Source organism: Streptomyces pyxinae (assembly GCF_024756275.1).
Lineage (GTDB): Bacteria > Actinomycetota > Actinomycetes > Streptomycetales > Streptomycetaceae > Streptomyces > Streptomyces pyxinae.
In genome coordinates, this window is sequence record NZ_JANUGQ010000029.1 from 1 (window position 1) to 88819 (window position 88819).

Sequence of the window (88819 nt, forward strand, 5' to 3'; positions counted from 1 at the left end):
CCAACCCCCGCCCGGCAGGCGCTGGGGCGGGGGAGGACGAGGGGGCCGGGGCGGTGGCCGGGGTGGTGCGCCGGGGGCTGGTGATCGCCATGACGGGACGTTGCTCCTCGGGGGATGGGGGACTCGGCCGTTCCTTCGGCGGAACGGGGGGCCGGTCGGGCCGGCGGGCGCTCAGGTGCGGACGCGGCGGACCGGGATCCGGGCGTGGGCACTCTCCGCGAGCATCGCCCTGTCGCCCACGAAGGCCCGCACCCGCTCCTCGGCCAGCGGCCGGCCCGGGGCGGCCTCCGGCCAGGGGCGCGTCGCGCAGATCAGATAGACCGAACCGGACTCGTGCGCGGCCCGCTCCCAGTCGGACGGCACCGGGCACTGGATGCGCAGGAACGGCAGGCTGAGCACCGCCCGCTCGGCCTCCACCAGCAGGGACGACGCAATCCTGGTCTCCTCGGCCAGGTCGGTGAGCCGCTCACCGAGCGACAGTCCGGCGCCCCGCAGCATCGCCCGCATCGCGGTCGCGGTGGCCTCCGGTCCGTCCGGTCCGTCACCGAGCGAGTACACCAGCAGATAGGGGGTGCCCGGTTCGTCGGGGGAGGGCTCGCCCGCGAACGGCATGACGGAGACGGTGCCCACCGGAGAAGTCTGCTGCCCCGGCGATTCGACGCTGGAAGAGGTCATGGCGCCGGATACTAGTGGGACGATCGTGGTCTGTTCGTCCATGTTTCACCTATTCGGCGTAACGCTCGCTCGTATGGGTGTCCCGGAACGCTTTTACGATCGGAACGCTTTTCCGACCGGGGCGTTGAACCCGGTGAGCCACCCGGGCCGCCCCGGAGGGTGCCGCTTTCCGTATGTCAGCCAGCGCGGGAGCCGCCGATGACGCCCAGAACGCCCTTCACCCCGAGCACGTCCGGTCCGGTCCGGCGCGGTGTGCTGCGGGCGCTCTTCGCCCTGGTGGTCACCGGGCTCACCGGCGGGGCGCTCGCCCGGATCGCCGCCGCGCCCCCTACCGCCCGCCCGGAGGCCGGGGCCGGCCGTGCCGGGGCCGAAGGCGGCGGGCTCGCCGGCCGGGGCGGGTTCGACGAGATGTACCGGGGGCGCCGCATTCAGGGGCGGCCGGCGCCGGCTCGTACGTCCTACCACGGGCCGGCGTACGACGTCCTGATCGACGGCCGGCCGCTGCATCTCATGCGCTGCGCGGACGGCGGCTATCTCAGTGTGGTGGACCACTACCGGTCCTGTCCGACCCCGCTCGACGCGGCCCGGGCGGCCGTGGACGAGCTGGGCTCCGCGCGACTGGCCCCGGCCGCCGCCGTGCACGGTGCCGGGGTGCGGGCGGCGGCCGCGGGGGACGGCGGGGTCACCGAGGAGGACGCGGAGGAGACATGGCGTACGTCCGAAAGAACCAGCGGGACCTGACCCCGGCCGAGCGGCGGAAGTTCGTCGGCGCCGTACTGGAACTGAAGCGCGCCGGACGGTACGACGACTTCGTCCGGACGCACATCGAGTACTACAGCGCCGACGGGGACGGCGAGCTGCGGGTCGCCCATATGGCGCCCAGCTTCTTCCCCTGGCACCGGCAGTTCCTGCTGGACTTCGAACGGGCGCTGCGGCGGGTCGACCCGACCGTCACCGTGCCGTACTGGGACTGGACCCGCGACAACACACCGGCCGCCTCGCTCTGGGGCGAGGACTTCATGGGCGGCAACGGGCGGCGCGGGGACCACCAGGTGATGACCGGTCCCTTCGCGTACGCCTCCGGGAACTGGCCGGTCACCGTCGGGGTCACCGAGGACCGTTTCCTCACCCGCGACTTCGGCCGCCCCGCCGACCCCATCGCCCTGCCGACCCGGGAGGAGCTGGACACCGCCCTGGCCGATCCGGTGTACGACTCCGAGCCCTGGAACTCCACCAGCCGCAGCGGCTTCCGCAACAAGCTGGAGGGCTGGGCGCGGGGGCGCGGCAATGAGCGCTGGCGCAATCACAACCGGGTCCATCGCTGGATCGGCGGCCTGATGCTGGGCGGGGCCTCCGTCAACGACCCGGTCTTCTGGCTGCACCACTCCTTCGTCGACCTGCTCTGGTCCCGCTGGCAGAGCCGCCACCCGGACGCCCAGTACCTCCCCGAGGCCCCGCCGCCGCTCGGCTCGGCGCAGCGCGGCCGGGTCGTCGCCCGCCACCAGCGGCTGCCGCCCTGGGACGTGACCCCGGCTCAGCTGGCGAGCCACACCGCGCTGTACCGGTACGCCTGACGCGGTGTGCGGGGCGGGGCGGTGCCCGGGAGCGCGAACGACAACGGTCCCCCGGCCGGGCGGGCCGGGGGACCGTGGGGTGTCAGGAGGGCGATCAGTCGCCGTAGCCGCCCTCGTGCTTCTTCTTGCCGCCGACGATGGCGCACTGGTTGCCGAAGGTCGGGTTCAGGAGGCCGATGATGTCCACGGTGTTGCCGCAGAGGTTGAGGCCGAGCTCGATCGGCACCTGGACGGCGTTGCCCGAGAGGACACCGGGCGAGTTGGTGGCGGCGGCCGCGGCCCCCGAGTCGGCGACGGCCAGGCCGGCGCCACTCAGGGCGACAGCACCCGTGCCGGCGAGGACGACGGCAGCCTTCGCGATGCGAGACATCAGGATCTCCTTGTACGTACGTGGAAAAGGGCCCGACCGCGCTCGCGGTCGACACTCCCCGTACAACGCCGCTTCTCACGCCGGGTAACGGGCGCGCCGGGAGTGACCGGTGCCGCGCGCCCGATGTCGCCCGAACGGACGCGTGGAGGCGGGGGAGGGGAGGGGGATGCGGAAGGTGGGGAGTTGCTGCCGGATCGTTTCTGCGGTGCGGTGCGGTGCGGTGCGGGCGTGGCGTGGCTGGATGTGGTGCCGTGCGGCGTGGTGTGGCTCGGTGTGGTGCGCGGTGGTGGTGCGGGAAGGGCCGGTGGGAACGGGGGTGTTCCCACCGGCCCTCGGTGGCCGGACGACTCGGCGGCCGGGTGTGTTCCGTGGCGGGGTGCGCCTACTTGCCGAGCGGGAGGCCGCCGAGCAGCGGGGCGTCCTTGCCCTTCAGCCCGTCGGCGGTGCTCTTCACCTTCCGGACGATGCCGGTGTCGGCGGGGACCGTCTCGGTGAGACCGCGCTTGCCGAGGGTGTCCACCGCTCCGTTCAGGCTGGAGGGGGTGAGGCTGTCGGCGGCGAAAGCCGGGGCAGCGACCCCCAGCGCCAGTACGGAACCGGCAACGGCTGCGGCGACCTTCGTGGGGTTCATGGGGGTGGGTCCTTCCTCGCAAGCGTGTGCTGTGTGCTGTGCGCTGAGTGCGACTTTCTGCGACTCGCGCCCGCAGAAGATCATTTGGCCGACCCCTGCGTGACGTTCCGTCCTCTGTAACGAGCACCGCGCGCGGGGGAAACTCGGGAGAGAGTGGGAAAACGCCGGAAACACTGAAAATGCTGAAAGTGCCGGGAAAGCCTGAAGGTGTCGAGCGCACCCTGTACACCGGGTACACCGGGTACACCGGGTACACCGGGTACACCGGGTACACCGGGCGAGCCGGATGGGCCGGAGGCCTGGCGGTGCCTATTCGACGGGTGTCCCGGACCGGCGCCGGGTGGCGTGGCGGGAGCCGAGCAGAGCGTGGGCCCGGGCGCTGGGGCTGCCCGGTGCCGGCCGAGCACGAACGCCGGGGTGTGCGGGAGGCCGTCCATCAGTTGGCGCAGCGACGGGCCGGCCCGCTCGGCGGCGTGGCCAGGGGACCGGTCGCCCGGGGCGGCCCCGGCCAGCCGGTGCAGATGGGCCCGGGCGTCCGGGCCGGGGCGCGGCGCCCGGCCCAGGGAGTCGAGCACCTGCGAGGTGGGATTGCGCTCGCGCCCTTGTTCCAGCCGGGTGCGGTAGTCGGCGTTGACCCCGGCCAGGACGGCGACCCCGCGCAGGCCATGACTGGCCATGACTGGCCATGCCGGCGTTTCTCCGGCCGCAGTCCGGCGCGGCGGGCGCGCAGAAACTCTCCCAGGTGGTTGGCGTCCATGCGGTCAGGCTGGGCGGCGGCCCGGTCCGGTGCCCGGGTGTGCCGCACCCAGGCTGTGGCACCCCGGGCGCCCCGGGCGAGCGGGCGGGGACGGACGCGGAGGAGGTGCCGGGGGCGGGACACGGAGGAGGTGCCGGCCCGGGGCGGGGCCGGCACCTCGCGGGGTGTTCCGGGTCAGTGGGTCTGCTGCTGGAGCACCTGGACCAGATCGATCGGCAGCCGGGAGATGATCGCGGCCTCGACGGCCTTGGCCTCGGCCGAGTTCGCCTGGGCGGCCGGGGTGACCGGCGCGGCCGGGGCGGCGGCGGGCGTCTGAGCGGTACCGGCGGCCTGGGGCTGTGTGCCGGTGGTGTGCGTCTGCGGGCCGGTGGCGGTGGTCTGCTTGCCGCTGGCGGCCGGGGTGGTGCCGGTGGTGGTGCCCGGGATCTGCGGCGTCCGGGGGATCTCGCCGGGCTGGGGGGCGGCCGGGATCTGGGGCACCGGCACGGGCCCCGGGAAGGTCCCCGTCTGGCCGGACGGCTGGGCGGCGAGGGTCTGGCCGGCCGGGGCGGGAGTGGTCGCCGGGTCCGTCTCCGCGTCCAGCAGGTCGATCACTTCCAGCCCGGTCAGGTCGCCGACGCCGGCCAGGATCGCCTCGACCAGGTCCGACAGCTCCGACTGGAGCTGCGGCGCCGTGGCGGTGGCGTCACCCTGCTTCGCCGCGGCGACCAGCGCGTCGATCGCCTTCTGAAGATCGGCACGGGCCTGCGCCACCGAGTCCTGCTGGGGCGTGTCCGCGAGCTGCGGCGCGCGGGTGATCTCGGAGCCGTCGCGCGGTGGCGGCTGGTGGGCCGCGGCGACGGCCGCACCCGCCGTACCGAGCGAGAGAGCGGCGGCGCAGAGCGCGGCGGCCACGGCACGACCGGGGGTCAGAAGACGCATGGTGGTCCTTCCGGTGAGACATGGGACGTACGAGACGTCCCTTCACCGTGCGTGGCCCCGCGGCACCCCGCAATCGCGCCCGTGACGCGCTGTCACACGGCGGACGGGTGAGCGTACCCCCGCTGACCAGTTCCGGAAGGCAGAACGAGGGATTCTTATCTGCTTTACCGCTAATACGGCAACTGAGTGGCGGAGGAGCCGGAGAGACTTCATGAGGCCGGGGGCGGGCTCCGGGTGGGGGATCCCGTCGGGCGGCCGGGAGGAGGCCCGGCAGGGTGGTGAAACGCGCCGGTGCGCCACCCCGTCGAGGGGTGGCGCACCGGTGGGTGGGGGCGAGGTGACGTCAGTCGTTGACGCAGACGTTGCCGAACGCCGGGTTGAGGATGCCGACGATGTCGACGGTGTTGCCGCAGATGTTCACCGGGATGTGGATCGGCAGCTGGAGGATGTTGCCGGAGAGGACGCCGGGCGAACCGACGGCCGCGGCCTCCGCGCCGGAGTCGGCGAACGCGGCACCAGTGGCACCGACGACGGACGCGGCGACGGCGGAGGTCAGGACGACAACCTTCGCGATACGGGACATGGTGAAGAACTCCTCGATCGGGGTGGCACGCGGGCCGACGTCGCCGGCTGCATGCATCAAGAACGGCTTCACCATTTCCGGGGTTGCGCCACCGAACGGGTGAACCGGGTAGCGCGGTGCTGACCGTCGATAGGGGCGGGGGCGGCGGCGCGCCCGCGCGAACAGTGCTCGAAAACAAGCGAGTTGTCGTGGTCGGGCGGGAAATGCTTGGTATCGCTCCGGTGGAGAGATAACGTTCCTGCCGTCATCTTTCCCGTTGTCATATTTCCGGTGTTCCTCCCCGTTCCCGGCGTCCCGGTGCTCCGGCGTCCCAACGTTTTCAGATCTCCCGGCGAGTTCGACGTGTTCAGCGTGTTCGGTGTTTCCGGCAGGCCCGGCGCTCCCCGTGCTCTCTGTGCTCTCTCCGTTCTCTGTGTTCTCTGTGCTCTCTGGGTTTTGTGTCTTCTGTGTTCTCCTCGCTCCTCACGGCTTCCTCACCACAGCGGAGTCCTGTATGCGGAATTCAGCGGTTCGTGCCGCCCGGCGCGGTCTGATCTCCCTGCTGGCCCTCACGGCGTTCGCGACGGCGCGGCCCGCCGCCGGTGCCGCCGCCGGCGCGGGGCCGGCCGGGGAGGAGGCGGCCCGTGTTCCGTTCGCCGAGCGCTTCCGGGTGCTTCAGCACGGGGGGCTGGTACGGGCGGCGAACTCGGTGGCCGGCTGCCGTGCCGGGGCGTCGGCGTGCGCCTCGGCACGGGACGGCGGCGCCGGGGCGTCCGGCCGGACCGCCAACCAGGCGTACGACCTGGGGTACATCGACGTGGACGACGACCCCAACACGTACAACTCCAGCCGCGCCGAGGTGCGGCTGCCCGCCGGGGCGCGGGTCACCCACGCCCGGCTCTACTGGGGCGGGAACCTGCGGGTGGGCGAGCAGAAGCCGGCCCGGGACAACGGGCGGGTGCTGATCGCCGAGCCGGGCGGCCGGTACAAGGAGGTGCTCGCCGACTCGGTGACCGGCCACCGCGCGGTCGCCGGTGCCGACGCCTACCAGGCGACGGCGGACGTCACCCGGCTGGTGCGCCAGTCCAACCCGGGGGTCTGGACGGTCGCCCAGGTGAACGCGGCGGCGGGGCGGTCGGGCACCGGTGCCTGGGGCGGCTGGACCCTGGTCGTCGCCTATGAGAAGCGGGACGAGCCGCTGCGCCGGCTGGCGCTCTGGGACGGGTTCGAGACGCTCGACCGGACGGCCGGCACGGTGGACTCCTCCGGCGGTTCCGGCGGTTCCGGCGGTTCCGGCGGGTCGGGCGGGTCGGGCGGTTCCGGCGGTGGTGGTCCGGTGACGGCGGTCCGGGAGCGCGGTCCGGTGGGCGTCACCCCGGCGGCCGGTCCGTTCGGCTCGTTCAGTGCCTTCGGCGCGCCGGACGGTCCTTCCGGCACGCCGGACGCGGCCCCCGCCGACCGGGCGCGGGACGGCGCGGAATCGCTGCGTGTCGATTTCGGGGCCCTGCGGATCCCGGCGCGCGCGGCCGGCCGGCTCGGCGTCGTCGCGTACGACGGGGACCTCGGTACGGAGGGCGATGCGGTGACGGTCGAGACCGGCGCCGGGCACACCGTGCTCGGGAACTCCGCGAATCCCCCGAAGGACGCGCTGAATTCCAGCATCACCGACTTCGGCACCGTACCGGCCGGCCGGTCGCCCGCTCATCGGAACACCTTCGGCTACGACTCGGACGTGTTCGATCTGCGCGACGCGTTCCGGCGCGGGGCCGACCGGGTCGCCGTACGGATCACCGCGCGGCCGGACACGGTCTGGCTCGGCGCGCTCTTCCTCCAGGCGGATGCCGCCGACTGACCCCGCTCCGGGCGGACGCCGCCGGCCGGCTCGTCGTCAGACGGACGCCACCGGCCGACCCCGTCGCCGGACACCGCCGGCCGGGCCCCTGGCCGACCGCGCCGGCCGGCCCGCGCCGGGCCGTCCCTCCCGTGCGGCTCCCTCCGCGCCGTCCCCTCCGCGCTGTCCCCTCCGCGCAGTTCCCTCCCAGAAAGGGTCACGCGTGCGTCCCCCCTTCACCGCTCTCCATGTCGTTCAGCCGGGTGACGGCGGAGTCGCCCGTGTGGTGGCCGATCTGACCGGGGCGCAGCTCGCCCGGGGCCTGCGGGTCGCCGTCGCCTGTCCGCCCGGTACGCCGCTGGCGGGCCGGGTACGGGCGCTGGGCGCCGAGACGTACCCCTGGCGGGCGGGCCGGGACCCGGGGCGCGCGGTGGCGGCCGAGATCCGGCGGGTGGGCGAGCTGGTGGCCCTGGTCGGTCCGGACCTGGTGCACGCGCACAGCGCCAAGGCCGGGCTCGCCGCCCGGCTGGCGGTGCGCGGCCGGGTGCCCACCGTCTACCAGCCGCACGCCTGGTCCTTCGAGGCGGTGGACGGCCTGACCGGCGCCCTGGCGCGGCGCTGGGAGTGCCGGGCGGCCCGCTGGACGCACCGGATCGTCTGTGTGAGCGAGGCCGAACGGCGGCGCGGCGAGCGGGCGGGCGTCCGGGCCCGCTGGTCGATCGTGCACAACGGGGTGGACGTGGCGCGGTACGCCTCCGGGCCCGGCCGGGCACTCGCCCGTACCGCCCTCGGGGTGCCGGCCCGGGTGCCGCTGGTGGTCTGTGTGGGGCGGCTCTGCCGGCAGAAGGGCCAGGACACCCTGCTGGCGGCCTGGCCCCGGGTCGCCAGCAGGGTGCCGGACGCCCGGCTGGTGCTGGTCGGGGACGGCCCGGACGCCGCCGCCCTCCGTGCGGCCGCGCCCCCGTCGGTCACCCTCGCCGGACCGGTCACCGACCCGGCGCCCTGGTACCGGGCGGCCGACCTGGTGGTCCAGCCGTCCCGCTGGGAGGGCATGGCGCTCGCCCCGCTGGAGGCCATGGCGACCGGCCGGCCGGTACTGCTCAGCGATGTGGACGGCGCCCGGGAGAGCCTGCCGCCCGGCCAGGACGCGTACTGCCTGGTCCCGCCCGGCGACCCCACCGCCCTGGCGGACGCGCTGGTCCGGCTGCTCCAGCGGCCGATTCTGCGGCTGGCCCTGGGGCAGCGCGCCCGGGAGCACATGCGGGAGGGATTCGATGTGCGGCGCACCGGCGCGGCCCTCGCGGAGGTGTACCGCGAGGTGGCCGGTGGAGGTCGTCCCGACCTGATGAGGGAGCCGGTCGCCCAGTGACCCCGGAACGTATGCGTACGGAACGTTTGACGGAACATATGAGTGCGGCCCTGCCCGGGGCCGCCGCCCCGGCCCCCGCCGGTGTCGGTATCGGTGTGAGCGCCACTGCCGGTGCCCACGCCGGGGCCGGCCGCAGTGCCGATCTCGCCGCCCCCGCCGGCCTCTCTGTCGCCGTCCCCGCCGCTGTTCCCGCCGACGCCACCGTGCCGGAGACGGCCCGCACCGGGACGGCCCAGGACACCGGGCCCGGGTCCGGGCCCCTGCCCGTGTCCGGTGCCGTCACCCCGACGGCGCCCGCCGGGCCGGGGAAGGCCGCCGGGGCGGCGGTGCCCGCCGGAACCGGGAGGACCGCCGGGCCGGGGAAGGCCGCCGGAGTGCCGTCGCCCGCGCGGGGCGCGGACCGGCTGGCACTGCCGCCGCGCCGCCCGGCGCCCGCGCCGCCGTTTCTCTCGGCGCTGGTGGCGGTGGACTGCCTCGCCGTGCCGGCCGCCGCCGTCGCGGTGCCGGCCGGCGGAGGGCTGCCGGGCGCCGGGCTGCTGATGCAACTCACCCTGCTCGCCACGCTGCTGAGCGCCCGGGCCGGGCTGTACCGGCCGGGCGCCCTCGCCTCCGTACTCGGTGAACTCCCCGCTCTGGCCGGCCGGGCGGCCGTGGTCTGGGGCGCGGCGGCGCTGCTCGGCCACCCGCAGCTCACCCCGGCCCGGGCCGCCGCCGCCTGGGCCGTCCAGCTGGCCGTGGTCTGCTGCGGCCGGGCGGCCGTCCACCACCGGCGGCGCCGGGTCGCGCTCGCCCGGCCGCGCGCCACCCTGGTGGTCGGTCCCGCCCGGGCGGCCCAGCGGCTGGCCGCCGTGCTCGACCGGCACCCGCGCTACGGGCTGCGGCCGGTCGGCCTGTACGTCACCAGCCCCACCGGGGCGGAGATCCCGCAGCCGGGCGGCGGGCGGCCCGCGCTGCCGGTGCTCACCGCCACCGAGGAGATCCACCGGGCGGTGCTCCGCGACGGGGTACGGGACGCGGTGCTGACCGGCGGCGGCCAGGAGGACCTGGTCACCCTGCTCAGCCACTACGGCTGCGCGGTCTGGCAGCTCGGCCCGGCCGGTGCGACCGGGGCCGGACCGGTGCCCGCGGCGATGGACCAGCACCTCTGGGGGTACGGCTGCCGCCGGCTCGATCCGCCGCCCGCGCACCGGGGGCTCCCGCTCAAGCGGTTGCTCGATGTGGCCGTGGCCGCCCCGCTGTTGATCGGGCTCGCCCCGCTGCTGCTGGTCTGCGCGGCGGCGGTACGGCTCTCCGACGGGCCCGGGGTGCTGTTCCGGCAGGAGCGGGTGGGGCGGCACGGCCGGCCGTTCACCCTGCTGAAGTTCCGTACCCTGCGCCCGGCCGACGAGCGGGAGGCCGCCACCCGCTGGAGCGTCGCCCACGACGAACGGCTGGGCCCGGTTGGCTCGTTCCTCCGCCGCACCTCGCTGGACGAGCTGCCGCAGCTGTGGAACGTCCTGCGCGGGGACATGAGCCTGGTCGGGCCGCGCCCGGAACGGCCGTACTTTGTCGCCCAGTTCAGCAAGGCGCATCCCGGCTACGCGGCCCGGCACCGGATGCCGGTGGGGCTGACCGGCCTGGCCCAGGTGCACGGGCTGCGCGGGGACACCTCGATCGAGGACCGCTGCCGCTTCGACAACCACTACATCGACCACTGGTCGCTCTGGGGGGACGTGTGCATCCTGCTGCGCACCGCGCTCTCGCTGCTCCGCCCGGCGGGCAGCTGATGGCGGTCGAACCGCTCCGGACGACCGGGCCGCTCCGGACGACCGAGTCACTTCGGACGGGCGAGTCGCTCCGGACGGGCGAGTCGCTCCGGACGACCGGACCGCCGGTATCGGCCGGGTCGCCGGTGCCGGGCGGGGTACCGGGGCCGGTCGACCCGCTCCGGCCCGGGTGCGTACGGCCGCTGTCCCCGAAGAAACCGGCCCGGCTGGTGGCCCGGTTCTGGCCGCTGCTGCCGGCGCTCGCGGTGGTGGCGCTGCTGACGCTGCCGGTGGACGCCCGGGCGGGGGGCGGCACGGCCGCCGACGCCGCCTCGGCGCTGCTGGTCGGCTGGTGCGCCGTACGGCTGGTACGGCTCCGGGCCCGGCCGCTCTCCCGGGCCGCCGCCGTGCTGCTGGGGCTGCCGGTGGCCGGGATCTGCGCGGCGGCCGTCACCGCGTACGACCCGGCCGTCGCCGCGCCCGGTGCGGTGCGCCACCTCCAGGTCTTCGTGCTGGTGCCGGCCGCCGTGGTGACCCTGCTCCGGGACCGGCGGGACTTCGCGGTGCTGGCCGGGGCGGTGGTGGCGCTGGCGCTCTTCCAGGGGGCGGTCGGCACGGCGCAGTACCTCACCGGGACCGGCGCCTCCTACATGGGCGCGGACGTCCGGGCGGTCGGCACCTTCGGGCCCGGCGATGTGATGGGCATGGCCACCGTGGTGGCGTACGGCCTGGTGGTCTGTGTGGGCCTGGCGCTCACGACGCGCGGCCGCCCGCGCATGGCGGCGTACGGTTGCGCGGGGCTGCTGGCGGTGCCACTGGTGCTGTCGTTCAGCCGGGGCGCCTGGATCGCGACCGCCCTCGCCTGTGCGGTCCAACTGGTGCTGACCGGCGCCCGGCGGGCGGCCCGGCTCGCCCTGGTGGCGGCGGCGCTCGGCGTGGTGCTGGTGGCCGGTCTCGGCGTCGGCTCGGCCCAGGTGGAGGAGCGGTTCGCCAGCATCGCCCGGGTGGCGGACGCCCCGGACCGCTCGGTCACCGACCGGTACACCCTGTGGGCGGCGGCCGGGGCGATGTGGCGGGCCGAACCGGTGACCGGCGTCGGGCTCAAGGGCTTTCCGGCGTACCGGGACAGCCATGCCTCGCTGGCCCTCTCCTCCGGCAGCGACACGGCCGGCGCCGGGCAGGCGTTCCGCCGCCAGCCGCTGGAGTCGCCGCACAACATGTATCTGCTGGTGCTGGCGGAGCAGGGGCTGCTGGGCCTGATCACGGTGGCGGCCGTCTGGCCGGCGCTGCTGGTGGCCGGGGTACGACGGCTGCGGCGCCGGCGGGTGGCTCAACAGGCGGTGAGTCCGGCCGGGTTGGTGGCGGTGGGGCTGCTGGGCTGGCAGGTCGTCGACTTCGTGTACGCGGACATCGGCGGGCCCACCACGGTGCTGACCGCGCTGGTGCTGGGGCTCGCCGGATGGTGGGTGCTGGGGGCGGGCGCCGCCGCCGGGGCGGAGGCGGGGGTGCGGGGTGACCACTGACAGCGGGACGCGCGAGGTGCGCGGGACGCATGAGACGCCCGGGGCCGGGGCGCCGAGCGAAGCGGAGACCGGGACGGAGGCCGGGACCGGGACCGGGACGGAGGGCGGGAGCGGGACCGGGACCGGGGCCCGGGCGGGGGGCACCGGGCGGTACGAGCCGCTGCCCGGGCCGTCGTCCCGGAAGGCCCCCGGGCGGGCGGGCGGACCGGGGCGGGTCCTGGCCCGGGCGGCCGCGCTGACGGCCGGGTTCACGGCGGTCGGCGCCCTGCTGGGGCTGGTCCGGGACCAGTTGCTGGCCCGGTCGTTCGGGGCGGGCGGGGAGACCGACGCCTTCCTGGTCGCCTGGACGGTGCCGGAGTTCGCCGCCACCCTGCTGATCGAGGACGCCATGGCGCTGGTCCTGGTGCCCGCCTTCGCCCGGGCGCTCGCCCGCCGGTCCGCCGCCCCGGCCGCCGGGCCCGATCCGGTACGCGCCCTGGTGCGGGCCACCCTGCCGAGGGCCGCGCTCGTCACCGCCGGGGCGGCCGGGCTGCTGGTGCTCGCCGCCCCCCGGGTCGTACCGCTGCTGGCGCCGGGGCTGCCGGAGAGCGCGCTCGCGGTCGACTGCACCAGGTCCACCGCCACCTGCGTGTTCTCCTTCGCGCTGGCCGGTTACGCCAGCGCCGCGCTCCGGGCGCACGGGCGGTACGCGGCGCCCGCCGCCATCTATGTGGCGTACAACGCCGGGATCATCGCCGCCGTGCTGCTGCTCGGTCCCGCGTGGGGCGTACGGGCGGCGGCGGCCGGGGTGGCGCTCGGCGGGGCGGCGATGGTGCTGCTCCAGGCGCCGGTGCTGTGGCGGCGGCTGCGCGCGGTGGCGGACGCGCCGGGCGCGGGAGCTCCCGGGCCGGTGGCGGACGGCGGGACGGCCGTACGGGCGCTGCTGGTGGTGCTGGCGCCGGCCATCGTCTTCGCGCTGACCCGGCAGTCGCAGGTGCTGGTGGAGCGGTTCCTCGCCGCCCCGCTGCCCGCCGGGGCCATCTCGCACCTCAACTATGCCCAGAAGGTGGCGCAGTTGCCGATGGTGCTCTCGCTGATGCTCTGCACGGTCAGCTTCCCGGTGGTGGCCCGGGCGCTGGCCGCCGGGGACACCGCCGGAGCCGGGCGCCGGGCCGAACGGGATCTGCTGGCGGCGGCGGCCCTGGTCACCCTGGGCGCCGCGGCGGTGATCGCGGGAGCACCCGGAATCGTGGAACTCCTGTTCCAGCGCGGGGCGTTCGACCCGGCGGACACCGGGGCCACCGCCACCGTGATGCGGGTGTACGCGCTCGGGCTGCTCGGCCAGACCCTGGTCGGCGGACTGGTCCGCTGCTACTTCTCGGCGGCCCGCCCGCTCTGGTACCCGGCCGCCGCGATGGCCGCCGGCGTCGCCCTCACCGCCGTCGCCGGGGCTTACGGGGCGCGGAGTTGGGGTGCCCCGGGGATCGCCGCCGCCAACGCGCTCGGCATCACCCTGACCGCCACCCTGCTGCTGTGCGGCGCCCGGCGGCAGAGTGTGCCGCTCTCCGTCCGCCGGCTGGCCGGGGGGCTCGCCCGGCTCATGGCGGCGGGCGCGGTCGCCACCGCCGCCGGCTGGGCCTCGGCCACCGGCCCGGCACCGCTCGCCGTTCCGCTGGCCCTGGCCGTCACCACCGCCGTCTTCCTCGCCGCCGCCCTGCTGCTGCGCGCCCCGGCGGTGACCGAACTGGCGGCTTTCGTACCGGGGTTGGGCGGGCTCCCCGTCGTACGTCCCCGGGGTGGCCGTCCGGCGCCCGCCGCGACCCGTTCCGTTCTGCCGAAGGCCCGCCGATGAACAACACCTCCAGTGAACCGACACGGGGATCGTCCGCCGTCCGGCCGGTACGGCTCCTGATCGCCATGTACCACTCGGTGGACGGCCGCACCGGCCCCGCCGACGACCCGTACGGGGTGACGGTCGCCCCGGACCGGCTCGACCGGCAGTTGCGCGCGCTGCGCGACCGGGGGCTGCGCGGGGTCTCCGTACGGGAGTTGCTGGCCGCCGCGCGGACCGGCCGGGCGCGCGGTCTGATCGGGCTCACCTTCGACGACGGGTACGCCGACTTCCTGGACACCGCCGTGCCGTTGCTGCGCCGCCACGACTGCACCGCCACCGTCTTCGTGCTCCCGGGCCTGCCGGGCGGTACGAACGACTGGGACCCGCTGGGCCCGCGCAAGCCGCTGCTCACCGAGGCGGGCGTCCGGGCCTGTGCCGCCGCCGGGATGGAGGTCGGCTCGCACGGGCTCCGGCACCGTTCGCTGCCGGCCGCCGACGACGCCGTACTCCGCGCCGAGACCGAGGAGAGCCGGGCGCTGCTGCGGGAGATGACCGGCGCCGCGCCCGAGGGGTTCTGCTACCCGTACGGCCACCTGGACGCGCGGTCGGTGGCGGCCGTCCGGGCGGCCGGCTACGCCTACGGCTGCGCCATCGACCCGGGCGCCCTCGGCGGCGTACACGCCCTGCCCCGGGTCCATGTGGGGCAGCGGGACACCGGCCCCCGGCTGGCCGCCAAGTATCTGCTGCACCCGCTGCGCCGCCGCCCGGTCGTCCCGGCCGCCGCCCCGGTGGTGCGGGTCCCGTGAGCTCCGGCGGCCCGCTGCGGGTACTGCATGTCATCACCGGGCTCGGCATCGGCGGCGCCGAGCAGCAGTTGCGCGCCCTCCTCCGCCAACTGCCCACACAGCACCGGGTGGTGACGCTCACCAACCCGGGCCCGGTCGCGGACGGGCTGCGCGCCGACGGGGTGCCGGTCGCCCATCTCGCCATGGGCGGCAACCGCGACCTCACCGCGCTGCCCCGGCTCACCCGGCTGATCCGGGCGGGCGGCTACGACCTGGTCCACACCCATCTCTACCGGGCCTGCCTCTACGGCCGGATCGCCGCCCGGCTGGCGGGTGTCCGGACCGTCGTGGCGACCGAACACTCCCTGGGCGCCGCCCAGATCGAGGGCCGGCCGCTGACCCCCGGCACCCGCGCCCTCTATCTGGCCGGTGAGCGGCTCGGTACCGCCACGGTCGCCGTCTCCGAGGCGGTCGCCCGGCGGCTCACCGACTGGGGGGTGGCGCCGGAGCGGGTACGGGTGGTGCCCAACGGCATCGAACCGGCGCGGTTCGCCCACGACCCGGCGGCCCGGCGGGCGGTACGGGCCCGGCTGGGGCTGCCGCCCGGCGCGTATGTGATCGGCGGGGTCGGCCGGCTGGTGCCGGGCAAGCGGTTCGACGCGCTGGTCCGGGCGTTCGCCGCGGTCGCCGCCGAACGGCCGGGAATCCGGCTGCTGTTGATCGGGGACGGGCCCGAGCGTGCCCGGCTGGAGCGGCTGGCGGCCGAACGGGGCGTCGCCGACCGGGTGGTGTGGACGGGCGGCGTCCCCCAGGACCGGGAGACGGCCCCACCGGGCCGCGGGACCACCACCGTGCTCGGCGGTGCTCCGGCTCCGGACGGGCCCGGTGCGGCTCCGACTCGGGTCACGGCCGGACTCGGCGGCCCCCTGGCTCCGGTTCCGGTCCGGCCCGAGGCCCCGGCCCCGGACGGGCCTGGTACGGCTCCGGTTCCGGCCGGGCGCGAGGCCCTGGGGCCGGTTCCGGCCGGCCCCGGTGCGGCTCCGGCTCGGGCTCCGGTTCCGTCCGGTCCCGGTGGGGCCCCCGGACTGCCCGGGCTGCCCGGGCCGCTCGGACTGCCCGGACTGCTGGCGGCGATGGATCTGTTCGTCTCCGCCTCGCCGGACGAGGCGTTCGGGCTCGCCGTCGTGGAGGCGCTGGCCGCCGGGCTGCCGGTGCGGTACGTGGCCTGCCCGGCGCTGGAGGACCTGCCGCCCGGCGACGCGCCCGGGGCCCGGCGCACCGGCCCCACCGTCCCGGAGCTGGCCGCCGCGCTGCGAGAGGCGGCCGGCGCCGGGCCGGTACGGCTGCCGGTGCCCGCCGCCGTGCGCCACTACGACATCGCCCGCAGCGCCCGCCGGCTGCTCTCCCTGTACGAGGCGTGCCACGAGCGCGCCGGACACCCGGCGCGGCACGCGCGCCCGGCACACCTCATACACCAGGCACACCGCACACACCGCTCACACCACGACCCCTCACGGAGCGAGTGACCCATGAGCACCACCTCCCGACCCCTCCGATCCCGCCTCCTCCGCCCCTTCCGGCCCCTGCGCCGCCTCGCCCGGCTGCCGCGCCGGATCGCGGCCGGGGCCGGGTGGCTCAGCCGGGTGCCGCGCCGTCTCCTCGGCGGCCCGCGCTTCCGCCGGTGGCTGGTGCCGGTCGCCGTGCTGGCCGGTGCCCTGGCGGGCGGCGCCTACGGGGTGCTGCGACCACCCGAGTACGCGGCGACCAGCTATGTGGTCGTCGTCCCCCAGGAGGGCACCGACCCGGCCGCCGCGATGGGGCTGGCCCAGGCGTACGGCCGGGTGGCCACCGATGTGGCCGTCGCCGGCGACGCCCCGAAGGCCGCCGGGGTCAGCCCGGCCGCGCTGCGCGCCGGAGTGCGGGCGGCCACCTCGCCGGACGCCCCGATGGTCGCCCTCACCGCCCGTGCCCGGCGCCCGGCCGCCGCCGTGCGCCTCGCCGACAGCGTGGCCCGGTCGCTGGTCGAGAAGGGCGGCCACACGGAGACGGCCACCGGGGTGAAGGTGGTCCACTTCGCCCGCGCCGCCCGGCCGACCGGCCCGGTCTCGCCCTCCGCCCCGCTCGCCGCGCTGGTCGGCGGCTGCGGAGCCGGACTGCTCGGCGGCCTGGCCCTGCTGGTCCGCCCCCGCCGGCCGGCGAACGGCCCGGTGCCGGCCGGCCGGGTCCCGGACGGTCGGGCGTCGGACGGCCCGGCGCCCGGCGGCCCGGCGCCCGGCGGCCCGGCGCCCGGCGGCCGGGCGCCCGGTGACCCGGCCGCCGAGGGCCCGTACGGCTCCGTGCCCGGCCCGGCGAGCGCGGCGGCCCAGCCCCGGGAGACGGCCGCCCAGCCGCAGAAGCCGGCCGCCCGCCCACAGCAGACGGCGGCCCGGCCGCAGGGGGCGGCATGAGCGCCCGTACGACGGCAGCCGCCTCCGGGCCCGGGACCGGAACCCCGGCCGGCCGGGACGCGTGGGCGGTGACCGTCTGCCGGGACGGGGCCGAGTTCGGCCGGCTGGCCGGGGAGTGGGGGCGGCTCTACCGGCGGTGCCGGACCGTCACCCCGTTCCAGTCGCACTCCTGGCTGTACTCCTGGTGGCTCTCGTACGGTGTCCTCGGCACCCTCCGGGTGGTACTGGTCCGGCACGGCGGCACCCTGGTCGCCGCCGCCCCGCTGCGGCTGGTGCGCGGCCCGGTGCCGGTGCTCACCCCGCTGGGCGGGGCGATCACCGACTTCACCGACGTCCTGGTGGACGACGCCCGCCCGCAGGCGCTGGCCGTGCTGGCCCGGGCGCTGCGCGGGCTGGCCCGTACCGCCGTACTGGATCTGCGGGAGGTACGGCCCGGGGCCGCCGCCGAACGGCTCTACGCGGGCTGGGTCGGGCCGCGCGCCCGGCTCACCGACTCGACCTGCCTGGAACTGCCCGCGCGCCCCATCGAGGAGCTGATCGCCCGGCTGCCCTCGCCGCGCGCCCAGAAGGTGCGGGCCAAGCTGCGCCGGCTGGACCGGATGGAGATCGAGGAGCACGCCGTGCCCGGCGGTGAGGTCCCGGCCGCGCTGGACCGGCTGCTGGCCCTGCACCGGCGCCAGTGGGCGGGCCGGGGTGTGACCCCCGAGCACCTCAGCGCCCGGTTCGCCGAGCACCTGGGCCGGGCGGTGCGGCTGATGGTGGAGGCCGGGGAGGCCCGGGTGACCGAGTTCCGGATCGCCGGGGAGCTGGTGGCGAGCGACCTCACCCTGCTCTCGCCGCGCCTCGCCGGCGGCTATCTGTACGGGGCCGACCCGGTGCTGCGGTCGGGCAAGGCGGACGTGACCACCCTGCTGCTGCGCAGCGGCGCCCGGGAGAGCAGCGCCCGGGGCCGGTCGGTGCTCAGCCTGCTGCGCGGGCGGGAGCCGTACAAGAACCACTGGCGGCCGGAGGCGGTGACCAACCGCCGGCTGCTGCTGGCCCGGCGGCGCACCGCCGTACCGCTGCTGGTGCTGGCCGGCTGCGCGGCGCTCCGGACCCGGGCGGCGGAGCTGCTGCGGGACCGGGACCGGGGCCGGGGCAGGGGCCTGGCCCGGCGGCCGGGACGGACCCGACTGCCCGCGCGGCCCGGACACCCCGGGCGGTTCCGGGCGCTCCGGCGGCTTCGGCGGGGCGGCGGTGCGGGCTGACCACCGCCCGGGCCGGGCGCGGGGGCGCCGGGCGGCCCGGGACGGCGGGGGATCACCGGTGGTCGAGCCGCCGGCCGTCCAGCTGGACACAGACCTGGTGGCCGAGCAGTTGCTCGATCCAGGGACCGAGGTCGATCGGTGTGCAGCCCGGCTGCTGGGCCTCCGGCGGCCGGGTCGGCGCGGGGCCGGTGGGCGTCGGAGCGGGCTCAGTGGGGGTGGACTCCGTGGGCGCCGGCTCCGTGGGCTTCGGCCGGCCGGCGGAGAGCGCGGTGCGGAACACCTCGGCCGCCGCCGGGTTCCGCCCGCACTGCCAGACGCCGTGCGGACAGTAGTCGGTGATGGTCTGGTACAGCGGCCGGTGCCGCTCCATCCATTCCAGCATTCCGCGCATGTACGCGGTGTTGTCGCCGTTTCGGAACAGTCCCCACTCGGGGTAGGAGATAGCCTTCCCGTGGGCCGCGGCGAATTCCACCTGCTGGCGCAGTCCGTAAGCCTGGTCCACCTGTTCCTGGAACGTCTCGCCCGGCGGCTGGTCGTAGGAATCCATTCCGACGATGTCCACGACGTCGTCGCCGGGATAACACTCGGTCCACGGAATGGCGTCGCGTCCGCGATTGGGCGCGAAGTCGAAGCGGAACTTCTGCCCCGGCACCTTGCGCATGGCGGTGACAATGCGTTTCCAGTACGTCTTCCAGGCCGCCGGGTCGGGGCCGCAGCGATGGCTGTACGTGGTGCCGTTCATCTCCCAGCCGAGCACCACCACCGTGTCCGGCACCCCGAGCCCCACCAGCCGCTCCCCGAGCGCCCGGTAGTGCCGGTCGAAGTGGCCGGCCGCGCCCAGCCGCAGCAGCTGCCGCACCAGCGCGTCGGGCAGCCGCTCCTCGTTCCGCTCCAGCATGGGCACATTGAGGACCAGCAGCCGGTCCGGGTCGGCCCGCCGCCAGTCGGCCCAGTCGGCCAGGAAGCCGGGGCGTCCCTCGATGTTGGACCACCGGTCGCCGGGGAGGTAGGTGTGCCCGGCCCGCAGCTCGGTGCCGCCGAGCCACTTCTGGAGCTCGGCCATCCGGCTCACGCCCTCGGGCCCGAACCCCAGATACGCGCCGACGGCGGTGGTCGGCGGACCCGGGGCGGCCGGCACCGGGGTGGCCGGTCCCGCCGGGGACGCGTCCGGGGCGGAGGCCGGGGGGTCCGTGACCGGGAGCTCCGGTGCGGCCGTCGGTCCCGGTACGGCCGTGGCTTCCGCCGTGGCCGTGGCCGTGGCCGTGGTCGTGGCCGTGGTCGTCGGCTTTGGTGCCGCCGTCGCCTCCGGTACGGATGGGTCGGCGGCGGCCGGGACCGGGACGGTGGCCTCGGGCAGCGGTGCCTCCGGCGCCGGTACGGCCCCCGGTGCCGTGGCTCCGGGCTCCGGTTCCGGGGGCGGCTCGGCGGCGTGGCCGGCGGGCGCCAGGAAGCCGCCCGACAGCACCAGACCGGCGGTGACCGCCCCGAGCCAGGCCCGGCCCGGCCGCGCCCGCTCCCGGGTGCGCCGGTCCGGGCCGCCCGGGTCCGCCGGGCCTTTCCGGTCTCCCGGTCCTCCCGGGTGAAGCCGGTGTTTCCGGTGGGACATGTCCGCTCCGCTCCTTGACTTTCCCCGGAAGGGACCGGGTGTTTTCCCGCGACGGCCGGCCGGGGTCCTTTCGTCGCCCGTCGCTTCCCGTCACCTCTTGACTGCTCGCCACCTCCGAACGTAGGGCGGCCCGGCCGATCGGGATCGCGCTCCCGGATTTCCGTAGACCATCAGTGGATTTCCTCGCCCGAACGGGGCATCGAAACGAAGGACATGCCGTGCCGGACTTTGACAGTTTCGACCGCAGTGTGCCCGTGGTGCTCATGCGGCTGGACCGGAATCCGTTCCACCACGGCACCCTCGGCGCGGCGCGCTCGCTGGGCCGGGCCGGGGTGCCGGTGCACGCGGTGGTCGAGTCCCCGGCGAGCCCGGTGGTCAGCTCTCGCTATGTGCGCCGGTGCCATGTCCGCCCGGACGGCGACGATCTGACGTCCCTTCGCGCCGTCCTGCTGGCCGTCTCGGCGGAGCTGGGCGGTGCCCCCGCCGTGCTGCTGCCGATGGACGACGTGGGCGCGCTGGCGCTGGACGCGCTGCGGCCCGGGCTGACCGGCCGCTACCTGCTGCCCGGCCAGCCGCCGGGGCTCACCGCCCGGGTGGCCGACAAGGAGCGGCTGGCCGCGCTCTGCCGGGAGCTGGACGTGCCGCACCCGCGCACCCTGGTCCCGTCCGGCGCCGAGGAGGCGGCCGCGATGGCCCGGGAGCTGGGGCTGCCGGTGGTGGCCAAGTGGAGCCGCCCCTGGCTGCTGCCGGCCGGGAGCGGGCTGCGCTCCACCCTGGTCGCCCGCACCGAACGGGAGGTCCGGGCGCTGTACGGGCAGCGGGAGCGGGCGGGCAGCCGGCTGCTGCTCCAGGAGCGGCTGCCCGGCGGGCCCGGCTCGGACTGGTTCTTCCACGGCTACTGCGACAGCGCCGGCGGCTGCGGGGTGGCCGCCACCGGCCGGAAGGAGCGGTCCTGGCCGCACGGCGCCGGGCTGACCGCCGTCGGCACCTGGCAGGCCAATCCGGCGGTGGAGCGGTCGGCCCGCCGGCTGGTCGGGGAGCTGGGCTACCGGGGCGTCGTGGACCTGGACTTCCGGCGGGACCCGGCCACCGGGACGTACCACCTGCTGGACTTCAACCCCCGGCCGGGCGCGCAGTTCCGGCTGTTCTCCGACCCCCGGGGGCTGGACGTGGTCAGGGCGCTGCACCTGGACCTGACCGGCCGTCCGGTGCCCCGGCTGACCGGGGTGCCCGGGCGCCGGCTGGTGGTGGAGCAGTACGCCGCGCTCTCCCTGCTCACCGCCCCGCGCCCGCGCCGTACCGCCCCGGGTGGCGCGGGCGTTCCGGTGCTCCCGGCCGGGCAGGGCGGCACCGAGACCGCCTGGTACGCCGCCGACGACCCGGCTCCCGCGCTGGCCATGGCCCGCGCCTGGGGCGCCCACGCCCTGCGCACCGCCCGCGCCCGGCTGGCCCCCCGCCCCCGGCCGTCCACCCCCTGAGCCGCCGCCCGCGAGGCCCCGCACTGTCCCCGTAACGCCCTCGCACGGGCCCCGTACCGCCGTACGCCCTACCGCCCTACCGCCCTACCGCCCTACCGCCGTACCGCTGTCCAACGGACGGCGACCACCAGGCACTTGGAGTCCCCTTGCAGAAGAAGCACACATCGCCCGAGGTGCACGAGCTGCTGATCGTCGGCGCCGGTCCCTATGGCCTGTCGGTGGCCGCCCACGCCGCCGCGCGGGGGGTGGAGGCGCGCGTTCTCGGTCCGGTGATGAGCGCCTGGCACGCCATGCCCACCGGGATGCTGCTGAAGTCCGAGCCCTGGGCCTCGGACCTCTCCGACCCGGCGGGGGCGTACGGGCTGGCCGCCTACGCCGCCACCCGCCGCTCGCCGGTGCGCCACGGCGAGCCGGTGCCGGTCAACTTCTTCGCGGAGTACGGCGACTGGTTCGCCCGCAAGGCCGTGCCCGCCGTCGACGAGCGCCTGGTGGTGGCGGTGCGCCGGCACCCCGACGGGTTCGAGGCCGAGACGGAGGACGGCGAGACGCTGGTCGCCCGGACGGTGGTGCTGGCGGTCGGAGTGCTGCCGTTCACCGAGATCCCGGCCCCGCTGGCCGCCCTCGGCCCCGACCGGGTGACCCACAGCAGTCACCACACCGAACTGGGCCGGTTCGCCGGACGGGACGTCACCGTCGTCGGCGCCGGCCAGGCCGCGCTGGAGACCGCCGTACTGCTCACCGAGGCGGGCGCCAGGGCGCGGGTGCTGGCCCGGACGCCACGGCTGCGCTGGAACACCCTGCCGCCCGCCCTGCACCGGGGCCCCTGGGAGACCGCCCGCGCCCCGCACACCGGGCTCGGCGCCGGCTGGCAGAACTGGTTCTACGCCCGTACCCCCGGCCTCTTCCGCCGGCTGCCCGCCGAGGCCCGGGAGCGGCTCTTCGACACCGCTCTCGGCCCGGCCGGCGCCTGGTGGCTGCGGCACCGGTTCGAGGCCGTGCCGGACGTCCGCCTCGGCCGCCGGGTCCTGGCCGCCGAGCCGGCCGGGGCGGGGGTGCGGCTCACCGTGGCCGGCCCGGCGGGGCCCGCGGCGGAGGTGGAGACCGACCACGTGATCGCGGCGACCGGCTTCGCGCCCCGGCTGGACCGGGTGACGGTGCTGGATCCGGAGCTGCGCGCCGGGCTGCGCACGCTCGGCCCGGGCGGGGCTCCCGAGGTGGGCCCGCTCTTCGAGTCGTCCGAGCCCGGTCTCTTCCTGGCCGGGCTGCTGACGGCGCCCTCCTTCGGCCCGGCGATGCGGTTCGTGTACGGGGCCGGCTACACGGCCGAGCGACTGGCGCGGGGCGTCGCCCGCCGGCTGCGCACCCGCCCGGCCCCCACCCCGCCGCGCCCCCGGACCCCCGAACCGGCGCCCGCGCCGGGCCGGGCCGCGGGGACGGCGCCCGCGTCGGGGACAGCCGGAGCGCCGAGGGGCGCGGTGGCCGGCGGGGTGGCGGAGCCGCCGGCCACCACATCGGGGCCGCCGGCCACCACTTCGGGGCCGACGGCCGGGCAGCCGGCACCGACGGCCGGCCGAGCCCCGGAGACGGCGACCGGGAGCCCGGTCCCGGTCGGAGAGGTCCCGGCACCGGCCGGGGGAGCGGCGGCCCGTGAAGTCCCCGCACCGGCCGGCGAGGCGGCAGCCGGGGAAGTCCCGGCACCGGCAGGGGGAGCGGCAGCCCGGGAAGTCCCGGCACCGGGCAGGGAAGCGGCAGCCGTGAAGTCGGTGTCCGGGACGCCGGGCCCGACGGCCGGGGAGGTGCCCGGCCCTTCGACGGAGGTGGCGGAGGCGGAGGCGGCCGACGCGGGCGGCGCCCATGGCGGCCGACGCCCCTGACGCCCCGCCACCCGGACCCGCACCGACTGCGCGTACCCCGGGCCGGGCGCACACCGGACGACCCGTACACCGGACGACCCGTACACCGGGCCACCCGTACACCGGGCCGGGCGAGGGCCGGGCGAGGGGCCCGTACGGGGCCCGGACGGAGGCCCGTACGGGGGCACCCGCCCCGCCCGGCCCGGGATACGCGGGAGCCGGTCCCGGAAGGACTCCGGGACCGGCTCATGAGCACCGCGCACGCGCCTCGGCGCCGCGTCAGCGCGTCACTTGTTGGCGCAGCTGTTGCCGAACGCCGGGTTCAGCAGGGCGAGGATGTCGACGGTGTTGCCGCAGAGGTTGACCGGGACGTGGACGGGCACCTGGACGACGTTGCCGGACAGGAGGCCCGGCGAGCCGACCGCCGCGCCCTCGGCGTCCGAGTCGGCGAACGCGGGGGCGGCGGTGCCCAGGGCCAGAGCGAGACCGGCGACGAGCACCGCGGCCTTCGTGCACTTCATGCTTCGGCTTCCTTTCGCAGAGGAAGACGGCCACGGATTTCGTGACCCACGGGCCGGGGAAGAAAGCCCGCCTTCCAATGCGAATATCGCACCGCAAGGACGCCGAAAAGGGGTGTGTTGAGCCGGTCGACACCACCGGTTCACCCGAAAGCCGGGAAATTCCGCGCTTTCGGCTCAATGGCGTCCGGCGCCCGGGTGCCACCGCGCCGGGGCACTCGTGAGACGGCTCAGCCGTGCGGCCAGACCGGCCGGGACACCAGAGCGTCCCACTCCCGGTCGGGCACTCCGGGCAGTGCCCGGCCCTGGGCCCGCCATTCGCGTATCAGCGCGGCATGCACGGGCGTCGTCCGGGGCTCGGTCGGCTGCCTGCTCTGAGGGATGAGGGGGACGCGCTGCCAGTTCCCGGCGCCAGAGGCCATGCCGACCCTTCCTTCACAGCGGGACGAGGCCCTCGCATGATGGCACAGCGGCCCCGGCTCACCGGGGGAGCGCGGCGAAGCGCAACCCGAAGTGGTCCAGGGTGCGCGGCAGCGGCCGGTCGGGCCGCAGCCGGCCGGGCCGCTCGGGGAGATAGGTGTGCCGTTCGAGGAGCGCGGCGATCAGCGTGGAGGTGGCCAGCAGCACCAGGTCCTCGCCGGGGCAGCGGGCCGGCCCGGCGCTGAACGGCAGGAGCGCGGAGGTGTGGTCGGCGGTGCCGTCCAGCCAGATCTCCGGGGTGAGCCGGTCGGAGTAGGGCAGCGTGTCGTCGCGGTGGAAGAGCGGGGCGTAGATCAGGAACCCGGTACCGGCCGGGAGCTCCGCCGAGCCCCAGGCCGTCGCCCGTACCGACTCGCGCAGCAGGAACGGCGTCGTGGGCCAGAGCCGTACGGATTCCAGCACGCAGGCGCGGGTGTAGGGGAGCAGCTGGGGCGCGGTCAGGTCGGCGACGGCCATCTCGTTGCGCACCTGGGCCGTCTGGCGCGCATGGGTGGAGAGCAGCGCCAGGGTGCGGAAGGCGGCGATGCCGGCCGCGTCGAAGGCGAACAGCCAGTGCGGCACCTGGCCGGCCGGGTCGAGCTCGGGGCCGGCGGGCGCGGCGGCCAGCGCGGCGGCGAGGCTGCCGGTCTCCGCCCGGTCGAGGTGGCCGCGCAGCCGGCGGGTGAAGCGGTCCCGGAGACCGGACCGGCGCGGGGCGGCGACCGACCAGTTCCCGGCCGCGCGCAGCCGCCCGAGCTGTGCGGTGATCCGGGTGTCGTCGCGGGCCCGGTCGCCCAGGGTCAGGCGGCGGGCGGTGCGGTCCCAGGCGGCCGCGAAGGCGTCCCAGCCGATCTCGCCGTCCCCGGCGGTGGCGGCCCCCAGCAGCTTGCCGGTCTCCTCGCGCACCGTCCGGACCACCACCGGGGCCAGGCTGTGCAGCCGGTGGCCGTATTCGAGGACCGCCTCGTTGAAGGCTCGCCGCTCGTCCCGTTCCGGGCCCCGGGTGATCAGCACCCCGTGCGGCTGGAACCGCTCCAGGGCGGCCCGCTTCTCCCGGGTGGCCGGGGAGTACGGATCCGGGGTCGCGGCCAGCACGTGCGCGGCGTCCGCCGGGTCCAGCACCACCGCGAAGTGCCGGCCGGCCGCGTCCAGCCGGAGCGGTCCCGGCCCGTACCGGTCGCGCAGCGCGGTGAGCAGGTCGGTGGCACGGCGGTCCGCCGCGTACCGCTCGGCCAGCGCCATCCCGGTCCGGCGGCGCACGATCACCCCGCCCGCCAGGGTCGGGGCGATCACCCCGGCAGCGATCCGGGCCGCGTCCCGCGCGCTCGCCCGGGCCGGGGTGTGCCCGGTGGCCCGGCCCGCCTCCGGGCCCGTCGCGGTCCCGGCCTCCGGCCGCCGGTCGCTGCTCATGGCCGCCGGGTGCCCGTGCCCGGGGCGGCGAAACGGCGCCCGCCCGAGCGGTCACGGGCGGCCGCGCCTGTCCGCGCCTGTCGCGACGACGGTCCACGCCGCACGCCCTTCCGCGCCCGTCGCTGCCCGGCGCCGGGCGCGGAAGAGCGACCGGGCGACGAAGCGGCGCGCCGGACCGCCGGGCCGGGGGCTGCCGGGGCGCGCCGTCCTGCGGCCCGGCGCCGACCGCCGGACCGGACCGGTTCAGCTTGGTCCAGCTCGGCTCGGCCCAGCTCGGCTCGGTCCGGCCCGCCGCGGCCCGTGGCGGGTCAGCCGCCGGTGGTGGGGCCACCGCTGCCGAAGCCGCCGCTGTGGCTGCCGCCCCACTTGTGGTCGTTCTCGCTGCGCGGCGAGGTGTCCGGTTCGGTGTGGTCGTGCCGCAGCTCGTACGGCATCACCCGGTCCTCCCGCTCGGTCAGCTCACCCGCCCTGCGGTGGCCCTCCTGCTCGCCGGGGAGCCCGGAGTCCTCCGGCCGGTGCGGCTGCTCGTCCGCCCTGGGCGGGGCGGGCTCCCGCGACCGGATGCGCCGTCCCAGCAGGAAGGCGCCGATCAGGAACGCGACGAGGATGATCCCCGCCACCAGCGGACCGATCCCCACCAGGTAGTCCCGGTTGGCGGCGAATTCCGCGCTGAACGTCATGACAGAGTCCATGCCGCGCGACTACCCGGACTGACGCCGATCAGGCACCCATCAGGCATGGAAAAACGATTCGTGCCGGTTCCCGCGCCCGTCCTCCGGCCGGCATTCCGCGGCCGCCGGGCAAATATCTTCATAAAAAATGGTCACGCTCTCTTCGATTGCGCCCTTCGGGTGACGTCGCGGAACCTAAACAGCGCGGCGCTGTTGGTCAGAGCGGCCCGAGCACCGGGCCTCTCGACGAGAAGGATGGACCATGATCAAGAAGGTTCTGGCCACCGCCGGCGTCGCTGCGGCCGTCCTGGGCGTGACCGCGCCGATGGCTTCCGCTGTGGGTGACCGGGGTGTCGACACGCAGAACGGCAACTTCGCCTCGCAGTCGTACGGCAACACCGTCACCGGCGGCTACATGAGCCCGCAGATCGGTCTGATCCAGGGCTCGCTGAACAAGCCCTGCATCGGCCTGCCGGCCCAGGTCGACCTTCAGAACGTCGTCGGCCTGGTCAACATCGGCATCCAGGACATCCTCAACGACACGCAGAACCAGACCTGCGCCGAGAACTCCACCGCGGTCAAGGGCGACAGTGCCCTGTCGCACCTGCTGGAGAACGTCCTCTCCGAGAACGGCTCCGCCGACGTCGAGGACTGACGGTGGTTCCCGGGCCGCGCGGCCCCGAGTGCCGCGCGGTCCGGGCCGTGCTTGACCTCCCCCAGCGCCCATCGGTGGGTGCGTGCAGGACGACCCGGGAACCGGGTCTTTTCGACGAGAAGGAACAATCGTGATCAAGAAGGTTCTCGCCACCGCCGGCGTCGCCGCCGCCGTCCTGGGCGTCACCGCGCCGATGGCCTCCGCCGTGGGCGACGGTGCCGTCGACACGCAGAACGGCAACTTCAGCTCGCAGTCGTACGGCAACACCATCACCGGTGGCCACCAGAGCCCGCAGATCGGTCTGATCGAGGGCTCGCTCAACAAGCTGTGCCTGGGCGTGCCGCTGCAGGCCGACATCCAGAACGTCGTGGGTCTGGTCAACGTGGGTATCCAGGACCTCATCAACGACACCCAGAACCAGACCTGCACCGAGAACTCCACCGCGGTCAAGGGCGACAGCGCCCTGTCGCACATCCTGGGCAACGTCCTCTCGGAGAACGGCTCGGCCATCGTCGAGGACTGAGGCCGGTCGCGGGGCGCTCCGGCGCCCCGCTCGCTCCTTCCGCTCAGCGGCCGCGTGCCCGAGGCGCGCGCCGGTCGCGCCCCCGCCCGGGGTGCGCACCGGACGGGCCCGTACTTCCCCCGCGGGGATCTCCCCGCGGCGGCAGGTGCGGGCCCGTCCGCGTGCCCCGCCGCCTGCCGTCCGTCCGCGCCGCCGCCTTGGGTCCGTCTGCCCCGCCGTCTTCCGTCCGCGCCGCCGTCTTCCGTCCGGCCTGTCCGGTCGCCTTCCGTCCGTACGCCCTGCCGCTCCTCGACTGGCCTGCCCTGCCGCCTTCCGGCCGGCCTGCCTCGCCGCGTCCCGTCCGGTCTGCCCGTACGCCTTCCGTGCGCCTGCCCCGCCGCCTTCCGACCGGCTTGCACGGTCGTCTCTCGTCCGGCCTGCCCTGCCGCCTCCCGTCGGGTCTGCCTGTACGCCTTCCGCGCGCCTGGGCTTGCCGCCTGCCGCCTGCCGCCTGCCGCGGGTCATTTCGCGTCGGCGTAGCACTCCACCACGGCCGTGGTGAGGGGGAAGCGCACCGGGGTCTCGCCGAAGGCGATCCGGCCGGCGGTCTCCCCGGCCGCGCGAACGGCCTCGGCGACCGCCTCCGCCTCCTCGGCCGGGCAGTGCACGATCACCTCGTCGTGCTGGAAGAACACCAGCTCCGCCCTGGTCCCGGCGGTCGCCTGCCGCAGGGCGGCCATCATCAGCAGCGCCCACTCGGCGGCGCTGCCCTGCACCACGAAGTTACGGGTGAACCGGCCGCGCGCCCGGGAGTCGGCCGAGGCGTACCCGGGGGTGAAGCCGGCCCCGCCGCCCGGGTCCTGGTCGGCATCAGTTCCGGCCGCCGGTGCGGGCGGGTCCTGCGGAATGCCGGCCTCCTCGGCCTCGGCCGCGCCGACCGCCCGGGGGCTGGTCCGGCCGAGCCAGGTGCGGACCAGCCGGCCCTCCTCGCCCGCCCGGGCCGCGTCGTCCACATAGGCCACCGCCCGGGGGAAGCGACGGCGCAGGGCGGCGAGGTTCCGCAGCCCGTCACCGCTGGTCTGCCCGTAGATCGCGCCCAGCAGCGCCAGCTTGGCGTGCTCCCGGTCGCCGGAGAAGGCCCGGTCCGAGAGCCGGGTGTAGAGGTCGTCCGGGTGGCCCGCCACCTCCATCAGACCGGGGTCCCGGGAGATCGCCGCCAGCACCCGGGGCTCCAGCTGGTCCGCGTCCGCCACCACCAGCCGCCACCCCGGGTCGGCCACCACCGCCCGCCGGACGACCCGGGGGATCTGGAGCGCCCCGCCGCCGTTGGTGGTCCAGCGGCCGGTGACGGTGCCGCCCGGCAGGTACTCGGGGCGGAAGCGGCCGTCCCGCACCCAGTCCTGGAGCCAGCCCCAGCCGTGCGCCGTCCACAGCCGGTACAGCTTCTTGTGGGCGAGCAGCGGTTCGACGGCCGGGTGGTCCACCTTGGCCAGCTCCCACTTCCGGGTGGACTTCACCGGCGTTCCGGCGCGGGCGAAGGCGCGCAGCACCTCGGCGGGCAGCTCCGGCCGCACCCGGTGGCCGAACGCCGCCGACACCTCGTCCGCCAGCTCCGCCAGCCGGCGCGGCTCGCCCCGGCCGCCGTACCGCTCGCCCAGCAGCTCGTCGAGGACCGCCCGGTGCACATCGGCCCGCCACGGCAGCCCGGCCCGCCGCAGCTCGGCCGCGATCAGCATGCCGGCCGACTCGGCGGCCACCAGCAGCCGCATCCGCCCCGGGTGCTCGGTGGCGGCCAGCCGCCGCTGCTGGTCCGCGTAGACCTCCAGCAGCCCGTCGAACGGCAGCCCGGCCCCGGCCGAGGGCTCGAAGAGCGAGGACTGCGCGCCCGGCTCGGCCGCCCGCTGCGGAGGATCGGGCGGTACGGGCAGGCCGTGCAGCCGGGCATGGGCGGCGGCGGGGGACCGGGGCTCGCCGAGCCGGCCCTCGTGGCCCAGCAGCAACTGTTCGGCGGCCTCGATGTCGTAACACCGCTCGACCCGCACCCCGGCGGCGAGCAGCTCCGGGTACGCCTCCGGGGTGGACCGCCACACCCAGCGGCCCACCTCCGGGCGGGCCCGCACCGCCGCCACCAGGTCCGCCTCGGCACGCACCGGCCCGGCCGGGCGCCCGTCCCCGTCCAGCTCCACCAGCAGCGCCCCGCCGCCCTCGGTGGCGTCCAGGGCCCATCGTTCGTTCACCGGTGCGAGTCTGGCACCCCGCACTGACAACGGCCCGCCGCGACGCACGACGCACGACGGGCGCAGGCGTGGCCGGGACCCGAGTGCCTCTCCGGCCGGCCGGATGCCGGACCGCCGCGCGGTTGACGGCCCGGCACCGGACCGCCGCGCGGTGACCGGATGGGTGCCGGCCGGGGTCGGGCCGCCCGGACGGGGTCAGGCCGCCGCGTGGTAGACGGCCGCGGCCTCGCCCCGGGAGCCCACGCCCAGCTTGGTGAGGATGTTGGCCACATGGAACTTCACGGTCGACTCGCTGATGTGCAGCTCCGCCGCGATGGCCCGGTTGCGGTGGCCGAGCGCCAGCCGGGTCAGTACCTCAAGCTCCCGTCCACCGAGGCCGGTCAGCGGATCGGCGGCGGCCGGCTCCGGGTGCCCCGCCCGCAGCGGGAGGACGGCGGTGACGGTGGTGCCCCAGCCCGGTTCGGCGTCCACCTCCAGCCGGCCGCCCAGCACGGCCAGCCGCTCGGCCACCCGGCCGGGTGCCAGGGCGCGGGCGGACAGCTCCCCGGGCCCGTCGTCCCGGACGGTCGCGCGCAGCTCGTCGCCGGTGAGCCGCCAGCCGACCCGGACCCGGCCCACCCCGTCCTGGTCCAGCACGGTCAGCAGCACCGCCCGGACCACCGCCCGGGCGGTGTGCGCCAGATCGGCGTGGAGCGGCCGGGCGTCCCCGTCCGGTCCGGCCAGCTCCAGCCGTACCGGGCCGTAGCGGAGCAGCGGCTCCAGCGATTCGGCCAGCCGTGCGAAGGCCCGGTCGGCCGGCTCCTCCGTCACCTCCTGGTCCCGCTCCGCCCGGGCCCGCAGCTCGACCAGCTTGGCGACGGCCAGCTCCACGGCGGTCGCCCGAGCCACCGCGTCGTCCAGCCGGCGGCTGCGCAACACCCCGAGCAGCCCGGTCAGCGTGGCCGCCTGCTCCTCGCCCAGCTCCGCGAGCACCCGGGCCCGGGTGCCGGCGGCCGTCAGCGAGCGGGCCAGCACCCCGGGGACGGCCTCCGCCGCGAGCCGCTCGAAGTGGGCCGTGACCAGGTCCCACAGCGCCTGGACCAGCGCCAGTGCCTCCGCGCCGGCCGGGGCGGCGCCCTCCTCCCGTACCAGCAGCAGCACCGCGCCCCGGGGCGTGGCGTCGCTGTGGACCGCCAGCACCGGCCGCTCGGCCCCGGCCAGCGACAGGGTGCCCTGCCAGGGCCGGCCGGCCACCCCGGAGGCGAGCAGCGGCGCCAGGTCGGCCTGGGTGAGCCGGTCGGTGATCTCCTCGGGGCCGCAGGTCTTGAAGGGGGCGTAGGAGCAGTGGGTGGAGAGTTCGGCCGCCGCCAGGTGCGGGACGGCGGCGGCCAGTGTCTCGGAGAGCGCGGGCAGGACCCGGCCGAGCGGCCGGCCGATCACCCGGCGGGCGGCGGCGATCGCGGCGGCGGCGGACCCGGTCGGCTCCACGCGCTCGCCCTCCGGATTCCCGTGGTCCCGTTCCCCGCGTTCCCCCTCCGGCTTTCCGCGGTCCCGTTCCCCGCGTCCCCACTCCGGCTTCCCGTGGTCCCGTTTCATGCGCTCCAGCGTAGGTGTCCGGCGCCGGGCCGCCGCTGTCCTTCCGGCCAGGTACGACTGGCCGGAAGACCGGCCGTGGTCCGGGGAAGCCCGGCCCAGGCTGGAGACCGCCGCCGGGGTGCCTGCCCCGGCGGCGGACCCTGACGACAGCGGGAGGACGACGCATGCGCGCCATCACCTACACCGAGTTCGGCGGCCCCGAGGTGCTCACCCTCACGGAGACCGACCGGCCCGAGCCGGGGCCCGGCGAGATACGCGCCAGGGTGGTGGCCGCCGGGGTGAACCCGGTGGACCACAAGATCCGGTACGGCCGGCTGACGGAGCTGATCCCGACGACGTTCCCGGTCGTGCCCGGGCTGGAGTTCGCCGGGGTGGTGGACGCGCTGGGCGTGGGGGTGACCGGGGTCGCGGTGGGCGACGAGGTGTTCGGTATGGCGACGACCGGGGGGTACGCCGAGTACACCGTCGCCGCCGCGTACGCCGCCAAGCCGGCCGGTCTCTCCTTCGAGCAGGCCGCCGCGCTGCCGGTGGCGGGCGAGACGGCCCGGCGGGTGCTGGACCAGCTCGGTGTGACGGCCGGCGAGACCCTGCTGCTGCACGGCGCGGCCGGGGCGGTGGGGCAGCTCGCCACCCAACTGGCGGTCGCCCGGGGCGCCACGGTGATCGGCACCGCCTCGCCGGCCAACCACGAACTGCTGCGTGAGCTGGGCGCGGTGCCGGTGGCGTACGGCGAAGGGCTCGCGGACCGGGTGCGGAAGGCCGCCCCGCAGGGGGTGGACGCGGTGTTCGACGCGGCCGGCCACGACACCCTGCCCGTCTCGGTCGAGCTGCGCGGCGGTACGATCGACCGGATCATCACCATCGCCGCCGTGGACGCCGCCGACCACGGGGTGACCTTCTCCGGCGGTGGTACGCCCCCGGAGACGATCCGCGCCTGGCTGGCCGAGCAGGCCGGGCAGCTGGTCTCCGGGGAGCTGCGGCTCCCGGTCGAGCGGGCCTTCCCGCTCGCCGAGGCCGCCGAGGCGCAGCGCGCCAGCGAGCGGGGCCACCGGCGCGGCAAGCTGGTCATCCTGGTGTGAGCGCCGGGACGTACGCCGGTGTCCGCCCCGGCCGGGTCCGGCATCGGTCCCGGGACGGGGTCGCCAAAGATCCCGGGCCGGGTCCCGTGCCAGTCCCTGAACGGGCGGCCCGGCATGAGCCCCCCGAGCGGGCCCGGTGTGAGTCCCCGGGGTGGGTCCGGTGTGAGACGCCGAGCAGGTTCGGCGTGTGGTCCCGAGCGGCCCGGGTGTGAGCCCCTGCGCCGGGTCCGGTGTGAGTCACCGCGCGGGTCCGGTGTGGGATACCGGGCGGGTCCGGTGCGGGACGCCGGGCGGGTTCGGCGTGCGGCCCCGAGCGGGCCCGATGCGAGTCCCCGCGCGGGCCCGATGCGAGTCCCCGCGCGGGTCCGGTGTGAGTCCCTGCGCGGGTCCGGTGTGAGGATGGGCGGATGAGTACGGACGATTCCGCCGTCGGCCGGGCCCTGGCGGCGGCCCTCTACGGCCAGGGCGACGACACCGGTCTGGACACCGGCGCCTCGCTGCTCGCGGCCGATCCCGCCTCCGACGCCGAACTCGACCGACGGGCGCGGGAGTTCGTCCGTACGGCCTGGCGGCGCGGCTGGCAGCCGGCCGATGTGCTGCGGCTGGTCCGCCGGGAGCTGGAGGAGCACCACGCGCTGCTGGCGGCCGGGCTGATCCGGGCCGAGCTCGGCGGCTACCGGGCGCTGCCGCCGCGTTGGGCGGACCAGCTGGCGGAGCTGCCGGCCGGGGAGTGGCGGGCCGACCGGTTCGGCCGGGCCACCGCTCTGCTGGAGCTCTGCCGGCTGCTCGTCCGGCTCCCGGCCCTCGAACCGGTCGGCCCGCCGCCGGGCGCCGGGGCCGGTGCCGTCCCGGTGCCGGGCGAGCCCCGTACGCTGGCCCGGGTACGGGCGCTGCTGGCCAAGGCGGAGGCCACCGGCTACCCGGAGGAGGCGGAGGCGCTGACCGCCAAGGCCCAGGAGCTGATGGCCCGGTACAGCCTGGACGAGGCGGCCCTCGCGGCCGGCGCCCCGCGCCCCGACGAGCCGGCCGCGATCCGGATCGGCGTGGAGCCCCCGTACGAGACCAGCAAGGCGATCCTGCTGGACGCGGTGGCGCGGGCCAACCACTGCCGGGCGGTCTGGCACGAGGCGTACGGCTTCTCGGTGGTGGTCGGCTTCGCCCCGGACCTGGAACGGGCGGAGCTGCTCCATGCCTCGCTGCTGGTCCAGGGCATGGCCGCGCTCGCCAGGGCGGAGGCCGAGCAGCGGGCGGGCGGCCGTCGCCGCACCAAGACCTTCCGCCAGTCGTTCCTGCTGGCCTACGCCGACCGGCTGGGCGCCCGCCTCACCGCCACCGCCGACCGGGTCACCGCCACCGAGCCGACCCTGCTCCCGGTCCTGGCCGCGCGGGACGTGGCGGTGGGTACGCGGGCGGACCGGATGTTCCCCGAGACGACGACCACCCGGGTGCGGGGCGCCCAGGACGCGGCCGGCTGGCACCACGGCACCACCGCCGCCGACCGCGCGGCGACCGGCGGCCCCCAGGACCGGGAACAGGGCCGGAGGCGGCTGCGGGGGTGAACCGCGGGCCGCGGCTCCCCGGCCCTCGCGCCGGGCGGGTCAGGACGACGACTGGACTCGGTCGAAGAGGGCGAGGGCCTGGGCGGGGTCCGGGCTCACCAGGCGTTCCAGACCGGCCGTCGTGATCTCCGCCCATCGGCCGGCCCGGGCCCACATCCGTTCCTCGAAGGCGCGGACGATCTCGTCCAGCTCGTCCAGCTCGTCCAGCTCGTCCAGCCCGTCCGGATCTCCCGCGCCGGTGGCGGTGGCGGTGGCGGTGGCGATGGACTCGGCGAGTTCGGCGCCGTCCAGCATCGCGAGGTTCGCGCCCGCCCCCAGCGGGGGCATCAGATGGGCGGCGTCGCCCAGGAGCGTCACCCCGGGGACATGGGTCCAGGTGTGGGACACGGGCAGCACGTGCACGGGGCGGTGGACGAAAGCGGCGCCGTGGCGGAGGAGTTCGAGGAGGGGAGCGGCCCAGCCGTCGAACAGAGCCAGCAGACTCGATCGCACGGCCTCGGTGTCGGCCGGTTCCAGGTGTGTGTGCCAGTCCAGTGGCGCGCGGAACTGGGCGTACACCTTGACGTGGCCGCCGCTGTTGCGCTGGGCGACGAGCGCCCGGTTCACGCCGTACGCCGCCAGGGAACCGTCACCGATCAACCGGGCGAGGCCGGGGTGGCGGGTGTCGACGTCGTCGAGGGAGGTCTCGACCGAGGTGACGCCGGTGTAGCGCGGCGTCACCGGCGAGACCGCCGGGCGGACCCGGGACCGGGCGCCGTCCGCGCCGACCACGAGGTCGAACGTCTCCTGCCGCCCGTCCGCGAACTCGACCAGTACGCCGTCCCGGCCCCCCGGCACCACCCGCGTCACGCCTCGCCCCCACTGGATGTCGAGCGGACCGAGCAGCAGGTCACGCAGCTGCCCGCGGTCGATCTCGGGGTTGGCCCGGTCGTCCGGACGGGGCCGCCAGTCGCGCAGGACGGTCCCGTCCGGGTCCAGGATGCGCATGGCCTGCCCCTCGGGACGGCACAGCGCCTGGAACTCCGCCAGCAGCCCCGCCTTGTCCAGCGCGAGCTGGCCCAGTCCTTCACGCAGGTCCAGCGTGCCGCCCGGGGGCCGGGCGTCGGGGGCGGGATCGCGTTCCAGGACGGTGACGGGGTGGCCGTGGCGGTGCAGGACACGGGCGAAGGTTAGGCCGGCGGGGCCACTCCCGACCACCGCGATGCGATATCTCATAGCGATACACTGTATTGCGCCCTGACGCTGTATCGCAACGGTATTGTGTGGCCATGACTGTGTGGGACCGGCCGGAGCCGCCGAATCAGCCCGTGCCGCTCGACCGGGAGCGCATCGTCGCCGCCGCCGTCGCACTGGCCGACGAGGGCGGGCTGAAGGCGGTGTCCCTGCGCAAGGTCGCCGCCCGGCTGGAGGCCGGCCCGATGCGGCTGTACGGATACATCGCCACCAAGGAGGAGCTGTTCGACCTCATGGTGGACGAGGTCCACGCCGAGATACTCTCCGAGGAGTCGCCCGGTGACTGGCGGGAGGCGCTGCGCGTCCTCGCCCACCGCACCAGGCGGTCCGCCCTCCGCCACGAATGGCTGGCCGACCTGCTGGGCGGCCGCCCGTCCCTCGGCCCGAACGGCCTCGCCGTGACCGAGGCCAACCTGGCCGCCCTCGACGGCCTGGCCGACGTCGACACCGTCATGCGCGCCGTGGAGACCGTCAGCGCCTATGTCATCGGCGCGATCAGGCGGGAGACCGCCAACCTGCGGGCCGAGCGCGCCACGGGCCTGTCCAAGCACGACTGGCAGCGCGCCTCCGGCCCGCATGTGACGAGGATGCTCGCCACGGGCCGCTTCCCGGCGCTGGCCAAGGCCGTGTACGACGGCACGGACGTGGACGCCGAGACATCCTTCACGACCGGCCTGGACTGGGTCCTCGACGCCGTGGCCGCCAGACTCTCCCCGCCCCCGGCGTGACGCCCGGCTCCTGCCGCGGGCGAGCGGGGCCGGAGCCGGTATCCACGGGCCGTGCGGGTGTGGGTGCCGCCGTCAGATTCAGCGACGCATGAGCCTCGGGCGAATACTGGACCTGGTAGTGGCTCATGCCACCCCTGTCCCGGGCTCCTGAGGAACGCAACCGGTGAAGTCGCCGGCGCGGAGCCGGGCGATGACGGCATCGTCCTCCTCGTCGGCGCCCGTCGTGGAGAGCGCCCACTCGGTCAGCACCAATTGCGGTTGCTCCGCCGGAGCGTCTCCGATCTCGGCCTCGGACGCGGCCAGTCGCTCGGGTTCGTGCCCGAGGGCAACGCGGACTCCGTTGATCGTCGCCGGGACCCGGCCCTCCCTGCCGGCGACGCTGGTGGTCCATGTAGTCCCGTCGTTCCCGCTCATGAGCACCTCCTGTGACGGCTCAAACCAACCAGGCGTTCGCCGGGTTCTGCGGGGCGTGTGCCGCATCGCACCCGAATAGGGGACCCGGCAATGGCTTCCGCGCACCGTCGCGCCATGCGAACGGGCCGCACCCCGGGATCACGAAGTGCCCGCCCGCCCGCGCCGGTCGGGCCGGGTCCGGAGGCGGTGGGCATGATCTGGAGGTCGATGCCGGGCCACTGGGCCATGGCCTCCAGCTGGTCCAACTGCTCGACCACCAGGCCCGGATCGTCACCGACGGGGGGTACGGAGCACCACCCGGAGATACGAGGGGCCTCGTTGAAGAATCTCCTGACGGCGCATCCGGTTGTCCTCCTCGGCGGTGATGGCGTCAGGCTCTTTTCGGATGCGCGCCTCCTGGTGGAGCGCCAAGGCATGGGCCCGCGTCTGGAGGAGGCCGGAGATCAGCGAATTGGCCCAGCCGCGCTCATAGGTCGCGTAGTCCTCGAACGACACCAGGGAGCCGAACACTTCGGGGAGGCCCGGGTCGTCCATCCACCAGCCGCGGTCCTGGTCCGCGACGAGTCGCACCAGGGCGTCCCGCTCGGCCTCGGTCGCGTCGCAGGCGTCCGTGATGGCCCGCGGCGTCGGCAGCCGGAGGCGGCCCCGGTCCTGCGGTCAGGGGGTGGGGCCGGGCAGTGGGTGGTCCGGGGTGTCCAGCCACAGGTGCTGCCCGGCCGGATCGACGGTGAGGCCGGCGCGATCCCGGGACGGGGCGCCGAGGGCCTGCCACCGGCGGTATGCGGTCTCCGCCTCGGTCCACAGGCGGCGGGGGCCGAACTGCTCGGTCTCGTACCTCCCGGCGCCGGGCACGTACTCGACGGTCGCCCAGGAGCGGCGGTCGTCGGCCAGCAGCCAGAGGGTGGCCTCGCCGCTGTCGTCCCGGGCCTCCGCGAGGAGGTACCAGGCGTCGGGCAGGGCCAGCCCGGTGTGGAAGAGGCCGTCGGGGTCGGTGGTGAAGGCGCGGGGGTCCAGGTCCGTCCGGCCGGGTTCGCCCCGGTCGTCGCGGTGGTGGAAGTCGCTGAGGAAACCCCGGTGCGGGCGGGCGACGCGGCCGCGCATGAACGCGGGCCAGCCGGTGAAGCGGCCCGTGGCCCGGCCGTCGGCCACGTCCAGGACGGCGTACGAGTGCGAGAAGAAGCTGCCGCCCCAGGGCGCCACGATCCGGCCGCCCGGCGCCTGTTCGACCCAGGCGTACGGGATCTCCGGCACCGTGTAGGTCGCGATCAGCCGGTCGTACGGCGCCCCTTCCGGCCATCCCGCGGCCGCGTCTCCGGCGCCGAGCCGAGGCGCGTACCCGGCGGCGGCCAGCGCCTTGGCGGCCCGCTCGACCAGGCCGGCGTCGATGTCCACCGAGGTGACGTTCCGGTCCCCGAGCCGGTGGCAGAGCCAGGCCGCGTGGTACCCGGTGCCGGTGCCCGCCTCCAGCACCCGCTGCCCCGGGTGCACATCGAGCAGCTCCAGCATCTCCAGCATGACCGAGGGCATGGAACTGGACGAGGTCGGCAGCCGGTAGTCGCCCTCGGGCGCGGGCCGTCCGTCATTGACCTGGGTGATCACGGGCACGTCGGCGTAGACGGCTGCGAGCCAGCGCGCCGGATCCGAGGAGCGGTCGACCCGCCGGCCGCCCACCTCGATCTCGTCCGGCAGGAACAGGGCCCGGGGGACGGCCCGGACGGCCTCCGCCCAGGTGTCCGGGAGGGTGCCCTCGCCGGTGAGGGCGTCGACGAGGGCCTGGGGCGTGGTCACTTCTGCGGCTTCTTCGGCGGGTTCGTCACCGGCTTCGTCCACTGTCCGTCCGACTCCCGGGGAGACTGCTGCTGGTCCCCGTCGGCTCCGCCCTTGCCGTCACCGTGCTTTCCGCGCATGGCTGCTCCTGTTTCATGTCGATGTCGCGGTACGCATCCTTGCGACTTCGAAGAGTGGTCGACCAGTCGGTTTCCGGCCGCTCGATCGCCGCTCCCGCGGTCGGACGCCTGGTCACCCTGACGACCTTGTCCGGCCTCGCGGCCGAGCGGGGGCCTGGTCGGTGCAGGTGACGCGACAGGTCACGTCCGTGCCTCCCGGGTGTGCGGGTCGTAGGCGGCCCACGCTTCTTCGGAGGTGTGCATGGCGGGCTCGTGAGCCGACTCGGCGGCGTCCTAGAGGACGGGGTGGACCAGGGAGAGCCAGACCATCCGGCGGCCCCTCATCGGCTTCCACCCGATACGACGAATGAGTCGGGTACGGCTTCGCCGGCTGTGCGCCCGGCGCGCACGGCGCAGGTCCCGCGAATCGGTCGGATTACCTCCGCTGGAGCGGAGAGCACTTGTCCCTCGTGCGTTCGAGGTCACCGCTACTCGCGCAACCTCCGCTCGCGCGGAGCACGCGCCGTTCAGGTTACGGCCTCCGAGAGACCGCGTCGCGCCTCTTGCCGGAAGTCACATACCCGTCACCGGGCCGTGGTGACAGAGGAAGCCTGCCCAGAGGGTGTGACCAGGAATAATCGGTGGGGGCGCGGTTACCCTCGGTGGCATGAGCTGGCTCCGCGCGCTGAAGGCGACCGCACGGTCGGGGCTGACGGTGGAGCGGCGGCGGCTGGAGCCGCTGGTGGCGCTGCGCGGAGCGGCGGGGCTGGCGCTGGTGGTCGGGGTGAGCCTGGCCCTGTTCGGGCCGGGGGTGGCGGCGAGTTCGGCGTTCGGGGCGTTCCAGGCGGCGATCGCGACCTTTCAGCGGAGCTGGCGGCCCCGGGCGACGCTGGCGCTGGCCTCGGGGGCGAGCCTGGCGGTCTCGACGTTCCTGGGGTACCTGACCGGGGCGCATGTGGCGCTGTTCCTGGCCCTGCTGCTGGTGTGGACGTTCCTGGCGGGGCTGCTCTGGGCGGCCGGGACGACGGCGGGGATCATCGCCTCGTCCAATGTGGCGATCATGCTGGTCACGGTGACCCTGCCGACCTCGGTGGCGGACGCGGCCGCGCACGCCGGGATGATCGCGGTCGGCGGGCTGGTGCAGGCGGCGCTGATCGTGCTGGTGCCGATCCGCCGCTGGGGCGCCCAGCGGGACGCGCTCGCGGACGCGCTGGCGGCCGAGGCCGACTACGCCCGGCGGCTGCGGCACGACCCGTACGCGCCGTTCGACCCGGTGCCGCTGATGACCGCCCGTAACGCCGCCGCCGTCAGCCCCCGCCAGGCCCGGCACCGGCCCGCCGAGCTGCACGGGGCGCGCGGGCTGGCCGAGCGGATCCGGCCGGTGCTCGCCTCGCTGGCCGACCCCTCGGTGGGCGTACCGGCGGAGGGACCGGAGCGGGACCGGGTGCGGGAGTTGCTGGCCGCCGCCGCGCAGGTGCTGGATTCCGCCGCCCGGGCGGTACGGAAGGGAGTCCCCGCCACCATTCCGCCCGGCGCCCTCGCCGCCCTCCGGACGCCCGACACCGCCGCCCTCTTCTCCGGGCCGCCGCGCCGCGCCGCCGCCCGGCTCGCCTCGCTGCTGGAGGACGTGGTGGAGACGGCCGGCCCCACCGACCGGGCCGACATCGGTGACCTGCGGGAACGGCCGCCGCTGCTGAGCCTGCTCCCAGGCGTGCTGCGTACGGTGCGCCGGGAGCTGCGCGCCGACTCCCCGGTGCTGCGGCACGCGGTGCGGGTCTCGGCGGTCGCGGGGGTCGGCTATCTCATCGGGGCGGCACTGCCGCTGGGCCACGGCTACTGGGCGCCGATGGCCGCCGTGATGTCGATGCGCCCGGACTTCACCCAGACCTACGCCCGCTCGGTCGCCCGCTTCTTCGGCACCCTGCTGGGGGTGGCGCTGGCCACCGGGATCGTCCGGCTGGTCACCCCGGAGACGTACGCCTCGGCGGTGCTGGCGGTGGTCTGCGCCTTCGGGATGTATCTGCTGATGCGCACCGGATACGCCGCCGGGCAGATCTTCGTGGCGGCGTACGTCGTCTTCCTGCTCGGCATGGGCGGCGAGCAGTGGACCCAGACCGTGCCCGAGCGGGTGGTGCTCACCCTGCTGGGCGGGGTGCTGGCGATGGCGGCGTACGCGGTCTACCCGGCCTGGGAGACGCCCCGGCTGCGGACCCGGCTGGCGGACTGGCTGGCGGCGGACGGGCGGTACGCGGCCCAGGTGGTGGCGCACTACGCGGACCCGGCGGCGAGCGGGGCCACCGCTGCCGTACGGGAGTCCCTGCTCGCCACCCGGGACGCCCGGGTCGCCTGGCAGGACGCGCTGGAGCGGGCCGCCCATGAACCGGTGCGGCACCGGGGGCTCTCCCGGGCGGCGGCCGGGGACGCCGAGCACGCGCTGGCCCAGTTCGGCCGGGTGGCGATGCTGATGGAGGCCCATCTGCCGGACCGGCGGGCGACCCCGCTGCCGGCTGCCGCCGCGCTGTCCGAGGAGCTGGCCCACGCCACCCGGCAGGGCGCCCGGGAGGTGCGCGAGCGGCGGGCCCCGCGCTGGGAGAACCTGCGGGAGCTGGTGGCGGGGCCGCCGTGGACGACGGCGCCGGGGGAGGAGGCCGGGACCTCCGACGGGGGCGAGGGGACACCTGCCGGGACCCCCGGTGAGGCCGGGGCGGCGGAGACCCCCGATGGGGGCGGGGCCGGGAAGGCCGGAACCTCCGCCGGGAGCGACGCCGGGGCGGCGGCCGGGGCCGGGAGGGTGGACGATCCGGTGGTGCGGAACGGGGCGCGGATGCTGCTGGAGGCGCTGGACGCGCTGACCGAGGCGCTGGCGGACGGCACCGGCCCGGGCGGCCGGGACCGGCGGGACGGAAAGGGGACGGGGGCCGGTCGGCGCGAGGCCGGTTAGCCGAGCGGGGCGAGCCGGGGTGGTGGACCGCCGGCGGGGCCCGCCCGGCGGACGGTTGCCGCGGGTCCGGCGGCGGACCACCGGCGGGGATCCCGGTCAGCCGGCGGCCGGCAGGGAGTCCGGCAGGGCGGTCGGGAGCTCGGCCGGGATGTCGGATTCGGCGGCCTTGACCAGGGTGTCCCGGGTGCCGCCGTACCAGGTGACGACGAGGTTCGAGCCCTTGGCCGGGCGGGCGGTGCCGCTGGCGCGGGTGGTGTCGCCGTCGTTGCACTTCAGCGCCAGAGACACCGCGCCCGAGGCGGCCGTGGCCGTGCCCTGACAGACCCGGGCCTCCGCGATGACCAGCGCCTTGCCGCGCCGGATGGTCAGACTGACCGGCTTGCCGGCGGAGGAGAGACCCGCCCAGGAACCCTCCTGGGCGGGCGCCCCGGTGGGGCCGGCCGGGGCGGTGCCGGTGGGCGCGGTGGGCGCTGTCGGCGCTGTCGGTGGGGTGCTCCGGTCCGTACCACGGTCCTTGGCGTCACCGCCGTCGCCGGACGGGCCGCCGCAGCCGGTGAGGACGGTGAGCGCGGCGATCCCCAGACAGAGGGCGGTGGCCGCCCTGGCGGACCCGGTGGTGCTGCGGCTGGGCACGTCGGCCCTCCTCGTCGGTGCACGGTGACGGGACGCCGACAAGTTACCAGCGGTTCACCCGGCGCCTCCAGGGCCGGGAAGCGCCCGGGAGGACCGCCGCCCGCCGCCGGGAACGGGCCCCGCCCGGAGCGGCCTCCGCCGGGAGGGGGCCCACCATGAACGGCCCCTCCGGGAGCGGCCTCCGGCTCGGGGCCCGGGAACGGGCCCCGCCGGGTACGGTCCCGCCGGGAACGGACCCCCGCCGGGAACGGCCCCCGGCTCGGGGCCCGGGGTGGCCTTGTCGCGCCGGACGCCGGCGGCGTCCTGGTCGGGTCTCCGGCCCGGGCCGCGGGAGCGGGCCCCGCCGGGTTCGGCCCCGTCGTGAACGGGTCCCGCTGGGAGCGGGCGCCGCTGGGAACGGGCCTCGCCCGGAACGGGTCCCGCCGGGAACGGGCTCCGCCGGGTTCGGCCCCGTCGTGAACGGGTCCCGCTGGGAGCGGGCGCCGCTGGGAACGGGCCTCGCCCGGAACGGGTCCCGCCGGGAGCGGGCTCCGCCGGGTACGGCTTCCGGCTCGGGGCCCGGGGCGGCCTTGTCACGCCGACGCCGGCGGCGCCCTGGTCGGGTCTCCGGCCCGGGCCGCGGGAGCGGGCCCCGCCATGAACGGACCCCCGCCGAGAGCGGGCCCCGCCGGGTTCGGCCCCGTCGTGAACGGACCCCCGCTGGGAGCAGGCGCCGCTGGGAGCAGGCCTCGCCCGGAGCGGCCTCCGCCATGAACGGGCGCCGCCGTGAACGGGTCCCGCCATGAACGGGCGCCGCCGGGAACGGACCCCCGCCGTGAACGGCCCCCGGCTCGGGGCCCGGGGTGGCCTTGTCGCGCCGGACGCCGGCGGCGTCCTGGTCGGGTCTCCGGCCCGGGCCCCGGGCGGACCACCCCCGGCGCCCCGGAAACGCCTCCCGGGAGCGGCCTCCGGCCCGGGCCCGGGGAGGGCGACCGGCCCGCCTACCAGGAGGACTTGCGGACGCCCGGGAGGTAGCCGGCGTGGGCCTGTTCGCGGAGTCGTACCCGGGAGACGCCGAACTTCCGCAGATGGCCGCGCGGCCGGCCGTCCACGCTGTCCCGGTTGCGCACCCGGGTGGCGCTGGCGTCGCGCGGCTGGCGGCCCAGTTCGGCCCGGGCGGCGAGCCGTTCGGCCTCCGGCGTTTCCGGGCGGCGGATCAGTTCCTTCAGCTCGGCGCGGCGGGCGGCGTACCGCGCCACCACCTCCTTGCGGTGCTCATTGCGCGCGATCTTGCTCTTCTTCGCCATCAGACCTTCACCCCCCGGGCGCGGATCCGGGCGACGGCGGCCTCGACGCCGATGGTGTCGATGGTCTTCACCGCGCGGGCGCTGAGGGTGAGCCGGACGTACCGGCCCTCGCTCGGCAGCCAGTAGCGCTTCCGCTGGATGTTCGGGTCGAAGCGGCGGGAGGTGCGCCGGTGGGAGTGCGAGACGCGGTTGCCGAAGCCGGGCCGGGCGCCGGTCAGTTGGCAGTGGGCGGACAAGGGTGACCTACCTCTCCAGGGGCCTTTTGTTAATGGGAACCATTTTCAGTTACTGTACACGCCATGGCCCGCAACGAACTCCGACCGGTCATCAAGCTCCGGTCCACGGCCGGCACCGGCTACACCTACGTCACCCGCAAGAACCGCCGTAACGACCCCGACCGGCTCACGCTGCGCAAGTACGACCCCGTCGTGGGCCGGCACGTCGACTTCCGAGAGGAGCGCTGACCCATGAAGCAGGGCATCCACCCGCCGTACGGCCCCGTCGTCTTCCGCGACCGGGCCGGCGGCTTCGCCTTTCTGACCCGCTCCACCATGACCAGCGACCGGACGATCGACTGGGAGGACGGGAACACCTACCCCGTCGTGGACGTCGAGATCTCCTCCGCGAGCCACCCCTTCTACACGGGGCAGGCCCGGGTGCTGGACACCGCCGGGCGTGTGGAGCGCTTCGAGCGGCGGTACGGCCGGCGCGGAGCCCGCTGATGCTGTCCGTCGCCGTGGTCGCCGGACTGCACGCGGAGGCCCGCACCGCCACCGTGGACCGGCTGCTCGCCACCGTGCCCGGCAGTGTGGCGCTCCATCACGACCTGGCCACCGCCGCCGGCCGGCGCACCGTCACCCGTACCGTGCGGGACGCCACCGGGGTGCTGTCGAGCGGTGAGGCGCCGCTGGTCAACGACTGCGCCTGCTGCGCCCTGCGCGAGGACCTGGTGCCCGAGCTGGAGCGGCTGGCCGGGGCCGGACTGACCCGGCTCGCGGTGGTCGAGCTGTGGGACTCGGTCGAGCCCAAGGCGATGGCCGAGGTGGTGGCGGACGCCGGCCTGGAACTGGGTGCCGTGATCACCGCCGTCGATCCGGCCCTGATCCTCTCCTGCCTGGGCAACGGCGACGACCTGGCCGAGGCCGGGCTCGCCGCCGCCCCGTCCGACCGGCGGACGGTGGCCGACACCTGGGCGCGCCAGCTGGAGTACGCCCCGGTGCTCGCCGTGCTGGACAACCCGGCCGCCGACGACGAGGACCGGGCGCTGCTGGCCCAGCTCCACCCGACGGCCCGCCGGGTCCCGGTGCCGGACGGGGACGGGGCGCTGGCCGCCGCCGCGCTGGCCGGGTTCGACGTGGAGGCGGCCGCCGCCGCGCAGCACCCGGCCTGTGCGCTGCTGCCGCAGGAGGCGGAGGCGGCCGGGGTGGGGACGTACGTCTGGCACCGCCGCCGCCCCTTCCACCCCGGGCGGCTCTACGCGGCGCTGGAGGATCTGACCTGCGCGGCGGCCCGCAGCCGGGGGCGCTTCTGGCTGGCCGACCATCCGGACACCCTGCTCGCCTGGGACGCGGCCGGGGGCGCCCTGTGCGTGGAGAGCGCGGGGCCCTGGCTCGCCGCGCTGCCGGACGCCGCCTGGGAGCTGGTGCCCCCGGTGCGCCGGGCGGCGGCCGCGCTGGACTGGGACGGCGAGCACGGGGACCGCTGCCAGCACCTGGTCTTCACCTCGCCGGACCTGGACCGGGAGGGGCTCGCGGAGCTCCTCGACTCCTGTCTGCTCACCGACACCGAGTACGCCGCGGGCCGCGACGCCTGGAAGCGGTTGCCGCCCGCCTTCGACGCCCTGCTGGAGGTCTGACCCATGACGCCCCCCGCCCCCCGCCATGTCTCGCGGCCCGCTCCCGCCGCCGGGCGCGGTTCCGGCTCCGCCGGCCGCCGCGCCGCCGGTGGCCGGGCCGCCCGGAGCAAGCCCAATCCGCTGGACCGGGACCGCATCACCTACATCGACTACAAGGACACCGATCTGCTGCGGAAGTTCCTCTCCGACCGGGGCAAGATCCGCAGCCGCCGGGTGACCCGGGTCTCGGCCCAGCAGCAGCGGATGCTGGCCCGCGCGATCAAGAACGCCCGGGAGATGGCGCTGCTGCCGTACGGCTCCGCGCCCCGCTGAACCAGGAGCGGGCGGGAGGCCGTTCGCCGGCCGGGCCCCCTGACCGGGACCCGGCGGCCCCGTCGTACCGTGGAGTAGGTACGGCGGGGCTTTTCCTTGCCCGGCGCGGGAGCCGAAACGGTCTCCGGCGCGTTCTTCATAGGGAGAGACCTCGGCCGGCGCCGGCTCTGTAATCGGAGCAGCACCCCACGTGCACGTGCATATGCTCATGCAGTTGCACGGGATTGCCAGGCTATGATCCGGCTGGTTGACACCTGCATCTGTCTTTCGGGGAGCTTTCTGTGCGTGACGTGTACAACGGCATGGCGGCCACAGAGCTTCGCGGTGTCGTGTGGCAGAAGAGCCGGCACAGCAACTCGCAGGGCTCCTGCGTGGAGTTCGCCAAACTGCCGGGCGGCGACGTCGCCGTACGGAACTCGCGCCACCCGGACGGGCCCGCCCTGGTCTACACGCCGGCCGAGATCGAGGCCATGCTCGCGGGCGTCAAGGACGGGGAGTTCGACCATCTGGTCTCCGGCTGACCCCGGTCGCGGCCCGGGTGCGGTGCCGGAGGCCGAGCCGGCGCCGGGTGCCGGAACACCGCCGGGTCCGGGTCCGGTCCCGGGGTCCGGAACGGTACCCGGCACCGGCCCGGCGCCGGGTGCCGTTCCGGTCCGGCCGCTCCGGGCCGGACACCGGGCGCCCGTCCGGTCCGCCCGCACCCGGTCCTCACCCGCCCGGTCCGTGCCTGGCCGCCGCGCGACCGACCCCCGTACGCCCGCGCGGCGGCCCGGCTGTCCGGCCGCCCGGGTACGGGGCTCCCGCCCGTCCGGCGGCCGTGGGGTGGCCGGCGCCCGTCTCGCCGGCCGGGGACCGTCCGGCCGCTGCCCGGCCGGACGGAGGACGTACGGTCAGGGAACGGCCGGCTCGGCGCCGGGCGCGGGGACCGGGGCGGCCGGCAGCGCCAGGGGCTCGGACAGCAGGAAGAGCGCCCAGACCACCTTGCCGCGCAGCTTCCCGGCGAGCGGGTGCCAGCCCCAGCCGTCGCTGAACGACTCGACCAGGAGGAGCCCGCGCCCCGACTCGGCCGAGAAGTCCTCGTCGGCCGTCCGGCAGGCCGGTCCCTGCGGGCTCGGATCGCGCACCGCGCACACCAGCCGGCCGGCCAGCCGCATCAGGTGCAGCCGCACCTGCGGCTCGTGCGGAAGCTCGTGCGCGCAGTCGGTCGGCACGGCATGCCGCAGGGCATTGGTGACCAGCTCGGAGACGACCAGGGACACATCGTCGAACCGGTCCCCGAGCTGCCAGCGGTCGAGCGTGGAGCTGGTGAACCGCCGGGCGCCGCGCACCGCTTCGAACCGGGCGGGGAGCGCACAGGACGCCGAGGTGGAGACGGCGGCGGCGTCGAGCGGAGGAAGGCCCTGCCTTAACGGCGCGAGCATGGTCGATCCATTCGTCCCCATGCGAGGCACTCCCCGGGTTCCGCGGCTGTGGTGCTCCAACACGAACGAGTGCGCAGCTGCGCGAGGACCATGGTTCCGAAACCGACTGGGCGATGCAAGGGCAGATGCACGTGCACGCGCCCGACCTGTCCGCCCCCGTACTAGTAACGTGCTAAATCTTCCGCCTATATTTTTTACAGCTTCCGGCCAAGACTTCGCTCTTCCGTAATCGAACGAGTACGGGGAGGAGCGTTTGGTGGCAGAATCCGGCACTCGGGGCTCGGGGGTGCTCCGTCGTACACACCAGCGATGGGGAGGGTAGGAGACGTGACCGCAGGTGAATCGAGCGGTTCCGTGGTGCGACGCATCCTGCTGGGCTCGCAGCTGCGCCGGCTGCGCGAGTCGCGCGGCATCACGCGCGAGGCGGCCGGCTACTCGATCCGGGCGTCCGAATCGAAGATCAGCCGCATGGAGTTGGGCCGGGTGAGCTTCAAGGCGAGGGACATCGAGGATCTGCTCACCCTCTACGGAGTCACCGACGACGCCGAGCGCGGCGCGCTGCTGGCGCTCGCCCGGGAGGCCAACGTGGCCGGGTGGTGGCACAGCTTCGGCGATGTGCTGCCCGGATGGTTCCAGACGTACGTCGGCCTGGAAGGGGCCGCCTCGCTGATCCGTATCTACGAGGTGCAGTTCGTCCACGGGCTGCTCCAGACCGAGGCGTATGCCCACGCCGTGGTCGAGCGCGGCATGCCCGGGGCGCCGCGCGCCGAGATCGACCGCCGGGTGGCGCTGCGCCTGGAGCGGCAGAAGGTGCTCGTCTCCGAGCGGGCACCGCACTTTCACGCCGTTCTCGACGAGGCGGCGCTGCGCCGCCCGTACGGTGACCGAAAGGTGATGCGGGATCAGCTGCGACACCTCATCGACGTCTCCGAGCAGCCCAATGTCACCCTCCAGGTCATGCCGTTCAGCTTCGGCGGCCACGCCGGGGAGAGCGGCGCCTTCACCATGCTGCGCTTCCCGGAGTCGGACCTGTCCGACATCGTCTATCTGGAGCAGCTGACCAGCGCGCTCTACCTGGACAAGCCCGAGGAGGTCGCGCAGTACGAGCGGGTGATGGGGCGGCTCCATCAGGACAGCCCGGCGCCCGAGGAGAGCCGGGACCTGTTGCGGGGGCTCCTCCAGCTCGGCTGAGTGCCGCCGACCGCCTTCAACTTCACTGCTGCGCACGTAGGATGACGTCCCGTCACGGTGGTGCGGCCGATGCGCGGCCGGCCGGCCGTGCGACCCGCGGCCGGGGCGCCCGGCAGGCGCCCCGCCCCGCCCCGGATCCGGAAGGGATGGCATGTCCTACTTCACAGACCTGGCCCTGCAGTACATCGACGGTGAGTGGCGGGCCGGCGGTGGCTCGTGGGACATCATCGACTTCAACCCGTACAACGAGGAGAAGCTCGCCTCGATAACGATCGCCACCGTGGACGAGATCGACCAGGCGTATCGGGCGGCCGAACGGGCCCAGCCCGCCTGGGCCGAGACCAACCCGTACACCCGGCGGGCCGTCTTCGAGCGCGTCCTGCGGATCGTCGAGGACCGCGAGGAGGAGATCACCGAGGCGATCATCGCGGAGCTCGGCGGCACCCGCGGCAAGGCGGGCTTCGAGCTCCACCTGGCCAAGGAGTTCCTGCGCGAGGCGGTCCATCTGTCGCTCCGGGCTGAGGGGCGGATCCTGCCCTCCCCGGTCGACGGCAAGGAGAACCGCCTCTACCGGGTGCCGGTCGGCGTGGTCGGGGTGATCAGCCCCTTCAACTTCCCGTTCCTGCTGTCGCTGAAGTCGGTCGCCCCGGCGCTGGCGCTGGGCAACGCGGTGGTGCTCAAACCGCACCAGAACACCCCGATCCTCGGCGGCGCCCTGGTGGCGAAGATCTTCGAGGACGCCGGACTGCCGGCCGGCCTGCTCAATGTGGTGATCACCGACATCGCGGAGATCGGTGACGCGCTGATCGCGCACCCGGTGCCCAAGGTCATCTCGTTCACCGGCTCCGACCGGGTGGGCCGGCATGTCGCCACCGTCTGTGCCGCCAACTTCAAGCGCTCGGTGCTCGAACTGGGCGGCAACAGCGCCCTGATCGTGCTGGACGACGCCGACCTGGACTACGCGGTGGACGCCGCCGTCTTCAGCCGGTTCGTGCACCAGGGCCAGGTCTGCATGGCCGCCAACCGGGTGCTGGTCGACCGGTCGGTGGAGCGGGAGTTCACCGAGAAGTTCGTCGCCAAGGTGCGGACGCTCAGGACCGGCGACCCGGCCGACCCGGCCACCCACATCGGCCCGCTCATCAACGCGGGTCAGGCGGAGGCGGTCGGCGCGCTGGTGGAGCAGACGGTGGCGGCGGGCGCCACGGCCCTGCTGCGCGGCACCACCGAGGGCAATGTCGTCGGCCCGACCGTGCTCGGCGGGCTGCCGGCCGACGCCCCGGTGCTGAACCAGGAGATCTTCGGCCCGGTCGCGCTGATCGTGCCCTTCGACGGCGAGGACGAGGCGGTACGGATCGCCAACGACTCCCCGTACGGGCTGAGCGGCGCCGTCCACACGGGCGATGTCGAGCGGGGCGTCCGGCTCGCCAAGCGCGTCCACACCGGGATGATCCACATCAACGACGGCACCGTGCACGACGAGCCGATCGTGCCGTTCGGCGGCGAGAAGCACTCCGGCATCGGGCGGCTGAACGGCGAGGCCACGGTGGACGCGTTCACCACCTACAAGTGGATCTCCATCCAGCACGGCCGCAGCGGGTTCCCGTTCTGACGGCCGCCGTTCCATACCCGTGCCGCCGGCGCTTCCGGTGCCACGGGACTCTCGTGCCGGGCCCATCGCGGACAGAGGCTGACCGCATGTGGTCCTAGCGTGAGGGTGTCGCCGGGGAACGCCCCGTCGGCACGTTCGCGGAGAGGCGGTACGGACATGGTCACCCACGTTTCCCCCGAGGCGCCCGGCGACGAGCGCGGCGCGCTGCTGGCCTTCCTGGAGGCCCAGCGCGGCGCCCTCCGCCGTTCGGTGCACGGGCTCACCGAGGAGCGGGCCGCCTCCCGGCCCAGCGCCAGCGGGCTGTCACCCTCCGGGCTGCTCAAGCATGTCGCGGAGGTGGAGCTGGGCTGGCTGCGGATGGCCCAGGGGCGGCCCAACGAGCGGGAGCGCACCGAGGAGACCTGGGCGGACAGCTTCCGCCTGGTGGAGGGCGAGACGATCGCCGGGACGCTGGAGTTCTGGGACGGGGTGGCCCGGGAGACCGAGGAGTTCCTGCGCTCGGTGGACAGCCTGGACGACACCTTCGCGCTGCCGCCCGCGCCCTGGTACCCGAAGGACGAGCGGGTCTCGATGCGCTGGATGGCGCTGCATCTGCTGGAGGAGTTCGCCCGGCACGCCGGCCACGCGGACGTGGTGCGGGAGTCGCTGGACGGCAAGTCCTCGCTCGACCTGGTGGCGGACGCGAGCGGCCGGCAGGGGGACTGAGGCCGCACGGGTGACGGGGACACGGCCGCGCCCGCGCGTCTCCGGGGACCCGGCGCCCGGCTCCCCGCGTCCCCCGGGCCCGGCCCCCGGCCGCCCGAGCCCGGCCGCCGAGCCCGGCCCCCGGAGCCGTATCCCCGCCCGGGCCGGCCCGGCCCGCTGCGTACCCTTGCCCTGGTCAGCACTGACGAGACAGGGGTGCACATGTCGGCCATCCGGCTGCTGGTCCTCGGCGCCGTGCGGCAGCACGGGCGGGCGCACGGCTACCAGATCCGCAACGATCTGGAGTACTGGGGCGCCCACGAGTGGTCCAACGCCAAGCCGGGGTCGATCTACCACGCGCTCAAGCAGATGGCCAAGCAGGGGCTGCTGCACGCCTACGAGACCGCCCCGAGCACCGCGGGCGGACCACCGCGCACCGAGTACGAGATCACCGAGCGCGGCACCGAGGAGTTCCTGGCGCTGCTCCGCGCCGGGCTGGCCTCGCCGGACGCCGGGCCGGACTCCCTCGCCGGGGCGCTCGGCTTCATGGTGGAGCTGGAGCGCGCCGAGGTGCTGGAGCTGCTGGCCGAGCGGGTGGCGGCGCTGCGGCGGTGGCGGGACGCGGTCACCGAGTACTACACCCCGGCCGAGGGCCCCGAGCGGCTGGGCCACATCGGCGAGATCATGAACCTCTGGGTGCACTCCGCCGACACCGGCGCCGAGTGGACCCGGGGCCTGGTCCGGCGCGTCGAGGAGGGCGCGTACACCTTCGCCGGGGAGGGGGAGCCCTTCGTCGGCGTGCTGCCCGAGGGCGAGGAGAACCCGTACGCCACCGGGGTCCGGCACCCCGGCGACGCCCGCTGACCGGCTTCCGCCGGCCGGCCTGACGCCGGCGAGGGCGAACGCTCCGGCGCTGTGGCCCGAGCCACTGATCAAGTTTGATTAATGGCCGGGGAAGGCTTACTCTTCCGGGCTCGTAGTCAAGTTTGACTACAGAGCTCCCTCAGGGGGCCGGGGAGGAGCGGAGGAGAGGCATGACGGACACCGACGCGATCGTGGTCGAGGGTGCGGAGAAGCGGTACGGCGAGAAGCGGGCGCTCGCCGGGCTGGACCTCACCGTCGGCCGGGGCACCGTCCACGGAGTGCTGGGGCCGAACGGGGCCGGCAAGACCACCGCCGTACGGATCATGGCGACGCTGCTGCGCCCCGACGCGGGCACCGTCCGGGTCGCCGGGTACGACGTCCGCGCCCGGCCGGCCGAGGTGCGGCGCCGGATCGGGCTGCTGGGCCAGCACGCGGCGCTCGACGAGGCGCTGAGCGGCCGGCAGAACCTGGAGATGTTCGGGCGCCTGTACCGCCTGGGCGCCCGCCGGGCCGGGGCCCGCGCGGACGAGCTGCTGGCCCGGTTCGGGCTGGACGGCACCGGGCGCAAGGCGGTGAAGCAGTACAGCGGCGGTATGCGGCGCCGGCTCGACCTGGCCGCCTCGCTGATCACCGAGCCGGAGGTGCTGTTCCTGGACGAGCCGACCACCGGACTCGACCCGCGCGGCCGGACCGAGGTATGGAACGCGGTGCGCTCGCTGGTCGGCGGCGGTACGACGGTGCTGCTCACCACGCAGTACCTGGAGGAGGCCGATCAGCTCGCCGACCGGATCTCGGTGGTCGACGGAGGCCGGGTCATCGCGGACGGCACCGCCGACGCGCTGAAGAACCGGGTCGGCGGCGACCGGATCGACGTGGTGGTGCGGGACGCCGCCCGGCTCGCCGAGGCGGCCGCGCTGCTCCCGGCCGGGGCCGTGGTGGACGCGGACCGGCGGCTGGTCAGCGCCCCCGCCCCGGACCGGATGGCCGCGCTCACCGGAGCCGTCCAGGGGCTGGCGGCGGCCGGGATCGAGGCGGCGGACATCGCGGTCCGCCGCCCCACCCTGGACGAGGTCTTCCTGCACCTGACCGGAGGGCCCGGCCGACCGGGAGAGCCGGGCGGTCCGGGCGGACCGGGTGCCCCCGGGGGACCGGCCGGACGGGGTGGCCCCGAGGGGTCCGGCGGGCCGGGCGGCGGGGCTCACACGGCTCACAGGGCTCAGGGGATTCACGGTACTCACGGGACTCACGTACGGGGCGGCGGGACCGAGACGGCGGAGGTGTCGGCATGAGCGCGCTGACCTGGGCGGCGGCCGATTCCTGGACCATGACCCGGCGGGAGCTGGCGCACTGGGCCCGGCAGCCCGGACAGCTGATCGTCGGGCTGGTCTTCCCGGTGATGCTGCTGTTGGTGTTCGGCCATCTGATCGGCGGCGGCCGGGGCGTCGACGGCGCGTACATCGACTTCCTGGTCCCCGGCATGCTGGCCCTCACCATGGCCTTCGGGCTGGAGTCGACCATGCTCGCGGTGACCCAGGACCTCAACAAGGGCGTGATCGACCGCTTCCGGGCCATGCCGATGGCCGACGGGGCGGTCCTGGTCGGGCGGTCGGTCGCGGACATGCTCCAGTCGGCGGTGGGCCTGGCCGTGCTGCTGGCGGTCGGGTACGCGGTGGGCTGGCGGCCCGGTGGCGGGGCCGGGGCGCTCCTGGCCACCGCGGGGCTGCTGCTCCTGCTGCGTCTCGCCATGCTGTGGGTCGGCATCCAGCTCGCGATGGTGGCCGGGCGGCCGGAGCTGGTGCAGGCGGTGCAGATCCTGGTCTGGCCGGTGGGCTTCCTCTCCAACGCGTTCGCGGCGCCCGTGTCGATGCCCGGCTGGCTGGCGGCGGCCGTGGAGTGGAACCCGGTCTCGGCCACCGCGACGGCGGTACGGGAGCTGGTCGGCTCGCCCGGGGCGGTCGCGGCGGCGGGTGACTCCTGGGCGGCCCAGCACGCCGGGGCGCTGGCGGTGGCCTGGCCGCTGCTGCTGCTCGCGGTCTTCTTCCCGCTCGCGGTGGGCCGGTTCCGGCGGCTCAGCCGCTGAGCGGCGGCGGACCGCCGCCGGTGGGGCCGGTGCGCCCCGGCCCCGGCCCCACCGGGACCGGGGCCGGGGCGGCTGCGGGCTTGCACCTCACGCGGCGTGAGGCGCCAGAGTCGGGGGCGTACCGGAAAACGAGCGGTACCGAGAGAAGAAGGGAGCGGGAAGCCATGGGCTGGTCCGTGGGACAGGTCGCGGGTTTCGCCGGGGTGACGGTGCGCACGCTGCACCACTACGACGAGATCGGGCTGCTCTCCCCGAGCGGCCGCAGCCACGCGGGGCACCGGCGGTACGACGACGCCGACCTCGACCGGTTGCAGCAGATCCTGTTCTACCGGCGGCTCGGCTTCCCGCTCGACGAGGTCGCGGCCCTGCTGGACGACCCCGGCGCGGACCCGAGGGAGCACCTGCGCAGGCAGCACTCCCTCCTGACCGCGCGGATCGGGGAGCTCCAGCGGATGGCCGAGGCCGTCGAGCACGCCATGGAGGCGAAGAGCATGGGCATCACCCTGACCCCCGAGGAGCGGTTCGAGGTCTTCGGGGAGCACGACCCGGAGCAGTACGCCGAGGAGACCGAGCGGCGCTGGGGGAACACCGAGGCGTACGCCGAGTCCCAGCGCCGGACGGCCGGCTACACCAAGGCCGACTGGCAGCGCCACCGCGACGAGTCGGAGGACTGGTACGCCCGCTACACGGCGCTGCTGGCCGAGGGCGAGCCCCCGGCCGGCGAGCGGGCGACGGAGCTGGCGGAGGAGCACCGCCGCCGGATCACCGACTGGTTCCACGACTGCCCGCACGCGATGCACCGGTGCCTGGGCGAGATGTATGTGACCGACGAGCGCTTCCGCCGGCACTTCGAGGAGCGGGCGCCCGGCTTCGCGGAGCACCTGCGCGCGGCGATCGACGCCAACGCGGCCCGGTACGGCGCCTGACCTGCCGGAACGGGGCCGGCCCCGCGCCCATGGGCCCGGACCGGTCCCGCTCCGGGGCCCTTCCGGGCTCGTTCCGGAGCCGTTCCGGGCTCGCTCCGGGTCCGTTCCGGCGGAAGGTGTGGAGGCCGGACGGAGGGGCGGTGAGGGGCGCTGGAACCCGGGCGTCCGGCGTGGCGTTGATAGCTTTGGGCTGCCGTCCTCTCCGCCCCACCCAACCTCTGGAGCTTCCGAACCCGTGAATACGCTCGCGCTCGGACCGAGCTGGCTGGATCCGGACTATCTGATCCAGACCTTCGGCCTCATCGGTGTCCTGGTCATCGTCTTCGCGGAATCGGGCCTGCTCATCGGGTTCTTCCTGCCCGGGGACGCGCTGCTCTTCACCACCGGTCTGCTGGTCGCCACCGACAAGCTGAACCACCCGCTGTGGCTGGTCTGCACCCTGATCGTGGTGGCCGCCGTCGTCGGTGACCAGGTGGGCTATCTCTTCGGCCGCAAGGTCGGCCCGGCGCTCTTCAAGCGCCCGGACTCCCGCCTCTTCAAGCAGGAGAACGTCGAGAAGGCGCACGAGTTCTTCGAGAAGCACGGCCCGAAGTCGCTGATCCTGGCGCGGTTCGTGCCGATCGTGCGGACCTTCACGCCGATCATCGCGGGCGTCAGCCGGATGAACTACCGCTCGTTCATCGTCTTCAACGTGATCGGCGGACTGATCTGGGGCGTCGGGGTGACCGTGCTGGGCGCCTCGCTCGGCAAGGTCGAGTTCGTGCACAAGAACATCGAGCTGATCCTCATCCTGATCGTGCTGATCTCGGTGGTGCCGATCGTGATCGAGTACCTGCGCGCCCGCTCCCAGGGCAAGAAGGCGGCCGGTGCCGACTCCGACGACTCCCGGCGCGGCCCGGCCGACACCGCCCCGCTCCCGCAGGCCTTCCACCCGTCCGAGGACGGGTACCCGTCCCACGAGGACGCGTACCCGTCCCCGGACTCGTACCAGCCCCAGCCGGGCCCGTACCGGGCCGACCAGGACCCGTACCAGGGCCAGGAGCCGTACCGGGCCCAGCAGGACCCGTACCAGCGGTCCCCCCAGGGCGGCCAGTACCCGTACCAGCCCCGGCAGGACGCGTACCAGCAGCCGCAGGACCCGTACCAGCAGTCCCAGCCGCAGCAGCAGCCGTATCAGCAGGAGCAGCCGCAGAACCCGCAGCGCGGCCGGCACGCCAAGCGCTGAGCCCGGCTCCGCCGGGCCCGGCGGAGCAGGCCGAGGCGGAGCCTCAGAAGCCGCGCGTCCGCTTGGCCGCGCGGCGGGCGCTGGCCTTGGCCGGGGCCAGCATGAACATCCGGGCCATCTCACCGCCCAGGTTCACCCCGATCGCGATGGCCAGCGCCAGGGCCGCCGCCCGGGCGAGCGAGCTGAGCCCGTCGTTGAGGTTGTTCTGCGCGATGTTCAGCACCCCGAGATAGGTGGCGCTACCGGGCAGCAGCGGGCCGATCGCGGCGGTCACGTACGGCAGTGACGAGGTGTGCTGGTACCGGGCCATCAGCTGTCCGAAGAGGCCCACCAGACCGGCCGCGGCGGCCGTCGCCAGCTCCCGGGAGCCATTGGCGGTCACGGCGATCGCGGCGTACGTCACCCAGGCCACCCCGCCGCTGAAGGCCACGAAGAGCACGGTGGATCGTTCCTGCTGGAGCAGGACCGCGAAGGCCGCCGCCAGCACCATGGCGGCCACTATCTGGACGACCGGCCGCTCCTCGGCCTGGAGGGCGGCCTCCGGGCTGAGCTTGGCGCCCAGCTGCACCCCCACGTAGAGCGCGCTGAGCACGCCGACCACGATGCCGACGAAGAAGTATCCGACCTCCAGCAGCCGCGCCGCCGCGGTGATGTAGAAGCCGGTCAGTCCGTCCTGCACGGCGGCCACCAGCACCCGCCCCGGGATCAGCGCGAACAGCCCACCGGTGATCACCGCCGAGGGCTTCAGCCCGGCGTGCAGCAGACTCACCGTCACGCCCAGCGCGGCGGGCGGCACCGCCGCCACCGCGAACTGGTAGAACTCCGGCAGTCCGCGCCCGGCGCAGAGCCAGGCCAGCCGGTCGCCCAGCATCGCGCCCGCCGCCGTGATCAGGAAGACCGCGAGTCCGCCGCCGAGCAGCATCGAGGCCGCGCCCGCCAGCAGTCCGGCGGCGACCGTGAGCACCCAGCCGGGGTAGGGATGGCGGTTCCGCCGTATCTCCGCCAGCCGCCGGTACGCCTCCTCCAGGGTGGTCTCGGAGCCCTCCGCGTTGATGTCCGCGACCAGCGCGTAGACCGCGGAGAGCCGGGTGTAGTCGGTGCCCCGGCGGCGTACCGTCCGGTTCGCCGTCACCGGGTCGTCCACCAGCGAGGGCTGATACGTGATCGAGAGCAGGGTGAAGGTGACCGTCGGCTCGCAGCGGTCCAGCCCGTAGGAGCGGCAGATCGCGAACATCGCCGCCTCGACGTCCTCCGCGCCCTCGCCCCCGGCCAGCAGCAGTTCGCCGATCCGGAGGGTCAGGTCGAGCACGCGCGGCACGGCGGGACCGGATTCGTCCTGTCGCTGCACCGCCTCCGGCACCGGCCGTTCGCTCACCGGTATCCGCAGCATGGTGCGCATCCGGTCCTGCCAGGGCGCGTCCCGGGGGAGGGTGAGCGCCGGGAAGCCGTGGGCCGGGGTGAAGGCGGGCGGGGAGTGCTGCGCGCTGTACGTGGAGGGCCGCGCGAACGCCGATCCCTCGGGCTCGGCGGCCGGGGCCTCCGGCGCCTGCCCCAGACCGGCCGGGAAGGCGAACTCCGAGGTGGGCTGGTCGAGATCGGGAAGCGGCGGCTGCTCCACCCCGGCCGGCGGGGTGAACGCGCTGCGCCCCTCGTCCGCCTGCGGCTTCCGGTCCTCCACGGCCTCCGGCTGCTCAGCCACCACGGTGTTCGTCCTCACTCCCATCCGACCCGTGTGCCCAGTATGGGCATGCCCAAGAGAGCGGCGCGCACGGGCCCGGGTGAGCGGAACCGGGCCGTCCGGTGAACGGCCGGGCAGGCCCGCGCGGATGGCCGGCCCAGGTCACCGCCGCCACCCGGCCCGCCGGCCCTGGTCCGCTCACGACGGCGGGCCCGGCCACGGGCACGAGCGCGGCCACCGACGGCGGACACGACCACCGACGGCCACCACGGCGGCGGGCGGCAGGGCACGAGCGCGGCCACAGCCTCGCGGCGGTGCACGACAAAGGGACGGCCGGCCCGGACGCCATGGGCGCGGCCTCGGGCGGCAGGGCGCGAGCGCGATCACGGCGACGGGTGGCGGGGCGTGAGCGCGGCCCCGGACGGTCGGCCCGACAGCGGGCCCGCCCACGGGCACGAGTGCGGCCACCGGCCACCGACGGCGGCCACGGCGACGGACGGCGAGCACGAGCACGGTCAGCGCCGGCGGGCACGGGCGCGGCCCCGGCCGACCCGGGCGCGGACACGGCGACGGGCGGTGCTCCCCGAGGGAAGACACCGCCCGTACGGCGATCAGGTGATCAGGTGATCAGCGGCGAGCGCTCGGCGCCCGCGACCGGCCCCGGCGCAGCAGCCGGCGCGCCCGGTGAGCGGGGTGCGCTCAGTGCGCGCCGCCCTGCGCCTCCAGGCGCTTGTAGGAGGCCTCGATCTCGGCCTCGGCCTCGGTGCGGCCCACCCAGTTGGCCCCCTCGACCGACTTGCCGGGCTCCAGGTCCTTGTAGACCTCGAAGAAGTGCTGGATCTCCAGGCGGTCGAACTCCGAGACGTGGTGGATGTCCCGCAGGTGCTCCACGCGCGGGTCGGAGGCCGGCACGCAGAGCAGCTTGTCGTCGCCGCCCGCCTCGTCGGTCATCCGGAACATGCCGATCGCGCGGCACTTGATCAGGCAACCGGGGAAGGTCGGCTCGTCCAGGAGAACGAGGGCGTCCAGCGGGTCGCCGTCCTCGCCCAGGGTGTTCTCCACGAAGCCGTAGTCGGCCGGGTAGCTGGTCGAGGTGAAGAGGCGGCGGTCCAGCCGGATGCGGCCGGTCTCGTGGTCCACCTCGTACTTGTTCCGCGAACCCTTCGGGATCTCGATGGTGACGTCGAACTCCACGGGTGGCTCCTCCAAGATCAACACAACTGTCGGTGAAATACGTCGGGTGACACTGCGCCCCCAGCAGGATCGGACCGCCGTACTTCACCGGGGGTGCCGAGCTCAAGGCACAACTCAGTGGTTAAGTGTCCCTCACGCCACCATGTGCACGCGAAAGGGGCTGGTCAGCCGTGCTGGAGCCGAAGGCAGTACAGCTTGTCGCGGGCTCCGCCGTGCTCGGTCTGCTCCTGGCCACCGGTGCCGCCGCCCTCGCCGGCCCGTGGGACTCGGGCCAGCGTACGGCCGAGCGGGTCAGAGCAAGCGCCCGGCCCGTCACGGGTGGCGCAGATCACGGCCCGGGCGCCCCGGGGAGCGGCCCCGGTGACCGTACGGACGGGGCCTCCGGCGACCGTACGGACGGAGCCTCCGGCGACCGCGAGGACGGGGCCTCCGGCGACCGTCGGCCGGGCCCCGCCGCGGTCCCGTCCCCGGCGCCCAGCGCCGCCGCCGTGCTCGCCGCCCTCAGACCCGCCCCGGCCGCGCCGTCCGGGAAGCCGGAGCCCGGGACCTCCGGGCGGACCCCGGCCCCGGGGGAGCGGCCGGCCGCCGGGAAGCCCCCGGCCGGGCTCGCCGCCCTGCTCGACCCGCTGCTGGCCGATCCGGCGCTCGGCCCCCGGCACACCGCCGTGGTGGTGGACGCCGTCACCGGCAAGGAGCTGTACGGCAAGGGCGCGGCCGATCCGATGACACCCGCCTCCACGGCCAAGCTGGCCACCGCCGCCGCCGCGCTCGGCGCCCTGGGCCCGGACCACCGCATTCCGACCACCGTGGTGGCCGCCCCGGACGGCCGGAGCGTCACCCTGGTGGGCGGCGGCGACCCGACCCTGGACCGGCCGCGGCTCACCGCGCTGGCCCGGGACACCGCCCGGGCCCTGCGCGCCCGGAAGATCACCGGCGTCCGGCTCTCCTACGACACCTCCCGCTACCGGGGTCCCGAGCGCCACCCGATCGGCCCCAACGAGAACCTCGCCCCGATCAGCCCGCTGATGACCGACGAGGGCCGGCTCGACGGCTCGGCCGCCGGTCCGGCCCCCCGTTCGGACGATCCGGCCGGGGACACCGCCCGGAGCTTCGCCGCGCTGCTCACCGAGGCGGGCGTCCGCACCGAGGGTCCGCCCGCCCATGCCGGGGCCCCGCGCCGCGCCACCACCCTGGCGTCCACCCTCTCGGCGCCGCTCTCCGCGCTGGTCGAGCGCGCCCTGACGGAGAGCGACAACGACCTGGCCGAGGCGCTGGCCCGGGCGACCGTGCTGGCCGCCGGCCGGCCGGCCGCCCTCACCGCCACCGACGCGGCGGTACGCGGCCGGCTCGCCGGGCTGGGGCTGCCGCTGGCCGGCACCCGGTTCGGGGACGGCAGCGGGCTCGACCGGGGCGACCGGGTCTCCGCCCGGCTGCTCGCCGGCCTGCTCGCCCGGGCCGCCGACCCCCGCCACCCGGAGCTGCGCCCGATCCTCACCGGACTGCCCGTCGGCGGCTTCACCGGCACTCTGAAGGATCGTTACTCCTCCCCGGCGGCGGGCGCCGGTCTGATCCGCGCCAAGACCGGGACGCTCACCGGGGTGAACGCCCTGGCGGGCACCGTCGTCGGGGCCGGCGGCCGGCTGCTGGCCTTCGCCTTCCTGGCCGACGGGACCGATTCCCCGGACGCCGCCCAGGCCGCCCTGGACCGGCTGGCCGCCGCCCTGGCCCCGGCCGCCGCGTCCGCTCCCTCGCCCCCGGCCGCGTCGGACTGACCGGTACGCCCGCCCGGGGCGTGGTGCCTCCGCCCAGGGGCCGGTACGCCCGCCCGGGGCCGGCCTCCGGGGCCGTACGCCCGTCCCGGACTCCATGCCCCGGCGCCGTACGCCCGTCCCGGGGTAGTACCCCTCACCCGATCCGGGCGTCAGCACGTACGGTTGACGCATGACGAGCTTCGGTGGTGCCGAGATGGTCGACTGGAACCTCGCGGTGGCGACCGCGACCCGCCTGGTGCGGCCGGGGCCCGAGGTGAGCCGGGACGAGGCGCGCGAGGTGGTCGCGGAGCTGCGCCGGCACGCCAAGGCGGCGGAGGAGCATGTCCGGGCGTTCACCCGGATGACGCAGGATCAGCACCGGCCGGACGACACCCCGGTGCTGGTGATCGACCGGCCCGGCTGGGTGCGGGCCAATGTGGCGGGCTTCCGGGAACTGCTGAAGCCGCTGCTCGACAAGGCGAAGGAGCGCCGCGACGCCACCCCGGGCGGCGCGGTGCTGGGCGCGGTCGGCGGCAAGGTGACCGGGGTGGAACTGGGGGTGCTGCTCTCCTTCCTGGCCTCCCGGGTGCTCGGCCAGTACGAGACCTTCGCCCCGGTCACCCGGGAGCTGCCGGCCGGGGCGAACGGCGGCGGCCGGCTGCTGCTGGTGGCGCCGAACATCGTCCATGTGGAGCGGGAACTGGAGGCGGACCCGCACGACTTCCGGCTCTGGGTCTGTCTGCACGAGGAGACCCACCGGACCCAGTTCACCGCCGTGCCCTGGCTCCGCGACCATCTGCGCGGGGAGATCCAGTCCTTCCTGGCCGCCACCGACATGGACCCCGGCGCGGTGCTGGAACGGCTGCGGGAGGCCGCCCAGTCGCTGGTCGGGGCGCGTCCCGAGGGCGAGGCGGACGAGGACGGCCGCTCGCTGGTCGAGCTGGTCCAGACGCCGGAGCAGCGGGAGATCCTGGGCCGGCTGACCGCCGTGATGTCGCTGCTGGAGGGCCACGCCGACTATGTGATGGACGGGGTCGGCCCGCATGTGGTGCCCTCGGTCGCGGAGATCCGGGAGAAGTTCCAGCAGCGCCGGGCGCGCGGAGCCTCCCGGCTCGACCTGGCCCTCCGCCGGCTGCTGGGGCTCGACGCCAAGCTGCGCCAGTACCGGGACGGCGAGCGGTTCGTCCGGGCGGTGGTGGAGGAGGTCGGCATGGACGGCTTCAACCGGGTCTGGACCTCCCCGAACACGCTGCCGACCAAGGCGGAGATCGCCAAACCCGCGGACTGGGTCGCGCGGGTGCACCGCAGGGCGGAGTGAAGGGCGCGGGGTGGAACGGCGGGCCCGGGACGGGAGCGATGTGCCGGAGCGGAGAGGGGTGTGCGGGGCGGCGTGCGGAGCGCGCGGCGGTCGCGGGCAGCCGAACGCCCTCCCAATCACCCATCCGAGGGACCGTGGGTCGGGGATAGGCGTGCGATGCTCGGGGAACGACCGTGTTCTGTCACCATCGACGCACTCTGAGTGACTGTGTGACCGCACTCGTGCGGCCGCCGGTCGCCACCGGCCGCCGCCCCGGCCGGGTGCCGACCGGGTGGCCGGGCGAGTGACCGGGCGCCGGCGGGTGTCCGGCCGCGTGACCGACCGAGTGACCGACTGAGTGACCGAACCCCCCGGTCCGGCCGTTAAGACTCCGACCGAGCCACCCCAACTTCACACGAAGGGCACCGGACATGGGTCCCCATCCTGCGGTCGCGGCGATACGCCTGGCGGTCCGCCGCGAACTCCACGACGTACTCAACCGGCTCGCACACGACGAGCACCCCCCGGCCGCCGGCGAGCCCCCGCTCGTCCTGGTCGCCTGCTCCGGCGGCGCCGACTCCATGGCGCTCGCCTCCGCCCTCGCCTTCGAGGCCCGCAAGCTCTCCGTCCGCGCCGGCGCCGTCACCGTGGACCACGGCCTCCAGCCCGGCTCCGACCTCCGGGCCGCCGAGGTCGCCCAGCGGCTGACCGCGATGGGCCTGGCCCCCGTCGAGGCGGTCGCCGTCAGCGTCGGCCGCGCCGGCGGGCCCGAGGCCGCCGCCCGGGACGCCCGGTACGCCGCCCTGGACGAGGCCGCCGGGCGGCTGGGCGCCGTCGCCGTGCTGCTCGGCCACACCCGGGACGACCAGGCCGAGACCGTGCTGCTCGGCCTCGCCCGGGGATCCGGCATCCGCTCGCTCTCCGGCATGGCCGCCGTCACCGGGGCGGCCGGCCGTTACCGCCGCCCCTTCCTCCAGCTCGACCGGCAGACCGCCCGCAAGGCGTGTCTGGTCCAGTCGCTGCCGGTCTGGGACGACCCGATGAACGCCGACCCGGCCTACACCCGCTCCCGGCTCCGCCACGAGGGCCTCCCCGCCCTGGAGAAATCGCTCGGCAAGGGCGTGGTGGAGGCACTGGCCCGCACCGCCCGGCTCTGCCGGGACGACGCCGACGCGCTGGACGCCTGGGCCGCCGAGGCGGACGCCTCCGTACGGGACGGGGACGGCCTGCTGGAGTGCGCCAAGCTGTACGCGCTGCCGCCCGCCGTGCGCCGCCGGGTGCTGCGCCGCGCGGCCGTCGCGGAGGGCTCACCGGCCGGCTCGCTGTTCGCCCGGCACATCGAGGAGATGGACCGCCTGATCACCGGCTGGCGCGGTCAGGGGGCCATCAACCTGCCCGGCCGCGTCGTGGCCCGGCGGCAGGGTGGCAGACTGGTCATCCGGCAAGGCTGACGCAGGCTGCAACGAAAGTGACCCCCGGGTGAACGAGAAAGACATGGGCACCGACCTCAAGTCGGTGCTCATCACCAAGGAAGAGATCGGCGCGAAGCTGGCGGAGCTCGCCGCGAAGATCGACGCCGAGTACGCGGGCAAGGACCTTCTTCTGGTCGGTGTCCTCAAGGGCGCCGTGATGGTGATGGCCGACCTCGCCCGGGCGCTGTCCACCCCGGTCACCATGGACTGGATGGCCGTCTCCTCGTACGGGGCGGGCACCCAGTCCTCCGGCGTGGTCCGGATCCTCAAGGACCTGGACACCGACATCAAGGGCAAGCACGTCCTGATCGTCGAGGACATCATCGACTCCGGCCTGACCCTGTCCTGGCTGCTGTCGAACCTCGGCTCGCGCGAGCCGGCCTCGCTGGAGGTCTGCACCCTGCTGCGCAAGCCGGAGGCGGCCAAGGTCGCGATCGACGTGAAGTGGATCGGCTTCGACATCCCCAACGAGTTCGTGGTCGGCTACGGGCTGGACTACGCGGAGAAGTTCCGCAACCTCCCGTTCGTCGGTACCCTCGCGCCGCACGTCTACGGCGGCTGACCGCCGCCGGGCGCGCCCCCGGCCCCGGGCCCGTATCACTCCGGCGGGGGCCCGCCGGAGTCCGGACCCCCGGGGGTCCGGGGGCGGACCCGGCACGGGAACCCAGACCCCCTTCCCGCCGTTGGAGCATGGGAAGACGGTCGCGGGTGACAATGCTGGGGTACCGTCCGAAGAACAGTCTTTTTCCGCAGCTTTTCCCACAGCAGCATTTACCTACGGGCAGGAGGGACGGGGCGGCACCGCCTCGTATGGATGGACGTGAAGCGATACTTCCGTGGGCCGGTCATGTGGATCGTGCTGGCCGTCCTCGCCGTGGTCGTGTTGATGCAGGTCGTCGGCTCGTCCGGCGGCTACAAGACGGTGGACACCGGTGAGGTCGTCCAGGCGATCGACAAGAACCAGGTCAAGCAGGCCAAGCTGACCACTGGCGACGAGCAGATCATCAAGATCGAGCTCAAGGACGGCCAGAAGATCGACAACAGCGGCAAGGTACAGGCGAGCTACATCGGCAGCCAGGGTTCCGACCTCGCCGACAAGCTCCAGGGCAAGTACGAGTCCGGCCAGATCGAGAACGGCTACACCGTCTCTCCGTCGAAGCAGAGCCCGTTCCTCTCGGTGCTGCTCTCGCTGCTGCCGTTCGTCCTGATCGTCGTGGTCTTCCTGTTCCTGATGAACCAGATGCAGGGCGGCGGCTCCCGGGTCATGAACTTCGGGAAGTCCAAGGCCAAGCTGATCACCAAGGACACCCCGAAGACCACCTTCGCCGATGTGGCGGGGTCGGACGAGGCCGTCGAGGAGCTCCACGAGATCAAGGAGTTCCTCCAGGAGCCGGCGAAGTTCCAGGCGGTCGGCGCCAAGATCCCGAAGGGTGTGCTGCTGTACGGCCCGCCCGGCACCGGCAAGACCCTGCTCGCCCGCGCGGTCGCGGGTGAGGCGGGCGTGCCGTTCTACTCGATCTCCGGCTCCGACTTCGTGGAGATGTTCGTCGGTGTCGGTGCCTCCCGGGTGCGCGACCTCTTCGAGCAGGCCAAGGCGAACGCCCCGGCGATCGTCTTCGTGGACGAGATCGACGCGGTCGGACGCCACCGGGGCGCCGGTCTCGGCGGCGGCCACGACGAGCGCGAGCAGACGCTGAACCAGCTCCTGGTGGAGATGGACGGCTTCGACGTGAAGGGCGGGGTCATCCTGATCGCCGCCACCAACCGCCCGGACATCCTGGACCCGGCGCTGCTGCGCCCGGGCCGGTTCGACCGGCAGATCGCCGTGGACCGCCCGGACATGCAGGGCCGGCTGGAGATCCTCAAGGTCCACCAGAAGGGCAAGCCGGTCGCCCCGGACGTCGACCTGGGCGCCGTCGCCCGGCGCACCCCCGGCTTCACCGGCGCCGATCTGTCGAACGTGCTGAACGAGGCGGCGCTGCTCACCGCGCGCAGCGATCTGAAGCTGATCGACAACAAGATGCTGGACGAGGCGATCGACCGGGTGGTCGCGGGCCCGCAGAAGCGGACCCGGATCATGTCGGACAAGGAGAAGAAGATCACCGCGTACCACGAGGGCGGCCACGCCCTGGTGGCGGCGGCGTCCCCGAACTCTGACCCGGTACACAAGATCACGATCCTCTCGCGCGGCCGGGCCCTCGGCTACACCATGGTCCTGCCGGACGAGGACAAGTACTCGACCACCCGCAACGAGATGCTCGACCAGCTCGCCTACATGCTGGGCGGCCGGGCGGCCGAGGAACTGGTCTTCCACGACCCGACCACCGGCGCGGCCAACGACATCGAGAAGGCCACCACCACGGCCCGCGCGATGGTCACCCAGTACGGCATGACCGAGCGGCTGGGCGCGATCAAGTTCGGCGGCGACAACACCGAACCGTTCCTGGGCCGGGAGATGGCCCACCAGCGCGACTACTCGGAAGAGGTCGCCGCGCTGGTGGACGAGGAGGTCAAGAAGCTGATCGAGACCGCGCACAACGAGGCCTGGGAGATCCTGGTCGAGAACCGCGACGTGCTCGACAACCTCGTCCTCCAGCTCCTGGAGAAGGAGACGCTGGGCAAGGAGGAGATCGCGGAGATCTTCGCCCCGATCGTGAAGCGCCCGGCCCGTCCGGCATGGACCGGCTCCTCCCGGCGCACCCCGTCCACCCGGCCGCCGGTGCTCTCCCCGAAGGAGCTGGCGCTGACCAATGGCGCCGTCGGGACCGCCGGCGCCAACGGCACCGCCGCCCCGGCCGAGGCCGTGACCCCGGGGACCCCGGCCAACCCCGTGAATCCGGTGAAGCCGGCCGGCCCGGCCACCGGCTCGACGGACGCGGCTCCGGCGCCGGACGAGCGCCGGGACCACCCGGAGAGCTGACGCACGGCTCACGCACCACCGCCGGGAGGGCTTCCGGGCCCTCCCGGCTCCCGGCACCCGTCCGACCCGGAATGCGGATCGCGCCCCCCAGGTTCTAGCCTGGGGGGCGCGGTTTTGTGTGATTTTTGTGCGGACAAGCAAACGGAACGAGGCACAGATGATCGACCCGGTGACGCTGGACGGCGGCGGTCCGATCGGCGAGTTCGACGCGAAGCGGGCCGAGAACGCCGTACGGGAACTCCTCATCGCGGTCGGCGAGAACCCCGACCGGGAGGGCCTGCGGGAGACCCCGGCCCGGGTGGCGCGTGCCTACCGCGAACTGCTGGCCGGGCTGCGCCAGGAGCCCGAGGACGTGCTGACGACCACCTTCGACCTGGGCCACGACGAGATGGTGCTGGTCCGGGACATCGAGATCGTCAGCCTCTGCGAGCACCATCTGCTGCCCTTCCACGGCGTGGCGCACGTGGGCTACGTCCCGGCCGACACCGGCAAGATAACCGGCCTCTCCAAGCTGGCCCGGCTGGTCGAGGTCTTCGCCCGCCGCCCCCAGGTCCAGGAGCGGCTCACCACGCAGATCGCGGACTCCCTGATGCGCATCCTGGAGGCCCGGGGCGCCATCGTCGTCATCGAGGCCGAGCACATGTGCATGTCCGTCCGCGGCATCCGCAAGCCCGGCGCCAAGACCACCACCTCCGCCGTCCGCGGCCAGCTCCGCGACGCCACCACCCGCGCCGAGGCCATGAGCCTCATCCTGGCGCGGTAGCACCCGGAGCAGGGACCGAGCGGGCCGGCCCGGAGCGGGGCCGTCCCGGTCCGGGAGCCGCCCGCAGCCGGGCCGGTGGCCGTGGAGTCGGGCCCGGGCCGGGGTCAGGCGGTCTGGGCCGGGGTGTCGGTGTCGTCATCCTCGGGGAGCCTGAGGACGCGCTCCAGGAAGAAGGCGGCGGCGACCACGGCGGCGCCGGCGAGGACCGAGCAGCCGGCGTAGATGGCCTGGTCGCGGCGGGCCGGGACGTCCAGGACGCCGAGCAACTGGACGCCGACGCCGCCGTACATCCCGGCCACCAGCGCGGCGACCAGGGCGCTGGCCTGGCCGAAGACCACCGCCCGGGCGGCCATCATGGGCTCCACGCCCTTGGCGCCTGGGCGGCGCTCCCGCTGGGCGCGCAGCCGGGCGCGGAGCGAGAGGGCGGTGGCCAGCAGGACGGCCGCGATCACGGCCAGCACCACGGGCGCGGCCAGGGGCACGCTCGGCAGGGTGCCGAACGATTCCCAGAGCCGCGCCCCGGCCCAGGACAGGACGCCGGCCACGACGAAGAGTCCGGCCAGTACCTTGACCCGCAGTTGCTTCACCGGGTGTCGTCCTTCGTGTCGGGGCTCGCGCCAGGGCCGGTGGGCCCGCGGAGGGCGCGGCCGGTTTGCCGGGGCCCGCGGGGCCGGGCCTACTCGGGGAGGCGGAGCTCCAGGTCGCCGCGGGCCTGGACGCCGTCCTCGCCGACGCCGGCCAGCAGCTCGGCCACCGCCCCGACCCCGGGGAGCTGGGCGTCCGGCTCCACGTCGTGCCACGGGCGCAGCACGAAGGCCCGCTCGTGGGCGCGCGGATGGGGGAGCGTGAGCAGCGGGTCGTCGGAGACCACATCGGCGTACGAGACGATGTCCACGTCGATGGTGCGCGGGCCCCAGCGCTCGTCGCGGACCCGGTGGAACGCCTCCTCCACCGCGTGCGCCCGCTCCAGCAGGGAGTCCGGCGGCAGGGTGGTCTTCACCACGACCACCGCGTTGAAGTAGGACGGCTGGCTGCTCGGGTCCACGCCCCAGGGCTCGGTCTCGTACACCGGGGAGACGGCCTTGACCCGCAGCCCCGGGGTGTCCTCCAGCGCGTCGACGGCGCCCTGCAGGGTCTCCATCCGGTTGCCCAGGTTGGCGCCCAGCGAGAGCACGGCCCAGCGCGGGTTGGAGAGCGTGCTGTCGGCGGCGTCCACCTGGGCCGTCACGGACGCGGGTACCGGCTGGACCGTGGGGTCGGTCGGCGTGCTGTTCATGCGCGGCTCCGGGTGATGGTGATGGTCACGTCGTCGAACGGAACGGTGATCGGGGCGTCGGGTTTGTGCACGACCACCTCGACCTCCTGCACTCCGTCGTGTTTCAGGCAGCGCTGCGCGATCCGCTCCGCGAGCGTCTCGATGAGGTCGACCGGGTCGCCCTGGACGACCTCCACGACCTCCTCGGCCACGATGCCGTAGTGCACGGTCTTCGCCAGGTCGTCGTCGGCCGCGGCCGGGCGGGTGTCGAGGCCGAGCACCAGGTCCACGATGAAGGTCTGCCCCTCCTCGCGCTCCCGGGGGAAGACGCCATGGTGCCCACGGGCCTTGAGGCCGCGCAGCGCGACACGATCCACGCGAATCACTCCTGCTTTCGTCGGTCCGGCGGGCAGCCGGCCGGGTGCGGTCGGCGCGGTTGCCCTCTTCGAATCTACCTGCGAGCTCGGACAGCCCCCGCCCGTGGGCCCCGCCTACCCCGCCGGGGCGGCTCCGTCACCGCCCGGTCACCGCGCGTTCCGGCCGGGTCGGGGGCGGTTCCCGGCCCGGAGCATGCCGGTCAGGCGTCGTCGGGGGCGTCGTCCGCGCCGTCGAGGTCGTCGTCGTCACCGGACTCCGCGAGGACCGGGGAGCCGTGGTGCGACCAGAGCCGCCAGCCGTCCGGGGTGCGCCGGAACACATTGGTGGCGACCACCAGCTGGCCCACCAGCGGCCCCAGCTCGGCGCCCTCCTCGGCGGGGCCGCCGCTGAGGATGTTCTCGGTGCAGGTCACCAGCGCGGTGTCGGCCAGCACCGAGACCTTCACATCCGTCAGGAAGAACTGGATGTAGTCGGTGTTCGCCATGATCAGCGCGTACGAGCGGAGCACCTCGCCGCGCCCGGTGAGCACCGGCCAGCCGGGGTGGACGCAGGAGATCCCGCCCTCCCCGTCGTCCAGCCAGAGGTCGGAGATCTCGTCGAAGTCGCCGCGCTCCATCGCCTCGTAGAAGGCGGTGTTGGCCAGCTCGACCGCTTCGGTGTCCGTACGGGACTCGCTCATGCGGCGCCCTCGACGGCCCGCGCGACCCGCACGGCGTCCGCCGTGGCCCGTACCTCGTGCACCCGCACCGCCCAGGCGCCCCGGTGGGCGGCGATGGCGGAGACGGCGGCGGTGGCCGCGTCGCGTTCCCTGGCCGGCGGTGGCGCGGTGCCCTCCCGGGCCAGTATGTGTCCCAGGAACCGCTTCCGGGAGGCGGCGATCAGCACCGGGCGGCCCAGCCCGCGCAGCGCGCCGATGCCGGCCAGCAGGGCCAGGTCGTGCGGGGCCTGCTTGGCGAAGCCCAGGCCCGGGTCGATCACCAGCCGCTCCGGCGGGATGCCGCCGTCCACGACCGCCGTCATCCGGTCGCGCAGCTCCGCGAGGACCTCGGGCACCACGTCCCGGTACACCGCGCGGCTGTTCATGCCGGCGCTGAAGCCGCGCCAGTGCATCACCACGAACGGCACCCCGGCGGCGGCGACGGACGGCACCATCTCCGGGTCGGCCAGGCCGCCGCTGACGTCGTTGACCAGGACCGCGCCGGCCTCGACCGCCCGGCGGGCGACGGTGGCGCGCATGGTGTCGACCGAGACGGTGACCCCCTCGGCGGTCAGCTGGCGGACCACCGGGACGACCCTGCGCAGCTCCTCCTCCTCGTCCACCCGGGGGGCGCCCGGGCGGGTGGACTCGCCGCCGACGTCCACCAGGTCGGCGCCCTCGGCGACCAGCGCCAGGCCGCGCTTGACGGCGGCCGTGGTGTCGAACCACCGGCCCCCGTCGGAGAAGGAGTCGGGGGTCACATTGACGACTCCCATGACCGCGCAGCGGTCCCACTCCGGCAGGCCCGCGACCGTGCCCCGTCCACACAGCGTGTTCATGCGTCCAGCCTAGAGCGCGGGGAGGTCCCGGCGGGGCGCCCGGCCGCGATCGGGCCGTGCGGGACCCGGAACGCCGGGGGCCCGGGGGACCCGGGACACCGGGCCCCGCGGGCGTGGGGAGGGACGCGTCCGCCACGGCCGGGCGGCGCGGGGGCCGACGGCACCGGCCGCACGGGGCGCGGTCGTCGCCGGTCCGGGCGGGGCCACCGGCCCGGCGGGGCGGGTTCGCCGCCGGTGGCCCGGCTCATGCGGCCGGCCGGGCTCACGCGGCGGCCACGCGAGGCGCGATGGTCGCGGCCGGCCCGGTCACCCGGCCGGCCGGGCTCACGCGGCGTGGACCTCGCGCTCGGCGGAGGAGGCCGTGAGATGGGCGCAGGGACGGGCGGTGCGCTCGGCGTTCCGGCGGGCGAAGGGCCGGGGCAGGGCCAGGTTCACGAAGCCCTCCGCCTGCATGGCGGCGAGGCCGATGCGGGGCAGGTCCCGGCTGGCGCGGTAGACCACGAACCGGGGCTCCCAGCGCGGCTGGAACTTGGCGTTGAACTTGTACAGCGACTCGATCTGGAACCAGCGGGAGAGGAAGACCAGCAGCCCGCGCCAGACCCGCAGCACCGGTCCGGCGCCCAGCTTCTCGCCGCGTGCCAGGGCCGAGCGGAACATCGCGAAGTTCAGCGAGACCCGCTCCACGCCCAGCTTCGGGGCGGCCTGCAGGGCGGCGACGATCAGCAGCTCGTTCATGCCGGGGTCGGCCGAGCGGTCGCGGCGCATCAGCTCCAGCGACATGCCATCGGCGCCCCACGGGACGAAGTGGATGATCGCCTTCAGGTCGCCGTACGGGCCCTCGTGGCCTTCCTGACTCTCGGGGTCCGCCCGGTGCGCGGTGGCGATCACGGCGTCCCCGTCGGCCGGGTCACCGATGCGGCCCAGCGCCATGGAGAAGCCCCGCTCGGTGTCCGTGCCGCGCCAGTCGGCGGCGGCCCGCCGTATCCGCTCCAGCTCGCCGTCGGAGAGGTCGCGGGCGCGCCGGACGCGGGTCTCGTATCCGTTGCGCTCGATCCGCTTCACCATCTGGCGCACATTGCGCATCGCGCGCCCCGAGAGGGAGAAATCCGCGACGTCCACCACCGCCTCGTCGCCCAGCTCCAGCGCGTCCAGACCGGTCTCCCGGGTCCACACCTCGCCGCCGGTCTCGGAGCAGCCCATCACGGCGGGGGTCCAGGAGTGGGCCTTGGCCTCGTCCATGAACCGCTCGATGGCGCCGGGCCACGCCTCCACGTCACCGATCGGGTCGCCGCTGGCCAGCATCACTCCGGAGACGACCCGGTAGGTGACCGCCGCCTTGCCGCTGGGCGAGAAGACGACGCCCTTGTCGCGGCGGAGCGCGAAGTGGCCGAGCGAGTCACGGCCGCCGTGCCGGGCGAGCAGCTCGCGCAGCCGGGCCTCGTCGCTCTCGGTCAGCCGGGCCACCGGGTGCTCGGGGCGGAAGGCCAGGTAGATGGTGGTGACGGCGGTCAGCAGGCCCAGGGCGCCCAGCGAGTAGCCGACGGTCCAGGAGACGCCGCCGCCGTAGCCGACCGGGCCCTCGACGCCGAACAGCCCGAGGAGCACGTGCTCCAGCCGGTCGCTGACGCTCGGGTCGCCGTGCACCTTGTTGGGGTGGGCGCTGACGATCACCAGGCCGAGCGCGATGGAGCCGGCGCCCATCAGGACGAAGTTGGCCAGCGCCTTCCAGCGGCTGCGCGGGTCGGGCAGCGCGGCGAACTCGCCCCGGTGGCGGACCAGCAGGGCCAGCAGCACCAGCGAGAAGAGCGCCCCGAGCAGCGAGTGGCGGTAGAGGAACTGGGCCACCGCGCCGACCGGCAGCAGCACCACGGCCGCCCGCCAGGCCCGGCGCTTGTGGCGCTTCAGCCCGTGGGCGAGGAGGAGGAGCAGCACACCGGCGCTGACCGAGAGCGCCGCCGAGAGCGGGCCCAGGGTGCCGGGCAGCACCTCGGCGAGGGCGTGCATCCGGCTGGCCCGGAAGCGGGGGAAGACACCGGCGGCGATGTCGATCAGACCGATGAGCGTGCACGCCGTGCCGACCAGGGCCGGTACCTTCTCGGCGGGCGGACCGCTCAGGACGCGGCGCAGCCGCCCCGGAACCGATCCGGACTTGTCCCCATCTACTGTGACAGACATCGCTTTCCAAGACTCCGCGAATGGTGAGATGCGTGCTCGCCGGCCGGAGTCCGGCCCGCTGGAAGCACATGCGCTCCATAAGACGGCGGGCCCGGAGGGCGGGTTCACTCCCGTGCGGGAAATTCTCCCCGAACGGTTCGGTACGACGAGATGGCGATCCGCCGGTGGGACGAGAGGCCGGCGGGGTCATCCACCGGCAGGACGAGATCCCGGCGGGACCGTCCGCCGGACAGGACCGTCCGCCGGGCGGGACCGTCCGCCGGTCGGGACCGTCCGCCGGTCGGGACCGTCCGCCGGTCGGGACGGCCCGGGCGGGACGGGGCACCGGTGCGACGGGTGGCCGCTGGTGCGCGGCTCGGCGCACCGGCACATCGATGACATGAAGGGTTCGGACGGGGCGGCTCATGGGTCTCACCAGTAACAAAGTCCTGGCGCTGGCCGCCCTGCTCGCGGTGGCGTTCTTCGCCGTCACCGTCTGGCTGTGGCCCAGACTGGCGCGGCGCACGGCCGGGGCGGTGCTCGGCCGGATCGGGCTGCTGCTCGGGGTCCAGCTGGCGCTCTTCGCCGCCGTGGGGCTGGCCGCCAACAACTACTTCCTCTTCTACGGCTCCTGGGCCGACCTCCTCGGCCGGGAGCAGACCCCCGGCGTGGTGGTGGACCACTCCGCCGGGGCGCCCGGCGCGGTACGCGTCCTCGCCACCCGGCGCACCGACGTGCCGGGCGGCGGCCGGCCGGAGGAGGCGGGACGGATCCAGCAGGTGGTGGTCTCCGGGAAGAAGTCCGGCATCTCCAGCCCGGCGTACGTCTATCTGCCGCCCGAGTACTTCCGGCCCGGGTACGCCCGGAAGACGTTCCCGGCCGCCGTGGTGCTCACCGGCTACCCGGGCACGGCGGAGAACCTGCTCAAGGGGCTGAAGTACCCGCGTACCGCCCATGAGCAGGTGGCGCGCGGGGCGATGCGGCCGATGATCCTGGTGATGCTGCGGCCCACGGTCGCCCCGCCCCGGGACACCGAGTGCGTGGACGTGCCGGACGGCCCGCGCACCGAGACGTTCTTCGCGGAGGACCTGCCGGGCGCGGTCTCCTCGGCGTACCGGGTCGGCACCAGGGCCCGGAACTGGGGCTTCATCGGCAACTCGACGGGCGGCTACTGCGCACTGAAGATCGCTCTCCACCACCCGGAGCGGTACGCCGCCGGGGCGGGGCTCTCGGCGTACTACAGGGCGGCCGAGGACGTGACCACCGGCGACCTCTTCGGCGGCGACCGCCGCGCGCGCGACCGCGCCAACCTGCTGTGGAGCCTGGAGCACCTGCCGCAGGGACGCTCGTCGTTCCTGGTCACCACCTCGGAGAAGGGCGAGGGGAACCTCCGGGGCACCCGGGAGTTCATCCGCAAGGTGAGGGCGCCCGCGCGCGTCTCCTCGATCACCCTGGAGAGCGGCGGGCACAACTTCACCACCTGGAACCGGGAGATCCCGCCCGCCCTGGTGTGGCTGAGCGGCCGGCTGTCCGCCGCCTGAGCCAGCACCCGACCCCGGGCCCTCCACCGGGGAGCCGGGCGCCCGTGGTGGTGGTCGGCCCGGCAGGCGGCCGGGTGCCCATGCGGCCGGTCCGCGCCCGGCGGGCGGCCGGGTGCCCGCAGCGCTCGGCGGGCGGCCGGGGCCTCCCGGGGCTCAGCTGACGGTCTGGATGTCCACCTCGGTACGGGGCAGGGCCCGGGCGTCGGCGTCCACCGAGCGGCGCAGCGCCTCGTGGAGCCGGGCCGGGGTCAGGACGCCGAGGAAACGGCCCTTCTCCTCCCGGTCGATGACCGCGATCCAGCCCGCGTCGTGCTGGAGCATGGTGGCGAACGCCTGCTTCAGCGAGGCGCCGACCGGCAGCCATGCCTCCATCCGGCGGGCGTGGTCGGCCACCGTGCCGCCCGACCCGGCGGCCTGCTCGGCGGAGAGCCAGCCGTGCAGATTGTCGTCCCGGTCCAGGACCACGGCCCAGCGAGCGTCCCCGAGGCCGCCCGCGAGCGGCAGCGGGTCGTCCAGGTGCACCACCGGCGGCTGCTCCAGGTCGCCCGGCTCGATCGGGGTCACCGAGAGCCGCTTGAGGCCCCGGTCCGAGCCGACGAACTCCGCGACGTACGGGGTGGCCGGGGCGCCCAGCACGGCGGCGGGCGCGTCCAGCTGCTCGATGCGGCCCTCCCCGTACACCGCGATGCGGTCACCGAGCCGGACCGCCTCCTCGATGTCATGGGTGACGAAGAGCACCGTCTTGCGGACCTGCGACTGGAGCTTGAGGAACTCGCTCTGCAGCCGCTCCCTGACCACCGGGTCCACGGCGCCGAACGGCTCGTCCATCAGCAGCACCGGCGGATCGGCGGCGAGCGCCCGGGCCACCCCGACCCGCTGCCGCTGGCCGCCGGAGAGCTGGTCCGGGTAGCGGTCGCCGTAGGTCCTGGGGTCGAGCCCCACCAGGTCGAGGAGTTCGGCGGCGCGGGCGTGCGCGGCGGCCTTCTTCGTCCCCAGCAGATGCGGGACGGTCGCGGTGTTCTCCAGGACCGTCTTGTGCGGGAAGAGTCCGACCTGCTGGATGACATAGCCGATCCGGCGGCGCAGCTGGACCGGATCGGTCGCGGCTATGTCCTTGCCCGCCACCAGGATCCGGCCCTCGGTCGGCTCTATCAGCCGGTTGACCATCTTCATGGTGGTGGTCTTGCCGCAGCCGGACGGGCCGACGAGCGTGACGAGTTCGCCCTCGGCCACCTCGAACGACAGATCGTCCACGGCGGTGGTGCCGTCCGCGTACCGCTTCGTGACGTGCTCGAATCGGATCATGATTCCCCCAGTCTGACCGGTGGCGTGTGAAGGGTGTGTTGCCGGGGTATGGCGTCTTCCCGCGACTGCTGGTGGCGGATGGTCGGCCGGATGAGCGGCATATAGGGTCGTCGGCGGATCGCACCATATCGGGAGGGCAACGGGGGGCAGGGTGAGCACACCGAACTGTCTGGCCGCCAACGACTGGATCTGCGCGGAGTACGTCCGGTCGCGGGCCCAGGAGTTGACGGACGCGACGGTCCAGCATGTCTGGATCACCGTCGTGTCGGTCCTGATCGGGCTGGCCATCGCCTTCCCGCTGGCGCTGCTGGTGCGGGCCAGGCCCCGGCTGTCCGGGCCGGTGCTGGGCGTGACCACCGTCTTCTACACGATTCCCTCGCTCGCCATGTTCTCGCTGCTGCTGCCGCTCCTCGGGCTGTCGGCTGCGCTGGTGGTCACCGGCCTGGTGCTGTACTCGCTCACCATCCTGGTGCGCAATGTGCTGGCCGGTCTCGCGGCGGTGCCCGAGGAGGCGCGGGAGGCGGCGCGCGGCATGGGATACGGGCCGGGGCGGCTGCTCTGGGAGGTGGAACTGCCGCTGGCGCTGCCCGCGATGATGGCCGGGGTGCGGATGGCGACGGTCTCCACGATCGCCCTGACGACGGTGGGTGCCCTGGTCGACTACGGCGGCCTCGGCACCCTGATCACGACCGGGCTGAAGAGTTTCTTCAAGGCCCAGGTGCTGACCGCCTCGGTGCTCTGTGTGCTGCTGGCGGTCGCCGCCGATCTGCTGCTCCTCGGCCTCCAGCGGCTGCTGACGCCCTGGACGCGGCGGCGGGGGAGCGGGGGCGCCGGGCGCGGCGGGCGGATACGGGTGGCGGAGGCGGGCTGAGCCATGGACGCGTTGACCGGAGCCTGGACCTGGCTGACCACCGGGGCCAACTGGCGGGGAGAGAGCGGAGCCGGCCACCGGCTGGCCGAGCACCTCTACTTCAGCGGGGTCTGCCTGGCGGTCTCCTGCCTGCTCGCGCTGCCGCTGGCCCTCTGGCTGGGGCACATCGGCAAGGGCGGCGCCCTCGCGGTGAACCTCTCCAACGTGGGCCGCGCGGTGCCCACCCTGGCGGTGCTGGTGCTGCTGACCCTCACCCCGCTGGGCCGCCACGGCGACCTGCCGACCATTCTGGCGCTGGTGCTCTTCGCCGTACCGCCGCTGCTCACCAACGCGTACCTCGGGATGCGCGAGGTGGACCGGGCGGTCGTGGAGGCGGCGCGGGGGATGGGCATGTCGCCCTGGCAGGTCTTCCGCAAGGTCGAACTGCCGCTGGCGTACCCGCTGGTGATGACGGGGCTGCGGGTGGCGACGGTCCAGGTGATCGCCACCGCCACGCTCGCCGCGATGGCCGGGCAGGGCGGTCTGGGCCGGATCATCACGGCGGGTTTCAACACCTATGACACGGCGCAGGTGGTGGCGGGGGCGCTGATCGTCGGCGCGCTGGCCCTGCTGGTCGAGGGTCTGCTGGTGGTGGCGGGCCGGGTCTTCGACCCGATGCGCCGCCGCCGGAGCACCGCCTGACCGGGCGGGCCCTCAGCGGTACGGGCCGGGGCGGCGCGGGCGGAGGCGGCATGGGGCCGGTGGACACGGGCCGCCGGCGCCGATGGGGCCGACCAGGCTGACGAGACCGGTGAGACCGGTGAGACCGAAGAAGCCGAAGAAGTCGAAGCGGCCGGTGAGGCCGATGAGTACGAATCGATGAGCAGCGGACTCCGGGGAGCGGGCGCTCTCCCGGGTCCCCGTCCGGACGGAGAGAACGGCATGAGTGGGACGAACGGGATGCGTGGGGCGAGCGGGACGGGCAGGACGAGCCGGGTGCGCGGCGCGGGCGCGGTGCTGGGCGTGCTGGCGCTGGCCGGCGGGCTCGCCGGGTGCGGCGGCGGGGACAGCTTGGAGAGCAAGGGCGGTTCCGGGGGTACGGGCGGCTCCGGCTCCGGCGGAAAAGGCACCCTGGTCATCGGCTCGGGAGGCTTCACCGAGGCCAATGTGCTGGCGGAGCTGTACGCCCAGGTGCTGGGCGACGCCGGTTACCGGACGTCGATCAAGACGGTGGAGAACCGGGAACTCTACGAACCCTCCCTGGAGAAGGGCGAGATCGACGTCGTCCCCGAATACGCGGCGACCCTCGCGGAATTCCTCAACGCCAAGGTGAACGGCGCGCAGGCGGCCACGGCGAAGCCGGTCGCGTCCAGCGAGGTGAAGGCCACCGTGACGGCGCTGGAGAAGCTCGCCGGGCCGCGCGGGCTGAAGGTGCTTCCGGCGGGACCGGCCGTCGACCAGAACGCCTTCGCGGTGACCAGGGAATTCGCGGAGAAGAACAAGCTCAAGACCCTTTCCGACCTGGGCGCGGCAAAGCTGAAGGTGAAGATCGCGGCAGGCGACGAGTGCGCGGTACGGCCGTTCTGCGCGCCCGGTCTGAAGAAGACCTACGGCATCGACGTGGCGGGCATCGACCCCAAGGGCGTCGGCACCACACAGGCCAAGCAGGCGGTCAAGGACGGCACCGACCAGCTGGTGCTGACCACGACGACCGACGCCACCCTGGACAACTTCGGCCTGGTGCTGCTGGAGGACGACAAGAAGCTCCAGAACGCCGACAACGTGCTGCCGGTGGTCAACGCCAAGGAGGCCGGTTCGGCGGAGATCGCCACCGTCCTGAACAAGATCACAAAGGCGCTGACCACGCAGGATCTGGTCGATCTGAACCGAAAGGTGGACGCCGAGCGCGCCAAGCCGGCGGACGTGGCAAAGGAGTACCTGGAGTCCAAGGGGCTGATCAAGAAGTAGCCGGCGGCCCCGTGTCCGGCCGCCGGCGCGGGACGGGCGCGCCGGGGGCGGGGCCGGGGCGAACCGGGAGGCACCTCCGCGCCGGGCGCGGAATGTGTGGATAACCGCCGGGCCATCACCCGGGTATCACCCGAGAAGACGGGGGAAACGGTATGAGGGTTGACAGCGGATCACACGAGATCCGACGGCGAAACATTGCCGGGCCGACACCCCATGGAACGCCTACGCACGGTAAATTTCAGGCCATGCCACGTGGACGCCACCGCCATTCCCCGCCCCTGCACCGGCTTCTGCCGCCCTCCGCGGTGGCCGGCGCGTCCGTTCTCTGCGCCGGCGGCGCCTGGTTCCTCGCGGATCCGCTGCCGCTGCGGGTGCTGGCCGCCGCCGCTGCCGCCGCGGCGGTCACCGGCGCCGTGCTGATGCGGAACTGGGACCGCGCCGCGGGCCGCCGGGTCGCGGAGCTCACCCGGGCCCGCGCGGGCGACCAGTGGAAGACCGAGGAGCGGCTGGCCGAGCTGGAGTCGGACCTGGAGGAGTCGCGCGCGGTACGGGCCCGGCTCGACGCCAAGCTCCGCGCCAAGCGGATGGAGCTGGCCGGGCTGCGCGGCGAACACGCGGCGCTGCTGCGGCGGTACGCCAACGCCGAGACCGAGCGGGCCAGCGCCCTGGAGGGCCGCCGCAAGCTCGCCCTGGGGTCCGCCGGCCCGGCCGCCGGGCACTCCGGCGCGCTCTCCCCGGCGGCCTTCCTCGGCGCCGCCCGGGCGCTGGAGAACCTGCCGCGCGGCACCGCCCGGCAGGCCGGGGACGGCCGGGCGCCGGCCACCGGGGGTGCCCCGGAGCCGGCCGCGCCGCCCGCCTCGCGCCGGGTGCCTGCGGCGGCCACCGCCGTGGAGCCGGCCGCGCACCGGCGCCCGGTGCCCCGCCCGACGGGCGGTTTCGACTTCTTCGGCACCCAGGGCACTCAGAGCATCCAGGGCGCCCAGGGCGCCCAGACCACTCAGGGCCGGGCCGCCGGCGCCGGGGGGACGGCGGCCACCGAGCCGGGCGCCGCCATCGAGGCCGTACAGGACCAGGATCTGGCCGATGTGGTGGGCGAGGAGGCGCTCGCCGCGCACCAGCGGCGGGCGGCCCGGGGTGAGCACCCGGCGGAGGCGGCCGCGCCCGCGTCCGGGGAGGCCGGGCCGGCGGGTGCCGGTTTCGCCGCCGGGGCGGAGCGTCCGGGCGGCGGCCGGCCGGCCGGGGCGCCGGAGGCCGGGGCGGTCATCGACCTGACCGAGCACGACGAGACCGAGCAGCTCGACATGGTGAGGCTGCACGGCGCGGTGGGCTGACGCCGCCGGGATCGTGCGGGACGAGCGCGGGGGCCCCGCGTCCGGGAGAACGGACGCGGGGCCCCCGGCCGTACCACCTGGCCTAGTGCTCGGGCCTACTTGTCGATGTCGCCGACGACGAAGAAGAGCGAGCCCAGGATCGCCACCATGTCCGCGACCAGGGTGCCCGGCAGCAGCTCGGAGAGCACCTGGATGTTGTTGTACGACGCCGAGCGCAGCTTGAGCCGGTAGGGGGTCTTCTCGCCCTTGGAGACCAGGTAGTAGCCATTGATGCCGAGCGGGTTCTCGGTCCAGGCGTACGTATGGCCCTCGGGCGCCTTGAGGACCTTCGGCAGCCGCTGGTTGACCGGCCCCGGGGGCAGCTCGGCCAGCCGGTCGAGACAGGCGTCGGCCAGGTCCAGCGCGTTGTGGGTCTGCTCAAGCAGGCACTCGAACCGGGCCAGGCAGTCGCCCTCCTGCCGGGTGACCACCTTCAGGGTGTCGCCCAGCTCCCCGTACGCCAGATAGGGCTCGTCCCGGCGCAGGTCGAAGTCGACGCCGGAGGCGCGGGCGATCGGGCCGCTCACCCCGTACGCGTGCACGGCGGCGGGCGACAGGACGCCGACACCCCGGGTCCGGCCCCGGAAGATCTCGTTGCCGAGCACCAGCCGGTCGAAGACGTCCATCCGGGAGCGCACCTCGGCGACGGCGTGCCGGACGCGCCCCGGCCAGCCGGCGGGCAGGTCCTCCTTGAGGCCGCCGACCCGGTTGAACATGTAGTGCATCCGGCCGCCGGAGATCTCCTCCATCACGTTCTGGAGCTCCTCGCGCTCCCGGAAGGCGTGGAAGACCGGGGTGATGCCGCCCAGTTCGAGCGGATAGGAGCCGAGGAACATCAGATGGTTGAGCACCCGGTTGAGCTCCGCGAGCAGGGTACGGACCCACACCGCCCGCTCCGGGACCTCCATGCCGGTCATCCGCTCGACGGCCATCACCACGCCGAGCTCGTTGGAGAACGCCGACAGCCAGTCGTGCCGGTTGGCCAGCATCACGATCTGCCGGTAGTCCCGGGCCTCGAAGAGCTTCTCGGCGCCCCGGTGCATATAGCCGATCACTGGCTCGGCGCGCCGGATCACCTCGCCGTCCAGGACCAGACGCAGCCGGAGGACGCCGTGCGTGGAGGGGTGCTGCGGCCCGATGTTCAGCACCATGTCGGTGCTCTCCGCCGCGCCGCCGACGCCGACCGTGGTCTCCCTGGTCTCCCCGGCGCCCTGCGCGCTCCCGGTACTGCTGGTGCTCCGCGTCATGCCCGCCAGTATCCCCCGGGCCGCGTCCGGGCCCGCCGGGCCCGGGGCTCATGGCGCGGCCCCTGGGCCCTGGGCACCGGTGGCGTGCGGCCGGCCCCCGGGGCGCACGCTCCGTGGTGTCCGGCCGGTCCCCGGGGCTCATCGGCCGGCCCCCGGGGCTCAAGGGGCGGTTCCCCGGGGCTCACGCACCGGCACCGCCCGGCCGGTCCCGGTCCGGCACCCGCTGGAGGAGCCAGGTGAAGTCCCCGAGCCCGCCCCGCGCGGTCAGCTCGGCGGCCTCCCCGGCGGCGGCCAGCGCCCGGAGGTAGCCGGCCGGGTCGGTGCGGGCCAGCTCCAGGGCGGGGCGGCTCCCACGCACCCCGAGCCGGCGCAGCGCCTCCCGCTGCGGGACCAGCTCGGGCGCGGGCCGGGCCCCACCGCCTGCCGGGGAACCGGCCGTCGGCACCGGGAAGCCGCCCGCCGGGGAACCGGCCGCCGGGGAGGCCGGCGCCGGGGAGCCACCGGTCGGGGGGCCGGCCACGCCCGCCGCCGCGCAGGCGTCCAGCGCCACATGCGCGGTCAGGTCGCAGCTGCCGTCCGGCACCGGGCGCACCTCCCGGCCGTCCCGGAATCCGGTGAGCGTCCCGGACGGCGGCCGGGCGCCCGCCTCATGGGCGTAGTCCACCGCCACCGCCAGGCCACCCGCCAGCGAGCCGACCGCCCGGGCCCACGCCTCGTCCCGGGGCCGGCCGATCTCGGCGCGGGCGCCCGGCCCGTGCGGCGGCCACCAGCGGGCCAGCCACTCCGCGTCGGCGCCGGCCACCGGGGCGCCCGGCCGCTCGGTGCCGTCCGGCGCGACCTCGACGTACCGGGGGGTGCCCGCCCCGTCGGTCTCGGCCACCTCCACGGGGACGTTGTCCAGCCACTCGTTGGCGAAGAGCAGTCCGCGCGCCCCGGCCGGCGGCCGGCCGGTCCAGACGACGGCCGGGTCCAGGCCGGGCGGCCGGGCGGCGCGCTCCACGGCGTACGCCCTTACCCGCAGCCCGCCGGGCACGGCGGCCAGCACCCCGGTCAGCAGCTCGCCCCGGCCCGCGCCCAGGTCCACGAAGTCCACCTCGTCGGTGCCCAGACGCTCGGCGACCTCCACCAGCAGCCGGGCCACCGCCCCGGCGAAGAGCGGCGAGGCGTGCACTGAGGTCCGGAAGTGACCGGCCGGGCCCTCGGGGCGGTGGTAGAAGCCGCCCGGCCCGTACAGCGCCCGCTCGGCGGCGGCCCGCCACCGCACGAACCCGCCGCCGGAGCCGGGCGTACCGCCCTCGGGGCCCGGAATCCCGGGGCCCGGGGAGCCGGGGAGAGCGCGGGGGCCGTCCGGCGCGCCGCTTTGACAGGTGTCGTCCGTCACCTCCCCAGTCTCCACCTTGGGGAGTAGCGCTCCGGTCGCCGGATGGCACCTCGGGGTGACCCGGGCGCCTTGGCGATCTGCCTACGCTGGGTTACGTGCAGCGTCTCTATGACTTCCTCCGCAGGCACCCGACGGGTGTCGACGGTTTCTGGGCCCTGATGCTCCTGGCCTTCTCCATGCTGTGGGTGCGTGAGATCCCGGAGTCCACTTCGCCGGTCCTGGCCGCCATGACCGTCGTGCTGCTCTGCCTGGTGATCGCGCTGCGGCGGCGGGCGCCGGAGAAGATGCTGCTGCTCGCCACCGGAAGCGGGGTGGCCCAGCTGGCGCTGGACATCCCGACCAACCCGGCCGATTTCGCGATGCTGGTCGTCATCTACACCGTCGCCGCCCGGGACGGTTCCCGCTGGGCGTCCCGGCTGGCGCTGGTGGGCGGGGTCTGCGCGGCCCCGCTCTCGCAGATCCGCTGGCCGGTCGAGGACGTCTCCGTACCCGGTCGGATCTTCTTCACCGTGGTGATGAGCGTCCCCTTCGTCCTCGCCTGGGTGCTCGGCGACTCGATCCGCACCCGGCGGGCGTACTTCGCCCAGCTGGAGGAGCGGGCCCACCGGCTGGAGGCCGAGCGCGAGGCGCAGGCCAAGGTCGCCGTGGCCGCCGAGCGGGCCCGGATCGCCCGCGAGCTGCACGACGTGGTGGCGCACAACGTCTCGGTCATGGTGGTCCAGGCCGACGGGGCCGCCTATGTGCTGGACAACTCCCCGGACCTGGCCAAACAGGCGCTGGAGACCATCTCGACCACCGGCCGCCAGGCCCTCGCGGAGATGCGCAGGCTGCTCGGTGTGCTGCGCACCGGCGAGCCCCGGGAGGCCGGCGAGTACGTCCCCCAGCCGGACGTCCGGCAGATCGAGGACCTGGTGGAGCAGGTCCGGGGCGCCGGTCTGGAGGTCGACTTCCGGGTGGAGGGCAGCCCGCGCCCGCTGCCCAGCGGCGTCGAGCTCACCGCGTACCGGATCGTGCAGGAGGCGCTCACCAACACCCGCAAGCACGGCGGCCCGGACGCCGGGGCGAGCGTGCGGCTGGTCTACTTCGACGACGGTCTCGGCCTGCTGGTCGAGGACGACGGCCGGGGTGCCACCCATGAGCTGTACGAGGACGGCGGGGCCGACGGCCGGGGCCACGGGCTGATCGGCATGCGCGAGCGGGTCGGTATGGTCGGCGGGACCCTGGAGGCCGGCCCCCGCCCGGGCGGGGGCTTCCGGATCAGTGTCCTGCTGCCCCTCAAGCCGGCCGAATGAGCCGGTCCGGCCGGTCTGATCCGCTGGACCGGCCTGATCGGTCTGACTGGTCTGATCGGTCTGATCGGTCTGACGGTCTGATCGGCCTGACTGGTCTGATCGGTACGACCGGTACGACAGGTACGACCGTCCGGAGCGGGCGGCCCGGCCCGGTCGGGTCGCTCCCTCGGTACCTTCGTTTGCCGGCCCTTCTCCCCATCCCGAGGAACCGAGGAACCCGTATGGCCATTCGCGTGATGCTCGTCGACGACCAGGCGCTGCTGCGTACCGGCTTCCGGATGGTGCTCGCCGCCCAGCCGGACATGGAGGTCGTCGCGGAGGCGGGCGACGGGGCCGAGGCGATCGACCGCCTGCGTTCCACGGCGGTGGACGTGGTGCTGATGGACGTGCGGATGCCCCGGCTGGACGGGGTGGAGGCGACCCGGCGGATCTGCGCCGGGCCGAACGCCCCCAAGGTGCTCATCCTCACCACCTTCGACCTGGACGAGTACGCCTTCTCCGGGCTGAAGGCGGGGGCCAGCGGCTTCATGCTCAAGGACGTGCCGCCGGCCGAACTGCTGTCGGCGATCCGCTCGGTGCACAGCGGCGACGCGGTGGTGGCGCCCTCCACCACCCGGCGGCTGCTCGACCGGTTCTCGCCGCTGCTGCCGTCGGCGGGCAAGGAGCCGCGCGACCCGGCGCTGGAGCGGCTCACCGAGCGGGAGCGCGAGGTCATGCTGCTGGTCGCGCAGGGCCTGTCCAACGGCGAGATCGCGGCCAAGCTGGTGCTCTCCGAGGCCACGGTCAAGACCCATGTCGGCCGGATCCTCACCAAGCTGTCGCTCCGGGACCGGGTCCAGGTGGTGGTGCTGGCCTATGAGTCCGGACTGGTCCGCGCGGGCGGCGGTACGGGGTACTGAGCCCCGGGCCCGAGCCCGGTGGACCGTACGGGAGGCGCCGGGCCGGTACGGCGAGGCCCGGGCACGGACAGCCGCCCCGGGCCGTGCACCAGGGGCGGGTCCGGCCCCGGCGGACCGCTCGGCGGCGTCCGGTCCGTACGGCGGGCCCCGGGCCGTACGCTCCCGCCTCCGGTCCCGGCTTCGGCCCCGCCCCCGGCTCAGCGCAGCACCGCCTCCAGGAAGTCGCTGCCGATCCGGGCCACGGCGGCCACGTCGAGCTGGTGCAGCACATAGCGGCCGCGCCGCCGGGTGGTGATCAGGCGGGCCTTCTTGAGCACCGCCAGATGGCGGGAGACCTCGGGCGCGGTGATCCCGTACGAGTCCGCCAGCTCGGTCGTCGTGTACGCGGCCCGGGCGAGCTGCCGGCAGAGCCGCATCCGCATCGGGTGGGCCAGCGCCTCCATGCGCAGCCCGAGCAGTTCCACCGAGCCCGGGTCGGCCGGCTCGGGCGCGCCGACCGGGTAGTGCACCACCGGGCGCCAGCCCCTGGCGTGCAGCACCCACAGATGGGGCCAGCCGAAGGCGGACGGCAGAAAGGTCACCCCGTTCCCGGCGGTGGTGTGCCCCTCGGAGAGCTTGTCCACCACGATCCGCCGGGCCGGTCCCTCCTCGCTGAGCGCCACGGCCGGGGAGACGTCCCGCAGCACGTCCGCCAGGCCCTTGCGGCGCAGCAGTTCCGTCTTGTGGCGTGCGTCAGCGGCCAGCCGGGGCTGCGCCCGGCGCCAGGTGTCGGCGAAGAACGCCTCGTCACAGTCCTCGAAGAGCCGGCGCAGCCAGGCCCGTACCGCCACCGGGTCGTCCAGCAGCCGCCGGGTGAAGTCCAGCTGCTTGGGCCCCCGGTTGGCGGCCAGCTCCAGGGCCCGGTCGGGCCGGACCGGATCGCCGGAGGCGTACGAGGCGGAGCAGGTGAACTCCAGGGCGGCGGTCACGAACCGTTCCTCGTCCAGCCGGTCCAGCAGATCCAGCTCCTCGGCCAGCGTGGCGCCCGGCCGGGCGTCCGGGTCGGTCAGCCCGGCGAACGGGGTCAGGACGTCGGAGAAGGTGGTGGCCCAGAGGAAGTTGGCCTCAAGCAGCCGGTCCGCGAGGTCGGGCTTGAGCCCGGCGGCGGTCGCGGTGGCCCAGCCGTGCAGCCCCGGGTGGTGCGCCGGTTCGGCCAGCGCGTGCAGGGCCGCGCCCAGTTCCCCCAAGGGGGACAGCTCGAAGACGATCCGCTCCTGCGGCAGGCCGGTGATGTCGATGGTCACGCTCACCCGACCCATGGTGGCGGTGTCCGGGCGGCCGCTCATCTCATTTGACGGCCCTCGTCAATCGACGCGCGGCGGCGGGGCCGGGCCGCGCAGCCTGGTCCCATGAACGCGACGCAGCAGCACATGATCGATCTCTACCGGGCCGCCCAGCGGGGCGAGACACCGCCGCCTCCGCCGGGGCAGGGCGACCTCGCGGCGCTGCGGTCGGTCCGTGAGTACCGCCGCTTCCGCCGGGTCCTGGCGGGCCGCCCGGCCGGCCCGTCCGCCCGCCGGCCCGGGACCGCCGGGTCGGGGACCACCGTGGCCGCCGGGGCCGGGTTCGGGAGCGGTGCGCCGCGCGGCTGGTGGCCCCGGCTCCGCGCCCGCCGGACGGCGGGCTGACCGGGAGAGGCTCGGAGAGCACGGAGGCCCGGTACGGCCGGGGGAGCACCGGAGAGTACGGAGGCCCGGTCCGGCCGGGGGAGCACGGCGGACGGGCGGGGAGCACGGGCGGACGGGCCGGGGAGCACGGCAGACGGCCGGGGAGCATGGCGGACGGGCCGGGGAAGCACGGCGGACGGACCGGGGGAGCAAGGCGGTCCGGCCGGCCCGCGGGAGTGTCCAAGGCTTTGCCCACAGCCTGTGGACAACTCCGGAGCCCTCCGTAACGCTGGCGTAGCATGGCGGGAAATCGTCCGGTACCCCTCGCGGACTGGAACGGAAGGCCGTCGCCGCGTGAACACTCCTGCTGAACCCCGCCCCGCCCGGCTCGCCGTCGGCGTCGTCGGCGCCGGGCGGGTGGGCCCCGCCCTCGCCGCCTCGCTGGCGCTCGCCGGGCACCACCCGGTCGCCGTCTCGGGGGTCTCCGACGCCTCGGTGCGCCGGGCCGCCGAGCTGCTGCCCGGGGTGCCGCTGATGGAGCCCGCCCAGGTGCTGGCCCGGGCCGACCTGGTGCTGCTCACCGTGCCGGACGACGCCCTGCCGGGGCTGGTCCGGGGCCTGGCCGAGACCGGCGCCGTACGACCGGGGCAGCTCCTGGTGCACACCTCCGGGCGGTACGGCGCGGCCGTGCTGGACCCCGCCCGGCGGGCCGGCGCCCTGCCGCTGGCCCTGCACCCGGCGATGACCTTCACCGGGACGGCGGTCGACGTCCAGCGGCTGGCCGGCTGCTCCTTCGGGGTCACCGCGCCCGAGGAACTGCGGCTCGCCGCCGAGGCGCTGGTGATCGAGATGGGCGGCGAGCCCGAGTGGATCGCGGAGGACGACCGCCCGCTCTATCACGCGGCCCTCGCGCTCGGCGCCAACCACCTGGTCACGCTGGTCGCCCAGGCCATGGAGCTGCTCCGGGCGGCGGGCGTCGGCGCCCCGGACCGGATGCTCGGCCCGCTGCTGGGCGCCGCCCTGGACAACGCCCTGCGGTTCGGCGACGCGGCGCTGACCGGCCCGGTCGCGCGCGGTGACGCGGGCACGGTCGCCGCGCACATCGCCGAGCTGCGCCGGCACGCCCCCGGCGCCGTCGCCGGCTACCTCGCCATGGCGCGGGCCACCGCCGACCGGGCGCTGGCCAACGGGCTGCTGAAGCCCGGACCGGCCGAGGAACTGCTCGGCGTGCTGGCCGACCCCCGGACCGCCGGGGCCGCCGGGCCCGCTGACGCCGGCGGCGACACCGGCGCCGGCCGTACCAGCGGCGGGCGCGGCGACGAAGCCGGCGGGCGCGACAGCGAAAACGGCACAGACGGCACAGACGACACGGACGGCGGAGAGGGCGGACCCGGCGGGGGCGACCTGCCCGGCGGAGGCGACCGACCCGACGGAGGCAGCAGCCGATGAGCCGCGAGTTCGCCCTGATCCCCACCCGCGCCGAGCTGGCGGACGAGCTGGTCCGCCGGGCGCCCCGGGGCCGTATCGCCGTGGTCATGACCATGGGCGCGCTCCACGAGGGCCATGCCACCCTGATCCGGGCCGCCCGCCGCCGGGTGGGGCCCGAGGGGTTCGTCACCGTCACCGTCTTCGTCAACCCGCTGCAGTTCGGCGCGGGCGAGGACCTGGACCGCTACCCCCGCACCCTCGACGCCGACCTGGCCGTCGCCCGGGAGGCGGGGGCGGACGCCGTGTTCGCCCCCTCGGTCGAGGAGGTCTATCCCGGCGGCGCCCCCCAGGTGCGGATCAGCGCGGGCCCGATGGGGGAGCGGCTGGAGGGCGCCGTCCGGCCGGGCCACTTCGACGGGATGCTCACGGTGGTGGCCAAGCTGCTCCATCTCGCCCGCCCCGACCTGGCCTTCTTCGGCCAGAAGGACGCCCAGCAGCTCGCCCTGATCACCCGGATGGCGCGCGATCTGAACTTCCCGGCCGAGATCGTCGGCGTACCGACCGTGCGCGAGGAGGACGGCCTCGCGCTCTCCAGCCGGAATCGCTATCTCTCGGCGGCGGAGCGGCGTACCGCGCTCGCCCTCTCCGCCGCGCTCTTCGCGGCCCGGGACCGGCTCGCCGCCCAGCAGGCGCTGCTGGCCAGGGCCGGGGCCGCGCCCGGCTCGGCGGGCCGGGCCGAGGCGCTGTCCCGGCTGGGCGAGGCCCGCGCGGCGGCGGACGCGCACGCGGTGGCCGCCGCCGCGCCGGCCGGTGCCGGAGCGGTTCGGAACGCCGCCCGCGCGGTACTCGGGGACGCGGAGAAGGCCGAACCGCCACTGGTGCTCGACTATCTGGCGCTGGTGGACCCGGCCGACTTCACCGAGGTACGGGACGACCACACCGGCCCCGCGGTGCTCGCCGTCGCCGCGCGGGTCGGCACCACCCGTCTGATCGACAACCTGCCCCTGACCTTCGGAGCCACCCGATGACCGGCATACGCCTCCAGGCACCCGCCCCCGGCTGGGCCGTCGACGCCGATGTGGTGGTGGTCGGCTCCGGCGTGGCCGGGCTCACCACCGCGCTGCGCTGCACCGCCGCCGGTCTGCGTACGGTCGTGGTGACCAAGGCCCGGCTGGACGCCGGTTCCACCCGCTGGGCCCAGGGCGGCATCGCCGCCGCGCTCGGGGAGGGCGACACCCCCGAGCAGCACCGGGACGACACCCTGGTCGCGGGCGCCGGACTTTGCGACGAGCCGGCGGTGCATGCCCTGGTCACCGAGGGCCCGGACGCGGTACGGCGGCTGATCGCCACCGGCGCCCGGTTCGACACCGAGCGCGGCGGGGCCATCGCGCTCACCCGGGAGGGCGGCCACCACCGCCGCCGGATCGCCCACGCGGGCGGCGACGCCACCGGCGCCGAGATCTCCCGCGCGCTGGTCGACGCGGTCCGCGCGGGCGGCATCAGAACCGTCGAGAACGCGCTGGTCCTCGATCTGCTCACCGACTCCGGCGGCCGGGCGGCGGGGGTCACCCTGCATGTGATGGGCGAGGGCCAGCACGACGGCGTGGGCGCGGTCCGGGCCCCGTCGGTGGTGCTGGCCACCGGCGGCATGGGCCAGGTCTTCTCGGCGACCACCAATCCGGCCGTCTCCACCGGCGACGGGGTGGCGCTGGCGCTCCGGGCGGGCGCCGAGATCAGCGACCTGGAGTTCGTCCAGTTCCACCCGACCGTGCTCTTCCTCGGCCCGGACGCGGAGGGCCAGCAGCCGCTGGTCTCCGAGGCGGTACGCGGCGAGGGCGCCCATCTGGTGGACGCGGACGGTGTCCGCTTCATGGTCGGGCAGCACGAACTGGCCGAGCTGGCGCCGCGCGACATCGTGGCCAAGGGCATCATGCGCCGGATGCGCGAGCTCGGCGCCGCCCATATGTACCTGGACGCCCGGCACTTCGGCGCCGCGATGTGGGAGTCCCGCTTCCCGACGATCCTGGCCGCCTGCCGGGCGCACGGCTTCGACCCGGTGACCGAGCCGATACCGGTCGCCCCGGCCGCGCACTACGCCTCCGGCGGTGTCCGTACCGACCTGCGCGGCCGGACCACCGTGCCCGGGCTGTACGCCTGCGGGGAGGTGGCCTGCACCGGAGTGCACGGCGCCAACCGGCTGGCCTCCAACTCCCTGCTGGAGGGCCTGGTCTTCGCCGAGCGCATCGCCGCGACCATCGCCGCCGGGGCCAGTGCCGGTTCTGCTGGTGCTGCCGAGGCCGGGACAGCCGGTGCTGCCGAGGCGGGAGCCGGCGCCGGGATGCCTGCCGCCGGTG

82 protein-coding genes are annotated in these 88819 nt (G+C 75.2%); 49 read left to right on the forward strand and 33 right to left on the reverse strand.

What is annotated here, in order from left to right; translation table 11 throughout:
* Positions 1-171: 171 nt before the first annotated feature.
* Positions 172-717, reverse strand: coding sequence for a DUF5949 family protein (locus NX801_RS25650; RefSeq protein ID WP_258790285.1), 546 nt, complete (start codon positions 715-717; stop codon positions 172-174).
* 156 nt (positions 718-873) lie between these two features.
* On the opposite strand from NX801_RS25650, the gene NX801_RS25655 reads away from it, so the two are divergent.
* Together NX801_RS25655 and NX801_RS25660 are read left to right on the forward strand one after the other, a co-directional pair.
* Entirely contained in the window at positions 874-1416 is a 543-nt protein-coding gene (locus tag NX801_RS25655) for a tyrosinase cofactor (RefSeq protein ID WP_258790286.1), read from the forward strand.
* Entirely contained in the window at positions 1383-2249 is an 867-nt protein-coding gene (locus NX801_RS25660; RefSeq protein ID WP_258790287.1) for a tyrosinase family protein, read from the forward strand. Before NX801_RS25655 ends, NX801_RS25660 begins: the two co-directional genes overlap by 34 nt.
* A gap of 94 nt (positions 2250-2343) precedes the next feature.
* Here NX801_RS25660 and NX801_RS25665 read toward each other — a convergent pair whose 3' ends face one another.
* From NX801_RS25665 to NX801_RS25685, 4 genes are all read right to left on the reverse strand, one after another.
* Positions 2344-2619 (reverse strand): chaplin, encoded by a 276-nt coding sequence (locus NX801_RS25665; RefSeq protein ID WP_258790288.1) that lies wholly within the window; start codon positions 2617-2619, stop codon positions 2344-2346.
* 382 nt (positions 2620-3001) lie between these two features.
* Positions 3002-3250 carry a hypothetical protein gene (locus NX801_RS25670; RefSeq protein ID WP_258790289.1) on the reverse strand — a complete coding sequence of 83 codons (249 nt, stop codon included), beginning with the start codon at positions 3248-3250 and terminating at the stop codon, positions 3002-3004.
* Between the two features lie 931 nt (positions 3251-4181).
* Positions 4182-4928, reverse strand: coding sequence for a hypothetical protein (locus tag NX801_RS25680; protein WP_258790290.1), 747 nt, complete (start codon positions 4926-4928; stop codon positions 4182-4184).
* Between the two features lie 343 nt (positions 4929-5271).
* Positions 5272-5511 carry a chaplin gene (locus NX801_RS25685; protein ID WP_258790356.1) on the reverse strand — a complete coding sequence of 80 codons (240 nt, stop codon included), beginning with the start codon at positions 5509-5511 and terminating at the stop codon, positions 5272-5274.
* A gap of 493 nt (positions 5512-6004) precedes the next feature.
* Here NX801_RS25685 and NX801_RS25690 point away from each other — a divergent pair, with 493 nt between their 5' ends.
* The 9 genes from NX801_RS25690 (at position 6005) to NX801_RS25730 (ending at position 18250) form a co-directional block, all read left to right on the forward strand.
* On the forward strand, positions 6005-7342 hold the full coding sequence (locus NX801_RS25690) for a DUF3344 domain-containing protein (protein ID WP_258790291.1): 1338 nt from the start codon (positions 6005-6007) through the stop codon (positions 7340-7342).
* 202 nt (positions 7343-7544) lie between these two features.
* A complete protein-coding gene (locus tag NX801_RS25695; protein WP_258790292.1) occupies positions 7545-8690 on the forward strand; it encodes a glycosyltransferase in 1146 nt (381 codons plus the stop codon).
* Between the two features lie 326 nt (positions 8691-9016).
* Complete coding sequence (locus NX801_RS25700; RefSeq protein WP_428986237.1) at positions 9017-10456, forward strand: exopolysaccharide biosynthesis polyprenyl glycosylphosphotransferase; 1440 nt, start codon at positions 9017-9019, stop codon at positions 10454-10456.
* 209 nt (positions 10457-10665) lie between these two features.
* Positions 10666-11958, forward strand: a complete 1293-nt coding sequence (locus NX801_RS25705; protein WP_258790294.1) for an O-antigen ligase family protein — start codon at positions 10666-10668, stop codon at positions 11956-11958.
* The gene (gene murJ / locus NX801_RS25710; protein ID WP_428986233.1) at positions 11948-13789 is read left to right on the forward strand and encodes a murein biosynthesis integral membrane protein MurJ; all 1842 of its coding nucleotides are present in this window, start codon (positions 11948-11950) and stop codon (positions 13787-13789) included. Before NX801_RS25705 ends, murJ begins: the two co-directional genes overlap by 11 nt.
* Positions 13786-14577, forward strand: coding sequence for a polysaccharide deacetylase family protein (locus tag NX801_RS25715; RefSeq protein WP_428986234.1), 792 nt, complete (start codon positions 13786-13788; stop codon positions 14575-14577). The genes murJ and NX801_RS25715 overlap by 4 nt, the downstream gene beginning before the upstream one ends.
* 14 nt (positions 14578-14591) lie before the next feature.
* On the forward strand, positions 14592-16082 hold the full coding sequence (locus NX801_RS25720) for a glycosyltransferase (RefSeq protein WP_428986238.1): 1491 nt from the start codon (positions 14592-14594) through the stop codon (positions 16080-16082).
* 3 nt (positions 16083-16085) lie between these two features.
* A complete protein-coding gene (locus tag NX801_RS30845) occupies positions 16086-17003 on the forward strand; it encodes a YveK family protein (protein WP_309505900.1) in 918 nt (305 codons plus the stop codon).
* A complete protein-coding gene (locus NX801_RS25730; protein ID WP_309505901.1) occupies positions 17000-18250 on the forward strand; it encodes a GNAT family N-acetyltransferase in 1251 nt (416 codons plus the stop codon). Before NX801_RS30845 ends, NX801_RS25730 begins: the two co-directional genes overlap by 4 nt.
* A 52-nt stretch (positions 18251-18302) precedes the next feature.
* On the opposite strand, the gene NX801_RS25735 is transcribed toward NX801_RS25730, so the two are convergent.
* Positions 18303-19607 (reverse strand): glycoside hydrolase family 26 protein, encoded by a 1305-nt coding sequence (locus tag NX801_RS25735; RefSeq protein WP_428986239.1) that lies wholly within the window; start codon positions 19605-19607, stop codon positions 18303-18305.
* A gap of 467 nt (positions 19608-20074) precedes the next feature.
* On the opposite strand from NX801_RS25735, the gene NX801_RS25740 reads away from it, so the two are divergent.
* Together NX801_RS25740 and NX801_RS25745 are read left to right on the forward strand one after the other, a co-directional pair.
* On the forward strand, positions 20075-21334 hold the full coding sequence (locus NX801_RS25740; RefSeq protein ID WP_258790298.1) for a carboxylate--amine ligase: 1260 nt from the start codon (positions 20075-20077) through the stop codon (positions 21332-21334).
* Positions 21335-21480: 146 nt separating this feature from the next.
* The gene (locus NX801_RS25745) at positions 21481-23208 is read left to right on the forward strand and encodes an NAD(P)-binding domain-containing protein (protein WP_309505902.1); all 1728 of its coding nucleotides are present in this window, start codon (positions 21481-21483) and stop codon (positions 23206-23208) included.
* A gap of 266 nt (positions 23209-23474) precedes the next feature.
* Here the strand turns inward: NX801_RS25745 and NX801_RS25750 are convergent, their stop codons facing one another.
* The 4 genes from NX801_RS25750 to NX801_RS25765 form a co-directional block, all read right to left on the reverse strand.
* The gene (locus tag NX801_RS25750) at positions 23475-23708 is read right to left on the reverse strand and encodes a chaplin (RefSeq protein WP_258790299.1); all 234 of its coding nucleotides are present in this window, start codon (positions 23706-23708) and stop codon (positions 23475-23477) included.
* Between the two features lie 227 nt (positions 23709-23935).
* Positions 23936-24127, reverse strand: coding sequence for a hypothetical protein (locus tag NX801_RS25755; RefSeq protein ID WP_258790300.1), 192 nt, complete (start codon positions 24125-24127; stop codon positions 23936-23938).
* 58 nt (positions 24128-24185) lie between these two features.
* Positions 24186-25574 (reverse strand): cytochrome P450, encoded by a 1389-nt coding sequence (locus NX801_RS25760; protein ID WP_258790301.1) that lies wholly within the window; start codon positions 25572-25574, stop codon positions 24186-24188.
* A gap of 308 nt (positions 25575-25882) precedes the next feature.
* On the reverse strand, positions 25883-26254 hold the full coding sequence (locus NX801_RS25765; protein ID WP_258790302.1) for a DUF6479 family protein: 372 nt from the start codon (positions 26252-26254) through the stop codon (positions 25883-25885).
* Positions 26255-26507: 253 nt separating this feature from the next.
* Here NX801_RS25765 and NX801_RS25770 point away from each other — a divergent pair, with 253 nt between their 5' ends.
* Both NX801_RS25770 and NX801_RS25775 read left to right on the forward strand, forming a co-directional pair.
* On the forward strand, positions 26508-26900 hold the full coding sequence (locus NX801_RS25770) for a rodlin (protein ID WP_258790303.1): 393 nt from the start codon (positions 26508-26510) through the stop codon (positions 26898-26900).
* Positions 26901-27030: 130 nt separating this feature from the next.
* On the forward strand, positions 27031-27423 hold the full coding sequence (locus tag NX801_RS25775) for a rodlin (RefSeq protein WP_258790304.1): 393 nt from the start codon (positions 27031-27033) through the stop codon (positions 27421-27423).
* A gap of 500 nt (positions 27424-27923) precedes the next feature.
* On the opposite strand, the gene NX801_RS25780 is transcribed toward NX801_RS25775, so the two are convergent.
* Both NX801_RS25780 and NX801_RS30850 read right to left on the reverse strand, forming a co-directional pair.
* The gene (locus tag NX801_RS25780) at positions 27924-29639 is read right to left on the reverse strand and encodes a bifunctional 3'-5' exonuclease/DNA polymerase (protein WP_258790305.1); all 1716 of its coding nucleotides are present in this window, start codon (positions 29637-29639) and stop codon (positions 27924-27926) included.
* Positions 29640-29834: 195 nt separating this feature from the next.
* Positions 29835-31214: a LuxR C-terminal-related transcriptional regulator gene (locus NX801_RS30850; protein WP_309505903.1), complete on the reverse strand. Its 1380-nt coding sequence runs from the start codon at positions 31212-31214 to the stop codon at positions 29835-29837.
* 164 nt (positions 31215-31378) lie between these two features.
* On the opposite strand from NX801_RS30850, the gene NX801_RS25790 reads away from it, so the two are divergent.
* A complete protein-coding gene (locus tag NX801_RS25790; RefSeq protein WP_258790306.1) occupies positions 31379-32293 on the forward strand; it encodes an NADP-dependent oxidoreductase in 915 nt (304 codons plus the stop codon).
* Between the two features lie 407 nt (positions 32294-32700).
* Positions 32701-33852, forward strand: coding sequence for a DUF2786 domain-containing protein (locus tag NX801_RS25795; RefSeq protein WP_258790307.1), 1152 nt, complete (start codon positions 32701-32703; stop codon positions 33850-33852).
* Positions 33853-33891: 39 nt separating this feature from the next.
* Here NX801_RS25795 and NX801_RS25800 read toward each other — a convergent pair whose 3' ends face one another.
* Complete coding sequence (locus NX801_RS25800) at positions 33892-35067, reverse strand: FAD-dependent oxidoreductase (RefSeq protein WP_258790308.1); 1176 nt, start codon at positions 35065-35067, stop codon at positions 33892-33894.
* A 53-nt stretch (positions 35068-35120) separates the two neighbouring features.
* Here NX801_RS25800 and NX801_RS25805 point away from each other — a divergent pair, with 53 nt between their 5' ends.
* Positions 35121-35813 carry a TetR/AcrR family transcriptional regulator gene (locus tag NX801_RS25805; protein WP_258790309.1) on the forward strand — a complete coding sequence of 231 codons (693 nt, stop codon included), beginning with the start codon at positions 35121-35123 and terminating at the stop codon, positions 35811-35813.
* A 123-nt stretch (positions 35814-35936) separates the two neighbouring features.
* Here the strand turns inward: NX801_RS25805 and NX801_RS25810 are convergent, their stop codons facing one another.
* From NX801_RS25810 to NX801_RS25825, 4 genes are all read right to left on the reverse strand, one after another.
* Complete coding sequence (locus tag NX801_RS25810) at positions 35937-36227, reverse strand: hypothetical protein (RefSeq protein WP_258790310.1); 291 nt, start codon at positions 36225-36227, stop codon at positions 35937-35939.
* A 270-nt stretch (positions 36228-36497) separates the two neighbouring features.
* Complete coding sequence (locus NX801_RS25815) at positions 36498-36797, reverse strand: DUF5753 domain-containing protein (protein WP_258790311.1); 300 nt, start codon at positions 36795-36797, stop codon at positions 36498-36500.
* An 87-nt stretch (positions 36798-36884) separates the two neighbouring features.
* Positions 36885-38015: a methyltransferase domain-containing protein gene (locus NX801_RS25820; RefSeq protein WP_258790312.1), complete on the reverse strand. Its 1131-nt coding sequence runs from the start codon at positions 38013-38015 to the stop codon at positions 36885-36887.
* Positions 38012-38134, reverse strand: coding sequence for a hypothetical protein (locus tag NX801_RS25825; protein WP_258790313.1), 123 nt, complete (start codon positions 38132-38134; stop codon positions 38012-38014). Before NX801_RS25825 ends, NX801_RS25820 begins: the two co-directional genes overlap by 4 nt.
* Positions 38135-38780: 646 nt before the next feature.
* On the opposite strand from NX801_RS25825, the gene NX801_RS25830 reads away from it, so the two are divergent.
* Positions 38781-41054, forward strand: a complete 2274-nt coding sequence (locus tag NX801_RS25830; protein ID WP_258790314.1) for an FUSC family protein — start codon at positions 38781-38783, stop codon at positions 41052-41054.
* Between the two features lie 96 nt (positions 41055-41150).
* On the opposite strand, the gene NX801_RS25835 is transcribed toward NX801_RS25830, so the two are convergent.
* The 3 genes from NX801_RS25835 to rpmB form a co-directional block, all read right to left on the reverse strand.
* Positions 41151-41687, reverse strand: coding sequence for a hypothetical protein (locus tag NX801_RS25835; RefSeq protein ID WP_258790315.1), 537 nt, complete (start codon positions 41685-41687; stop codon positions 41151-41153).
* Between the two features lie 980 nt (positions 41688-42667).
* Positions 42668-42973, reverse strand: a complete 306-nt coding sequence (gene rpsN, locus NX801_RS25840; RefSeq protein ID WP_258790316.1) for a 30S ribosomal protein S14 — start codon at positions 42971-42973, stop codon at positions 42668-42670.
* Positions 42973-43209: a 50S ribosomal protein L28 gene (gene rpmB, locus NX801_RS25845; RefSeq protein WP_258790317.1), complete on the reverse strand. Its 237-nt coding sequence runs from the start codon at positions 43207-43209 to the stop codon at positions 42973-42975. Before rpmB ends, rpsN begins: the two co-directional genes overlap by 1 nt.
* Positions 43210-43272: 63 nt before the next feature.
* Here rpmB and rpmG point away from each other — a divergent pair, with 63 nt between their 5' ends.
* From rpmG to NX801_RS25870, 5 genes are all read left to right on the forward strand, one after another.
* A complete protein-coding gene (rpmG, locus tag NX801_RS25850; protein WP_009192555.1) occupies positions 43273-43437 on the forward strand; it encodes a 50S ribosomal protein L33 in 165 nt (54 codons plus the stop codon).
* 3 nt (positions 43438-43440) lie between these two features.
* Positions 43441-43695, forward strand: coding sequence for a type B 50S ribosomal protein L31 (locus NX801_RS25855; protein WP_258790318.1), 255 nt, complete (start codon positions 43441-43443; stop codon positions 43693-43695).
* Complete coding sequence (locus tag NX801_RS25860; RefSeq protein WP_258790319.1) at positions 43695-44828, forward strand: CobW family GTP-binding protein; 1134 nt, start codon at positions 43695-43697, stop codon at positions 44826-44828. The genes NX801_RS25855 and NX801_RS25860 overlap by 1 nt, the downstream gene beginning before the upstream one ends.
* A gap of 3 nt (positions 44829-44831) precedes the next feature.
* The gene (rpsR, locus tag NX801_RS25865; RefSeq protein ID WP_258790320.1) at positions 44832-45140 is read left to right on the forward strand and encodes a 30S ribosomal protein S18; all 309 of its coding nucleotides are present in this window, start codon (positions 44832-44834) and stop codon (positions 45138-45140) included.
* Between the two features lie 281 nt (positions 45141-45421).
* Positions 45422-45661: a DUF397 domain-containing protein gene (locus tag NX801_RS25870; RefSeq protein WP_258790321.1), complete on the forward strand. Its 240-nt coding sequence runs from the start codon at positions 45422-45424 to the stop codon at positions 45659-45661.
* Between the two features lie 369 nt (positions 45662-46030).
* On the opposite strand, the gene NX801_RS25875 is transcribed toward NX801_RS25870, so the two are convergent.
* Complete coding sequence (locus NX801_RS25875; protein WP_258790322.1) at positions 46031-46582, reverse strand: ATP-binding protein; 552 nt, start codon at positions 46580-46582, stop codon at positions 46031-46033.
* A gap of 288 nt (positions 46583-46870) precedes the next feature.
* Between NX801_RS25875 and NX801_RS25880 the strand changes: the two genes are divergently transcribed.
* The 8 genes from NX801_RS25880 to NX801_RS25915 all read left to right on the forward strand — a co-directional run bounded on the left by NX801_RS25880 (position 46871) and on the right by NX801_RS25915 (position 55140).
* Positions 46871-47752: a helix-turn-helix domain-containing protein gene (locus NX801_RS25880; protein WP_258790323.1), complete on the forward strand. Its 882-nt coding sequence runs from the start codon at positions 46871-46873 to the stop codon at positions 47750-47752.
* 151 nt (positions 47753-47903) lie between these two features.
* Positions 47904-49361, forward strand: a complete 1458-nt coding sequence (locus tag NX801_RS25885) for an aldehyde dehydrogenase family protein (RefSeq protein ID WP_258790324.1) — start codon at positions 47904-47906, stop codon at positions 49359-49361.
* A gap of 156 nt (positions 49362-49517) precedes the next feature.
* A complete protein-coding gene (locus NX801_RS25890; RefSeq protein WP_258790325.1) occupies positions 49518-50066 on the forward strand; it encodes a DinB family protein in 549 nt (182 codons plus the stop codon).
* A 201-nt stretch (positions 50067-50267) separates the two neighbouring features.
* The gene (locus tag NX801_RS25895; RefSeq protein ID WP_258790326.1) at positions 50268-50909 is read left to right on the forward strand and encodes a PadR family transcriptional regulator; all 642 of its coding nucleotides are present in this window, start codon (positions 50268-50270) and stop codon (positions 50907-50909) included.
* A gap of 170 nt (positions 50910-51079) precedes the next feature.
* A complete protein-coding gene (locus NX801_RS25900; protein ID WP_258790327.1) occupies positions 51080-52198 on the forward strand; it encodes an ATP-binding cassette domain-containing protein in 1119 nt (372 codons plus the stop codon).
* Positions 52195-52989: an ABC transporter permease gene (locus NX801_RS25905; protein WP_258790328.1), complete on the forward strand. Its 795-nt coding sequence runs from the start codon at positions 52195-52197 to the stop codon at positions 52987-52989. Before NX801_RS25900 ends, NX801_RS25905 begins: the two co-directional genes overlap by 4 nt.
* A gap of 164 nt (positions 52990-53153) precedes the next feature.
* Positions 53154-53915 (forward strand): MerR family transcriptional regulator, encoded by a 762-nt coding sequence (locus tag NX801_RS25910; protein WP_258790329.1) that lies wholly within the window; start codon positions 53154-53156, stop codon positions 53913-53915.
* 235 nt (positions 53916-54150) lie between these two features.
* Positions 54151-55140 (forward strand): DedA family protein, encoded by a 990-nt coding sequence (locus NX801_RS25915; protein ID WP_258790330.1) that lies wholly within the window; start codon positions 54151-54153, stop codon positions 55138-55140.
* Positions 55141-55183: 43 nt separating this feature from the next.
* On the opposite strand, the gene NX801_RS25920 is transcribed toward NX801_RS25915, so the two are convergent.
* Positions 55184-56863, reverse strand: a complete 1680-nt coding sequence (locus tag NX801_RS25920; RefSeq protein WP_428986236.1) for a threonine/serine exporter family protein — start codon at positions 56861-56863, stop codon at positions 55184-55186.
* A gap of 654 nt (positions 56864-57517) precedes the next feature.
* Entirely contained in the window at positions 57518-58012 is a 495-nt protein-coding gene (locus NX801_RS25925) for an inorganic diphosphatase (RefSeq protein WP_258790332.1), read from the reverse strand.
* A 170-nt stretch (positions 58013-58182) separates the two neighbouring features.
* Between NX801_RS25925 and dacB the strand changes: the two genes are divergently transcribed.
* From dacB to folE, 6 genes are all read left to right on the forward strand, one after another.
* Complete coding sequence (dacB, locus tag NX801_RS25930; RefSeq protein WP_258790333.1) at positions 58183-59784, forward strand: D-alanyl-D-alanine carboxypeptidase/D-alanyl-D-alanine endopeptidase; 1602 nt, start codon at positions 58183-58185, stop codon at positions 59782-59784.
* Positions 59785-59953: 169 nt separating this feature from the next.
* On the forward strand, positions 59954-61081 hold the full coding sequence (locus NX801_RS25935; RefSeq protein ID WP_258790334.1) for a zinc-dependent metalloprotease: 1128 nt from the start codon (positions 59954-59956) through the stop codon (positions 61079-61081).
* Positions 61082-61491: 410 nt separating this feature from the next.
* A complete protein-coding gene (tilS, locus tag NX801_RS25940) occupies positions 61492-62511 on the forward strand; it encodes a tRNA lysidine(34) synthetase TilS (RefSeq protein WP_258790335.1) in 1020 nt (339 codons plus the stop codon).
* A 43-nt stretch (positions 62512-62554) separates the two neighbouring features.
* Positions 62555-63094, forward strand: coding sequence for a hypoxanthine phosphoribosyltransferase (gene hpt, locus NX801_RS25945; RefSeq protein ID WP_258790359.1), 540 nt, complete (start codon positions 62555-62557; stop codon positions 63092-63094).
* A gap of 252 nt (positions 63095-63346) precedes the next feature.
* Complete coding sequence (ftsH, locus tag NX801_RS25950) at positions 63347-65452, forward strand: ATP-dependent zinc metalloprotease FtsH (protein WP_258790336.1); 2106 nt, start codon at positions 63347-63349, stop codon at positions 65450-65452.
* A 157-nt stretch (positions 65453-65609) separates the two neighbouring features.
* Positions 65610-66215, forward strand: coding sequence for a GTP cyclohydrolase I FolE (folE, locus tag NX801_RS25955; protein ID WP_258790337.1), 606 nt, complete (start codon positions 65610-65612; stop codon positions 66213-66215).
* A gap of 104 nt (positions 66216-66319) precedes the next feature.
* Here the strand turns inward: folE and NX801_RS25960 are convergent, their stop codons facing one another.
* The 6 genes from NX801_RS25960 to NX801_RS25985 form a co-directional block, all read right to left on the reverse strand.
* Positions 66320-66802: a DUF3180 domain-containing protein gene (locus NX801_RS25960; RefSeq protein ID WP_258790338.1), complete on the reverse strand. Its 483-nt coding sequence runs from the start codon at positions 66800-66802 to the stop codon at positions 66320-66322.
* 89 nt (positions 66803-66891) lie between these two features.
* Positions 66892-67491, reverse strand: a complete 600-nt coding sequence (gene folK, locus NX801_RS25965) for a 2-amino-4-hydroxy-6-hydroxymethyldihydropteridine diphosphokinase (RefSeq protein ID WP_258790339.1) — start codon at positions 67489-67491, stop codon at positions 66892-66894.
* Positions 67488-67847, reverse strand: a complete 360-nt coding sequence (folB, locus tag NX801_RS25970) for a dihydroneopterin aldolase (RefSeq protein WP_258790340.1) — start codon at positions 67845-67847, stop codon at positions 67488-67490. The genes folK and folB overlap by 4 nt, the downstream gene beginning before the upstream one ends.
* A 200-nt stretch (positions 67848-68047) precedes the next feature.
* Complete coding sequence (locus NX801_RS25975) at positions 68048-68527, reverse strand: nuclear transport factor 2 family protein (protein ID WP_258790341.1); 480 nt, start codon at positions 68525-68527, stop codon at positions 68048-68050.
* Positions 68524-69384 (reverse strand): dihydropteroate synthase, encoded by an 861-nt coding sequence (folP, locus tag NX801_RS25980; protein WP_258790342.1) that lies wholly within the window; start codon positions 69382-69384, stop codon positions 68524-68526. The genes NX801_RS25975 and folP overlap by 4 nt, the downstream gene beginning before the upstream one ends.
* A gap of 324 nt (positions 69385-69708) precedes the next feature.
* Positions 69709-71559, reverse strand: coding sequence for a phosphatidylglycerol lysyltransferase domain-containing protein (locus tag NX801_RS25985; protein WP_258790343.1), 1851 nt, complete (start codon positions 71557-71559; stop codon positions 69709-69711).
* A gap of 404 nt (positions 71560-71963) precedes the next feature.
* On the opposite strand from NX801_RS25985, the gene NX801_RS25990 reads away from it, so the two are divergent.
* Positions 71964-73079, forward strand: coding sequence for an alpha/beta hydrolase (locus NX801_RS25990; RefSeq protein ID WP_258790344.1), 1116 nt, complete (start codon positions 71964-71966; stop codon positions 73077-73079).
* Between the two features lie 153 nt (positions 73080-73232).
* Here the strand turns inward: NX801_RS25990 and NX801_RS25995 are convergent, their stop codons facing one another.
* On the reverse strand, positions 73233-74384 hold the full coding sequence (locus tag NX801_RS25995) for an ABC transporter ATP-binding protein (protein WP_258790345.1): 1152 nt from the start codon (positions 74382-74384) through the stop codon (positions 73233-73235).
* Between the two features lie 151 nt (positions 74385-74535).
* Between NX801_RS25995 and NX801_RS26000 the strand changes: the two genes are divergently transcribed.
* The 4 genes from NX801_RS26000 to NX801_RS26015 all read left to right on the forward strand — a co-directional run bounded on the left by NX801_RS26000 (position 74536) and on the right by NX801_RS26015 (position 78533).
* Positions 74536-75255, forward strand: a complete 720-nt coding sequence (locus NX801_RS26000; RefSeq protein WP_258790346.1) for an ABC transporter permease — start codon at positions 74536-74538, stop codon at positions 75253-75255.
* Positions 75256-75258: 3 nt separating this feature from the next.
* On the forward strand, positions 75259-75936 hold the full coding sequence (locus NX801_RS26005; protein ID WP_258790347.1) for an ABC transporter permease: 678 nt from the start codon (positions 75259-75261) through the stop codon (positions 75934-75936).
* A 258-nt stretch (positions 75937-76194) separates the two neighbouring features.
* Entirely contained in the window at positions 76195-77202 is a 1008-nt protein-coding gene (locus tag NX801_RS26010; protein WP_258790360.1) for an ABC transporter substrate-binding protein, read from the forward strand.
* Between the two features lie 245 nt (positions 77203-77447).
* Complete coding sequence (locus NX801_RS26015; RefSeq protein ID WP_258790348.1) at positions 77448-78533, forward strand: coiled-coil domain-containing protein; 1086 nt, start codon at positions 77448-77450, stop codon at positions 78531-78533.
* A 95-nt stretch (positions 78534-78628) separates the two neighbouring features.
* Here NX801_RS26015 and NX801_RS26020 read toward each other — a convergent pair whose 3' ends face one another.
* Positions 78629-79819, reverse strand: coding sequence for an NADH-quinone oxidoreductase subunit D (locus tag NX801_RS26020; RefSeq protein ID WP_258790349.1), 1191 nt, complete (start codon positions 79817-79819; stop codon positions 78629-78631).
* A 181-nt stretch (positions 79820-80000) separates the two neighbouring features.
* A complete protein-coding gene (locus tag NX801_RS26025) occupies positions 80001-81128 on the reverse strand; it encodes an SAM-dependent methyltransferase (protein ID WP_258790361.1) in 1128 nt (375 codons plus the stop codon).
* A gap of 167 nt (positions 81129-81295) precedes the next feature.
* On the opposite strand from NX801_RS26025, the gene NX801_RS26030 reads away from it, so the two are divergent.
* Together NX801_RS26030 and NX801_RS26035 are read left to right on the forward strand one after the other, a co-directional pair.
* Positions 81296-82492: a sensor histidine kinase gene (locus NX801_RS26030; protein WP_258790350.1), complete on the forward strand. Its 1197-nt coding sequence runs from the start codon at positions 81296-81298 to the stop codon at positions 82490-82492.
* A 221-nt stretch (positions 82493-82713) separates the two neighbouring features.
* Positions 82714-83391, forward strand: coding sequence for a response regulator (locus NX801_RS26035; protein WP_258790351.1), 678 nt, complete (start codon positions 82714-82716; stop codon positions 83389-83391).
* Between the two features lie 197 nt (positions 83392-83588).
* Here the strand turns inward: NX801_RS26035 and NX801_RS26040 are convergent, their stop codons facing one another.
* Complete coding sequence (locus NX801_RS26040) at positions 83589-84674, reverse strand: DUF5937 family protein (RefSeq protein ID WP_258790362.1); 1086 nt, start codon at positions 84672-84674, stop codon at positions 83589-83591.
* 105 nt (positions 84675-84779) lie between these two features.
* Here NX801_RS26040 and NX801_RS26045 point away from each other — a divergent pair, with 105 nt between their 5' ends.
* The 4 genes from NX801_RS26045 to NX801_RS26060 all read left to right on the forward strand — a co-directional run.
* Entirely contained in the window at positions 84780-85058 is a 279-nt protein-coding gene (locus tag NX801_RS26045; RefSeq protein WP_258790352.1) for a hypothetical protein, read from the forward strand.
* Positions 85059-85391: 333 nt separating this feature from the next.
* Entirely contained in the window at positions 85392-86486 is a 1095-nt protein-coding gene (locus NX801_RS26050; protein ID WP_258790353.1) for a Rossmann-like and DUF2520 domain-containing protein, read from the forward strand.
* A complete protein-coding gene (gene panC / locus NX801_RS26055; RefSeq protein WP_258790354.1) occupies positions 86483-87493 on the forward strand; it encodes a pantoate--beta-alanine ligase in 1011 nt (336 codons plus the stop codon). The genes NX801_RS26050 and panC overlap by 4 nt, the downstream gene beginning before the upstream one ends.
* Positions 87490-88819, forward strand: a 1330-nt coding sequence (locus tag NX801_RS26060; protein ID WP_258790355.1) for an L-aspartate oxidase, incomplete at its 3' end; no start/stop codon positions are given. The genes panC and NX801_RS26060, both read left to right, overlap by 4 nt.

Coding starts and splice junctions, on each gene's coding strand:
- NX801_RS25730 (WP_309505901.1), top strand. CDS start 17,000: ATGAGCGCCCGTACGACGGCAGCCGCCTCCGGGCCCGGGACCGGAACC.
- rpsN (WP_258790316.1), bottom strand. CDS start 42,973: ATGGCGAAGAAGAGCAAGATCGCGCGCAATGAGCACCGCAAGGAGGTG.
- NX801_RS25690 (WP_258790291.1), top strand. CDS start 6,005: ATGCGGAATTCAGCGGTTCGTGCCGCCCGGCGCGGTCTGATCTCCCTG.
- NX801_RS26035 (WP_258790351.1), top strand. CDS start 82,714: ATGGCCATTCGCGTGATGCTCGTCGACGACCAGGCGCTGCTGCGTACC.
- NX801_RS25935 (WP_258790334.1), top strand. CDS start 59,954: ATGACGAGCTTCGGTGGTGCCGAGATGGTCGACTGGAACCTCGCGGTG.
- NX801_RS25765 (WP_258790302.1), bottom strand. CDS start 26,254: ATGACGTTCAGCGCGGAATTCGCCGCCAACCGGGACTACCTGGTGGGG.
- NX801_RS25795 (WP_258790307.1), top strand. CDS start 32,701: ATGAGTACGGACGATTCCGCCGTCGGCCGGGCCCTGGCGGCGGCCCTC.
- folK (WP_258790339.1), bottom strand. CDS start 67,491: ATGAACAGCACGCCGACCGACCCCACGGTCCAGCCGGTACCCGCGTCC.
- folE (WP_258790337.1), top strand. CDS start 65,610: ATGATCGACCCGGTGACGCTGGACGGCGGCGGTCCGATCGGCGAGTTC.
- NX801_RS25715 (WP_428986234.1), top strand. CDS start 13,786: ATGAACAACACCTCCAGTGAACCGACACGGGGATCGTCCGCCGTCCGG.
- NX801_RS25685 (WP_258790356.1), bottom strand. CDS start 5,511: ATGTCCCGTATCGCGAAGGTTGTCGTCCTGACCTCCGCCGTCGCCGCG.
- NX801_RS25670 (WP_258790289.1), bottom strand. CDS start 3,250: ATGAACCCCACGAAGGTCGCCGCAGCCGTTGCCGGTTCCGTACTGGCG.
- NX801_RS25665 (WP_258790288.1), bottom strand. CDS start 2,619: ATGTCTCGCATCGCGAAGGCTGCCGTCGTCCTCGCCGGCACGGGTGCT.
- NX801_RS26010 (WP_258790360.1), top strand. CDS start 76,195: ATGCGTGGGGCGAGCGGGACGGGCAGGACGAGCCGGGTGCGCGGCGCG.
- NX801_RS25890 (WP_258790325.1), top strand. CDS start 49,518: ATGGTCACCCACGTTTCCCCCGAGGCGCCCGGCGACGAGCGCGGCGCG.
- NX801_RS26005 (WP_258790347.1), top strand. CDS start 75,259: ATGGACGCGTTGACCGGAGCCTGGACCTGGCTGACCACCGGGGCCAAC.
- NX801_RS25910 (WP_258790329.1), top strand. CDS start 53,154: ATGGGCTGGTCCGTGGGACAGGTCGCGGGTTTCGCCGGGGTGACGGTG.
- NX801_RS25660 (WP_258790287.1), top strand. CDS start 1,383: ATGGCGTACGTCCGAAAGAACCAGCGGGACCTGACCCCGGCCGAGCGG.
- panC (WP_258790354.1), top strand. CDS start 86,483: ATGAGCCGCGAGTTCGCCCTGATCCCCACCCGCGCCGAGCTGGCGGAC.
- NX801_RS25900 (WP_258790327.1), top strand. CDS start 51,080: ATGACGGACACCGACGCGATCGTGGTCGAGGGTGCGGAGAAGCGGTAC.
- tilS (WP_258790335.1), top strand. CDS start 61,492: ATGGGTCCCCATCCTGCGGTCGCGGCGATACGCCTGGCGGTCCGCCGC.
- NX801_RS26020 (WP_258790349.1), bottom strand. CDS start 79,819: ATGACGCGGAGCACCAGCAGTACCGGGAGCGCGCAGGGCGCCGGGGAG.
- NX801_RS30850 (WP_309505903.1), bottom strand. CDS start 31,214: ATGAAACGGGACCACGGGAAGCCGGAGTGGGGACGCGGGGAACGGGAC.
- NX801_RS25650 (WP_258790285.1), bottom strand. CDS start 717: ATGGACGAACAGACCACGATCGTCCCACTAGTATCCGGCGCCATGACC.
- NX801_RS25760 (WP_258790301.1), bottom strand. CDS start 25,574: ATGAGCAGCGACCGGCGGCCGGAGGCCGGGACCGCGACGGGCCCGGAG.
- NX801_RS25875 (WP_258790322.1), bottom strand. CDS start 46,582: ATGGGGACGAATGGATCGACCATGCTCGCGCCGTTAAGGCAGGGCCTT.
- NX801_RS25800 (WP_258790308.1), bottom strand. CDS start 35,067: ATGAGATATCGCATCGCGGTGGTCGGGAGTGGCCCCGCCGGCCTAACC.
- NX801_RS25975 (WP_258790341.1), bottom strand. CDS start 68,527: ATGAGCGAGTCCCGTACGGACACCGAAGCGGTCGAGCTGGCCAACACC.
- NX801_RS25680 (WP_258790290.1), bottom strand. CDS start 4,928: ATGCGTCTTCTGACCCCCGGTCGTGCCGTGGCCGCCGCGCTCTGCGCC.
- NX801_RS25995 (WP_258790345.1), bottom strand. CDS start 74,384: ATGATCCGATTCGAGCACGTCACGAAGCGGTACGCGGACGGCACCACC.
- NX801_RS25920 (WP_428986236.1), bottom strand. CDS start 56,863: ATGGGAGTGAGGACGAACACCGTGGTGGCTGAGCAGCCGGAGGCCGTG.
- folP (WP_258790342.1), bottom strand. CDS start 69,384: ATGAACACGCTGTGTGGACGGGGCACGGTCGCGGGCCTGCCGGAGTGG.
- rpsR (WP_258790320.1), top strand. CDS start 44,832: ATGACGCCCCCCGCCCCCCGCCATGTCTCGCGGCCCGCTCCCGCCGCC.
- NX801_RS25905 (WP_258790328.1), top strand. CDS start 52,195: ATGAGCGCGCTGACCTGGGCGGCGGCCGATTCCTGGACCATGACCCGG.
- NX801_RS25790 (WP_258790306.1), top strand. CDS start 31,379: ATGCGCGCCATCACCTACACCGAGTTCGGCGGCCCCGAGGTGCTCACC.
- NX801_RS26015 (WP_258790348.1), top strand. CDS start 77,448: ATGCCACGTGGACGCCACCGCCATTCCCCGCCCCTGCACCGGCTTCTG.
- NX801_RS25990 (WP_258790344.1), top strand. CDS start 71,964: ATGGGTCTCACCAGTAACAAAGTCCTGGCGCTGGCCGCCCTGCTCGCG.
- NX801_RS25830 (WP_258790314.1), top strand. CDS start 38,781: ATGAGCTGGCTCCGCGCGCTGAAGGCGACCGCACGGTCGGGGCTGACG.
- NX801_RS25825 (WP_258790313.1), bottom strand. CDS start 38,134: ATGCGCGGAAAGCACGGTGACGGCAAGGGCGGAGCCGACGGGGACCAG.
- rpmG (WP_009192555.1), top strand. CDS start 43,273: ATGGCCCGCAACGAACTCCGACCGGTCATCAAGCTCCGGTCCACGGCC.
- NX801_RS25655 (WP_258790286.1), top strand. CDS start 874: ATGACGCCCAGAACGCCCTTCACCCCGAGCACGTCCGGTCCGGTCCGG.
- NX801_RS25810 (WP_258790310.1), bottom strand. CDS start 36,227: ATGAGCGGGAACGACGGGACTACATGGACCACCAGCGTCGCCGGCAGG.
- NX801_RS25805 (WP_258790309.1), top strand. CDS start 35,121: ATGACTGTGTGGGACCGGCCGGAGCCGCCGAATCAGCCCGTGCCGCTC.
- NX801_RS30845 (WP_309505900.1), top strand. CDS start 16,086: ATGAGCACCACCTCCCGACCCCTCCGATCCCGCCTCCTCCGCCCCTTC.
- NX801_RS25880 (WP_258790323.1), top strand. CDS start 46,871: ATGGGGAGGGTAGGAGACGTGACCGCAGGTGAATCGAGCGGTTCCGTG.
- NX801_RS26045 (WP_258790352.1), top strand. CDS start 84,780: ATGAACGCGACGCAGCAGCACATGATCGATCTCTACCGGGCCGCCCAG.
- NX801_RS25985 (WP_258790343.1), bottom strand. CDS start 71,559: ATGTCTGTCACAGTAGATGGGGACAAGTCCGGATCGGTTCCGGGGCGG.
- ftsH (WP_258790336.1), top strand. CDS start 63,347: ATGGACGTGAAGCGATACTTCCGTGGGCCGGTCATGTGGATCGTGCTG.
- NX801_RS25770 (WP_258790303.1), top strand. CDS start 26,508: ATGATCAAGAAGGTTCTGGCCACCGCCGGCGTCGCTGCGGCCGTCCTG.
- NX801_RS25885 (WP_258790324.1), top strand. CDS start 47,904: ATGTCCTACTTCACAGACCTGGCCCTGCAGTACATCGACGGTGAGTGG.
- NX801_RS25750 (WP_258790299.1), bottom strand. CDS start 23,708: ATGAAGTGCACGAAGGCCGCGGTGCTCGTCGCCGGTCTCGCTCTGGCC.
- hpt (WP_258790359.1), top strand. CDS start 62,555: ATGGGCACCGACCTCAAGTCGGTGCTCATCACCAAGGAAGAGATCGGC.
- NX801_RS25855 (WP_258790318.1), top strand. CDS start 43,441: ATGAAGCAGGGCATCCACCCGCCGTACGGCCCCGTCGTCTTCCGCGAC.
- NX801_RS25755 (WP_258790300.1), bottom strand. CDS start 24,127: ATGGCCTCTGGCGCCGGGAACTGGCAGCGCGTCCCCCTCATCCCTCAG.
- NX801_RS25895 (WP_258790326.1), top strand. CDS start 50,268: ATGTCGGCCATCCGGCTGCTGGTCCTCGGCGCCGTGCGGCAGCACGGG.
- NX801_RS25860 (WP_258790319.1), top strand. CDS start 43,695: ATGCTGTCCGTCGCCGTGGTCGCCGGACTGCACGCGGAGGCCCGCACC.